At 60.7% G+C, this 112850-nt stretch carries 113 protein-coding genes and 1 pseudogene (1 of these 114 running past the window's edge); 51 read left to right on the top strand and 63 right to left on the bottom strand.

Annotated features, from left to right (window positions below; genetic code table 11):
- The 9 genes from sucD to sdhC all read right to left on the bottom strand — a co-directional run.
- Window positions 1-23: the beginning of a succinate--CoA ligase subunit alpha gene (gene sucD, locus F6S08_RS10050; RefSeq protein ID WP_003172813.1), read on the bottom strand. Its footprint begins 859 nt before the window's first position; the window shows 23 of its 882 coding nt (coding positions 1-23); its start codon is at window positions 21-23; its stop codon lies beyond the left edge, outside the window.
- Window positions 23-1189: an ADP-forming succinate--CoA ligase subunit beta gene (gene sucC, locus F6S08_RS10045; protein ID WP_003233235.1), complete on the bottom strand. Its 1167-nt coding sequence runs from the start codon at window positions 1187-1189 to the stop codon at window positions 23-25. Before sucC ends, sucD begins: the two co-directional genes overlap by 1 nt.
- A 204-nt stretch (window positions 1190-1393) precedes the next feature.
- Window positions 1394-2830 (bottom strand): dihydrolipoyl dehydrogenase, encoded by a 1437-nt coding sequence (lpdA, locus tag F6S08_RS10040; RefSeq protein ID WP_065924490.1) that lies wholly within the window; start codon window positions 2828-2830, stop codon window positions 1394-1396.
- Window positions 2831-2931: 101 nt separating this feature from the next.
- Window positions 2932-4155, bottom strand: a complete 1224-nt coding sequence (gene odhB, locus F6S08_RS10035) for a 2-oxoglutarate dehydrogenase complex dihydrolipoyllysine-residue succinyltransferase (RefSeq protein ID WP_065924489.1) — start codon at window positions 4153-4155, stop codon at window positions 2932-2934.
- A gap of 44 nt (window positions 4156-4199) precedes the next feature.
- The gene (locus F6S08_RS10030) at window positions 4200-7031 is read right to left on the bottom strand and encodes a 2-oxoglutarate dehydrogenase E1 component (RefSeq protein ID WP_065924488.1); all 2832 of its coding nucleotides are present in this window, start codon (window positions 7029-7031) and stop codon (window positions 4200-4202) included.
- Window positions 7032-7292: 261 nt separating this feature from the next.
- Complete coding sequence (locus F6S08_RS10025; RefSeq protein ID WP_003172807.1) at window positions 7293-7997, bottom strand: succinate dehydrogenase iron-sulfur subunit; 705 nt, start codon at window positions 7995-7997, stop codon at window positions 7293-7295.
- A gap of 11 nt (window positions 7998-8008) precedes the next feature.
- Window positions 8009-9781 (bottom strand): succinate dehydrogenase flavoprotein subunit, encoded by a 1773-nt coding sequence (gene sdhA / locus F6S08_RS10020; RefSeq protein WP_065924487.1) that lies wholly within the window; start codon window positions 9779-9781, stop codon window positions 8009-8011.
- 3 nt (window positions 9782-9784) lie between these two features.
- Complete coding sequence (sdhD, locus tag F6S08_RS10015; protein WP_003172805.1) at window positions 9785-10153, bottom strand: succinate dehydrogenase, hydrophobic membrane anchor protein; 369 nt, start codon at window positions 10151-10153, stop codon at window positions 9785-9787.
- Window positions 10147-10521: a succinate dehydrogenase, cytochrome b556 subunit gene (gene sdhC, locus F6S08_RS10010; RefSeq protein WP_003172804.1), complete on the bottom strand. Its 375-nt coding sequence runs from the start codon at window positions 10519-10521 to the stop codon at window positions 10147-10149. Before sdhC ends, sdhD begins: the two co-directional genes overlap by 7 nt.
- Window positions 10522-10886: 365 nt before the next feature.
- Here sdhC and gltA point away from each other — a divergent pair, with 365 nt between their 5' ends.
- Window positions 10887-12176 carry a citrate synthase gene (gene gltA, locus F6S08_RS10005; RefSeq protein WP_003222994.1) on the top strand — a complete coding sequence of 430 codons (1290 nt, stop codon included), beginning with the start codon at window positions 10887-10889 and terminating at the stop codon, window positions 12174-12176.
- A gap of 179 nt (window positions 12177-12355) precedes the next feature.
- Here the strand turns inward: gltA and F6S08_RS10000 are convergent, their stop codons facing one another.
- The 3 genes from F6S08_RS10000 to F6S08_RS09990 all read right to left on the bottom strand — a co-directional run bounded on the left by F6S08_RS10000 (window position 12356) and on the right by F6S08_RS09990 (window position 15436).
- Window positions 12356-14014 carry a cation acetate symporter gene (locus tag F6S08_RS10000; RefSeq protein ID WP_057014104.1) on the bottom strand — a complete coding sequence of 553 codons (1659 nt, stop codon included), beginning with the start codon at window positions 14012-14014 and terminating at the stop codon, window positions 12356-12358.
- The gene (locus F6S08_RS09995) at window positions 14011-14322 is read right to left on the bottom strand and encodes a DUF485 domain-containing protein (protein ID WP_024074297.1); all 312 of its coding nucleotides are present in this window, start codon (window positions 14320-14322) and stop codon (window positions 14011-14013) included. The genes F6S08_RS10000 and F6S08_RS09995 overlap by 4 nt, the downstream gene beginning before the upstream one ends.
- Before the next feature lie 262 nt (window positions 14323-14584).
- Window positions 14585-15436 carry a glycine betaine ABC transporter substrate-binding protein gene (locus tag F6S08_RS09990; protein ID WP_027607053.1) on the bottom strand — a complete coding sequence of 284 codons (852 nt, stop codon included), beginning with the start codon at window positions 15434-15436 and terminating at the stop codon, window positions 14585-14587.
- A gap of 332 nt (window positions 15437-15768) precedes the next feature.
- Between F6S08_RS09990 and F6S08_RS09985 the strand changes: the two genes are divergently transcribed.
- Window positions 15769-17322: a glycosyl hydrolase family 17 protein gene (locus F6S08_RS09985; protein ID WP_315871344.1), complete on the top strand. Its 1554-nt coding sequence runs from the start codon at window positions 15769-15771 to the stop codon at window positions 17320-17322.
- Between the two features lie 35 nt (window positions 17323-17357).
- On the opposite strand, the gene F6S08_RS09980 is transcribed toward F6S08_RS09985, so the two are convergent.
- On the bottom strand, window positions 17358-17726 hold the full coding sequence (locus F6S08_RS09980; RefSeq protein WP_065924484.1) for a hypothetical protein: 369 nt from the start codon (window positions 17724-17726) through the stop codon (window positions 17358-17360).
- A 236-nt stretch (window positions 17727-17962) separates the two neighbouring features.
- Here F6S08_RS09980 and F6S08_RS09975 point away from each other — a divergent pair, with 236 nt between their 5' ends.
- On the top strand, window positions 17963-19261 hold the full coding sequence (locus F6S08_RS09975) for a serine/threonine protein kinase (protein ID WP_027607050.1): 1299 nt from the start codon (window positions 17963-17965) through the stop codon (window positions 19259-19261).
- Window positions 19254-20042: a VacJ family lipoprotein gene (locus F6S08_RS09970; RefSeq protein WP_027607049.1), complete on the top strand. Its 789-nt coding sequence runs from the start codon at window positions 19254-19256 to the stop codon at window positions 20040-20042. Before F6S08_RS09975 ends, F6S08_RS09970 begins: the two co-directional genes overlap by 8 nt.
- 55 nt (window positions 20043-20097) lie before the next feature.
- Here the strand turns inward: F6S08_RS09970 and F6S08_RS09965 are convergent, their stop codons facing one another.
- A complete protein-coding gene (locus F6S08_RS09965; RefSeq protein WP_065924482.1) occupies window positions 20098-21012 on the bottom strand; it encodes a DUF808 domain-containing protein in 915 nt (304 codons plus the stop codon).
- Between the two features lie 291 nt (window positions 21013-21303).
- Between F6S08_RS09965 and F6S08_RS09960 the strand changes: the two genes are divergently transcribed.
- Window positions 21304-21909, top strand: a complete 606-nt coding sequence (locus tag F6S08_RS09960; protein ID WP_065924481.1) for a TetR/AcrR family transcriptional regulator — start codon at window positions 21304-21306, stop codon at window positions 21907-21909.
- A gap of 213 nt (window positions 21910-22122) precedes the next feature.
- On the opposite strand, the gene F6S08_RS09955 is transcribed toward F6S08_RS09960, so the two are convergent.
- On the bottom strand, window positions 22123-22563 hold the full coding sequence (locus F6S08_RS09955) for a GlcG/HbpS family heme-binding protein (RefSeq protein WP_065924480.1): 441 nt from the start codon (window positions 22561-22563) through the stop codon (window positions 22123-22125).
- Between the two features lie 256 nt (window positions 22564-22819).
- Here F6S08_RS09955 and gcl point away from each other — a divergent pair, with 256 nt between their 5' ends.
- From gcl to F6S08_RS09915, 8 genes and pseudogenes are all read left to right on the top strand, one after another.
- Window positions 22820-24595 (top strand): glyoxylate carboligase, encoded by a 1776-nt coding sequence (gene gcl / locus F6S08_RS09950; protein ID WP_065924479.1) that lies wholly within the window; start codon window positions 22820-22822, stop codon window positions 24593-24595.
- 10 nt (window positions 24596-24605) lie between these two features.
- A complete protein-coding gene (gene hyi, locus F6S08_RS09945; protein ID WP_315871343.1) occupies window positions 24606-25388 on the top strand; it encodes a hydroxypyruvate isomerase in 783 nt (260 codons plus the stop codon).
- Window positions 25389-25558: 170 nt separating this feature from the next.
- Complete coding sequence (locus F6S08_RS09940; RefSeq protein ID WP_074844696.1) at window positions 25559-26449, top strand: 2-hydroxy-3-oxopropionate reductase; 891 nt, start codon at window positions 25559-25561, stop codon at window positions 26447-26449.
- 55 nt (window positions 26450-26504) lie between these two features.
- Window positions 26505-27785 (top strand): glycerate kinase, encoded by a 1281-nt coding sequence (locus tag F6S08_RS09935; RefSeq protein WP_315871342.1) that lies wholly within the window; start codon window positions 26505-26507, stop codon window positions 27783-27785.
- Window positions 27775-27945: pseudogene (locus F6S08_RS09930) on the top strand (pyruvate kinase); the annotation flags it as partial. The gene F6S08_RS09935 and the pseudogene F6S08_RS09930, both read left to right, overlap by 11 nt.
- Window positions 27946-28099: 154 nt before the next feature.
- Window positions 28100-28975 carry an urea transporter gene (locus F6S08_RS09925; RefSeq protein WP_065924474.1) on the top strand — a complete coding sequence of 292 codons (876 nt, stop codon included), beginning with the start codon at window positions 28100-28102 and terminating at the stop codon, window positions 28973-28975.
- A gap of 31 nt (window positions 28976-29006) precedes the next feature.
- Window positions 29007-29831 (top strand): ion transporter, encoded by an 825-nt coding sequence (locus F6S08_RS09920; protein WP_065924473.1) that lies wholly within the window; start codon window positions 29007-29009, stop codon window positions 29829-29831.
- Window positions 29832-29927: 96 nt separating this feature from the next.
- The gene (locus F6S08_RS09915) at window positions 29928-30932 is read left to right on the top strand and encodes a sulfate ABC transporter substrate-binding protein (protein ID WP_065924472.1); all 1005 of its coding nucleotides are present in this window, start codon (window positions 29928-29930) and stop codon (window positions 30930-30932) included.
- A gap of 55 nt (window positions 30933-30987) precedes the next feature.
- Here F6S08_RS09915 and F6S08_RS09910 read toward each other — a convergent pair whose 3' ends face one another.
- Entirely contained in the window at window positions 30988-31602 is a 615-nt protein-coding gene (locus F6S08_RS09910) for a DUF5666 domain-containing protein (protein ID WP_315871341.1), read from the bottom strand.
- Window positions 31603-31743: 141 nt separating this feature from the next.
- On the opposite strand from F6S08_RS09910, the gene F6S08_RS09905 reads away from it, so the two are divergent.
- Window positions 31744-32940: an MFS transporter gene (locus F6S08_RS09905; protein WP_315871340.1), complete on the top strand. Its 1197-nt coding sequence runs from the start codon at window positions 31744-31746 to the stop codon at window positions 32938-32940.
- Here the strand turns inward: F6S08_RS09905 and F6S08_RS09900 are convergent.
- The 14 genes from F6S08_RS09900 to ccmA form a co-directional block, all read right to left on the bottom strand.
- Complete coding sequence (locus F6S08_RS09900) at window positions 32937-33341, bottom strand: type II toxin-antitoxin system HicB family antitoxin (protein WP_065924469.1); 405 nt, start codon at window positions 33339-33341, stop codon at window positions 32937-32939. The two genes, F6S08_RS09905 and F6S08_RS09900, sit on opposite strands and share 4 nt — an antisense overlap.
- An 11-nt stretch (window positions 33342-33352) precedes the next feature.
- Window positions 33353-33541, bottom strand: a complete 189-nt coding sequence (locus tag F6S08_RS09895) for a type II toxin-antitoxin system HicA family toxin (protein WP_065947262.1) — start codon at window positions 33539-33541, stop codon at window positions 33353-33355.
- Window positions 33542-33783: 242 nt separating this feature from the next.
- Complete coding sequence (locus F6S08_RS09890) at window positions 33784-35268, bottom strand: M10 family metallopeptidase C-terminal domain-containing protein (RefSeq protein ID WP_315871339.1); 1485 nt, start codon at window positions 35266-35268, stop codon at window positions 33784-33786.
- A gap of 364 nt (window positions 35269-35632) precedes the next feature.
- Window positions 35633-36205, bottom strand: a complete 573-nt coding sequence (gene phnN, locus F6S08_RS09885) for a phosphonate metabolism protein/1,5-bisphosphokinase (PRPP-forming) PhnN (protein WP_065924466.1) — start codon at window positions 36203-36205, stop codon at window positions 35633-35635.
- Between the two features lie 539 nt (window positions 36206-36744).
- Window positions 36745-37140 (bottom strand): hypothetical protein, encoded by a 396-nt coding sequence (locus F6S08_RS09875; RefSeq protein ID WP_065924465.1) that lies wholly within the window; start codon window positions 37138-37140, stop codon window positions 36745-36747.
- 15 nt (window positions 37141-37155) lie between these two features.
- Window positions 37156-38346 (bottom strand): c-type cytochrome biogenesis protein CcmI, encoded by a 1191-nt coding sequence (gene ccmI, locus F6S08_RS09870; protein ID WP_074844684.1) that lies wholly within the window; start codon window positions 38344-38346, stop codon window positions 37156-37158.
- On the bottom strand, window positions 38339-38812 hold the full coding sequence (locus F6S08_RS09865) for a cytochrome c-type biogenesis protein (RefSeq protein ID WP_065924463.1): 474 nt from the start codon (window positions 38810-38812) through the stop codon (window positions 38339-38341). The genes ccmI and F6S08_RS09865 overlap by 8 nt, the downstream gene beginning before the upstream one ends.
- On the bottom strand, window positions 38809-39345 hold the full coding sequence (locus tag F6S08_RS09860; RefSeq protein ID WP_010211784.1) for a DsbE family thiol:disulfide interchange protein: 537 nt from the start codon (window positions 39343-39345) through the stop codon (window positions 38809-38811). Before F6S08_RS09860 ends, F6S08_RS09865 begins: the two co-directional genes overlap by 4 nt.
- A complete protein-coding gene (locus tag F6S08_RS09855) occupies window positions 39342-41330 on the bottom strand; it encodes a heme lyase CcmF/NrfE family subunit (protein ID WP_065947259.1) in 1989 nt (662 codons plus the stop codon). The genes F6S08_RS09860 and F6S08_RS09855 overlap by 4 nt, the downstream gene beginning before the upstream one ends.
- Window positions 41331-41333: 3 nt before the next feature.
- Window positions 41334-41789 (bottom strand): cytochrome c maturation protein CcmE, encoded by a 456-nt coding sequence (ccmE, locus tag F6S08_RS09850; RefSeq protein WP_027607026.1) that lies wholly within the window; start codon window positions 41787-41789, stop codon window positions 41334-41336.
- Window positions 41786-41962 (bottom strand): heme exporter protein CcmD, encoded by a 177-nt coding sequence (gene ccmD / locus F6S08_RS09845; RefSeq protein ID WP_065924460.1) that lies wholly within the window; start codon window positions 41960-41962, stop codon window positions 41786-41788. The genes ccmE and ccmD overlap by 4 nt, the downstream gene beginning before the upstream one ends.
- Complete coding sequence (locus tag F6S08_RS09840; protein WP_065924459.1) at window positions 41959-42714, bottom strand: heme ABC transporter permease; 756 nt, start codon at window positions 42712-42714, stop codon at window positions 41959-41961. The genes ccmD and F6S08_RS09840 overlap by 4 nt, the downstream gene beginning before the upstream one ends.
- Window positions 42715-42800: 86 nt before the next feature.
- The gene (ccmB, locus tag F6S08_RS09835; RefSeq protein WP_065924458.1) at window positions 42801-43469 is read right to left on the bottom strand and encodes a heme exporter protein CcmB; all 669 of its coding nucleotides are present in this window, start codon (window positions 43467-43469) and stop codon (window positions 42801-42803) included.
- The gene (ccmA, locus tag F6S08_RS09830) at window positions 43466-44101 is read right to left on the bottom strand and encodes a cytochrome c biogenesis heme-transporting ATPase CcmA (RefSeq protein ID WP_065947258.1); all 636 of its coding nucleotides are present in this window, start codon (window positions 44099-44101) and stop codon (window positions 43466-43468) included. Before ccmA ends, ccmB begins: the two co-directional genes overlap by 4 nt.
- A gap of 201 nt (window positions 44102-44302) precedes the next feature.
- On the opposite strand from ccmA, the gene F6S08_RS09825 reads away from it, so the two are divergent.
- Window positions 44303-45880 carry a flagellar hook-length control protein FliK gene (locus F6S08_RS09825; protein ID WP_074845171.1) on the top strand — a complete coding sequence of 526 codons (1578 nt, stop codon included), beginning with the start codon at window positions 44303-44305 and terminating at the stop codon, window positions 45878-45880.
- Window positions 45877-46206: an EscU/YscU/HrcU family type III secretion system export apparatus switch protein gene (locus F6S08_RS09820; RefSeq protein WP_027607021.1), complete on the top strand. Its 330-nt coding sequence runs from the start codon at window positions 45877-45879 to the stop codon at window positions 46204-46206. Before F6S08_RS09825 ends, F6S08_RS09820 begins: the two co-directional genes overlap by 4 nt.
- Before the next feature lie 220 nt (window positions 46207-46426).
- Here the strand turns inward: F6S08_RS09820 and glp are convergent, their stop codons facing one another.
- A complete protein-coding gene (glp, locus tag F6S08_RS09815) occupies window positions 46427-47653 on the bottom strand; it encodes a gephyrin-like molybdotransferase Glp (protein WP_137212963.1) in 1227 nt (408 codons plus the stop codon).
- Window positions 47637-48176 carry a molybdenum cofactor biosynthesis protein B gene (gene moaB, locus F6S08_RS09810; RefSeq protein ID WP_027607019.1) on the bottom strand — a complete coding sequence of 180 codons (540 nt, stop codon included), beginning with the start codon at window positions 48174-48176 and terminating at the stop codon, window positions 47637-47639. The genes glp and moaB overlap by 17 nt, the downstream gene beginning before the upstream one ends.
- A gap of 76 nt (window positions 48177-48252) precedes the next feature.
- Here moaB and mobA point away from each other — a divergent pair, with 76 nt between their 5' ends.
- Window positions 48253-48855 carry a molybdenum cofactor guanylyltransferase MobA gene (gene mobA / locus F6S08_RS09805; RefSeq protein WP_137212964.1) on the top strand — a complete coding sequence of 201 codons (603 nt, stop codon included), beginning with the start codon at window positions 48253-48255 and terminating at the stop codon, window positions 48853-48855.
- Window positions 48856-48936: 81 nt separating this feature from the next.
- Window positions 48937-49158: a YgdI/YgdR family lipoprotein gene (locus F6S08_RS09800; RefSeq protein ID WP_010211805.1), complete on the top strand. Its 222-nt coding sequence runs from the start codon at window positions 48937-48939 to the stop codon at window positions 49156-49158.
- Between the two features lie 55 nt (window positions 49159-49213).
- Here the strand turns inward: F6S08_RS09800 and F6S08_RS09795 are convergent, their stop codons facing one another.
- From F6S08_RS09795 to F6S08_RS09785, 3 genes are all read right to left on the bottom strand, one after another.
- The gene (locus F6S08_RS09795; protein ID WP_065924549.1) at window positions 49214-50104 is read right to left on the bottom strand and encodes a pseudouridine synthase; all 891 of its coding nucleotides are present in this window, start codon (window positions 50102-50104) and stop codon (window positions 49214-49216) included.
- Window positions 50105-50171: 67 nt separating this feature from the next.
- Window positions 50172-50507 (bottom strand): hypothetical protein, encoded by a 336-nt coding sequence (locus F6S08_RS09790; protein ID WP_010565034.1) that lies wholly within the window; start codon window positions 50505-50507, stop codon window positions 50172-50174.
- A 74-nt stretch (window positions 50508-50581) separates the two neighbouring features.
- The gene (locus F6S08_RS09785) at window positions 50582-50818 is read right to left on the bottom strand and encodes a glutaredoxin family protein (RefSeq protein WP_027607016.1); all 237 of its coding nucleotides are present in this window, start codon (window positions 50816-50818) and stop codon (window positions 50582-50584) included.
- Window positions 50819-51124: 306 nt separating this feature from the next.
- Here F6S08_RS09785 and F6S08_RS09780 point away from each other — a divergent pair, with 306 nt between their 5' ends.
- Window positions 51125-52861 carry a cation:proton antiporter gene (locus F6S08_RS09780; protein ID WP_137212966.1) on the top strand — a complete coding sequence of 579 codons (1737 nt, stop codon included), beginning with the start codon at window positions 51125-51127 and terminating at the stop codon, window positions 52859-52861.
- Here F6S08_RS09780 and F6S08_RS09775 read toward each other — a convergent pair.
- On the bottom strand, window positions 52848-54056 hold the full coding sequence (locus F6S08_RS09775; protein ID WP_065924455.1) for an ammonium transporter: 1209 nt from the start codon (window positions 54054-54056) through the stop codon (window positions 52848-52850). The genes F6S08_RS09780 and F6S08_RS09775 overlap by 14 nt on opposite strands.
- Window positions 54057-54401: 345 nt before the next feature.
- Here F6S08_RS09775 and F6S08_RS09770 point away from each other — a divergent pair, with 345 nt between their 5' ends.
- From F6S08_RS09770 to F6S08_RS09735, 8 genes are all read left to right on the top strand, one after another.
- Entirely contained in the window at window positions 54402-54716 is a 315-nt protein-coding gene (locus F6S08_RS09770; RefSeq protein ID WP_012723021.1) for a YqjD family protein, read from the top strand.
- Between the two features lie 2 nt (window positions 54717-54718).
- A complete protein-coding gene (locus F6S08_RS09765) occupies window positions 54719-55102 on the top strand; it encodes a phage holin family protein (RefSeq protein ID WP_012723020.1) in 384 nt (127 codons plus the stop codon).
- Window positions 55099-55437 (top strand): hypothetical protein, encoded by a 339-nt coding sequence (locus F6S08_RS09760; RefSeq protein WP_027607013.1) that lies wholly within the window; start codon window positions 55099-55101, stop codon window positions 55435-55437. The genes F6S08_RS09765 and F6S08_RS09760 overlap by 4 nt, the downstream gene beginning before the upstream one ends.
- A gap of 89 nt (window positions 55438-55526) precedes the next feature.
- Window positions 55527-56690, top strand: a complete 1164-nt coding sequence (locus F6S08_RS09755) for an EAL domain-containing protein (RefSeq protein ID WP_027607012.1) — start codon at window positions 55527-55529, stop codon at window positions 56688-56690.
- 71 nt (window positions 56691-56761) lie between these two features.
- Window positions 56762-58093, top strand: coding sequence for a deoxyguanosinetriphosphate triphosphohydrolase (locus tag F6S08_RS09750; protein ID WP_065924453.1), 1332 nt, complete (start codon window positions 56762-56764; stop codon window positions 58091-58093).
- Window positions 58094-58264: 171 nt separating this feature from the next.
- Window positions 58265-58660 (top strand): response regulator, encoded by a 396-nt coding sequence (locus F6S08_RS09745; protein ID WP_065924452.1) that lies wholly within the window; start codon window positions 58265-58267, stop codon window positions 58658-58660.
- Window positions 58661-58916: 256 nt separating this feature from the next.
- Entirely contained in the window at window positions 58917-59537 is a 621-nt protein-coding gene (locus F6S08_RS09740) for a response regulator transcription factor (RefSeq protein ID WP_065924451.1), read from the top strand.
- A gap of 8 nt (window positions 59538-59545) precedes the next feature.
- Entirely contained in the window at window positions 59546-63181 is a 3636-nt protein-coding gene (locus tag F6S08_RS09735) for a transporter substrate-binding domain-containing protein (RefSeq protein ID WP_315871338.1), read from the top strand.
- A 26-nt stretch (window positions 63182-63207) separates the two neighbouring features.
- Here the strand turns inward: F6S08_RS09735 and F6S08_RS09730 are convergent, their stop codons facing one another.
- Both F6S08_RS09730 and F6S08_RS09725 read right to left on the bottom strand, forming a co-directional pair.
- Window positions 63208-63690 (bottom strand): GAF domain-containing protein, encoded by a 483-nt coding sequence (locus tag F6S08_RS09730; protein ID WP_065924449.1) that lies wholly within the window; start codon window positions 63688-63690, stop codon window positions 63208-63210.
- Window positions 63687-64577, bottom strand: coding sequence for an ATP-binding protein (locus F6S08_RS09725; protein WP_027607006.1), 891 nt, complete (start codon window positions 64575-64577; stop codon window positions 63687-63689). The genes F6S08_RS09730 and F6S08_RS09725 overlap by 4 nt, the downstream gene beginning before the upstream one ends.
- Before the next feature lie 163 nt (window positions 64578-64740).
- Between F6S08_RS09725 and F6S08_RS09720 the strand changes: the two genes are divergently transcribed.
- Entirely contained in the window at window positions 64741-67050 is a 2310-nt protein-coding gene (locus F6S08_RS09720) for a response regulator (RefSeq protein WP_315871337.1), read from the top strand.
- Here the strand turns inward: F6S08_RS09720 and F6S08_RS09715 are convergent.
- The 3 genes from F6S08_RS09715 to msrB all read right to left on the bottom strand — a co-directional run bounded on the left by F6S08_RS09715 (window position 67004) and on the right by msrB (window position 68588).
- Window positions 67004-67495: a MarR family winged helix-turn-helix transcriptional regulator gene (locus F6S08_RS09715; protein WP_065947252.1), complete on the bottom strand. Its 492-nt coding sequence runs from the start codon at window positions 67493-67495 to the stop codon at window positions 67004-67006. The genes F6S08_RS09720 and F6S08_RS09715 overlap by 47 nt on opposite strands.
- Window positions 67492-67977 carry a glutathione peroxidase gene (locus tag F6S08_RS09710; protein WP_027607003.1) on the bottom strand — a complete coding sequence of 162 codons (486 nt, stop codon included), beginning with the start codon at window positions 67975-67977 and terminating at the stop codon, window positions 67492-67494. Before F6S08_RS09710 ends, F6S08_RS09715 begins: the two co-directional genes overlap by 4 nt.
- Window positions 67978-68195: 218 nt before the next feature.
- Window positions 68196-68588 (bottom strand): peptide-methionine (R)-S-oxide reductase MsrB, encoded by a 393-nt coding sequence (gene msrB, locus F6S08_RS09705; RefSeq protein WP_065924446.1) that lies wholly within the window; start codon window positions 68586-68588, stop codon window positions 68196-68198.
- 202 nt (window positions 68589-68790) lie between these two features.
- On the opposite strand from msrB, the gene F6S08_RS09700 reads away from it, so the two are divergent.
- The gene (locus F6S08_RS09700; protein ID WP_065924445.1) at window positions 68791-70002 is read left to right on the top strand and encodes a pyridoxal phosphate-dependent aminotransferase; all 1212 of its coding nucleotides are present in this window, start codon (window positions 68791-68793) and stop codon (window positions 70000-70002) included.
- A 303-nt stretch (window positions 70003-70305) separates the two neighbouring features.
- Window positions 70306-71193: a protease HtpX gene (gene htpX / locus F6S08_RS09695; protein WP_027607000.1), complete on the top strand. Its 888-nt coding sequence runs from the start codon at window positions 70306-70308 to the stop codon at window positions 71191-71193.
- Window positions 71194-71246: 53 nt separating this feature from the next.
- On the opposite strand, the gene F6S08_RS09690 is transcribed toward htpX, so the two are convergent.
- The gene (locus F6S08_RS09690; RefSeq protein ID WP_065924444.1) at window positions 71247-71903 is read right to left on the bottom strand and encodes a thiopurine S-methyltransferase; all 657 of its coding nucleotides are present in this window, start codon (window positions 71901-71903) and stop codon (window positions 71247-71249) included.
- Window positions 71904-72008: 105 nt separating this feature from the next.
- Between F6S08_RS09690 and F6S08_RS09685 the strand changes: the two genes are divergently transcribed.
- Window positions 72009-72776 carry a DODA-type extradiol aromatic ring-opening family dioxygenase gene (locus F6S08_RS09685; RefSeq protein WP_065924443.1) on the top strand — a complete coding sequence of 256 codons (768 nt, stop codon included), beginning with the start codon at window positions 72009-72011 and terminating at the stop codon, window positions 72774-72776.
- 69 nt (window positions 72777-72845) lie between these two features.
- On the opposite strand, the gene F6S08_RS09680 is transcribed toward F6S08_RS09685, so the two are convergent.
- Window positions 72846-74519, bottom strand: a complete 1674-nt coding sequence (locus tag F6S08_RS09680; RefSeq protein WP_027606997.1) for a DEAD/DEAH box helicase — start codon at window positions 74517-74519, stop codon at window positions 72846-72848.
- A gap of 422 nt (window positions 74520-74941) precedes the next feature.
- Between F6S08_RS09680 and F6S08_RS09675 the strand changes: the two genes are divergently transcribed.
- Window positions 74942-75733 (top strand): crotonase/enoyl-CoA hydratase family protein, encoded by a 792-nt coding sequence (locus tag F6S08_RS09675; protein ID WP_065924442.1) that lies wholly within the window; start codon window positions 74942-74944, stop codon window positions 75731-75733.
- Between the two features lies 1 nt (window position 75734).
- Here the strand turns inward: F6S08_RS09675 and F6S08_RS09670 are convergent, their stop codons facing one another.
- A complete protein-coding gene (locus F6S08_RS09670; RefSeq protein WP_065939972.1) occupies window positions 75735-76490 on the bottom strand; it encodes a spermidine synthase in 756 nt (251 codons plus the stop codon).
- Window positions 76491-76614: 124 nt separating this feature from the next.
- Between F6S08_RS09670 and F6S08_RS09665 the strand changes: the two genes are divergently transcribed.
- A complete protein-coding gene (locus F6S08_RS09665; protein WP_027606994.1) occupies window positions 76615-77961 on the top strand; it encodes a class II 3-deoxy-7-phosphoheptulonate synthase in 1347 nt (448 codons plus the stop codon).
- Here F6S08_RS09665 and F6S08_RS09660 read toward each other — a convergent pair.
- Complete coding sequence (locus F6S08_RS09660) at window positions 77951-79171, bottom strand: winged helix-turn-helix domain-containing protein (RefSeq protein WP_315871336.1); 1221 nt, start codon at window positions 79169-79171, stop codon at window positions 77951-77953. The two genes, F6S08_RS09665 and F6S08_RS09660, sit on opposite strands and share 11 nt — an antisense overlap.
- Window positions 79172-79216: 45 nt before the next feature.
- A complete protein-coding gene (locus tag F6S08_RS09655; RefSeq protein WP_065924439.1) occupies window positions 79217-79423 on the bottom strand; it encodes a DUF1127 domain-containing protein in 207 nt (68 codons plus the stop codon).
- A gap of 70 nt (window positions 79424-79493) precedes the next feature.
- Between F6S08_RS09655 and F6S08_RS09650 the strand changes: the two genes are divergently transcribed.
- Window positions 79494-80375: a LysR family transcriptional regulator gene (locus F6S08_RS09650; protein ID WP_065924438.1), complete on the top strand. Its 882-nt coding sequence runs from the start codon at window positions 79494-79496 to the stop codon at window positions 80373-80375.
- On the opposite strand, the gene F6S08_RS09645 is transcribed toward F6S08_RS09650, so the two are convergent.
- The gene (locus tag F6S08_RS09645) at window positions 80365-81114 is read right to left on the bottom strand and encodes a sulfite exporter TauE/SafE family protein (protein ID WP_027606990.1); all 750 of its coding nucleotides are present in this window, start codon (window positions 81112-81114) and stop codon (window positions 80365-80367) included. The two genes, F6S08_RS09650 and F6S08_RS09645, sit on opposite strands and share 11 nt — an antisense overlap.
- 108 nt (window positions 81115-81222) lie before the next feature.
- Between F6S08_RS09645 and F6S08_RS09640 the strand changes: the two genes are divergently transcribed.
- The 4 genes from F6S08_RS09640 to F6S08_RS09625 all read left to right on the top strand — a co-directional run bounded on the left by F6S08_RS09640 (window position 81223) and on the right by F6S08_RS09625 (window position 84405).
- Window positions 81223-82173, top strand: a complete 951-nt coding sequence (locus F6S08_RS09640; protein ID WP_065924436.1) for a LysR family transcriptional regulator — start codon at window positions 81223-81225, stop codon at window positions 82171-82173.
- 79 nt (window positions 82174-82252) lie between these two features.
- Window positions 82253-82705, top strand: a complete 453-nt coding sequence (locus F6S08_RS09635) for a MarR family winged helix-turn-helix transcriptional regulator (protein WP_027606988.1) — start codon at window positions 82253-82255, stop codon at window positions 82703-82705.
- Between the two features lie 236 nt (window positions 82706-82941).
- Window positions 82942-83361 carry an organic hydroperoxide resistance protein gene (locus tag F6S08_RS09630; RefSeq protein ID WP_027606987.1) on the top strand — a complete coding sequence of 140 codons (420 nt, stop codon included), beginning with the start codon at window positions 82942-82944 and terminating at the stop codon, window positions 83359-83361.
- 27 nt (window positions 83362-83388) lie between these two features.
- Window positions 83389-84405 (top strand): alpha/beta hydrolase, encoded by a 1017-nt coding sequence (locus F6S08_RS09625; RefSeq protein WP_074844657.1) that lies wholly within the window; start codon window positions 83389-83391, stop codon window positions 84403-84405.
- 65 nt (window positions 84406-84470) lie between these two features.
- On the opposite strand, the gene F6S08_RS09620 is transcribed toward F6S08_RS09625, so the two are convergent.
- Complete coding sequence (locus tag F6S08_RS09620; RefSeq protein WP_003172723.1) at window positions 84471-85043, bottom strand: elongation factor P; 573 nt, start codon at window positions 85041-85043, stop codon at window positions 84471-84473.
- Between the two features lie 48 nt (window positions 85044-85091).
- The gene (gene earP / locus F6S08_RS09615) at window positions 85092-86225 is read right to left on the bottom strand and encodes an elongation factor P maturation arginine rhamnosyltransferase EarP (RefSeq protein WP_065924433.1); all 1134 of its coding nucleotides are present in this window, start codon (window positions 86223-86225) and stop codon (window positions 85092-85094) included.
- A 167-nt stretch (window positions 86226-86392) separates the two neighbouring features.
- Between earP and F6S08_RS09610 the strand changes: the two genes are divergently transcribed.
- Window positions 86393-86764, top strand: coding sequence for a hypothetical protein (locus tag F6S08_RS09610; RefSeq protein WP_065947246.1), 372 nt, complete (start codon window positions 86393-86395; stop codon window positions 86762-86764).
- A 5-nt stretch (window positions 86765-86769) separates the two neighbouring features.
- Window positions 86770-87252, top strand: coding sequence for a transcription elongation factor GreAB (locus tag F6S08_RS09605; RefSeq protein ID WP_315871335.1), 483 nt, complete (start codon window positions 86770-86772; stop codon window positions 87250-87252).
- Window positions 87253-87257: 5 nt separating this feature from the next.
- On the opposite strand, the gene cysB is transcribed toward F6S08_RS09605, so the two are convergent.
- The 5 genes from cysB to F6S08_RS09580 all read right to left on the bottom strand — a co-directional run bounded on the left by cysB (window position 87258) and on the right by F6S08_RS09580 (window position 91160).
- The gene (cysB, locus tag F6S08_RS09600) at window positions 87258-88232 is read right to left on the bottom strand and encodes an HTH-type transcriptional regulator CysB (RefSeq protein ID WP_003189876.1); all 975 of its coding nucleotides are present in this window, start codon (window positions 88230-88232) and stop codon (window positions 87258-87260) included.
- Window positions 88233-88336: 104 nt separating this feature from the next.
- Window positions 88337-88837 carry a universal stress protein gene (locus F6S08_RS09595; RefSeq protein ID WP_315871334.1) on the bottom strand — a complete coding sequence of 167 codons (501 nt, stop codon included), beginning with the start codon at window positions 88835-88837 and terminating at the stop codon, window positions 88337-88339.
- A 53-nt stretch (window positions 88838-88890) separates the two neighbouring features.
- On the bottom strand, window positions 88891-89808 hold the full coding sequence (locus tag F6S08_RS09590) for a 5'-nucleotidase (protein WP_027606981.1): 918 nt from the start codon (window positions 89806-89808) through the stop codon (window positions 88891-88893).
- A 15-nt stretch (window positions 89809-89823) separates the two neighbouring features.
- Complete coding sequence (locus F6S08_RS09585) at window positions 89824-90777, bottom strand: putative 2-dehydropantoate 2-reductase (protein ID WP_315871333.1); 954 nt, start codon at window positions 90775-90777, stop codon at window positions 89824-89826.
- Complete coding sequence (locus F6S08_RS09580; RefSeq protein WP_027606979.1) at window positions 90774-91160, bottom strand: thioredoxin family protein; 387 nt, start codon at window positions 91158-91160, stop codon at window positions 90774-90776. Before F6S08_RS09580 ends, F6S08_RS09585 begins: the two co-directional genes overlap by 4 nt.
- Between F6S08_RS09580 and F6S08_RS09575 the strand changes: the two genes are divergently transcribed.
- Both F6S08_RS09575 and F6S08_RS09570 read left to right on the top strand, forming a co-directional pair.
- Window positions 91159-91593: a PilZ domain-containing protein gene (locus F6S08_RS09575; protein ID WP_065924429.1), complete on the top strand. Its 435-nt coding sequence runs from the start codon at window positions 91159-91161 to the stop codon at window positions 91591-91593. The two genes, F6S08_RS09580 and F6S08_RS09575, sit on opposite strands and share 2 nt — an antisense overlap.
- A gap of 130 nt (window positions 91594-91723) precedes the next feature.
- Window positions 91724-92800, top strand: coding sequence for a 3-deoxy-7-phosphoheptulonate synthase (locus tag F6S08_RS09570; RefSeq protein WP_027606977.1), 1077 nt, complete (start codon window positions 91724-91726; stop codon window positions 92798-92800).
- A gap of 77 nt (window positions 92801-92877) precedes the next feature.
- On the opposite strand, the gene F6S08_RS09565 is transcribed toward F6S08_RS09570, so the two are convergent.
- A complete protein-coding gene (locus tag F6S08_RS09565; RefSeq protein WP_027606976.1) occupies window positions 92878-93159 on the bottom strand; it encodes a GNAT family N-acetyltransferase in 282 nt (93 codons plus the stop codon).
- Window positions 93160-93770: 611 nt separating this feature from the next.
- Between F6S08_RS09565 and oprI the strand changes: the two genes are divergently transcribed.
- Window positions 93771-94022, top strand: a complete 252-nt coding sequence (oprI, locus tag F6S08_RS09560) for an outer membrane lipoprotei OprI (protein ID WP_003172710.1) — start codon at window positions 93771-93773, stop codon at window positions 94020-94022.
- 137 nt (window positions 94023-94159) lie between these two features.
- Here the strand turns inward: oprI and F6S08_RS09555 are convergent, their stop codons facing one another.
- The 3 genes from F6S08_RS09555 to F6S08_RS09545 form a co-directional block, all read right to left on the bottom strand.
- Window positions 94160-95128, bottom strand: coding sequence for a L,D-transpeptidase family protein (locus tag F6S08_RS09555; RefSeq protein WP_065924428.1), 969 nt, complete (start codon window positions 95126-95128; stop codon window positions 94160-94162).
- A 73-nt stretch (window positions 95129-95201) separates the two neighbouring features.
- Entirely contained in the window at window positions 95202-95495 is a 294-nt protein-coding gene (locus F6S08_RS09550) for a hypothetical protein (protein WP_003172705.1), read from the bottom strand.
- Window positions 95496-95553: 58 nt separating this feature from the next.
- Window positions 95554-96159 carry an arylesterase gene (locus F6S08_RS09545; protein WP_027606974.1) on the bottom strand — a complete coding sequence of 202 codons (606 nt, stop codon included), beginning with the start codon at window positions 96157-96159 and terminating at the stop codon, window positions 95554-95556.
- A gap of 10 nt (window positions 96160-96169) precedes the next feature.
- On the opposite strand from F6S08_RS09545, the gene F6S08_RS09540 reads away from it, so the two are divergent.
- Both F6S08_RS09540 and F6S08_RS09535 read left to right on the top strand, forming a co-directional pair.
- Complete coding sequence (locus tag F6S08_RS09540) at window positions 96170-96853, top strand: ABC transporter ATP-binding protein (RefSeq protein WP_005786391.1); 684 nt, start codon at window positions 96170-96172, stop codon at window positions 96851-96853.
- Window positions 96853-99363 (top strand): ABC transporter permease, encoded by a 2511-nt coding sequence (locus tag F6S08_RS09535; protein WP_065924427.1) that lies wholly within the window; start codon window positions 96853-96855, stop codon window positions 99361-99363. The genes F6S08_RS09540 and F6S08_RS09535 overlap by 1 nt, the downstream gene beginning before the upstream one ends.
- A 45-nt stretch (window positions 99364-99408) precedes the next feature.
- Here F6S08_RS09535 and greB read toward each other — a convergent pair whose 3' ends face one another.
- Together greB and F6S08_RS09525 are read right to left on the bottom strand one after the other, a co-directional pair.
- Window positions 99409-99882 (bottom strand): transcription elongation factor GreB, encoded by a 474-nt coding sequence (gene greB, locus F6S08_RS09530; RefSeq protein WP_027606972.1) that lies wholly within the window; start codon window positions 99880-99882, stop codon window positions 99409-99411.
- Window positions 99883-99995: 113 nt separating this feature from the next.
- Window positions 99996-100979, bottom strand: coding sequence for a hypothetical protein (locus F6S08_RS09525; RefSeq protein ID WP_027606971.1), 984 nt, complete (start codon window positions 100977-100979; stop codon window positions 99996-99998).
- A gap of 210 nt (window positions 100980-101189) precedes the next feature.
- Here F6S08_RS09525 and F6S08_RS09520 point away from each other — a divergent pair, with 210 nt between their 5' ends.
- From F6S08_RS09520 to F6S08_RS09510, 3 genes are read left to right on the top strand one after another with little or no spacing between them, the layout of a single operon-like run.
- Window positions 101190-102116, top strand: coding sequence for an ABC transporter ATP-binding protein (locus F6S08_RS09520; RefSeq protein WP_065947242.1), 927 nt, complete (start codon window positions 101190-101192; stop codon window positions 102114-102116).
- On the top strand, window positions 102113-102838 hold the full coding sequence (locus F6S08_RS09515; protein WP_074844636.1) for an ABC transporter permease: 726 nt from the start codon (window positions 102113-102115) through the stop codon (window positions 102836-102838). The genes F6S08_RS09520 and F6S08_RS09515 overlap by 4 nt, the downstream gene beginning before the upstream one ends.
- 15 nt (window positions 102839-102853) lie before the next feature.
- Window positions 102854-104599, top strand: a complete 1746-nt coding sequence (locus F6S08_RS09510) for a Gldg family protein (RefSeq protein WP_315871332.1) — start codon at window positions 102854-102856, stop codon at window positions 104597-104599.
- Between the two features lie 2 nt (window positions 104600-104601).
- Here the strand turns inward: F6S08_RS09510 and F6S08_RS09505 are convergent, their stop codons facing one another.
- The 3 genes from F6S08_RS09505 to F6S08_RS09495 form a co-directional block, all read right to left on the bottom strand.
- Entirely contained in the window at window positions 104602-104910 is a 309-nt protein-coding gene (locus F6S08_RS09505) for a hypothetical protein (RefSeq protein WP_065924423.1), read from the bottom strand.
- Window positions 104911-105174: 264 nt separating this feature from the next.
- A complete protein-coding gene (locus F6S08_RS09500) occupies window positions 105175-105609 on the bottom strand; it encodes a DoxX family protein (RefSeq protein ID WP_027606966.1) in 435 nt (144 codons plus the stop codon).
- Between the two features lie 104 nt (window positions 105610-105713).
- Window positions 105714-107132 (bottom strand): transglycosylase SLT domain-containing protein, encoded by a 1419-nt coding sequence (locus F6S08_RS09495; protein WP_315871331.1) that lies wholly within the window; start codon window positions 107130-107132, stop codon window positions 105714-105716.
- A gap of 236 nt (window positions 107133-107368) precedes the next feature.
- Here F6S08_RS09495 and F6S08_RS09490 point away from each other — a divergent pair, with 236 nt between their 5' ends.
- The 3 genes from F6S08_RS09490 to F6S08_RS09480 all read left to right on the top strand — a co-directional run.
- On the top strand, window positions 107369-108175 hold the full coding sequence (locus tag F6S08_RS09490) for a TatD family hydrolase (RefSeq protein ID WP_065947238.1): 807 nt from the start codon (window positions 107369-107371) through the stop codon (window positions 108173-108175).
- Between the two features lie 96 nt (window positions 108176-108271).
- Entirely contained in the window at window positions 108272-109753 is a 1482-nt protein-coding gene (locus tag F6S08_RS09485; protein ID WP_315871330.1) for a methyl-accepting chemotaxis protein, read from the top strand.
- A gap of 198 nt (window positions 109754-109951) precedes the next feature.
- Window positions 109952-112850 (top strand): DUF6531 domain-containing protein (locus tag F6S08_RS09480; RefSeq protein WP_409999757.1); only part of this gene is annotated, 2899 nt, incomplete at its 3' end.

Below are 112850 nucleotides of genomic sequence, written 5' to 3'. Positions count from 1 at the left end.
TCTTTATTGATCAGGACGCTCATTATTTGCCCTCCGCAGCTTTGACAACTTGTTGAGCAGCGTCGGTCAGGCTGGTAGCCGCGATGATGTTCAAACCGCTTTCTGCCAGTACTTTAGCGCCCAGTTCAGCGTTGTTGCCTTCAAGGCGAACAACAACCGGGATTTTAACGCCGACTTCTTTCACTGCGCCGATGATGCCTTCGGCAATCATGTCGCAACGAACGATGCCGCCGAAGATGTTGACCAGTACTGCAGCGACGTTGGAGTCGGACAGGATGATCTTGAAGGCTTCGGTTACGCGTTCCTTGGTAGCACCACCGCCCACGTCGAGGAAGTTGGCTGGTTTGCCGCCATGCAGGTTGACGATGTCCATGGTACCCATGGCCAGGCCGGCACCGTTGACCATGCAACCGATGTTACCTTCCAGGGCTACGTAGTTCAGTTCGAACTTGGCAGCGTGCGCTTCGCGCGGATCGTCTTGCGACGGATCGTGGAAAGTCTTCAGCTTAGGCTGACGGTACATGGCGTTGGCGTCGATGTTGATCTTGGCGTCGAGGCAGTGCAGATCGCCGTCAGCCTTGATCACCAGCGGGTTCACTTCCAGCAGGGCCAGATCGTGATCCTGGAACAGTTTGGCCAGACCTACGAAGATCTTGGCGAACTGGGCAACTTGCTTGCCTTCCAGGCCCAGCTGGAAAGCCAGCTCGCGACCCTGGAATGGCTGGGCGCCAACCAGTGGGTCGATAGTGGCTTTCAGAATTTTTTCTGGGGTTTCGTGAGCGATCTTCTCGATGTCCACGCCACCTTCGGTGGAAGCCATGAACACGATGCGACGGCTCGAACGGTCAACGACAGCGCCCAGGTACAGCTCTTTAGCGATATCAGTGCACGATTCAACCAGGATCTTGGTGACTGGCTGGCCATTGGCATCAGTCTGGTAAGTCACCAGACGCTTGCCCAGCCACTGCTGTGCGAAGGCCTTGGCGTCTTCTTTGCTGCGAACCAGCTTAACGCCGCCCGCTTTACCGCGACCACCAGCGTGGACCTGGGCTTTGACAACCCACTCGGTGCCGCCGATTTTGTCGCAAGCTTCTGCTGCTGCTTCCGGGGTGTCTACTGCGTAGCCCTTGGAAACTGGCAGGCCGTATTCAGCGAACAGCTGCTTACCCTGATACTCGTGAAGATTCATGCTTTTTACCGTCTTCGTTAGGTACTGCGCATTCGGCGCTGCGCTCATTATGAGTGCCGCGCCACCTGTGACTGCTGCTTGCGCAACTTGCGGGGCTCAAGGCCCGTAAAGCTGCGCAAGACTGCGTCCAGCGGATATTCCGCGGTGAGTCTTGCGCGCAAGGCTCACGACGGGCAACTCCGCCGTGGTTTCTTATTATCTCGCTTAGCGCTTCTTCTTGTTGGCGATGTGGATGGCATGGCCATTCACTGCCAACGCGGCTTCGTGCAGCGCTTCGGACAGGGTCGGATGGGAGAAGACCATCATGCCGATGTCCTCGGCACTGGTGCCGAATTCCATACCGATCGCGCCCTGCTGAACCAGTTCTGCTGCGCCTGGGCCAATCACGTGGACGCCCAATACGCGGTCAGTCTTGGCATCAGCGATGACTTTGACAAAACCACCGGTGTCGTTGGCTGCCATGGCACGGCCAGAAGCGGCGAACGGGAAGGTGCCGACGTTAACTTCAACGCCTTCAGCTTTCAACTGCTGTTCGTTCTTGCCGACCCATGCAATTTCCGGGTGGGTGTAGATAACCGATGGGATCAGGTCGTAGTTCATCTGGGTCTTGTGACCCTTGATGCGCTCGACAACCATGATGCCTTCTTCGGAAGCCTTGTGCGCGAGCATCATGCCGCGAACCACGTCGCCAATGGCGTAGACGCCCGGAACGGTGGTAGCGCAGTGATCGTCAACGTGGATGAAGCCACGCTCGTCGATGTTCACGCCGCTGTCGGAAGCCAGCAGGTCGGTGGTCACTGGACGGCGACCAACGGCCACGATCAGCTTGTCGAAAGTGATGGTCTGTTCGCCATCCTTGTCGGTGTAGGTCACGACGACTTCTTCGCCATTGACCTTAGAGCCGGTCACGCGAGCGCCCAGCTTGATGTCCAGACCTTGTTTGGTCAGGGTTTTCAGCGCTTCCTTGGACACTGCGGTGTCGGCAGCCAGCAGGAACGTGTCCAGGGCTTCCAGCACGGTCACTTCGGAACCCAGGCGGGACCAGACCGAACCCAGTTCCAGGCCGATGACGCCAGCGCCGATCACGCCCAGGCGCTTAGGCACGGCCTGGAATTCCAGGGCGCCGGTCGAATCAACGATCACGTTCTGGTCAACCGGAGCCGGTGGAATGTCGATTGGACGCGAACCTGGGGCCAGGATCACGTTCTCGGCTTCGATGATTTCTACCGAGCCGTCCGGCTTGGTGATTTCAACTTTCTTGCCGGCCAGCAGTTTGCCGTGGCCTTGCAGGGAAGTCACGCCGTTGGCCTTGAACAAGGTCGCAACGCCGGAAGTCAGGCCTTTAACGATGTTGGCTTTACGGCCGACCATTGCTGGCACGTCCATGGTCACGCCGGCATGGTTGATGCCGTGGATCGCGAAGCCGTCCTGGGCTTCGTGGAATTTCCAGGAGCTGTCCAGCAGCGCCTTGGAAGGAATGCAACCGACGTTCAGGCAAGTACCGCCCAGTGCCAGTTTGCCTTCCTTGTCGGTGTATTTTTCAATGCAAGCAGTCGAGAGGCCCAGTTGTGCGGCCTTGATGGCGGCGACGTAGCCGCCAGGACCCGCACCAATCACTACAACGTCAAATTTCTGCGACATGAAAATAGTTCCTCTATTTAGCAGCAAGCTTTCAAGCCGCAAGCCCCAAGCCCAACTGCCTTATCCGGCAATCTGTCACTTGAGACCTGCAGCTGCTTCTATCAGATATCCAGCAGCAGACGAGCCGGGTCTTCCAGCAGGTTCTTGATGGTCACCAGGAAAGTCACGGCTTCTTTACCATCGATCAGGCGGTGATCGTAAGACAGCGCCAGGTACATCATTGGGCGGATCACGACTTGGCCGTTGATGGCCATCGGACGCTGGATGATGTTGTGCATGCCCAGGATCGCGGCTTGTGGCGGGTTAACGATCGGCGTCGACATCATCGAACCGAAGGTACCACCGTTGGTGATGGTGAAGGTACCACCGGTCATCTCGTCGATGGTCAGCTTGCCGTCACGGGCTTTCTTGCCGAAGCCGGCGATGCCGCCTTCGATTTCGGCCAGGCTCATCAGTTCGGCGTTACGCAGGACCGGAACCACCAGGCCACGGTCGCTGGACACGGCAACGCCGACGTCTGCATAACCGTGGTAAACGATGTCGCCGCCGTCGATGGAAGCGTTGACTGCCGGGAAGCGTTTCAGCGCTTCGGTGGCCGCTTTCACGAAGAACGACATGAAGCCCAGGCGTACGCCGTTGTGGGACTTCTCGAACAGATCCTTGTACTTCGAACGCAGGGCCATGACTTCGGTCATGTCGACTTCGTTGAAAGTGGTCAGCATCGCCATGTTCGACTGTGCTTCAACCAGGCGCTTGGCCACGGTGGCACGCACGCGGGTCATCGGTACACGCTTCTCGGTGCGGTCGCCGGCAGCGAACACAGGCGCAGCGGCAGCCGGGGCAGCAGCCTTGGCAGGCGCGGCAGCCGGAGCGTTTTTCTTGGCTTCAACAGCAGCGACCACATCTTCCTTGGTCACACGGCCGTCTTTGCCGGTGCCTTTGATGGAAGCCAGGTTGATGCCGTTTTCTTCGGCCAACTGGCGAGCAGCCGGTGCAGCGATTGGATCTTCGCCACCCGCAGCCGGAGCGGCAGCAGGTGCCGAGGCAGCGGCCGGTGCAGCAGCGGCAGCAGGAGCAGCGGCAGCGCTGCCCTCTTCGATCGAGCCGAGTACCTGGTTCGACAGAACGGTAGCGCCCTCTTCGGCAACGATTGCGCCCAGCACGCCGTCAGCTTCGGCCAACACTTCCAGCACGACTTTGTCGGTCTCGATGTCGACGATCAGGTCGTCACGCTTGACGGCCTCACCTGGTTTCTTGTGCCAGGTGGCAACGGTGCCATCGGCAACCGATTCCGGGAATGACGGGGCTTTGATTTCGATAGCCATTATCTGTGGGTCCTTAAAATTCGGTTTCAGTCAGCGCGAAGGCGTTAAACAGTGAAAGCATCTTGCAGCAGTTTTTCCTGCTGCTCGGCGTGCATCGACGCATAACCACACGCAGGTGCAGCGGAAGCATCACGGCCGGCGTATTCCAGGCCCAGGGCCTTGTTGTGGTTACCGATGCTGCGGCGCAGGTGATGCTGGCTGCTGTACCAAGCGCCCTGGTTCATCGGTTCTTCCTGACACCACACCACATTGGTGAGGTTGGTGTAAGGCGCGATGATCTCCATGAGGTCATCTTCCGGGAACGGGTAAAGCTGCTCGATACGCACGATGGCGATGTCTTCGCGGCCTTCGGCACGGCGTTTTTCCAGCAGGTCGTAGTAGACCTTGCCGCTGCACAGGATCAGGCGAGTGACCTTGGCCGCGTCCAGCGTATCGATCTCTGGAATCACGGTCTGGAACGAACCATCCGCCAGATCTTCCAGGGTCGAGATGGCCAATTTGTGACGCAGCAGCGATTTCGGGGTCAGCACTACCAGCGGCTTGCGCAGCGGGCGGATCACCTGGCGACGCAGCAAGTGGTAGATCTGCGCCGGGGTGGTCGGCACGCACACCTGGATGTTGTGCTCGGCGCACAGCTGCAGGTAACGCTCCAGACGGGCCGAGGAGTGCTCCGGCCCCTGACCTTCATAACCGTGTGGCAGCAGCATGGTCAGACCGCACAGACGGCCCCACTTGTGCTCGCCGCTGGTGATGAACTGGTCGATAACCACCTGGGCACCGTTGGCGAAGTCGCCGAACTGGGCTTCCCAGATCACCAGCGCCTGCGGCGTGGTGGTCGAGTAACCGTATTCGAACGCCAGTACGGCTTCTTCGGACAGGAACGAATCGTACAGGTCGAAACGCGGCTGGCCTTCGTACAGGTTCTGCAACGGGATGTAGGTGCCCGCGTCTTTCTGGTTGTGCAGTACCGCGTGACGGTGCGAGAACGTACCACGGCCGATGTCCTGGCCGGTCATGCGGATCGGGTGACCTTCGAACGCCAGGGTCGCGTACGCCATGGTTTCGGCATAACCCCAGTTGATCGGCAGGCCGCCGGCTTGCATCTTCTGACGGTCTTCGTAGATCTTCGCAACCTGGCGCTGCACCACGAAGCCATCCGGGATTTCCAGCAGCTTGGCGGACAGTTCCTGCAGGGTCTTCAGATCGAACGAGGTGTCGTGACGCGCCGTCCAGGTGTGACCCAGGTACGGACGCCAGTCAACGAACAGCTCTTTGTTCGGCTCCTTGACCAGGCTTTTTACGACATGCAGACCATTGTCCAGCGCGTTGCGGTATTCATCGATCTTCGCCTGAACCCGTTCATCGTCAACGATACCGGCCTTGGTCAGGCTTTCGGCATACAGCTCACGGGTGGTGCGCTGCTTGGTGATCTGCTGGTACATCAACGGCTGGGTGCCGCTTGGCTCGTCGGCTTCGTTGTGACCGCGACGGCGGTAGCAAACCAGGTCGATCACCACGTCACGCTTGAACTGCATGCGGTAGTCGACAGCCAGTTGGGTCACGAACAGCACGGCTTCCGGATCATCGCCATTCACATGGAGGATCGGCGCCTGGATCATCTTGGCAACGTCGGTGGCGTACTCGGTGGAACGCGCATCCAACGGGTTGCTGATGGTGAAGCCAACCTGGTTGTTGATGACGATGTGAACGGTACCGCCGGTCTTGAAGCCGCGGGTCTGCGACATCTGGAACGTTTCCAGGACCACGCCTTGACCGGCGAATGCCGCGTCACCGTGGATGGAAATCGGCAGGACCTTTTCACCGGTAGTGTCGTTACGACGATCCTGGCGAGCACGGACCGAACCCTCGACCACTGGAGAAACGATTTCCAGGTGGGATGGGTTGAACGCCATGGCCAGGTGAACTTCACCGCCGGTGGTCATCACGTTGGACGAGAAGCCCTGGTGGTATTTAACGTCACCGGAACCCAGCTCGACCTTCTTCTTGCCTTCGAACTCGTCGAACAGCTCACGCGGGTTCTTGCCGAAGGTGTTGACCAACACGTTCAGGCGACCACGGTGGGCCATGCCGATCACGATTTCCTTGGTGCCGTAGGAACCGGAACGCTGGATCAGCTCGTCGAGCATCGGAATCAGGCTCTCGCCGCCTTCCAGGCCGAAACGCTTGGTGCCCGGGTATTTGGTACCCAGGTATTTTTCCAGGCCCTCGGCTGCGGTCACGCGCTCAAGCAGGTGGCTGCGCACGTCGGCGGACAATACCGGACGGCCACGCACGCCTTCCAGGCGATGCTGGAACCAGTGGCGTTGCTCGGAATCGGTGATGTGCGTGAACTCGGCGCCGATGGTGCGGCAATATGTCTGCTGCAACGCTTCGTGAATTTCGCGTAGGCTCGCTTCCTCTTTGCCGATGAACAGGTCGCCGGCACGGAAGGTCGTATCAAGATCGGCATTGGTCAAGCCGTAATGATTGATCGACAGGTCTGCAGGTGCAGGACGCTGCCAGAGCCCCAGCGGGTCAAGCTGGGCCGCCTGGTGGCCACGCATCCGGTAGGCCTGGATCAGTCGCAGTACTTCAACTTGCTTCTTCTCGTGCTCACTGCTCACGCTGCCGGCGGAAACCGGCTGGGCGCGGCGCTGGTTCTTTGCCAGCAGCACGAACTGATCGCGAATTGTTGCGTGCGATACATCGGTGGCAGCGTTGCCGTCTGAAGACAACGTCTGAAATTTGGTGCGCCATTCTTCTGGCACAGCGTTAGGGTCGTGCAGGTAGAGCTCATAAAGCTCTTCCACATAGGCAGCGTTACCACCTGAAAGATAGCCGCTGTTCCACATGCGCTGCATCACGCTTTCTTGCATGCTTGGTCACCCTCGATTTGGGGACACCACCGGCGAAAACACCGAGTTTGCTTGCAAAAGGCCAAGTGCAGCGACCAAAACAAGCCACTTAGGATCACGCTGATAGTTCGGGTACCAACCCGAATGCCCCTGCTTGTCTCATTTCTTCAAAATAAGAGCCGCGGCTTTGTAAGTCGCTGCTCAAGTTAAAACTACGGCGCCGGTTGAAGCCTGCGCCGTAGCATTTACGGGCACAACGGTCCTGCCTTGTTACAACGTCAGTTACACGCCGCTTTGCAGCAGCATGTTACGGATGTGACCAATGGCCTTAGTCGGGTTCAGGCCTTTGGGACATACGTTGACGCAGTTCATGATCCCGCGGCAGCGGAATACGCTGAACGGGTCATCCAGCGAAGCCAGGCGCTCGGACGTCTTGGTGTCACGGCTGTCTGCCAGGAAGCGATACGCTTGCAGCAGGGCAGCTGGACCCAGGAACTTGTCCGGGTTCCACCAGAAGGACGGGCACGAGGTCGAGCAGCAGGCGCACAGGATGCACTCGTACAGACCGTCGAGCTTTTCACGCTCTTCTGGGGACTGCAGACGCTCGATGGCCGGAGCCGGCGTGTCGTTCTGCAGGAACGGCTTAACTTTCTCGTATTGCTTGTAGAAGATGCTCATATCGACGACCAGGTCACGGATAACCGGCAAACCTGGCAGAGGACGAACGATCAGCTTGTTGCCTTTGACAACAGCGGACAGCGGCGTGATGCACGCCAGGCCGTTTTTGCCGTTGATGTTCATGCCGTCGGAACCGCAAACACCTTCACGGCAAGAGCGACGATAGGAGAAACCCTCGTCCTGCTCTTTGATCAGTGCCAATACATCCAGCACCATCAGGTCTTTACCACCGGTATCGACCTGGAACTCCTGCATGAACGGCGCAGCGTCCTGATCAGGGTTGTAGCGATAAACACTGACTTTCAACATGGCAGCCACCCTTAGTAAGTCCGAATCTTCGGTTCAAACGTCGGAACCGTCTTCGGCGAGAAGTTCACGGCACGCTTGGTTACGCGCTTGTCACCCGGGAAGTACAGGGTGTGGCACAACCAGTTTTCGTCATCGCGATCTTCAAAGTCTTCACGAGCGTGGGCACCACGGGATTCCTTACGAACCTCGGCGGCGATCGCAGTCGCTTCAGCCACTTCCAGCAGGTTTTGCAGTTCAAGGGCTTCGATACGAGCGGTGTTGAACGCCTGGCTCTTATCGTTGATCTTGACGTTGGCGATGCGCTTGCGCAGATCGGCCAGCTGGGCAATACCCTTCTGCATGTATTCGCCGGTACGGAATACACCGAAGTAGTTCTGCATGCAGCTTTGCAGCTCGCGACGCAGGGTTGCCACGTCTTCGCCATCAGTGCGCTCGTTCAGAGCGTTCAGGCGCGACAGGGCGGCCTCGATGTTGGCGTCGGTGGCGTCATCGTATTCGATGCCGTCGGTCAGGGCTTTTTCCAGGTGCAGGCCAGCCGCGCGGCCGAATACCACCAGGTCGAGCAGCGAGTTGCCGCCCAGACGGTTGGCACCGTGTACCGATACGCAGGCCACTTCGCCTACCGCGAACAGACCGTGGATGATCTCGTCCACGCCTTCGGCGTTCTGGGTGATCGCCTGGCCATGAATGTTGGTCGGAACACCGCCCATCATGTAGTGGCAGGTTGGGACAACCGGAACCGGAGCAACAACCGGGTCAACGTGGGCAAAGGTCTTGGACAGCTCACAGATACCCGGCAGGCGGCTGTGCAGCACTTCTTCACCCAGGTGATCGAGCTTCAGCAGTACGTGGTCGCCATTCGGGCCACAGCCGTTACCGGCGATGATTTCCTTGACCATCGAACGGGCAACGACGTCACGACCCGCCAGGTCTTTCGCGTTCGGAGCATAACGCTCCATGAAACGCTCGCCGTGCTTGTTGATCAGGTAACCACCTTCACCACGGCAACCTTCGGTGACCAGTACACCGGCGCCGGCGATGCCGGTCGGGTGGAACTGCCACATTTCGATGTCCTGCACCGGCACGCCGGCACGCAGTGCCATGCCGACGCCGTCACCGGTGTTGATCAGGGCATTGGTGGTGGAAGCGTAGATACGACCTGCACCGCCGGTCGCCAGAACGGTAGCCTTGGCGCGGATGTAGGTGGTTTCACCGGTTTCGATGCAGATGGCGATCACGCCAACGAATGCACCGTCGGCGTTCTTCACCAGATCCACTGCGTAGTATTCGTTCAGGAACGTGGTGCCGGCTTTCAGGTTGCCCTGATAAAGGGTGTGCAGCAGCGCGTGACCGGTACGGTCGGACGCAGCGCAGGTACGGGCAGCCTGGCCGCCTTTACCGTAGTCCTTCGACTGGCCGCCGAATGGACGCTGGTAGATACGACCTTGTTCGGTACGGGAGAACGGCAGGCCCATGTGGTCCAGCTCGAACACCGCGGCCGGGCCTTCCTGACACATGTATTCGATAGCGTCCTGGTCACCGATGTAGTCGGAACCCTTGACGGTATCGTACATGTGCCAGCGCCAGTCATCGTTCGGGTCGGCGGACGCGATGGCGCAGGTGATGCCACCCTGGGCCGACACGGTGTGGGAGCGCGTCGGGAATACCTTGGTGATCACGGCAGTCTTGTGACCGCCCTGGGCCAGCTGCAGCGCTGCGCGCATGCCGGCACCGCCGCCACCAATGATGATGGCGTCGAAGGAAATAGTTGGAATGTTAGCCATGAATCAGATACCCCAAAGAATCTGCACACCCCAGACGAAGTAAGCGAACATCGCGACGCCGCATACTGCCTGGAAGAGGAAACGGACTGCGGTCGCGGACTTGCCCAGCGCCATCGGCGTCAGGTAGTCGGTCGCGATGGTCCACATGCCGACCCAGGCGTGAGCGCCCAGGGCTACAAGGGCCAGCAGGCTGAAGATTCGCATCGCATTGTGGGAAAACAGCCCGTGCCATTGCTCGTAGCCGATGCCCGGGTTTGCGACGAGGTATCCGATCAGGAAAATGAAATAAGCCGCGAGAACGACCGCAGACACACGCTGCGCCATCCAGTCATAGAGGCCCGAACGCGATAGGTTCGTAACGCTGGTTACCATATCCAAACTCCTGCCAGAACGATCAGCACCACGGAAATGGCGATGATGATTTTCGAGCCCAGGCGGCCGCCTTCCAGCGTCTCACCGATGCCCATGTCCATGATCAAGTGGCGCACACCGGCTACCAGGTGATACAGCAGAGCGGACAGGAGGCCCCATGCTACGAACTTGGCCAGCGGGCTGGTCAAGCATGCCTTCACCTCGGCGTATCCTTCCTCGGAACCCAGGGATTTGCTCAATGCATAAAGCATGATGCCCAAGCCCAGGAACAGGATGATGCCGGAAACACGGTGCAGGAACGACGTAACGCCGGTGATGGGGAGTTTGATGGTCCTTAGGTCTAGGTTTACAGGTCGTTGGCTATTCACGGCTTTTTTTCACACTGAAGAGCCCCTAACAATCAGGGCAAAGTTGTTGGGGAGTGCGACTGGTCAGGTAAGCACCACCCAGGGAGTGCGACCCCCAATGAAAGCAAGCCCAAAAGCCCTTGGCGGTCGGTGGCCGAGTATAGACAGTTAGGTTACTAATGACAACGCGCGCACCTCACCCTAATAGCGGATTGCGCTGGCGGGATAAAAGGCGTAAATGGCGGGCAATTTCGAGGAAAAAGTACGGTTAAAGCCTTCTGGGGCAAGACTTTAGGCAAATTGACATCTGAATTTATCTCACTATAGTGGTGCGGGCCCTGCGTGGGGGGTCTGTCTGATGATTTGAAGCATAAATAGGAGGCCACATGGCTGACAAAAAAGCGCAGTTGATCATCGAGGGCGCAGCCCCCGTCGAGCTGCCCATTTTAACCGGCACCGTTGGTCCCGATGTTATCGACGTACGGGGCCTGACGGCCACGGGCCGTTTCACTTTCGACCCAGGCTTCATGTCGACCGCCTCTTGCGAGTCGAAGATCACCTATATCGACGGCGACAATGGCATCCTGCTGCACCGGGGCTACCCGATCGAGCAACTGGCGGAAAAATCGGACTACCTGGAAACCTGCTACCTGCTGCTAAATGGCGAATTGCCAACAGCCGAGCAAAAAGCCCAGTTCGTCAGCACCGTGAAGAACCACACCATGGTTCACGAGCAGTTGAAGACCTTCTTCAACGGCTTCCGTCGCGACGCCCACCCGATGGCCGTCATGTGCGGCGTGGTCGGCGCCCTGTCGGCCTTCTATCACGACTCCCTCGACATCAATAACCCGCAGCATCGCGAAATTTCCGCGATCCGCCTGGTTGCCAAGATGCCGACCCTGGCCGCAATGGTTTACAAGTACTCCATGGGCCAACCCATGATGTACCCGCGCAACGACCTGACGTACGCGGAAAACTTCCTGCACATGATGTTCAACACCCCGTGCGAGATCAAACCGATCAGCCCGGTGCTGGCCAAGGCAATGGACCGGATCTTCATCCTCCACGCCGACCACGAGCAAAACGCCTCCACCTCCACCGTGCGCCTGGCAGGCTCTTCGGGTGCCAACCCGTTCGCCTGTATCGCCGCCGGCATCGCCGCGCTGTGGGGCCCTGCCCACGGCGGTGCGAACGAAGCCGTATTGACCATGCTCGATGAAATCGGCGATGTGTCCAACATCGACAAGTTCATTGCCAAGGCCAAGGACAAGAACGATCCGTTCAAGTTGATGGGCTTCGGTCACCGGGTCTACAAGAACCGCGACCCACGCGCCACCGTCATGAAGCAGACCTGCGACGAAGTGCTGAAGGAACTGGGCATCAACAACGATCCGCAACTCGAACTGGCCATGCGCCTGGAAGAGATCGCCCTGACCGACCCGTACTTCATCGAACGCTCGCTGTACCCGAACGTCGACTTCTACTCGGGGATCATCCTCAAGGCGATCGGCATTCCAACCAGCATGTTCACCGTGATCTTCGCCCTGGCACGGACCGTGGGCTGGATCTCCCACTGGAAAGAAATGCTCTCCAGCCCGTACAAGATTGGCCGCCCGCGCCAGCTGTACACCGGCTACGAGTCGCGTGACATTACCAAGCTGGAAGATCGCAAGTAAGCACCTTTCAGCAGCACCGAAAACGGCCTCCCTCAGTGGAGGCCGTTTTTATTTGTGTCGACTGATCTACCACCATCGGGGGCTTGCCCCCGATGAGGCCAGTAGCAGCCCCCCATAAACCCCAGGCAAAAAAATACCCCAGCCTTTCGACCGGGGCATTTCTTTATCCAGCTACAACCTTAGTGATTAACCGCCCCACTCGCCCCCAGGCCAGTCTGCGAACGCACAAACTGCGGGAAGTACAGCGCACGCTCTTTCTCTGCCGCCGCCGACTTGTCGGTGATGGAGAAGAACCAGATACCGATGAACGCAATGATCATCGAGAACAGCGCCGGGTATTCGTACGGGAAGATGGCTTTTTCATGATGCAGGATCGAGACCCAGATGGTCGGACCCAGGATCATCAGGCCAACGGCACTGATCAGGCCCAGCCAGCCGCCAATCATCGCGCCACGGGTGGTGAGGTTTTTCCAGTACATGGAAAGCAGCAGTACCGGGAAGTTACAGCTGGCGGCAATCGAGAACGCCAGGCCGACCATGAACGCGATGTTCTGGCTTTCGAACAGGATGCCCAGGCCAATCGCCAGCACTGCCAGGGCGATAGTGGTGATCTTCGATACGCGAATCTCATCCTTTTCGTTGGCCTTGCCTTTCTTGATCACGCTGGCGTACAGGTCATGGGACACCGCCGAAGCACCGGCCAGGGTCAAGCCGGCAACCACTGCCAGGATGGTGGCGAAGGCCACAGCCGAGATGAAGCCCAGGAAGATGCTGCCGCCCACCGCGTTGGCCAGGTGCACCGCCGCCATGTTGTTACCGCCCAGCAAGGCGCCTGCAGCATCCTTGAACGCCGGGTTGGTGCTGACCAGCAGGATCGCGCCGAAGCCGATGATAAAGGTCAGGATATAGAAGTAGCCGATGAAGCCAGTGGCATACAGCACGCTCTTACGCGCTTCCTTGGCGTCACTTACAGTGAAGAAGCGCATCAGGATGTGCGGCAGGCCGGCGGTACCGAACATCAGTGCCAGGCCCAGGGAGAACGCGGAGATCGGGTCTTTCACCAGGCCGCCGGGGCTCATGATCGCTTCACCTTTAGGGTGAACCTTGATCGCCTCGGAGAACAGCATGTTGAAGTCGAAGTTGACGTGCTTCATCACCATCAGCGCCATGAACGAGGCACCGGACAGCAACAGCACCGCCTTGATGATCTGCACCCAAGTGGTCGCCAGCATGCCGCCGAACAGCACGTACAGGCACATCAGGATCCCGACCAGGATGACCGCCACGTGGTAGTCGAGGCCGAACAGTAGCTGGATCAGCTTGCCCGCCCCCACCATTTGCGCGATCAGGTAGAACGCCACCACGACCAGGGAACCACAGGCCGACAGGCTGCGGATCTGGGTTTGCCCGAGGCGATAGGACGCCACGTCGGCAAAGGTGTACTTGCCCAGGTTACGCAGGCGCTCGGCGATCAGGAACAGAATGATCGGCCAGCCCACCAGGAAGCCGATCGAGTAGATCAGGCCGTCGTAGCCGGAGGTGAACACCAGTGCGGAAATACCCAGGAAGGACGCGGCCGACATGTAGTCGCCGGCAATCGCCAGGCCGTTCTGGAAACCGGTGATCTTGCCGCCGGCCGCATAGTAGTCGGCCGCCGACTTGTTGCGCTTGGACGCCCAGTAGGTGATGCACAACGTCGCGCCGACAAAGGCCACGAACATCAGGATCGCTGCGATATTCAGCGGTTGTTTGTGCACTTCACCGGTCAATGCATCCGCCGCCCAAACAGCGGGTGCAAAGACCGAAGCGCCGAATACAGCCAATAGACGACGGATCATTGCGCAGCCTCCTTGAGAATCGCATTGTTCAGGTCGTCGAATTCGCCGTTGGCGCGTCGCACATAGATGCCGGTGAGGACAAAGGCCGAGACAATCAGCCCGACACCGATGGGGATGCCCCAGGTGATGGATGAGCCGGGGCTGAGTTTGGCCCCCAGTATTTGTGGCCCGTAGGCGATCAACAGGATGAAGCCGGAGTACAGCCCTAGCATGATCGCCGAGAGAATCCAGGCGAACCTTTCCCTTTTTCTTACCAGCTCCTTGAAACGCGGGCTGTTTTGAATCGAGAGGTAAATGCTGTCGTTCATTGTTTTTATCCTCGCAGCACAGCTTTTTTATTATTGGTACGTATCCACTGTATGCGGCTACGGAACAGGTTCCAGACGACCTTAGTATTAGACGGAGTGTAGCGAGGGATTGAGAGGGCGCAGAAACATTTGCGGGTGACGAAAATAATGTGGGAGGGGGCTTGCTCTCGATAGCGGTGAACCAGTCAGATCATTGACGACTGACACACCGCAATCGCGAGCAAGCCCCCTCCCACAGGGGTTGTATCAAGGCATTGGGGGGTTATTTACCGGTCCACTCGGCTACGCGCTCAGGGTGCTTGGCCACCCAGTCCTTGGCCGCTGCATCAGGCTTGGCGCCTTCCTGGATAGCGAGCATGACTTCGCCGATCTCATCCTTGGAGGCCCACTGGAATTTCTTCAGGAACGCCGCGACTTCCGGCGCTTTCTTCTCCAGGCCCTTGCTGCCGATGCTGTTGACGGTTTCAGCAGCACCATAAATCCCTTTTGGATCATCCAGGAAACGCAGTTTCCACTTGGCGAACATCCAGTGTGGCACCCAGCCGGTGACCGCAATGGATTCCTGTTTGTCTTCGGCACGGGTCAGCTCGGCGATCATCGCCGCACCCGAACTGGCTTGCAGTTTGTAGTCGAGGCCGTACTGCTTGATGGCTTCGTCGGTCTTGAGCATCACGCCTGAACCGGCGTCGATGCCGACGATCTTGTTCTTGAAGGTGGTGTCGGTCTTGAGGTCTTCGATGGACTTGGCCTTGACGTACTCCGGCACGATCAAGCCGATCTTCGCATCCTTGAAGTTGGGGCCGTAGTCGACCACCTTGTCCTTGTTCTTGGTCCAATACTCGCCATGGGTTACCGGCAGCCAGGCGGAGAGCATGGCATCGAGCTTGCCGGTGGCCACGCCCTGCCACATGATCCCGGTGGCGACCGCTTGCAGTTTGACGTCATAACCGAGCTTTTCCCTGATCACCTCTGCCGCCACATGCGTGGTGGCAACGCTGTCGGACCAACCATCTACATAACCGATGCTCAGGGTTTTGCTGTCGGCGCTGGCCAGTGTGGAGCTCATCGCAACTACCAGAGTGGCAGCTGCGCCCAAGAGTCGTCGCATCTTCATCGTACTTCCCCGAAAGTGCTGCGCCCGACGGATGTCGAGCGACGTCAACCTGTTGTTATGTGGTGCGCCGCGCCCCCTTCACGCGCATCGATCCGGCTGCTGCGACATCAGTGGAGTGCTGACACGTCGATCATCAACCTGCCACAGCCTTCGACCTGCTCTGTCAGCGACCTCATGCAAGCAAGAAACGACATCACATCGCCAGTAGGACTTTTTGTAGGACTTAACCCCACGATCCCGCCTGAACTTTGCATGTCAAAATTATGCAGCCCCACTGGGATAGCGCAAATCCGGGTAAGATGCGCGCCTTTGCTCCCCCAGATAAGCCGACCATGCCCGCCACTGCCCGCTTCCCTGCCCTGCCCTATTGCTTCGCTTTGATCCTCGGCCTGCTGGCCCTTGTCGGCTACTGGTATGGCCTCGGCCGGCCGGTGGTGCTGCCAGATGTGGCCAGTGCCAGTCACAAGCTGCAATGCGCGTCGTACACACCGTTCGACAAGGACCAATCGCCCTTCGACCAACCGTTCACACTGCGCCCCGCGCGCATGGACGCCGACCTGGCCCTGCTGGCCACCCGCTTCGAATGCATCCGCACCTACTCCATGACCGGCCTGGAAGCCTTGCCGGACTTGGCGCGCAAGCATGGGTTAAAGGTGATGGCGGGCGCCTGGGTCAGCAGCGACCCGGTCGCGACCGAAAAAGAAGTCGACCAACTGATCGCCTCGGCTAACGCCAACCCCGATGTGGTCACCTCGGTGATCGTCGGCAACGAAGCGCTGCTGCGCAAGGAAGTCACCGCCAAACAGCTGGTGACGCTGATCCATAAAGTCAAAAGCCAGATCAAGCAGCCGGTCACCTACGCCGACGTCTGGGAGTTTTGGCTGCAGCACCCGGAAATCGCTCCGGCGGTGGACTTCCTGACCATCCACCTGCTGCCCTACTGGGAAGATGACCCCTCCGGCATCGACCAGGCCCTCAAGCATGTGGGCGATGTACGCCAGACCTTTGGCAACAAATTCGCGCCCAAGGACATATTGATCGGCGAGACCGGCTGGCCCAGCGAAGGTCGCCAGCGCGAAACCGCAGTGCCAAGCCGGGTCAATGAAGCCAGGTTCATGCGCGGTTTCGTGGCCATGGCCGAAGCCAATGGCTGGCACTACAACCTGATCGAAGCGTTTGACCAGCCGTGGAAGCGCGCCAGTGAAGGTGCCGTGGGCGGCTACTGGGGCCTGTTCGATGCCGACCGCCAGGACAAGGGCGTCCTCGCCGGACCGGTGACCAACGTGCCGTACTGGCCGCTGTGGCTCGGGGTGGGCGGGATTATCCTGCTGGGCACGCTGGTGCTCGGTGGCCGCGTTCGCAGCACTCGTGCCGCGATGGCCCTGCCGCTGCTGGGTGCAGTGGCGGCCTGTTCCATCGGCACCTGGGCTGAACTGACCCGCGTGACTGCGCGCTTCAACGATGAATGGGCATGGGCCGGTTTGCTCGTGGCGCTGAACGTGCTGGTGCTGGCCCACGCTGCACTGGCCTTGAGTGCCCGTGAAGGCTGGCGCGAACGCCTGTTCAACTGGCTGGAACACCGTGCCGGCTGGCTGGTGGCAATCGCCGGGTTCGCGGGCGCCGTGATGATGCTGGCACTGGTGTTTGACCCACGCTACCGCAGCTTCCCGAGTGCGGCGCTGCTGCTGCCGGCGTTGGTGTACCTGGTTCGTCCGGTGACCGGGCCACGCCGGGAGATTGCCTTGCTGACCTTTATCATCGGGGCCGGCATCGCGCCACAGCTTTACCGTGAAGGTCTGCTGAACCAGCAGGCATGGGGTTGGGCATTGGTAAGCGGGTTGATGGTTGCGGCTTTGTGGCGGTGCTTGCGGATGCGCAAGGCTTAAAAGCGCCATCGGGGGCAAGCCCCCGATTGGCCTTATCAGGCGCGCCGCGACTGCCTGACCAACCGCAACCCCGCAATCACCACCGCAAACACCGCAAACGAGGTGTTGTACAACGCCAGGGCCGGCAGCCCGAACACCAGCCCCAGTACCGCCAAGCCCCATCCCGCACGGCCCGGCACGAAAAACGCCAGCACCGAGGTCACCAGCGCGGCCCAGCCCAGCACTTTGAAGTGAATCATCAAACCCAGGTTCGAACGTACCTGGCATTCCCAGCGGCTGGCCTCGTCGGCACAGATGCCGACCCACTGGCCATCTTCCATAAAGCCGTAACGCGCGCCATAACTGGCAGCCAGCCATAACGGCAGGGCAATAAGCAGCAAAATCAACGGCAAGCGGCGGGACATGGAGCACTCCGATAGGCAAAAACGGCGCTCAGCTTAATGCGCCGGCGGCCGTTAGCAAGGTGCGTACACACAATTAGTGTTCACTAATGCATGGCAAAGTGTATCGTCTCGCTACTATTACCCCGATTCCGACGTTATTTTCCGACTTTTCGTGCCGAGAGCTGGCACTTCGGTGGCAACGCGGTGGTCATAGCCTGCGAACTTCATTAAGCACGTTTCCTCTTAGGGATTAAGTCATGCTCCGTTCCTTGCGCTGTGCTGCCTTACTGGGCAGCCTTTTTTTGAGTGCGTCAGCACTGGCCGTCGATATCGACCAAGCCAGCTATGGCTACCCTTTGACCAATCCGTTCGAAGCGACCATCGCCACCACACCGCCTGACCTTCGGCCTACATTGCCGACCGATGACGAGATCAACCAGTCCGACTACACCCTGAATATGCGCCCCGAGCGCGAGTTCAGCCTGCCGGACAACTTCTGGGCAGTGAAGAAACTCACTTACCGCATCGCCAAGCAGGATCGCGCCGCGCCGCTGATCTTCCTGATCGCAGGCACCGGTGCGCGGTTTGACAGCAGCATCAACGAATACCTGAAAAAACTGTATTACCAGGCCGGCTACCACGTGGTGCAACTGTCGTCGCCCACCAGCTTCGACTTCATCGCCTCTGCGTCGCGCTTCGCCACCCCCGGCATCAGCCAGGAAGATGCCGAAGACATGTACCGCGTGATGCAAGCCGTGCGCGCCCAGAACGCTTCGCTGCCGGTGACCGACTTCTACCTCACCGGCTACAGCCTCGGTGCGCTGGATGCGGCGTTTGTCAGCAAGCTCGACGAGACCCGCCGCAGCTTCAACTTCAAGAAAGTGCTGCTGCTCAACCCGCCGGTCAACCTCTACACCTCGATCACCAACCTCGACAAGCTGGTACAGACCGAGGTCAAGGGCATCAACAACACCACCACCTTCTATGAACTGGTGTTGAACAAGCTGACCCGTTACTTCCAGCAAAAGGGCTACATCGACCTCAACGACGCCCTGCTCTACGACTTCCAGCAATCCAAGCAGCACCTGACCAACGAACAGATGGCCATGCTGATCGGCACCTCGTTCCGCTTCTCGGCGGCCGACATCGCCTTTACTTCGGACCTGATCAACCGCCGTGGCCTGATCATCCCGCCGAAGTACCCGATCAGCGAAGGCACCAGCCTCACGCCGTTTCTCAAGCGTGCACTGCAATGCGACTTCGATTGCTACCTCACCGAACAGGTAATCCCGATGTGGCGCGCCCGCTCCGACGGCGGCAGCCTGTTGCAACTGGTTGACCAGGTCAGCCTGTACGCCCTCAAGGACTACCTGCACGCCAGCCCGAAAATCGCCGTCATGCACAACGCCGACGACGTGATCCTCGGCCCGGGCGACCTCGGCTTCCTGCGCAAGACCTTCGGCGATCGCTTGACCGTCTACCCCTTGGGCGGCCACTGCGGCAACCTCAATTACCGCGTCAACGCCGACGCCATGCTGGAGTTCTTCCGTGGCTAAATATCTTCTGCTGCTCGCCGCCCTGATGTGCGCAGGCGTTGCCAATGCCGACAACAGCAAGGCTCACGCGCCTGTGGTGATGGACTCCGACGGTTTCAAGGAGCCGTTGAGCAAACTCAAGTTCAACCCGGGCCTGGACCAACGCGAATTCGAACGCTCGTCCGTCAACGCCCTCAACGTGTATGACCCGCTCGAATCGTGGAACCGCCGCGTGTACCACTTCAACTACCGCTTTGACCAATGGGTGTTCCTGCCGGTGGTCGACGGTTACCGCTACGTCACGCCAAGCTTCCTGCGCACCGGCGTGAGCAACTTCTTCAACAACCTGGGCGACGTGCCCAACCTGTTGAACAGCCTGCTGCAACTCAAAGGCCACCGCTCCCTGGAAACCACCGGGCGCCTGCTGCTCAACACCACCGTCGGCATCGCCGGCCTGTGGGACCCGGCGACCGCCATGGGCCTGCCGCGCCAGAGCGAAGACTTCGGCCAGACCCTGGGCTTCTACGGCGTGCCCGGCGGTGCCTACCTGGTACTGCCGATCTTCGGTCCGTCGAACCTGCGCGACACCGGCGGCTTGCTGGTGGACTACACCGCCGAGTCCCAGATCAACTTCCTCAACGTCTCCGAAGTCAGCTCCAACCACCCGGAAATCTGGGCCCTGCGTGCGGTGGACAAGCGCTACCAGACCAGCTTCCGCTACGGTCAGATGAACTCGCCGTTCGAGTATGAGAAGGTGCGGTATATCTATACGGAATCACGCAAGTTGCAGATTGCCGAGTAAATAACGCCCGTAAAAAAGGCCATTCGATTGAATGGCCTTTTTTTGTGGCGGCGATTTATGCCCTGAGCGCTTTCCAGCTCTTGCCCACCACGCTGACCACTGCCAATACCACCGCCCCGGCAATAATCCCCGCCACCGCATTCAGTAACGTCGGCATCAACCACGCCAATGCACCTGTGCTCTGGCTCACACCCTCGATCCAGTGATGCACCACCGGCACGCCATGGGTAAGGATGCCACCGCCGACCATGAACATCGCCGCCGTGCCGATCACCGACAGGCTCTTCATCATGTACGGCGCCGCGCGCAGGATGCCGCCACCGATACTGCGAGCCATCTGGCCAGGCTTCTGGGTAAGCCACAGGCCCAGGTCATCCAGCTTGACGATACCGGCCACCAGCCCGTAGACGCCGATGGTCATGACGATGGCGATGCCCGACAGGACAATCACTTGCTGCATCAACGGCGCATCGGCCACGGTGCCGAGGGTGATGGCGATGATTTCCGCAGAGAGGATGAAGTCGGTACGAATAGCGCCTTTGATCTTGTCCTTTTCAAAGGCCACCAGATCAGTAGCCGGGTTAGCCACCGCTTCAACCAACTGCGCATGGTCGGCCTGGACTTCAGCCTTGCTGTGCAGGAATTTATGCGCGAGCTTCTCGAAGCCTTCGAAACACAGGTAGGCGCCGCCGAGCATCAACAACGGTGTGACGGCCCAAGGGGCAAAGGCGCTGATCAACAGCGCAGTGGGCACCAGGATCAACTTGTTGATGAAGGACCCCTTGGCAACGGCCCATACCACCGGGATTTCCCGCTCGGCACGCACGCCGGAAACCTGCTGGGCGTTGAGCGCCAGGTCATCGCCGAGCACTCCGGCGGTTTTTTTTGCCGCTACTTTTGTCATCAGGGCAACGTCATCGAGTACTGCGGCGATGTCGTCGATCAACACCAACAAGCTGCTTCCTGCCATGAATCGGGCTTCCTTAAGAGAGGGATGGGCGGAGCATAACGCGGCGCAGGGCTTTGCGGGCACATTGTTGAGGCCCGCGGATAGCCGGTGCTACCATGCGCAACCGCCTGTCCTGGCAAGGAAACTCCCCGTGCTCAGTTTCATAGATACGTTTCTCTTTTGGCGAGTGGCTGTTGTCGTCAGGCAAGGAGCCGCGACGACTCATCGCTCGCTATGGGGAGGAGCGGCGACGCAGAATGGCGGCAACAGACGCCGTCAAAAAGAAACAGTATCTGTGAGACTGAGCACTTTATGAGCACCATTCGCGAGCGCAACAAAGAAAAGATCCTGCGGGCGGCGAGCGAGGAGTTTGCCGACAAGGGCTTCGCCGCGACCAAAACCAGCGACATCGCCGCCAAGGCCGGGCTGCCCAAGCCCAACGTCTATTACTACTTCAAGTCCAAGGACAACCTCTACCGCGAGGTGCTCGAAAGCATTATCGAGCCGATCCTGGCGGCGTCCACGCCGTTCAACCCCGAGGGCGAGCCTTCAGCGGTGCTGAGCAACTACATCCGCTCGAAAATCCGCATCTCCCGCGACCTGCCCTTCGCCTCCAAGGTGTTCGCCAGCGAAATCATGCATGGCGCACCGCACCTGAGTGCCGAGCAGGTCCAACAACTCAACGCCCAGGCCAAGCACAATATCGACTGCATCCAGAGCTGGGTGGATCGCGGGTTGATTGCAGCTATCGACCCTCATCACCTGATGTTCAGCATCTGGGCGGCGACGCAGACCTATGCGGATTTCGACTGGCAGATTTCCGCGGTGACCGGCAAAGCCAAGCTGGATGAGGCCGATTATGAAGCGGCGGCGCAGACGATTATCCGGTTGGTGCTCAAGGGCTGTGAACCCGACTGACACACTGAGGTGCCCCCGATGAGCATAAGTATCTACACAACTTCAGTAGGATAACGCGTAGCAGCTGTCGAGCCTTGGCGAGGCTGCGTTTGCGGCGCGTCTGACACACCGCCGACGCAGCCTCGCCAAGGCTCGACAGCTGCTACGCAGGGGGCTCGGCTCAAGATGTGTAGATACCTATGCCCCGATGAGGCCCTGATAGTCACTCAATGCTCAAGCTGACACCCCCGCATCCGCCCTCAACCCCAGCCCCTCGATCGCCGTGATCGCACACTGCTCATCAATATCCGACGTGTCCCCGCTGATCCCGATCGCCCCCAGTACCGCCCCCGCCTGATCCCGAATCAACACCCCACCCGGCGCCGGCACCACGCTGCCCTGCCCCAGGCTGTTCAACGCTGCGATAAACGCCGGCCGTTGCTGTGCGTCCAGCGCCAGCAAGCGCGAGCCCTTGCCCAGCGCAATCGCACCCCAGGCCTTGCCGATGGCAATCTGCGGGCGCAGCAGGCTGGCGCCGTCTTCGCGCTGCAGAGTGATCAAGTGGCCGCCGCAGTCGAGGACCGCAACGGTCAGCGGTGCGGCTGAGATCGTGCGCCCTGCGCTGAGGGCCTGGCCGGCCAGTTGGGTGGCAATCTTCAAGGTTAAAGCGCTCATGGTGCCGTCCTTCTTTTGTTATTGGGAAAGCGGTGGAAGTCTGTTCGATCAGATGCTCGACCAAACAAATAGAACACAATGACATTTATTTTTGTATACAATATTTTCAAACAAAGACTCCATACGTCGAAAAAAGCCGTTCCGACGAACGCAAAGACCAATCAATAAAATGGATTGACCTGCGCAGCCCGCCGTGAATACACTTTGGACAGACACCACTTGTATACAATTACAAAACGCAAGAGGCACCAAAATCATGAGCAAAATGAGAGCAATCGAAGCCGCCGTCCTCGTCATGCGCCGTGAAGGCGTGGACACCGCCTTCGGTATCCCAGGCGCTGCGATCAACCCGCTGTACTCAGCCTTGCAGAAGGTGGGTGGCATCGATCACGTCCTTGCTCGCCACGTTGAAGGCGCCTCGCACATGGCCGAGGGTTACACCCGCACCAAGGCCGGCAATATCGGCGTGTGCATCGGCACCTCGGGCCCGGCGGGCACCGACATGGTCACCGGCCTCTACAGCGCCTCGGCCGACTCGATCCCGATCCTGTGCATCACCGGCCAGGCGCCACGGGCCCGCATGCACAAGGAAGACTTCCAGGCCGTGGACATCACCAGCATCGTCAAGCCGGTGACCAAGTGGGCGACCACCGTCCTCGAGCCGGGCCAAGTGCCGTACGCGTTCCAGAAAGCTTTCTATGAAATGCGCTCCGGCCGCCCTGGCCCGGTGCTGATCGACCTGCCGTTCGATGTGCAGATGGCCGAGATCGAATTCGACATCGACGCCTACCAGCCGCTGCCACTGGCCAAGCCACTGGCCACGCGCATCCAGGTCGAAAAGGCCCTGGCCCTGCTGGATCAGGCGGAACGCCCGTTGCTGGTGAGCGGCGGTGGCGTGATCAACGCCGATGCCAGCGAGCTGCTGGTGGAGTTCGCCGAACTGACCGGCATCCCGGTGATCCCGACGCTGATGGGCTGGGGCACCATTCCCGACGATCACCCCCAGATGGTCGGCATGGTCGGCCTGCAGACGTCGCACCGCTACGGCAACGCAACGCTGCTCAAGTCCGACGTGGTGCTGGGGATCGGTAACCGTTGGGCCAACCGCCACACCGGTTCAGTGGAGGTATACACCGAAGGGCGTAAATTCATTCACGTCGACATCGAGCCAACCCAGATTGGTCGCGTATTCACCCCGGACCTGGGCATCGTGTCCGACGCCGGCTCCGCGCTGACGATGTTCATTGAAGTGGCCCGCGAGTGGAAAGCCGCCGGCAAGCTCAAGGACCGCAGTGCCTGGCTGCATGACTGCCAGCAGCGCAAGGCGACCCTGCAGCGCAAGACCCACTTCGACAACGTGCCGGTCAAGCCGCAACGGGTGTACGAAGAGATGAACCAGGTGTTCGGCAAAGACACCTGCTACGTCAGCACCATCGGCCTGTCGCAGATTGCCGGCGCGCAGTTCCTGCATGTGTACAAGCCCCGCCACTGGATCAACTGCGGCCAGGCCGGCCCGTTGGGCTGGACCATTCCGGCGGCGCTGGGCGTGGTCAAGGCCGACCCGAGCCGCAAGGTGGTGGCGCTGTCCGGCGACTATGACTTCCAGTTCATGATCGAAGAGCTGGCGGTGGGCGCACAGTTCAAGCTGCCGTACATCCATGTAGTGGTGAACAACTCCTACCTGGGGCTGATCCGCCAGGCCCAGCGCGGGTTTGAAATGGACTACTGCGTGCAGTTGTCTTTCGACAACCTCAACGCTCCCGAGCTGAACGGCTATGGCGTCGACCACGTCGCAGTTGCCGAAGGCCTGGGTTGCAAGGCCCTGCGCGTGTTCGAACCGGGACAGATCGCGCCGGCGTTGCGCAAGGCCGAACAAATGATCGAGGAGTTCAAGGTACCGGTGATCGTCGAGATCATTCTGGAGCGCGTGACCAATATTTCCATGGGCACCGAAATCAACGCCGTCAACGAATTCGAAGACCTGGCCCTGGTCGGCAACGATGCACCGACTGCCATTTCCCTGCTCGATTAAGGAGAACCCTATGCCGCGCTTTGCCGCCAACCTGTCCATGCTGTTTACCGAGCAGGACTTTCTCGCTCGCTTCAAAGCCGCTGCCGATGCCGGTTTCCAGGGTGTCGAGTACCTGTTCCCCTACGAATTCAGCTCGGCTGACATCAAGGCCCAGCTCGACGCCCACGGCCTGACCCAGGTGCTGTTCAACCTGCCGGCCGGTGACTGGGCCAAGGGCGAACGCGGCCTGGCGTGCCACACGGACCGGGTCGAGGAATTCCGTGCTGGGGTCACGCTGGCCATCGCCTACGCCCAGGTGCTGGGCAATACCCAGATCAACTGCCTGGCGGGGATTCGGCCCCAGGGTGTGGATGATGAAACCGTGGAAAAGACCTTTGTCGCCAACCTCAAGTACGCCGCCGACAAGCTGCAGGCGGCGGGCATCAAGCTGGTGATGGAAGCGATCAACACCCGCGACATTCCGGGTTTCTACCTCAACAACACTGCACAGGCCCTGTCGATTCGCGAACAGGTGGGCAGTGACAACCTGTTCCTGCAGTACGACATCTACCACATGCAAATCATGGAAGGCGACCTGGCCCGGACCATGGCGGCGCACCTGGAGGAGATCAATCACATCCAGCTGGCGGACAACCCTGGGCGCAATGAGCCGGGAACCGGGGAGATCAACTACCGCTTCCTGTTCGAACATCTGGACCGCATCGGGTACGCGGGTTGGGTCGGCTGTGAATACAAGCCGCTGACCACCACCGAAGCGGGTTTGGGCTGGCTTAAAGCCCACAACACCATCTAACCGACACCACACAAAACCTTGTGGGAGGGGGCTTGCTGTGGTGAGGGGGGCTTTACCACTGACCCCATGGGGCTGCTACGCAGCCAGAGCGGGACAAGCCCGCTCACCACAACAAGCCCGCTCACCACAGCAAGCCCAGCGCCCACAGAGAATAAAAAGAGGACTTCATCATGGCTAAAATCGGATTTATCGGCACCGGCATCATGGGCCAGCCCATGGCCGCGAACCTGCAGAAAGCCGGTCATCAACTGTTTCTTTCCGAACACCACGGCAAGGCGCCGGCCGAGCTGATCAGCGCCGGCGCCGTGGCCCTGGCCACCCCGCAGCAAGTGGCCCAGGAAGCCGAGTTCATTATCGTAATGGTCCCCGACACGCCGCAGGTCGACGACGTGCTGTTCCGTGCCGACGGTGTGGCGGCGGGCCTGTCGCCGAACAAGGTGGTGATCGACATGAGTTCGATCTCTCCCACGGCCACCAAGGCGTTTGCGGCGAAGATCAACGAGCACGGCGCGCAGTACCTCGACGCCCCGGTGTCCGGCGGAGAAGTCGGCGCCAAGGCCGGGACCTTGAGCATCATGGTCGGTGGCGAACCACAGGCCTTCGAACGCGCCCTGCCGCTGTTCCAGAGCATGGGCAAGAACATCACCCTGGTGGGCGGCAATGGCGATGGCCAGACCGCCAAAGTGGCCAACCAGATCATCGTCGCGCTGAATATCCAGGCGGTGGCCGAAGCGCTGCTGTTCGCCTCCAGGAACGGCGCCGACCCGGCCAAGGTGCGTGAAGCGCTGATGGGCGGCTTTGCCTCGTCGAAGATCCTCGAAGTGCATGGCGAACGCATGATCAAGGGCACCTTCGATCCGGGTTTCCGCATCAACCTGCACCAGAAGGACCTGAACCTGGCCCTGGCCGGTGCCAGGGAACTGGGGATCAACCTGCCGAACACCGCCGGCACCCAGCAGGTGTTCAGCACCTGCGCGGCGCTTGGTGGCGGGAATTGGGACCACTCGGCGCTGATCAAGGGATTGGAGCATATGGCGAACTTCTCGATTCGCGATAAGTAACCCCCCTTTGAAAGGGCTGCACCTCTAATAACAAAAATCCCCCGGGAGCCCGCTTATGTCGGTCGATCCGCAACACCTGCTTCGCGAGCTGTTTGCCACAGCCATCGACGCCGCCCACCCCCGGCACGTCCTCGAACCCTGCCTGCCCGCCGACCGCAGCGGCCGCGTGATCGTGATCGGCGCCGGCAAGGCGGCCGCCGCCATGGCGCTGGTCGTCGAGAATTGCTGGCAAGGCGAAGTCTCAGGCCTGGTGGTCACCCGCTACGGCCACGGCGCCCCTTGCCAGAAAATCGAAGTGGTCGAAGCCGCCCACCCGGTGCCCGATGCCGCCGGCCTTGCGGTGGCCAAGCGCGTGCTGGAATTGATCAGCAACCTGGGCGAAGACGACCGGGTGATCTTCCTGCTCTCCGGCGGCGGCTCGGCACTCCTGGCACTGCCTGCCGAAGGCATCAGCCTGGCCGACAAGCAGGCCATCAACAAAGCCCTGCTCAAATCCGGCGCCACCATTGGCGAGATGAATTGCGTACGCAAGCACCTCTCGGCAATCAAGGGCGGTCGGCTGGCAAAGGCGGCCTGGCCGGCCACGGTCTACACCTACGCGATTTCCGATGTGCCGGGCGACCAGGCCACGGTCATCGCCTCCGGCCCCACGGTCGGCGACCCCAGCACCTCGCAACAGGCCCTGACGATCCTCAAGCGCTATGGCATCGACGCACCGGCCGCCGTGCGCAGCTGGTTGCAGAATCCAGCCTCGGAAACCGTCAAGCCCGGCGACCCGGTACTCGCCCGCAGCCACTTCCAACTGATCGCGCGCCCGCAACAATCCCTGGAAGCGGTGGCGGTGAAAGCGCGCCAGGCCGGTTTCAGCCCACTGATCCTCGGCGACCTGGAAGGCGAAGCGCGGGACGTGGCCAAAGTGCACGCCGGCATCGCGCGGCAAATCGTGCAGCACGGCCAGCCGCTGGCGGCGCCATGCGTGATCCTTTCCGGCGGTGAAACCACCGTCACCGTGCGCGGCAACGGCCGTGGCGGGCGCAACGCCGAATTCCTGTTGAGCCTTACCGACAGCCTCAAAGGCCTGCCGGGCGTGTACGCCCTGGCCGGCGACACCGACGGCATCGACGGCTCGGAAGACAACGCCGGCGCAATCATGACCCCGTGCAGCTATGCGCGCGCCGAAGCCCTGGGCCTGTCGGCCAGCGACGAGCTGGATAACAACAACGGTTATGGCTACTTCGCCGCCCTCGACGGCTTGATCGTTACCGAGCCGACCCGCACCAATGTCAATGACGTGCGCGCCATCCTGATCCTTGAGACTGCCCGCCATGACGCCTGACAAGAAGGTCAAGATCCTCGCCACCCTGGGCCCGGCCACCGACGGTATCGACGACATCCGCGAGCTGGTGCAAGCCGGGGTGAATATCTTTCGCCTCAACTTCAGCCACGGTGAGCATGCCGATCACGCCCGGCGTTACCACTGGATTCGCCAGGTGGATGAAGTGGTTCCACGGCGCTGGAGATTGCCCAGGCCCAGGGCATGGCGCAGCGCGGGCAGACGGGGTCGACCAACTCCTTGCGTATAGAGACGCTGATCTAGCGCCTGTAGAGGCCCCCCGATGGGCCCAACTCGGTCCCACTGACTCACTAAAAATGCACACCCCAACCTGCCCCGACTGGGCCGAAGCCCTGCTCAACGGCTTCAGCCAGATCTTCCTGCAACGCCATCCGTTGTGCGGCCTGCTGTGCCTGTTGGCGATCCTGATCGGCGCCCCGGCCTTGCTCGGCGGTGCGCTGCTGGGTGGGGTCGCCGGGTTGCTCACGGCCCAGCGTCGCGACTATCCCAAGGCCGAGCGCCAGGCTGGACTCTATAGCTACAACGGCGTGCTGCTTGGTTTGCTGATCAGCCAGCATTTCGCCTGGTCGGCCTTGTTGCCACCGCTGATCCTCGCGTGCGGCGGCTTGAGCGCGATCCTCACGCGGCAGTGGCTGAAACACGCCAGTCGGCCGCACGACCTGCCCGCCTACACCGCGCCCTTTGTCGGCCTGGGCTGGCTGCTGCTGGGCAGCGTCCCACACAGTGCCTTCGCCCTCGGCGAGCCCGATACCCTGGCGGTGCTCGGCGCGCCGTTCACCGGCCTCGCGCAAATCATGCTGCTGGACCAGCCGCTGGCGGGCGCGCTGATTGCCCTCGGCCTGTGGCTGGCGAACCGGCGTGCCGCGGTCTGGGCCGTGATCGGCGCCAGCAGCGGCGTAATGATCGCCTTGCTGCTGGACGACACCAGCGCCGCCCTCCTCGGCCTGCACAGCTACAACCCGGCTCTCGCGGCCCTGGCGCTGAGCCAGGCACGGCGCCAACCCTGGCTGCCGCTGCTCGGCATCCTGCTGGCGATCCTTCTCACACCGGGCTTTGCTGCCCTGCATCTGCCGGCACTCACCGCGCCGTTTGTCCTTGCCTGCTGGCTGGTACTCGCCGGCGCCCGAATACTCAGGAAACCCCGCATGGACAGCCCCTTCGAATCCCCCTAGGCTTGCTCGATATTCGATTCAGGCGGGCTTTATGGACAGCAACAACGACTGGCGTCAGCGGCTCTACGTCATGGTTTTTCAAAGCGACACCGTCGCCGGGCGGCGCTTTGACGGCATCCTGCTGTTGATCATCCTCGCCAGCCTGGTGATCGTGATGCTCGACAGCATCGACCAGGTCCACCAGAACTACGCCGATGTGCTGGCCTACATTGAATGGGGCTTCACCCTGATCTTCCTGATCGAGTACGGGTTGCGCCTGTACTGCTCGCCCAAGCCGTTGCGCTACGCCTTCAGCTTTTACGGGCTGGTGGATCTGCTCGCCATCGTGCCCGGCATCCTTGCGCTGTACTACAGCGACGCGCAGTACCTGCTGATCATCCGCATCATCCGGATGCTGCGGATTTTCCGCGTGCTCAAGCTCAGCCCGTACCTCAAGCAGGCCAACTACCTGATGGCGGCGCTGCGCGGCAGCAAGCAGAAGATCGTGGTGTTCCTGGTGAGCGTGTGCACCCTGGTCACGGTGTTCGGTACCTTGATGTATGTGATCGAAGGCCCGGAGCACGGCTTCACCAGTATCCCCAAGGGCATCTATTGGGCGATCGTGACGCTGACCACCGTGGGCTTTGGCGATATCGTGCCCAAGACGCCGTTGGGCCAGGTTATTTCGTCGCTGGTGATGATCACCGGTTACTCGATCATCGCCGTGCCCACGGGGATTTTTACTGCCGAGCTGGCCAGTGCCATGCGCGGTGAGCAACTGCAACACGACTGCCCGGTGTGCAGGAAAAACAGCCACGAGCCCAACGCGGCGTTCTGTTCGCGCTGCGGCAGCAATCTTTTTAAGAAAGTGGAATAAGCAAAGTTCTTTTTAATCTTTAAGCGACTAAGTGCCCCCGGCTATAGTCGCTGGCAATGTGCCTCCCCTCTTCTCCCGAACAACAAGGAATGAGCAGTGAAAAAACTCGTAAGCGCCTCTCTCCTGGCCGCCGGCCTTGCCCTGGCGGGCGCCGTCCAGGCCGCCCCGGTCACTCTGCTCAACGTCTCCTACGACGTGATGCGCGATTTCTACAAGGACTACAACGCCGCCTTCCAGAAGCACTGGGAGGCCGAGCACCCGAACGACAAGCTGACCCTGCAGATGTCCTTCGGCGGTTCCAGCAAACAAGCGCGCTCGGTGATCGACGGCCTGCCGGCTGACGTGATTACCATGAACATGGCCACCGACATCAACGCTCTGGTCGACAACGGCAAACTGGTGCCGGACGACTGGGTCACCCGCCTGCCGAACAACAGCGCGCCGTTTACCTCGGCCACCGTGTTCATCGTGCGCAAGGGCAACCCGAAAGCCCTGAAAGACTGGCCTGACCTGTTGAAAGAGGGCGTGCAGGTGATCGTGCCCAACCCGAAAACCTCGGGTAACGGCCGCTACACCTACCTGTCGGCCTGGGGTTATGTGCTCAAGAACGGCGGCGATGAAGACAAGGCCAAGGCCTTTGTCGGCAAGCTGTTCAAACAGGCGCCCGTGCTGGACACCGGTGGCCGCGCCGCCACCACCACGTTCATGACCAACCAGATCGGCGACGTGCTGGTGACCTTCGAGAACGAAGCGGAAATGATCGCGCGTGAATTCGGCCGTGACCAGTTCGAAGTGATCTACCCAAGCGTCTCCGCCGAAGCCGAGCCGCCGGTGTCGGTGGTGGATAAAGTGGTCGAGAAGAAAGGCACCCGCGTGGCGGCTGAAGACTACCTGAAGTACCTGTGGTCGCCGCAAGGCCAGGAAATCGCCGCCAACAACTACCTGCGCCCGCGTGACCCGAAGGTGCTGGCCAAGTACACCGACCGCTTCCCGAAAGTCGACTTCCTGTCGGTGGAGAAGACCTTTGGTGACTGGCGCACCGTGCAGAAAACCCACTTCAATGATGGTGGGGTTTTCGACCAGATCTACTCCGGTCAGTAACTGACAAATGTGGGAGGAGGCTCGCCCCTCCCACATTTAGATCTGGGTTTTGCAGCTACATCGGCGGTGTCACGCCATCCTTGCCGGCTGAGATGGCTTGGGCCGTGATTTTCCCATCCGCCCCCTGCGCGGCAAACAACACCACCTTCACCCCCGGCTTGAGCAAGCTGCGGTCCCCCGGTTCCAGGTTGACGATCGGCACATCCTCCGGCACCACGATCTTCTGTTCGCCGCCTTTGTATTTCACGATCAACGTCCGCCCTTTGCTGACCACCAGGTCGCCGACGGTGCCGTTGGTCATGCTGCTGCCTTCCTTCAGGTCAAACGCCCGATGCCCGTCCCCCGTGCCAGCCATGGCTGGCGGGAACACATGCACTTCCAGCGCCGTGAGAGTACCGTCGGCGTTGGGCATGGCGGCCGAGCCGATGTAGCTGCCGGGTTTTATTTCGTCGATCCTGGCCAGGGTAACGGCGCGCACCTGGGTATCCTTGGTCAGGTGCACGGTGACGTCTTCACCGCTGTTGACCTTGACCTGCATCGCATCCCCGTCCATCGCGGTGATTGCCCCGCGTACGCCTACGCGCGGGGCATCGGCGGCATTGGCCAGGCCCAGGGCCATTGCAGCAGCGAGGCTTGAAGCCAGGAGTATCTTGTTGAACGTGATTTTCATGGCGCTGGATTTCCTGTTTCAGCAGTTGTTTCTGAATGTATCATCACCCGGCATAAGTGATATCACCACAAACGGCCTACTCGCCGTTGAGCCTTGTCTTTACTCTCGCTCGCCATCTACCTTCGCTTTTATGAGAACACCATGAATGCTACCCCCCACGCTACGAGCACCATGACCCGCGCAATGGTGATGCTGTTTGCGTTTTGCTGCGGCGCCATCGTCGCCAACATCTACTACGCCCAGCCGATCATCGAACTGATCGCCCCCGACATCGGCCTCACCCCCGCGATGGCCAGCCTGATTGTGTCCCTGACGCAGATCGGCTACGCCCTCGGCCTGTTCTTCCTGGTGCCTTTGGGTGACCTGCTGGAAAACCGCAAGCTGATGATCATCACGACCCTGGTGGCGATTGCCAGCCTGCTGGGTGCGGCCTTTACCGAACAACCGAACCTGTTCCTGCTGGTGTCGTTGCTGATCGGCTTCAGTTCGGTATCGGTACAGATCCTGATCCCCCTGGCCGCACACCTGGCGCCTGCCGAGTCTCGGGGCCGGGTGGTCGGCAGCATCATGGGTGGCCTGCTGCTGGGCATCCTGCTGGCGCGGCCAGTGTCCAGCGTCGTGGCTGACCATTTTGGCTGGCGCGCGATGTTCATGGCCGCCGCCGCGTTAATGGCGTTTATCAGCGTGGTGCTGATGCTGACCATCCCCAAGCGCCAGCCTGACCACAGCGCCAGCTACGGCCAATTGCTACGTTCTTTGGGCACCCTGCTGCGTGAACAACCGCTGCTGCGCCAACGCGCGTTTTACCAAGGTTGCATGTTCGCCACGTTCAGCTTGTTCTGGACCGCCGCCCCGCTGGAGCTGGTGCGCAACCACGGCCTGAGCCAGACCCAGATCGCGCTCTTCGCCCTGGTCGGTGCCATCGGCGCCATTGCCGCCCCCATCGCCGGGCGCCTGGCCGATGCCGGCCACACCCACCGCGCGTCGCTGCTGGCCATGGTCTTTGCGGTGTTGAGCTTCCTGCCGGCCTTCGTGCACCCGCTGTACAGCGTCATCGGCCTGGCGGTGACCGGCGTGGTCCTGGACTTCTGCGTGCAGATGAACATGGTCCTCGGCCAACGCGCCATCTACGCCCTCGACGCCAACAGCCGCAGCCGTTTGAACGCGCTGTACATGACCAGCATCTTCATCGGCGGCGCCTTCGGCTCGGCGATTGCCAGCAGCGTGTACGAACACGCTGGCTGGCTGGGTGTGATGCTGGTGGGCAGTGCGTTCCCGCTGGTGGCGTTGTTGCGGTTCCTCAGTGCGTCGCGGCAAACGGCTGTCGCCACCGCCTAGGAACGCACCAACTTCTCCAAAGCCGCATCCGCCAGAAATGACGAGCGGCTTTTGACCTTGTGCTCGCGCACATACCGGTCGATTCGCTGGATGACATAGCCGGGCAAGGTCACATTGACCTTCTCGGTCTTGCCCAGATACGGCGAGATGTCCAGCTCCAGCATGCCCCAGCCCATCCCGGCGTAGTCTTCGTGGGTGTGATGATCGGCCACCGACGTTGGCATCGGAATCACCCCGCCCTCTGCGGCGATCTCCTGCAGCAGGATGTGCGCGACTTCCACAGCGGCGTTGTAGGCCTCTTCGAAACTGTCCCCGGCGGTGACTGCGCCTGGAATATCGGGGATCTGGATTCCGGTGGCGGTGAAGTCATCGCCCCATTCGATACAGATTGGGTATTGCATGAATGCTCTCCTTAAAACTGAAACAGCCCGGCACGTTTCCTGATGCTTCTGATGGTGCCCAGCGGCAGATCCTTCTTCGGATGCGGCACCGGGATCGTGTACGGGTTATAGCGGTGGGTAAAAATATGATGACTGCCCGTGACCCGATCCAGCACCCAACCCGCCTCTTGCAGCTCCTTGATCAATAGCCTGCTTTGCACACCAGCCTCCTTGGCTCGGCCTAAATAAAAGTAACCCTAGAGTTATCTTTACTCAAGCACAAAATAGGTCAGGCTGACTGATGGTTGTTTTGCGCGATGTTGAAAACCGCCAACCGAGTGACATGCCATGGGCATTCCCCACAGGCTTGTCTGTGCGTTGCAAGGGCCAAGGCCCTGGCGTTTGCCGACCATGGCAGGCGCTGATCAAGGCTTGAGCCTGTCAGCGCCTCGTCATGGCAGTGTTATCTGCGGGCATCCGACGGCTGGACAGTGTTTTGTATCCACTGCAACAAGGCTGAGAACGCCTTGATCATCACCTCGCGTAACGCTGCAAGCGGGTCCGTGCTGCTATCCGGCGGCGGCGCAGGGGCCGGTGTGGGGACAACCTTCGGTGCGGGTTTAACCTCCGGCTTTTGCCCCTGCCACTGCACATCGCCGGGTTTGATCTGGCCAATGCTCTTGACCACCAGGTCGGCGCTGCCGCTCCCCTTCAGATCTATCTCCAGGCTTGAACGCCCGGTGGCCGCGTCGTGCCTGAGCAATGCCTCGCCGGCGCGACCAGAGAATCGATCAGTGAACGTCAGGGCACCGACGCGCGCCTCTTTCAATGCACCCGAGACGTCAATCTTGTCCGTCCCGCTGGTAAAGTCCTCGATCAGGTCAGGCTGCTGCGGTGTGGAGTCGCTGGCCTTGTCGTAGTCAAAAATATCCGCCCCGCCGCCGCCCCGCAGCCTGTCTGCACCCAAGCCGCCCTTGAGCCGATTGTCCGCCTCATTCCCCGTCAAGACATCACGTCCGGCCCCACCGATGGCGTTTTCAACCACGCAGCCCTTGGCGATGGAAACATTGCCCTTCAAGCCGCCCACATCGGAAAACGACTCGGCGTTCAAATTGATGTTCTGGTTCTGGGAAAACCCGGAACAATCCAGGGTGTCGTTACCGCCCCCATCCCATATGCAAAAGATAGCTTTATCCCTGGCACTGGTGAGGGTCATGGCGTCGCGGCCGGTATTTGAATTGAAACCGTAGGTGGTGTCGGTGTTGCGGGTTTTGTGATTGGCCCCATAGAGCCGCTGAACGGCTGCGATGTCATCCATCATCGGGGCAGAGGGATTCGAATACCGAAAATCATGGCCGGCCTGGTTCGTCTCCGACCAGTAGCTCATCACACTGCGTGCCTTTGTATCGCCGGCATACCTGGCACCATTGTTGTAATCAGCACCGCCGCCATTGTAGTCACCCGGATGCTGCAGGCCGATGGCGTGGCCGATTTCATGCACGGTAGTGACTGAAAAGTGACTGCCCTGCGCCGGCGAACTACTTTCTCGCAGTGTGCCGACCGTGGCCGTGGTGGTGGTAATGCCGCGCGAGGGTGAGCTGGCGACGCCACGGTCACCGCGCGGGTTGTTTTTGATGTGGACCGTGCCGTCGGCGCCGGCTGCCCGTTCCTTGAAACTGATGTTGGCCACGTCCTCCCAATATTGCACCGCCTGGCGCACTCGGCGTTGCTGCGCGACGCTGAACGTCGGGTCTACCGTATAGGAGAGGTCGATCCGCTTGTCGCCATTACGGTCGTGGAAATGCAGATTATTGCGGGTGATGTACTTTCCGGCCTGTTCCGTCGTGAAGGTTGGTTTGCGACCGGCGCCCACACCATAGGGGCCAGGATCGGAAGGCGGCAGGTTTTCAAGTGAGAAGTTGAGCCGAGAACGTTCAGAGCAAATCATGGGCAGTGCGCTCCCTATAGTAAGTTAATGAGTCGAGTCAATCAGAATCGACGCAATAAACTCCCATGCAGAAAACGCTCAGGACAGCGCTGATTTAGTTCGTACTGAAACACACTAAGGCGGCGCAACATGCGCTAAGACAGGCACTAAACCACTTGCAATTTAAACAACTGAACACACACTTTCGCGCAAAAAAACTTATTGGATTTTCAGGAAAAAAACATAATCCTACAAAACCGTGCTGATTTGACTACACCAAATCCGGCCTCACCCAGATACATGCACTTAAGGTTTTCCGCCGAATTCGCTGCATGTCAGGATCTCGCCGCTTGACATGCCCCGCACGTCACCGGTGCAGGCAGGGTCAGGCCCATACGCAATGCCCCTGGTTCAGGCAACACAGCAGGCGCTCGACCGTGTGTTCCAGTGGCCCGGAGTTATCCAGCACAAACAACCCCGAGCCATTGCCGGCGATCAGTTCGGCGGTGAACCGTGCATTGCGCGCCAGACGCTCCTCGATATCCGCCTGGGCCTCACGCCCCCGCGCCACCAGGCGCTGGCGCAATACGGCTTGATCCACCGCCAGCAACAGCACCCACACATCCGGGTAGCGCTCGCGGGTCTGCGCCAGGTGCGCGCGAGAACCATTGACCAGCACGTCCTCCCCCGCTGCCAGCCATTCGTCGATGACCTTGGGGATGCCGTAGGACAACCCGTTGGCGTGCCAGCTGAGGGCAAACGCACCCTCGGCCTGCATCACGGCGAATTGCTCCGGGCTGACGCCCTGGGCCGCCTCGCCCACCGCTTCCGCCGAGCGCGTGATCACGCGGCGCACAATCCGGCAACCGCGCTCGGCCAACCGCGGGCGTGCAGCCTCCAGCAGGCTGTCCTTGCCCGAACCCGATGGCCCGATGAGATAGATCAACCTGCCCGCCATCAAAACATCCTCTTCGCTTGTTGCCAGATTGGTTGCACCACGGGTAGCCCTGCGCGACTCCTGGCTTGGACCAGGTCGACGCGCAGGCCAATGGCGATTTTCCCCGCACTGGAAAGTATATCCAGCAATCCCTCGGCAGCGACCACGTTACTGAAGTGCGCGCCGCCTCAATATTTGCTGGGCGTAGTGCTTGCTCACCCCTGACGGGTTGGTGAGTTTTTTGAAAGTCGCCTGTGGCGGTGATTCAGTCCGTTTCAAAGGGCGAGACAGCCGGAAGTATCTTCAATTCAAAATCTTCCAGAGCCAACATCGCCCCATTTGAAGATGATTCAAGCCGCAAGCAGGTGCTAGCGGTGGTACGGATGGTTGAGATTGCGCAGTTGTTAGGGGGTGCGGCACTGGAGCGGGAGTGTACTGTGGCTTGATGGCCGAGGAGATCTCCTGTGGGAGGGGCAAGCCCCCCTCCCACATTTGCCCTCCAGTGTCTGGAAGAATGGGTTTCACAGGCATGAAGAAGGCGACTCGAAGGTCGCCTTTTGTCATTGCGCGTACTGCTTGCTCAATCCCGGCGGCACGCCTTGCACGTCGGTGTCTTCCCATGGCCCGTTGGGGCTGATGGAGCGGCTCCAGCCGTTGCTCCAGCGGTAGTAGGTGCGCTGGCGGTAGAAGGTGTCAGGCTGGTCGTCCAGCACATACACCTGCATCTTGCCGTCCCAGTGGCTGGCGGCGCCCGGTGGCGGGGCGAAGGTGGGGGATTTGGTCGGCAGTGGCTTCGGCGGCGGGGTAACCGGGCCCGAGGGCTTGGTGCTCGGCTGGGTCGAAGGGCCTGACGATGGGATAGTCGGGCCGGTCGGCGCAGGCGGTGGGCGGTGGACCGCACAGGCGCTCAGGCCCACTACCAGGCTGAGCAGGGTGATGCGTGCAAATGCGGTCATGGGCGTTTCCTCGAATTACTTGTCCGGACTGTCGATGGTCAGCTGCTGCAGTGCAGTGGTGGTGCTGGCCAAGGGTTGGCTGCGGCCGATCCACTCGCCGGTGGTCGGTTGACCGGCCCGGGATATGCGCGCAACCAGTTGGACTTCGGGGAAGTTGGACAGTTTCAACTGCGGCATCATCGCGTCGGCATCGCCGAGTTCGACGGTGACAGGCAACTCGGCAACGGTGACGCGCTTGGCCGCCAAGGGTGCCGGCGGGCCGCTGACGGCGCGGGCGAAGATAAATACGCTGTCGGTAGGCAGGGATTTGGCCTTAACATCCGCGGACAAATCCACGCGCACTTTAAGAACCGCCCCAGGCGCCGGGGCGACGGTGCCGCCGCTCTCTTTCAACTTCTCGGCTGCGCGGTCGATGCCACCTTGCAGCGCGACACGAGAATTGTCTTGCGCCGGCAGTTGGGCCAGCAGACGCTTCCAGTAGTCGATTGCCTCTTGATAACGCTGGCCTTCGAACGCGGCGATACCGAGCAGGCCGAGGCTGGTGACTTCCTTCGGGTCAAGCTTCAAGGCTTCGTCGGTCAGCGCCTGGACCTTGGGCGACCACTGTTTGTTGTCGGCAAAGTACTGCGCCTGGGCCCACTGGCCGAGCAGTTCCGGCTGGCGCCCGGCCAGCGCCACGGTACGCTCGAAGACCTTGGCGGCATCGGCGGAACGATCCTGGGCCATATAGGCGCGACCGAGGAAGTACAGGCCTTCCGCCGAGTCCGGTTGGGCGGCGGCGGCGCGTTCCAGGCGCTGGGTCATGTCTTCCATGGACACCGGCGGTTGGGAAAACTCGCGGGTCAGTTCAACCTTGTCGCTGGCACCGAAATGCATATACAGGCCAAGGCCGAGCACCGGCACAAGGATGGCGGCGAGCAACGGCAGCGGCTTGCCCAGGCGCGATTCGCGGGGCTTTTCCACGCCTTCGGTGTCGGCCAGCAGCTCGCGGGCGGCTTCGGCGCGGCCGCTGTCGAGCTGCGCGGCGTCGAGCACACCTTCGTCCTGCTGCACTTGCAGCTCGGCCACACGTTCTTGGTAAAGCGCCACGTTCAGCGCGGTGCGATCCTCTTCACGCTGGGCGCGGCGGCCACGCAACACAGGGATCAACAGGAAACTCAGGGCAATCAGAAGCAGCAAGCCGGCTGCGAGCCAGAAATCAATCATCAGTCTTGGTGTCCAGCAATTGGTCGAGGCGTTTACGCTCTTCGGGGGATAGCGCGTCGGAACCATCGGTAGGCGCGGCGCGGCGACGGCGGACGATCACGGCCATCACCACCACGCCGGCCAGCAGCAGCCCGGCGGGGCCGAACCAGAGCAACGCGGTCTTGCCGGTGAGGGCCGGTTTGTAGCGCACGAAATCACCGTAGCGGTCGACCATGAAGTCGATGATCTGCTGGTTGTCCTTGCCCTCCCCCAGCATGCGGAAGATTTCCTTGCGCAGGTCGGCGGCGATGGGCGCGTTGGAGTCGGCGATGTCCTGGTTCTGGCACTTGGGGCAGCGCAGCTCCTTGGTCAGTTCGCGGAAACGCTCGCGGTCACTGTCCTTGGCGAATTCGTAAGTGTCGATGGCAGCGTGGGCCACCCCGGCCAAGCCCAGCGCCAGCACGGCAGCGGCTAACAGGCGCTTCATGGCTTGGCCTCGTCGACCAGCGCCTGATACTTGGCGGCCAGTTGCTCGCGCCACACCACTTCGTCGATCACGCCGACGTATTTGTCGCGGATCACACCCTTGGCATCGATGAAGAAGGTTTCCGGGGCGCCATACACGCCGAGGTTCAAACCAAGGTTGCCGTCTTCATCACGGATATCCAGCTGGTAGGGATTGTGGAACTCCGCCAGCCACTTCAAGGCCGCCGCGTTGTCGTCCTTGTAGTTGATGCCGTAGATCACGACGCCCTTCTCGGCCAGCTTGTTCAGCACCGGGTGCTCGACGCGGCAGGAGATGCACCAGGTGCCCCACACGTTGACCAGCGCGGGTTTGCCGAGCAGGTCGGCCTGGGTCAGGGTCTTGTCACCCTGCACGGTCGGCAGGCTGAACGCGGGGAACGGCTTGCCGATCATCGCCGAGGGCAGCTCGGCCGGGTCCAGGTACAAGCCGCGATACAGGAATACCGCCACTACCAGAAACAGGGCCAGCGGCACGACCATCAACCAACGCTTCATACCGCCGCTCCTTGCAGGCCCAGCGCTTCACGCACCCGGCTCTTGACCTTGACCCGATACCGGCGATCCAGCGCCGCGAGCAAACCACCAAAGCCGGTGAGCAAGCCGCCGAACCAGATCCAGCGCACGAACGGTTTCACATGCACGCGCACGGCCCAGGCGCCATCGCCCAAGGGTTCACCCAGGGCCACGTAGAGGTCACGGGTGAAACCGGCGTCGATACCGGCTTCGGTCATCATCGAACTCTGCACGGTGTACAGGCGTTTTTCCGGGTGCAGCACGGCGATCTCTTTACCGTTACGCACTACGCGCACGGTGCCTTTGTCTGACGTGAAGTTCGGCCCTTCGAAGTGCTTGGCGCCTTCGAAGATGAACTGGTAACCGGCCAGGTCCATGGACTCGCCCGGCGCCAGGCGCAGGTCGCGCTCGGCGCTGTTCTGGCTGGAGAGCACCACGCCGAGGGCGCACACGGCGATGCCGATGTGGGCGATCTGCATGCCCCAGTAGCTGCGGGTGAGGGTCGGCAGGCCTTTGACCAGGCCTTTGTGGCGGGTCTTGTCGACGATGTCACGCACACCGGCCAGCAGTACCCAGGCGGCGAGCAGGAAGGTGGCGAGCACCGCCCAGTTGAAGTCGCCATAGGCGATACCGGCGACCACGGCCAGGGCCACGCTGCCGAGCAGCACCGGCATCAACATGCCGGCCAGCCATTTGACCGGGGTGTCCTTCCAGCGCACCAGCACACCGACCGCCATCACCCCCATCAACAGGCCCATCAACGGAATAAACAACGCGTTGAAGTACGGCGGGCCGACGGACAGCTTGGCGCCGCTCAGGGCATCCAGCACCAAGGGGTACAAGGTGCCGAGCAGGATCATCGACGCGGCCACCACCAGCACCAGGTTATTGCCCAGCAGCAGGGTTTCCCGCGACCACAGGTTGAAGCCGACCTGGCTCTTGACCACCGGTGCGCGCAGGGCGAACAGGGTGAGGGAGCCGCCGACCACAAACAGCAGGAAGATCAGGATGAACACACCGCGCTCCGGGTCGGAGGCAAACGCATGCACCGAGGTCAACACGCCCGAACGCACGAGGAAGGTGCCGAGCAGGCTGAGGGAAAATGCCGCGATGGCCAGCAACACGGTCCAGCTCTTGAACACGCCGCGTTTTTCGGTGACGGCCAACGAGTGAATCAGTGCAGTGCCGACCAGCCATGGCATGAAGGACGCGTTTTCCACCGGGTCCCAGAACCACCAGCCGCCCCAGCCGAGTTCGTAGTAGGCCCACCACGAACCAAGGGTGATGCCGATGCCGAGGAACGCCCAGGCGACGATGGTCCACGGCCGCGACCAGCGCGCCCAGGCCGCATCAAGGCGCCCGCCGAGCAAGGCGGCGATAGCGAAGGCAAAGGCCACGGAAAAACCCACGTAGCCCATGTAGAGCATCGGCGGGTGCACGATCAGGCCGATGTCCTGCAGCAGCGGGTTGAGGTCGTGACCGTCCGCCGGGATCTGCGGCAGGATGCGGGTGAACGGGTTGGAGGTCATGATCAGGAACAGCAGGAAGCCGATGCTGATCATGCCCATCACCGCCAGCACCCGTGCGAGCATGACTTGCGGCAACTGGCGCGAGAACACCGACACCGCGAAGGTCCAGCCGCCGAGGATCAACGCCCACAGCAGCAGCGAGCCTTCGTGGGCGCCCCACACCGCGCTGAACTTGTAGTACCAGGGCAAGGCGCTGTTGGAGTTATTCGCTACATAGGCGACGGAAAAGTCGTCGGTCATAAAGGCGTAGGTCAGGCAGCCGAACGCGAACACCAGGAACGCACACTGGCCCCAGGCCGCCGGCTGCGCCAGGCTCATCCACAGGCGGTCACCGCGCCAGGCACCGAGCAACGGCACCACCGCCTGGACGATGGCAAAGCACAGGGCGAGGATCATCGCCAACTGGCCCAGTTCCGGAATAAACAATGCAGACGTCATCACTTAGCCCTCCTTGGCGGGGGTGGGTGCGGACTGGCCGCTGTCTTTCAAGGCCTTGGTGACTTCCGGCGGCATGTATTTCTCATCGTGCTTGGCCAGCACTTCATCGGCCACCACCACGCCGTCGGCGTTGAGCTTGCCCAGGGCGACGATGCCCTGGCCTTCGCGGAACAGGTCCGGGAGGATGCCGCGGTAGGTGATGGTCACGGCCTTGTTGAAATCGGTAACCACGAAGGTGACGTCGAGGGAATCGCCGGAACGCTTCAGCGAGCCCTTCTCCACCATGCCGCCGGCACGGATGCGCGTGTCCAGCGGCGCTTCGCCGTTGGCGATCTGGGTCGGGGTGTAGAACAGGTTGATGTTCTCCCGCAGGGCGCTCATCGCCAGGCCCACGGCAATACTGACGCCGGCCAGGATGGCAAGGATGATCAACAGACGCTTTCTACGCAGCGGATTCACTTTTCGGTCTCCCGGCGCAGACGACGCGCCTCTTGTTGCAGGTAACGCTTGCGGGCCAGGATCGGCGCGACGACGTTGAGGGCCAGTACGGCCAGGCAGATGCCATAGGCCGTCCAGACATACAGGCCGTGGTGGCCCATGGCGAGAAAATCACTGAAAGAAGCAAAACTCATCCGCGCGCTCCCAGGCAGCTTTGCACTTCGGCCTTGACCCAGCTGGCGCGGGCTTCACGCTTGAGCACTTCGAGGCGCATGCGCATCAGCAGCACGGCGCCGAAGAAGCAGTAGAACCCCAGCACCATCAGCAGCAACGGTGCCCACATTTCCACGGGCATTGCCGGTTTTTCGGTGAGGGTGAAGGTGGCGCCCTGGTGCAGGGTGTTCCACCACTCCACCGAGTACTTGATGATCGGGATGTTGATCACGCCGACAATCGCCAGCACCGCGCAGGCCTTGGCGGCGCTGTCACGATTGCTGATCGCGTTGCCCAGGGCAATAAGACCGAAGTACAGGAACAGCAGGATCAGCATCGACGTTAGTCGCGCATCCCACACCCACCACGAGCCCCAGGTGGGTTTGCCCCAGATCGCACCGGTGACCAGCGCCACGGCGGTCATCCACGCCCCGATGGGCGCGGCGCATTGCAGGGCGACGTCCGCGAGTTTCATCTTCCACACCAGGCCGACGACGCCGCACACCGCCAGCATAACGTAGCAGGACTGGGCCAGCATCGCGGCAGGCACGTGGATGTAGATGATGCGAAAGCTGTTGCCTTGCTGGTAGTCCGGCGGTGCAAAGGCCAGGCCCCAGACCAGGCCGATGCCGATCAGCAACACGGCGGCGATGCTGAACCAGGGCAGCAGTCTGCCACTGATGCCGTAGAACCATTTGGGCGAGCCGAGCTTGTGAAACCAGGTCCAGTTCATTGCTGTTTCCATCACGGTTGCTTCTTGTCTTGGCAAGAAGCGTAGGGTCTTTACTGACTATGCGTATACCGCCCAGTCAGACCTCATTATTCACCGACGCTGATCTTCAGGCCGGCGGCTATAGCAAAGGGTGTCAGGGTTACCGCCAGGGCGGTCAGGCTGCCAAGCCACAGGAGGTAACCGGTCGCCGGCATGCCCATGAGCGCGGCTTGCAACGCGCCGCTGCCCAGGATCAGTACCGGGATGTACAAAGGCAGAATCAACAGGGCCAGTAACAGGCCACCCCGTTTCAAGCCGACGGTCAACGCGGCACCCACCGCCCCCAACAGGCTGAGTACCGGGGTGCCGAGCAGCAGGCTCAGCAGCAGGATCGGCAGGCATTCGCCGGGCAATCCGAGCATCATCGCCAGCAGTGGCGAGAGCAAGACTAGCGCCAGGCCGGAAAAAGCCCAGTGTGCCAGTACCTTGGCCAGGACCAGAAGTGGCAGGGGGTGCGACGAAAGGACCCACTGCTCGAGGGAACCGTCTTCGAAATCACTGCGAAACAGCCCGTCCAGCGAGAGCAGGACGGACAAAAGCGCCGCGACCCACACCAGTCCCGGCGACAAGGTTTGCAACAGTTTAGTCTCCGGGCCGACCGCCAACGGGAACAATGCGATCACGATGGCAAAGAACACCAGCGGGTTGGCCAGTTCGGCCGGGCGACGGCACAGCAACCGCGCTTCGCGGGCGACCAACAGGGCAAACACACTCATACCGACCACCGCCCCAAGTCGAGGTCGCGGTAACCGACGGGCATGCGCGCCAGGGTGTGGTGGGTGGTGAGCACCACCTGGCCGCCCTGCTCGCAGTGCTGCGCCAGGTGCTGTTCCAATTGGGTGACGCCTTGTTTGTCGAGGGCGGTGAAGGGTTCGTCGAGAATCCACAGCGGCGGGCCAGGCAGGTACAGGCGCGCCAGGGCCACGCGGCGCTGCTGGCCGGCGGACAGGGTGTGGCAGGGCACGTCTTCGAACCCCTTGAGGCCGACGGCGGCCAGGGCCTGCCAGATGGCGTCGCGGGTCGCGGGATGATGCAGGGCGCTGAGCCAGCTGAGGTTTTCTTCGGCGGTGAGCACGTCCTTGATGCCGGCGGCGTGGCCGATCCAGATCAGGTTGCGTGCCAGTTCGGTGCGTTGTTCGTTGAGCGGCCTGCCGTTCAGTCGGACTTCACCGGCCGTGGGCTGCATCAAGCCGGCCAGCAGGCGCAGCAAACTGGTCTTGCCGCTGCCGTTGGGGCCGCTGATCTGCACCATGTCGCCGCCCGCCACCCGCAGGTCGAGGTGCTCGAACAGCAGGCGCAGGTCGCGTTCACAGGAGAGCGCTACGGCTTCAAGAAGAGGGCTGGTCAAGAGATCGCGGGCCTTTACGGTTCAAGTCGGCGGTGCAGCGGCCGTTATAGTAAAGAAGCACAATAACGGCTTTGGCGACCGATTTTAGAGAGCTGGATCAAATAGTTGTGAGGTTTTTACCGCTCTCTTTGCAGACGCGCGGCATTATACATGCGATGCCCTACGCTAAAGAGGGCTATTTCCCCAGAGACGATGCGCACGATGACCGGCGAGATCAACCTTCCTACGCTTCCTCCCACCCCGGCAACCGGGCAAAGCCCTGCGCCTGCGCCCGGGGCGCTGCTGAAACTGCTGGAGCCGCAGATTGGGCTGATCGACCCGGGCAAAACCGTGAATGCCGAGGTGCTCGCCCTGAAACAAGGCGGCGAGGCGTTTCAGCTGTTGCTCAAGCTGACCCTTGAAGGCGGCCGCCAGACGCTGGTGCAAGCCAGCAGCCCACAACCCTTGCCGTTGGGCAGCAATGTGGCTGTGAGCCAGACGCCCGCAGGCAACCTGGCCATCAGCCTGCAACAAGCCCTGAGCGCCAACGTTGCCGCCCTCACCCGTATCGATACGGCCAGGATGCCGGAAGGCACCCTGCTGCAGGCCAAGGTGCTGACCACCCAGGCCCTGCCCCAAGGCACCGCGCAGCCGGCGATCTACCGTTCGTTGGTGACCGTACTCAATAGCGCCCTGGCCGGCGCGACCCTGACACTGGAAAGCCCGCAACCGTTGCGCGTGGGCAGCTTGCTCAGCGCCGTGGTGCAGAACGCGCAAACCCTGAATTTTGTGCCGTTGAGCGGGCTCAAGGATCAACTGGCCGTCACCCAGCAATTGTCGACCCAGCAAAGTCGCCAGGGCTCCCTGGATGCGGTGTTCAAGGCGTTGCAAAATCTGCCCCGCGGCGACAGCACCTCCGCCGACCTGCGCGCCGCCGCCGACCGTTTGCTGGCGGCCTTGCCCGACCTGGCACAGGTGAGCAACCCCAAGGTGCTGGCCCAGGTGATCCAGAACAGCGGCGCCTTTCTTGAAGCCAAGTTACTCGCCGGGCAAAACCCGCAGGTGCCACCGCTGGATATGAAGGGCGCGCTGCTGCGCCTGGTCGCCGACCTGCTGCCTGCCTTGCCCGCCAGCACCAACCTGAATGCCATTCTTGCCGCCAACACCCTGGCCCAGGTGCTGCCCAACTTCGTGCGCAGCCCGTTGGGCACCCTCGGCCAGGTCGGCGCGCGGCAAGCACCGGTCAGCTTCCCACTGCCGGAGCGGCTGATGGCAAAACTGGAGGGCGAAGGCGACCTGGAAAACCTGCTGCGCCTGGCCGCCGGGGCCATTTCCCGCTTGCAGAGCCACCAGCTGTCGAGCCTGGAGCAAACCGGCACCACCGCCGATGGCCGCCTGCAAACCACCTGGCAGTTGGAGATCCCTATGCGCACCCTGCAGGACATCGTGCCGTTGCAGGTCAAGTTCCAGCGCGAAGAGCCGGCGCCGGACAAGGACCAGCCCGAACGCAAGGATTCCAAGGAGCCCAAACAGATGCTCTGGCGCGTCGAACTGGCCTTCGACATGGAGCCCCTGGGGCCGTTGCAGGTCCAGGCGCAGCTGACTCAGGGCAAGCTGTCCAGCCAACTGTGGGCAACCCGACCTTTCACTGCCAGCCTGATCGAAAGCCATTTGGGCAGCCTGCGCGAGCGCCTGGTGTCGTCAGGGCTGAATGTCGGCGACCTGGACTGCCACCTCGGCACCCCGCCACGCGGGCCGAAAACCGGACTTGAACAACGCTGGGTGGATGAAACCGCATGAACAACGCCAACCCGCCGCGCCAGGCGATTGCCCTCAAGTACGACGGCCAGCAAGCGCCGACCCTGACCGCCAAGGGCGACGATGCCCTGGCCGAAGCCATCCTCAAGTTGGCGCGGGAAAATGAAGTGCCGATCTATGAAAATGCCGAGCTGGTGAAACTGCTGGCACGCATGGAACTGGGCGACAGTATTCCGGAGGAGTTGTACCGCACCATCGCCGAGATCATTGCATTTGCCTGGACGTTGAAGGGCAAGTTCCCGGTGGGCTATGACCCGGATGCGCGCCCGGTGGAGCGGGATGTCACGGAGCGTGGCGACGATTACTGAATAGCCACAGGCATATACAGGTTCAAATGTGGGAGGGGGCTTGCCCTAAGGCTTTTTGTAGGAGCGAGCTTGCTCGCGAAAAACTCACAGGCGCCGCGTTCATTCAGGAAGAACGCGTTATCGTTGACGTTTTTCGCGAGCAAGCTCGCTCCTACAGGAGGCGATGTACGCTTAACTGACTGGCATCAGGGCAAGCCCCCTTCCACATTTGGATTGGGGGTCAATTCAAGACTTCACTCAGAGGGATGAAATTGACTCGATCGCCGATGTCCAGCGTCGTCCCTTCCAACACCTCCACAAACCCCTCCGCCCACGCCGCGCTGCGCAGCACGCCGGAGCTCTGGTTGCGGTAGATGATCGCCTTGCCCTGTTCGATGCGCCCGCGCAGATACTCGCGGCGGTTGCCCGGCTTGGGCCAGGTGAACCCCACCGGCACGTCGAAACGCAGCGGTTCCACGTCCGCCACACCCTGGCGGCGCAGCAAGTAGGGGCGCGCCAACAGCGCAAAGGTCACCAGGGTCGAGGCCGGATTGCCCGGCAGGCCGATCACCGGCACGCCACGGAAATGACCAAAAGTCAGGGGTTTGCCCGGCTTGATCGCCAGCTTCCATAACGCCAGCTCACCCTCTTCGCGCAGGGCAATACCCAGGAAATCCGCCTCGCCCACCGACACACCGCCCGTGGACAAAATCAGATCAACCGCCCTCAAGCCTGCCAGTCGCGAACGGGTCTGCTCCAGGTCGTCCGGCAGGATGCCTGCGTCGATGACTTCGCAACCCATGCGCTCAAGCCAGGAACACAACACGCGGCGATTGCTGTTGTAGATCTGGCCCGGACCGAGGGGCAAACCGGGCTCGATCAGTTCATCGCCGGTGGACAACACGGCGACACGCGGGCGGCGGATCACGTCCAGCCGATCACGGCCAAGGGAAGCCGCCAGGCCCAGCTCGATCGGGCCCAGGCGCGTACCGGCCGTGAGCACCCGCTCGCCGACGGTGGTTTCCTGGCCTTGGGGGCGGATGTTCTGGTTGGGCTGCAACGGTTCGCTGAAGCTCACGCGCTCATCGGCGTGGACCACGGCGTTTTCCTGCATTTCCACGCAGTCCGCGCCTTCCGGTACCGGCGCCCCGGTGAAGATGCGCGCACAGGTGCCGGCCGCCAGCGGCTGCGGCGCCTGGCCAGCGAAAATACGCTGGCTGACGGGCAAGGGTTCACCGGTCCAATCCGCCAGGCGCACGGCGTAACCGTCCATGGCGCTGTTGGGCCAGGGCGGCAGGTCGAGGGTGGAGACCAGATCCTGGGCCAATACACGGCCGTCGCACTCGGCCAGGGGCAGCACGTGCTGCTCGCGGATCGGCGCGGCTTCGGCCATCGCCAGCAGCTGTTGCAGGGCGTGTTCTACCGGCATCAGGGCGCCGGTCTTGCCGGGCTTACCCACGGGATTCACAGGGTTCGGCCAGCTTCAGGTGCGGCACGAAGTTGCAGGGGCGATGACGGTTATCCAGTTGTTCGGCGAGGATGCCATCCCAACCGGTGCGCACGGCATTGGTGGAGCCCGGCAGGCAGCACACCAGGGTGCCGTTGGCCAGGCCGGCCAGGGCGCGGGATTGCACGGTGGAGGTGCCGATGTCGGCCACGGAGATCTGGCGGAACAGTTCGCCAAAGCCGTCGACCTGTTTGTCGAGCAGGCAGCCGACCGCTTCGGGGGTGCTGTCGCGGCCGGTGAAGCCGGTGCCGCCGGTGATCAACACCACTTGCACCACGTCTTCGGCAATCCAGTGGGCGACCTGGGCGCGGATCTTGTAGAGGTCGTCCTTGAGCAGCACGCGCTCGGCCAGGTGGTGGCCGGCGGCGGTGAGGCGGTCGACGAAGACCTGGCCCGAGGTGTCGGTGTCCAGGGTGCGGGTGTCGCTGACGGTCAATACCGCGATATTCAGGGGTACGAAGGGTGCATCGGCCTTGGCTTTCATGGCACGGTCCGGTTGTCGAAGGAACGGCCCGATGTTATATCACAGGCCCCTGTTCAGCTGCCTGCGCGGAACCCACATGCCACTCGACTCAATCCCCCTGCCCTGTTCGATCCTGCTGTTGGCCGGTGGCCGCGGCCAGCGCATGGGCGGCCAGGACAAAGGCCTGCTGGACTGGCACGGCCTGCCCTTGATCGCACACGTGCAGCGCCTGGTACGGCCACTGACCGATGACCTGATCATCTCGTGCAACCGCAACCAGGCGCAGTACGCCGCCTATGCCGACCAGTTGGTAAGCGACGACAGCCCGGATTTTCCCGGGCCGCTGGCAGGTATCCGCGCAGGACTGGCCGCCGCGCGCCATGGGCACCTGCTGATCCTGCCGTGCGATGTGCCCCATATCGACGCTCGACTCCTCGCCGACCTGCGTGAAACCGCGCAACGCCATCCCTTGTTGCCGGTGATGGTGCGCCACGGTGAATTCTGGGAACCCTTGATCTGCATCCTCCCCATCGGCCTGCGAACCGAGGTAGAACAGGCCTGGCATGCCGGTGAACGCAGCCCGCGAAAGATCCTCCTGCAATTGGGCGGCGTGGGCGTGGAATGCCCAACCGATGACCCGCGCCTGGCCAACCTGAATACACCAGAGCTGTTGCGCCCAAGGTCTGACGTGTCAGAATGAACCTTCGCACAAGGAACTTTGGCGACGTCTCACACGTCTCAAGGTCAGCAATCAAAAAGTATTCTCTTGGAGACAACACCCATGACTCAACGGACCATCGCCGCTCTCATGCTTGCACTGGGCCTGGCTACCCTCGCCGGTTGCGCCTCGCCGACAGTGATCACCCTGAATGACGGTCGCGAAATCCAGGCCGTCGACACCCCGAAATACAACGAAGATTCGGGTTTCTACGAATTCGAACAGCTTGATGGCAAGCGAACCCGCATCAACAAAGATCAGGTTCGCACCGTTAAAGACCTGTAAGCCTCAGCGCTTGCACACAAGGCCCGCCTCGCGCGGGCCTTGTCGTTTCCGGGGGTTACCAGTCGAGGGTGATGAGGCTTCGAAACCGGCGTTCTTCAGCGGTGACCGGGTCGATAAACCGCACGCCCTGGGCCAGCAGCTTGAGGGGATTGGCGTAATCATCGACCGCATCCTTGATCACGTCCGGATAGAACGGATCGTTGCAGATGCTCGCCCCCAGCGCGGTCATGTGTACACGCAGCTGGTGTTTCTTGCCGGTCACGGGAAACAGGCCGTAGCGCCATAAGTCGCCGTTCTTTTCCCGCACCTCCACCGCTGTTTCGGTGTTGCTGGCACCGGGGCCTTCCTGCATGCGGAAGAAAGGTTCGCCATCCACCAGGCGGCTTTTGTGTACCAACGGGAACGTCAGGCCAGGCAAAGCCGGGGCGATGGCTTCGTAGAATTTATCGATCCGGCGCGTGGGAAACAGCTGCTGATAGGCCGAACGGCTGGCCGGGTTGGCCGAGAACAGCACCAGCCCGGCGGTGTGTCGGTCGATGCGGTGCAGGGGCACCAGCGCCGGGTTGTCCAGGCGGCGAATCAGGCGGCGCAGCAGGGTTTGCTCGACGTACTCGCCGGCCGGGGTCACGGGCAGGAAGTGCGGTTTGTCCGCCACCACCAGGTGCTCATCGGCGTAGAGGATGCTTTCCTGCACCGGGATGACTTTTTCGTTGGGGACTTCACGGAAGTAATAGATGCACAGGCCTTCCCTGTAGGCCAGGTCCAGGGGGATCGGGGTGCCAGTGACATCCAGCACCCGCCCACGGGCGATGCGGTCCAGCCACTGTTCGCGACTGATCGCCGCAAAGTGCTCGCACAGGCACTCCAGCACCGTCGCCCAGGGGCCAGGTGGCAGGTACAGGGTGCTGGCTTGGTGCTGGGACGCGGAAAAAGCGGATGTGGACATGCTCGAAGCCTTGAAAAAACAGGCGGGCATTATCCCGCATCAAGCGGGATGAAACCTAGGGCGGATCTCAGGCCTTGGCCAATTCCGCGCGCAGGATCGGCGAAGCACTCGCCGCCTCGGTGAACTCCTTGAGCCAGCGCAGCACGTCCACCGCTTCCCAGCGGCCGGGATCGTAAAGCGCGTACAACAGGCCCTGGTAACCCACCACATCGAGCTGCTTGTGATAACCGGCGCGCTGGAACAACGCCTCGATCTCGGCAAAGCAGGTATTGAAATGCACTTTGTTAAACGGCGTCTTGCCTTCCGTGACCAGGCCGTCGAGGCGCAGCTCGTTCACCGCGTCGCGCACGACATCGGCAGACATGCGATTGACGCTGCTTTTCAGTTGTTCAACATTCACCACGGGCGTTCCCTCTATTCAATCGCTGTACAAACATACAGTAACGTAATATTCGGAAACCCGCCATCGCATAAACGTCAGCGCAGGAAGGCGACAACCTGATCCGCATCGAAGGGCCAATCCAGTTCAGCCCCCGTGTCCACCCGCCGAAGCACCGGAATCCTTAGGCCATAGGCGTCGGTCAGGTCGTCGGGGTCGGTGATATCAACCAACTCGACCAGCAACCCGCGTTCGACGAGCGGCATGATTTCGGCTTCGGCAATTTCACAAAGATGGCAACCCAGGGTGCCGAACAACTGGCATTCAGGAAGCATGACGAATGGCCCTGATCAGTAAGTAGACAAGCATTCTAATCCTCACAAAAACCTGTGGCGAGCGGGCTTGCCCCGCGTTGGGGCGCGAAGCGGCCCCGGTAGTGCCGCCGCGCTCCTTCAGACAGAAATACGGTGCTTGTTTTGGGGCCGCTTCGCAGCCCAACGCGGGGCAAGCCCGCTCGCCACAGGTACAGCGTTCGCTCCCCGGAAACCTGCCGGCCACAATAAACCCTGACCCAGATCACCATGGCCTATAACTGATTCAGCGATTCTCGCGGCTTTTTGCCCGCTCACCCTGCAACGGAGATGCTTGTGTTCGCCAACCTGCTGATCATTCTGGCCTCATCCCTGGTGGTGATTGCGCTGTTTCGCCGGCTGCAACTACCACCCGTGCTGGGCTACCTGTGCGTGGGCCTGGCCGTAGGGCCGACTGCCCTGGACTGGGTGAATGACAGCGAAGAGCTGCCCGATCTTGCCGAACTGGGCGTGGTGTTCCTGCTGTTTTCCCTGGGCCTGGAGTTTTCCCTGACCAGGATGCTCGCCCTGCGCCGCGTGGTGTTTGGCCTCGGCAGCTTGCAGGTGCTGGGGTGCAGCGTGCTGCTGGGGGGCCTGTTGATGGCCTTCGGTGTGGCACCGGGCATCGCCTTGTTGCTGGGTGCGGGGCTGGCGCTGTCGTCCACGGCGATCGTTAGCAAGGAACTGACCAGCCTCGGCGAAATCTTCAGCAGCCATGGCCAGAACGCGATCGGCGTGTTGCTGTTCCAGGATGTGGTGGCGGTGTTGCTGCTGACGCTGGTGCCGGTGTTCGCCGGCAGCAGCGAACAGGCCTGGTACTGGGCGTTGCCGCTGACGCTGGGCAAAACCGTGGTGTTGTTCGTGGGCCTGTTGCTCGCCAGCCGCTGGTTATTGCCGCGCTTGTTTCATGAGGTCGCAGCTTCCCATTCGGCGGAGCTGTTTGTGCTGCTGGCGCTGGTGATCGTCTTGCTGACCGCCTGGCTCACGCATCTGCTGGGCCTCTCCCCTGCCCTCGGTGCCTTCCTGGCCGGCATGCTGCTGGGCGAAAGCCATTACCGCCATCAGATCGAAGCGGATATCCGGCCCTTCCGCGACATCCTGCTGGGGCTGTTTTTCGTCAGCATCGGCATGCTTATCGACCTGCAGTTGTTCGTCAGCCACAGTCTGTTGATCCTCGGCATGACCCTCGCGCTGATGCTGATCAAAGGCAGTGTGGTGGCTGCGCTGGTCAAGCTGCGCGGCAGCGACAGTGAAACCGCCTGGCGCAGCGGCCTGGCCCTGGCCCAGGGCGGTGAGTTCTGTTTTGCGCTGATGGCGCAGATGCAACAGAGCCGGCTGATACCCGATGAATTCAACGGTCTGCTGCTCGCCGCCACGTTCTGTTCGATGCTGTTGACGCCACTGCTGTTGCGCGCCGCGCCGGCGATTGCCCTGCGCCTGCATCGTAAGCCCAACCAACAGGTACAACTTGAAGAAATTGCCGCCCTCAACGCCCAATTACACGGGCATGCGGTCATCTGCGGCTATGGCCGGGTCGGGCAATCCATCGGGCGCTTTCTGCGCAATGAGCAACAGGCGTTTATCGCCCTGGATGACGACCCGGAACGGGTCCAGGAAGCCGCCACCGAAGACAGCAGCGTGCATTACGGCGACTGTCGCCGTGGCGCCTTGCTCAGTGCCGTGGGCCTGGAACGGGCGCGCCTGGTGGTGATTGCCGTGGACAACAGTGATGTGGCCCTTGCGGTGCTCAAGGAAGCCCGCCATATCAACCCCGACGTGCCGATCCTGGTGCGCACCCGCGATGACAGCCAGTGGGCTGAATTGAAAGCCGCGGGCGCCAGCGAAGTGGTGCCCGAGCTGCTGGAGTCAAGCCTGATGCTCGCCTCCCACGCCTTGATCCTGCTGGGCCTGCCGGACCAACAGGTGCAGGCGCGGGTCGATGAAGTCCGGCATAACCGCTATCGCCTGCTGCACGGTTTCTACACGCACCCGAGCACCGACGAAGAGGCGCCTATCAATCCTGACTGACCGCACCGATCTTGTGGATCGACAGATCTGCGCCGTAATACTCCTCCTCCTGGCTCAGGCGCAGCCCGTGTACGCGCTTGATCACGCCATACACCAGCAGGCCGCCGCCGAACGCGACGACCACACCGAGTCCCGTACCGATCAATTGGCTGATCAGACTCACGCCGCCCAATCCCCCCAGCGCCTTTTGCCCAAAGATGCCGCAGGCAATCCCGCCCCATACACCGCACAGGCCATGCAGTGGCCACACCCCCAGCACATCGTCGATCTTCCAGCGGTCCTGGGCGGCGATAAAGCACCACACAAACAGCCCGCCCGCAACCACACCGGTGACCAGCGCGCCCACCGGATGCATCAGGTCGGAACCCGCGCAGATCGCCACCAGCCCGGCCAACGGACCGTTATGCAGGAAGCCTGGGTCGTTGCGGCCGATCACCAGGGCGGCGACGGTGCCGCCGACCATGGCCATCAGCGAGTTCACCGCCACCAGGCCGCTGACGCCGTCCAGGGTCTGCGCGCTCATCACGTTAAAGCCGAACCAGCCGACAATCAGGATCCACGAGCCCAACGCCAGGAACGGAATGCTCGACGGCGCAAACGCCACCAGGCGCCCTTCCCGGTAGCGCCCATTGCGCGGGCCCAGCAGCAGCACCGCCGCGAGCGCCAGCCAGCCGCCCATGGCATGCACCACCACCGAGCCGGCAAAGTCATGGAAGCTGGCGCCGAACGTCTTGAGCAACCAGGCCTGCAAACCGAAATTGCCGTTCCACACCATGCCTTCGAAAAACGGATAGATAAACGCCACGATCAACGCGGTGGCGCACAACTGCGGAGCGAACTTTGCACGCTCCGCAATACCGCCGGAGATGATCGCCGGGATCGCTGCCGCAAACGTCAGCAGGAAGAAGAACTTCACCAGGCCATAACCATGGTCGGCGCTGATCACGGCCGCCGGTTGCATGAAGCTCACCCCGTAGGAGATCCAATAGCCTATAAAGAAATAGGCCAGGGTGGAGATGGCGAAGTCGCTGAGGATCTTCGACAGGGCGTTGACCTGGTTTTTCTGGCGCACCGTCCCGACTTCCAGAAACGCGAAGCCGGCGTGCATGGCCAGGACCATGACCGCACCGATCAGGATAAACAGGGTATTGGAGCTGTGGACCAGAGTGTCCACCGCACTTTGCAGATTTTCCATTGAAGTTGGCAGGCCTGTGTAAGGCAAAAAGCACCAAAGCGGTTCAAGCCAGGGGTTGCGCGCACTAAATTGGCACCTCCGGCACCGCCCCTCTTCAGAGGGCGTGAACCGCTTTAGCGCAGCGTTCAACACAACCGGCCGTTGCCGACAGGGTTTTTCCGCGAGTTTGAGTTATTTAGGGTAAGGTTTTTCGAGACCTGAGCCCCGACCGCCCGGATTCAGCGCAAGCCACGGGGCGTGCGCACCAAGGCAAAGCAAAAGCTGTACCAGACAATTGCACTGAACCTTCACCGATACCGGTGACTCGAAACCACACGTACCGATCAGCCAATCACGGAGATAACCATGGCCAGAAGAACTGCAAAGACTGCTCAAGAAATACTGATGGCGGATTTTCAAACTCTGGTGACTGACACCGAAAGGTTGCTGGACGACACCAAGGTGCTTGCGGGCGACCAGGCCGATGAGCTGCGCGCCAAGATTCATGACACGCTGTTGCAGGCCCGCGAAACCCTCAAGCAAACCGAAGACTCCCTGCGCGAACGCGGCCAGGCGGCGGTCACCGCGACCGAAGATTACGTGCAGGCCAACCCTTGGCAGTCGGTAGGCATTGCCGCCGGCGTGGGCTTTCTGATCGGCCTGCTGGCCACAAGGCGCTAATCATGTCTATCGGCGAAACTGGCTCGTCCACGGGTACCACCTCACGACGCCTGGGCGCGGCCGTTCTTGGCTTGCTGCACAGCCACGTCGAACTGTTTGGCATCGAATTGCAGGAGCAGAAGGCCCGTACCGTCAGCCTGCTGCTGTTTGCCGGCCTGGCGCTGGTATTTGCCCTGTTGTTGCTGGTGGGGTTGTCGACACTGGTGATGATCCTGGTATGGGACACCGGCTACCGCCTGACCGGGATCATCTGCCTCTGCGTGTTCTACAGCCTGGCCGCTGCCTTCTGCGGAGTGCGCTTGAAAGCGGCGGTGTTCGATGAGTCCACGCCGTTCCACGCCACCCTTGAAGAGCTGGCCAATGATCGGGAGCGCCTGCTGCCATGAGCTCGAATGAAATCCAGCAAACCTCCCGCCGGGAAATGCGCAAGGCCTTGATCCGCCTGCGCATGGAGATGCACCGCCAGGAGATACGCCACGAATCCCAGCAATTGATGGCGCCGCTGAACAAGGTGCGCAACCTGGGCCAAAACTTTCAGGGCGGCCTGGGCATCAAGCACGCGCCGCTGTGGGGCGTGGCCGCTGTAACCCTGATCGGTTTCTTCACCGGCAAGGGCGCCAAGGGCGGCGGTATCAGCAGTGTGACGCGCCTGGTGCGCCTCGGTGCCGGCCTGATCCCGCTGATCAAACTGGCCATGCAGGGCAATTCACGCAAAGGTTGAGCCTGCTGGCTGCATTCTTGCTAACAGAATGGCCCGGTCCTCGTTTCGAGGGCCGGGTCTTTTTTCGCCAGTGTTTTTAAGGAGGCCCCGTGATCGACGGGCAACCGCTCGCCTGCTTCCAACCGTTTATCGATACCGCCACCGGGCGCATTGCCGGCGTCGAGGCCTTGGGGCGTCTACGCCAGGCTGATGGCCGCCTGCAGTCCGTTGGCCCGCTGTTCGCCGACCCACGCACGCCAGGCGCGAGCTTGCGCCGTCTCGACCGGCAGATTCGCGACAACGCGTTAAGCCGCCTGCATGAAGCCCCCGAAGACTGGTTCCTCAGCCTGAATATCTCGCCGCGCTGGATCAACCAATTGCGTCCGGGCCAGGCGCTGCCGAGCCTCAAACAGATCCACAGCCATGGCGTCGACCCGCAGCGCATCGTGTTCGAGATCACCGAACTGGGCGGCGACATCCAGCGCCTGGCCGAGGTGGTGGCACGTTATCGCGAGGCCGGTGCGCGCATCGCCATCGATGATTTCGGCGCCGGCTATTCCCAGCTTGACCGGGTATTGGCGCTGCAGCCGGACATCCTCAAGCTGGACATGCGCCTGTTCCAGCAAGCCGCCAGGGGCGGACCGAGCAGTGACGTCGTGCGGGCGCTGGCGCAGATGGCGGAAAAGACCGGCTGCTGGATCATTGCCGAAGGCGTGGAAACCGAGGCGCAGCTGAGCTTCGCCCTGGAATGCGGTTCGCGCTACGTGCAGGGCTATCTGTTTGCCCAGGCGCAATTGGACTGGTTCGCCACCGACGCCTTCGTGCCGCGCTTTGACCAACTGCGCGCGGCGTATGTTCAGCAGAAGCTGGCCGAACGCGGGCGCATCATGCAACTGCGCCAGCAATTGACCGAACTGATGAAGATCCTGCAATCCTGGGCACAGGCCCAAGCCCCGCTGGATCACTTGCCCCAACTGCCGGCCTTCCCCTGGCTGCTGCGTTTTTACCAATGCGACCGGCATGGCACCCAGTTGACCCCCAACTTCGAATGGCGCCAGGACGCCTGGCAGGCCGACAGCCGCTACCTGGGCCACAACTGGTCATGGCGCCCGTACTTCTATCACCTGCTGGCCGAAGGTTGGGAGGAGCGTCGCCTGACGCTGTCCTCGACCTACCGCGATGCAACCACCAACCAGTACTGCCTCACCGCCGGACAATTCTTCGATAACGGTCAGCGCTTGCTGTTAATCGATATCGACGCGGCCGGCCTGTAGATTTTCGCTTGCCCCGCCAAGGCGGAACCGGGAAGCTGGGCGGGTCATTCACCGTACGGAGAGTACCCGCCTTGGATTGGCCCACCCTGCTTACCCGCGAACGCCTTGGAAAACCCCTGCACAGCCCGGAAGAACTAGGCCGCAGCCCGTTTCACAAAGACCATGACCGCATTATCTTCTCCGGCGCGTTTCGCCGCCTGGGCCGCAAGACCCAAGTGCACCCGGTGTCCAGCAACGACCATATCCACACACGCCTGACCCACTCCCTGGAAGTCAGTTGCGTAGGCCGCTCCCTCGGCATGCGCGTGGGCGAAACCCTGCGCAGCGCCCTGCCCGACTGGTGTGACCCGAGCGACCTGGGCATGGTGGTGCAATCGGCCTGCCTGGCCCATGACATCGGCAACCCGCCGTTCGGGCATTCAGGCGAAGACGCCATCCGCCACTGGTTCCAACAGGCAGCGGGGCGCGGCTGGCTGGACGACATGAGCAGCGCCGAGCGCAATGACTTCCTCAACTTCGAAGGCAATGCCCAAGGCTTCCGGGTACTGACCCAACTGGAATACCACCAGTTCGACGGCGGCACGCGCCTGACCTACGCGACCTTGGGCACGTACCTCAAGTACCCCTGGACCGCCCGCCACGCCGATTCCCTGGGTTACAAGAAACACAAGTTCGGCTGCTACCAGAGCGAACTGCCGATCCTCGAACAGATCGCCAGCAAGCTCGGCCTGCCGCAACTCGAGGAACAACGCTGGGCTCGCCACCCACTGGTCTATCTGATGGAGGCGGCAGACGACATCTGCTACGCCTTGATCGACCTGGAGGACGGCCTGGAAATGGACCTGCTGGAGTACACCGAAGTCGAGTCACTGCTGCTCGACCTGGTGGGCGACGACCTGCCGCAGACCTACCGGCAACTGGGCGCCCAGGACTCGCGCCGACGCAAGCTGGCGATCCTGCGCGGCAAGGCCATCGAGCACTTGACCAACGCCGCGGCGCGCGCCTTCGTCGAACAACAGGAGGCCTTGCTTGCCGGCACCCTGCCCGGCGACCTGGTGGAGCACATGCACGGCCCCGCCAAACGCTGCGTGCTGGATGCCAAGGACATGGCGCGCAAGAAAATCTTCCAGGACAAGCGCAAGACCCTCCACGAGATCGGCGCCTACACCACCCTGGAAATCCTGTTGAACGCCTTCTGCGGCGCGGCCCTGGAGCAGCACGGCGGACGCACGCCGTCGTTCAAGAACCGGCGCATTCTCGACCTGTTGGGCAACAACGCGCCGGACCCTGCATGGCCGCTGCACAGGTCGTTCCTGCGGATGATCGACTTCATCGCCGGCATGACCGACAGCTACGCCACCGAGATGGCACGGGAGATGACCGGGCGCTCCAGCCCTCAATAACCTGGCTGATCACGCCGCCTGTTCACTGAACAGAATCTGCCTACGATGGGAACAGAGCGGCCTGATCGAATTCGCACAAGCGCCCGAAGAATAATCGCGCACGCTCCGGGCAGGTCTGGCGAACAGTTCCTACGTGCCCCCTATCGACGCTTGACTCACCGTGTGCCTTCTATGCCCCACTACCCCTTTCGGATCCTGTTGGTGGAGGACCATCCCTTTCAGCTCCTCGCCACCCAATGCCTGCTGAGAAGCTTCGGCTTCGAGCACCTGGCCCCGGCCGAAAACGCCGAGCAGGCAATCCGTTTGATGACCCAGGCCGAGGCGCCCTTCGACATCATCCTCTGTGACCAGTGCCTGCCCGACCTGCCCGGTCTTGAGTTGATTGAAATCGCCAGTCGCCAATGCTTTATCAAGGCCGCCATCTTGCTCAGCGGACTTCCCGAGGCAGAACTTTCAGCGTTGCAAACCCAAGCCCTCAAACGTGGCCTGCCATTGCTCGGTTACTTGCCAAAGCCGTTGAATAAAGATGAGCTTGCACGTTTGACCCATACATTACTCACGTTATAAATGTAGGACTTTAAACAGATCGACCGGTCGGAAAAATCGCGCATAACCACTGTAAAGTCCTTGCCATGTTCCTTCGGCCCATGCCCCTGCGGAACCTTGGCCTCTTGCGTTACAGCTCCTTAGAGACAGGTAGGCTTTTACCTTTTTTAATGTAGGAACTTTCCTGTTTTATACCTGCCACCCCCCAAGTTCATGCTTATCCATCGGCTTCTGAGCTAATGTGCCCGCTTTATTTGTACTTGCATGGAATATGATCATGAATACAGTTTTTATTATTGACGACCATCCGGTTATAAGACTTGCCATACGAATGTTGTTGGAGCACGAAGAAAATTTCAAAGTAGTCGGCGAAACGGATAACGGATGCGACGCCATCCAAATGGTCCGCGAATGCATGCCGGACCTGATCATCCTCGACATCAGCATTCCAAAACTCGACGGGCTGGAAGTGCTTTGCCGATTCAACGCCATGAACGCGTCGATGAAAACCCTGGTGCTGACGGCTCAATCCCCCACCCTGTTTGCCACGCGTTGCATGCGTTCGGGAGCCGATGGCTACGTGTGCAAGGAAGGTGACCTGAGCGAGCTGATGAGCGCCATCCGCGCTGTACTGTCCGGTTATAACTACTTCCCCAGCCAAGCCTTGAACACCAACGATGAGGCCTGCAAGGAACTTGAACTGTTCAAGGCGGTTAACGATCGGGAGTTGATGGTATTACAACTTTTCGCACAAGGTCGCACCAACAAGGAAATAGCAAAAGGTATGTTCTTGAGCAACAAAACAGTAAGCACTTATAAAAAGAGGCTGATGCAGAAACTTCAAGCCAAGTCCTTGGTAGAACTTATCGAGATGGCAAAACGGAACGCGCTAGTGTGAGAAACAGGATGCCCAGGCGTATAAAGGACTATTTGATTATATTGAGTGCCGGTTTGTGCTTCAGCACCGCCGTGCCTGCCACCCCTCCAGCGAGCCCGGAGCATTTCAACCTTTTGAGTCGTGCGAGCTCCGTGCAGCTGGAACCCTACCTGAACAAGGCCCAGCGCCAATGGCTCCAGAACAAACGCGAACTGGTACTGGGCGCGGCGTTTCCTGACTACCCGCCTTTTGACCTCACCTCCAGCGGGCGTGACTATGAGGGACTCACCGCCGACTACGCCGGCTTGCTGGCAATGGCGCTGGACGTGCCGGTAAAAGTGTTGCGCTACCCCTCCCGAGAGGCCGCCATTCATGCCCTCGAAGCGGGTGAAATCGATTTACTGGGTTCCTCCAACAGCTTTGAAGCGGCAAATCCCAACCTGACCCTGTCGGAGCCGTACGCCGTGGACCGGCCAGTGCTGGTGACCCGCGAAGGCGAAACCCGCAGCCTGGCTGATGGGCTGGCCGGCATGCGCCTGGCACTGGTCTATCACTATCTGCCACTGCACGAAGTGGAAAGGCTCTACCCCAAGGCAATCATCCGTGCCTACCCTTCTTATCAAAACGCCTTGAATGCAGTGGCCTTCGACCAGGCAGACGTCTTTCTCGGCGATACCATTTCCACCCACTACATGATCAACAAGGGTTACCTGAAAAACATTCGCATGGCGAACTTCGGCAAACATGAAGCCTATGGATTCAGCTTTGCCATGCCCCAGGAACAGCAGACGCTGTTGAGCATCGTCGACGCCGTCCTGAGGGCCGTGCCCGCTGCCGAACGGGAAACCATTGCCAAACGCTGGAGTGCCGGCAGCGACATCCTCCTGACCGACCAAAAGCTGCAACTGACCCTTCGCGAAGAACGTTGGCTGAGGGAGAACCCGGTCGTCAAAGTGATCGTGAACCCTACCTTTGCGCCGCTGACCTTCTTCGACGCCGATGGCAATTTTCGCGGCATTACCGCCGACCTGCTGGAACTGATTCGCCTACGCACCGGGCTGCGCTTCGAGATCCAGCGCGGGCGTGATGTGAACACCATGATCGAGCATGTAGAGAGCGGCAAAGCGGACATCGTCGGCGCAATCATCCCCAGCGTCGAGCGAGAAGCCCAACTGAACTTCAGTCGTCCCTACCTGGAAAACTCCTACGTGATGCTGACACGCAAGAACGGCCAGGCCCCTACGGGCCTGGAGGAAATGGAGGGCAAGCGTCTGGCGATCACGCAGGGCAGTCCGCTGAAAAAATTCCTGCGTGAGCACTTCCCAAAGATTCAGCTGGTAGATACCGGCGACACGTTCAAGTCAGCCGAACTGCTGGTACAAGGCCATGTAGAGGGCGCGGTGAATACCCTGGTGGTCGCCAATTACTTCCTGTCCTCGCAGATACTCCAGGACAAGATCCAAATCAGCTTCAGCATTGGCACGATGCCGGCCACCTTCGGGCTGGCGACATCCCGCAGCGCCACCGAACTCAGCTCGATTCTCGACAAGGCGTTGCTCAGCATCGCCCCGGACGAACTCGGCGTGATCAACAGTCGTTGGCGCGGTTATACCGCGGCCTCGGACAGTTACTGGCGCGACTATCACCAACTGATTGCGCGCATCGTCATCGGGACCGGCCTGCTGCTGCTGATTTCCCTGAGCTGGAACGCGTACATGCGCCGCCAGATCAAGCACCGCAAAATGGCCGAGCGCGCCCTCAATGATCAGTTCGAGTTCATGCGCGCCCTGGTCAATGAAACCCCACACCCGATCTACGTGCGTGACAACAAGGGGCTGCTGCAGACCTGCAACGACAGTTACCTGCAGGCGTTCGACGTCAAGCGCGAGGACGTGATAGGTAAAAGCGCGGTCCAGATCAGCACAGCCCTCGCAGTCGAGGCGGCGCAATACCATGCCGACTATCAGCGCGTGGTGGCCGAGGGCAACCCGTTGATCCTGGACCGCACCCTGCATATTCGCGGAAAAAAACTGACGATCTACCACTGGATCCTGCCGTACCGCGACTCCGTCGGTGAAGTCCAGGGCATCATCGGTGGCTGGATCGATATCAGTGAGCGACGCCAGTTGTTCGACGAACTCCGCACCGCCAAGGAGCGAGCCGACGAAGCCAATCGGGCCAAGAGCACGTTCCTCGCCACCATGAGCCACGAAATCCGCACACCGATGAACGCGGTGATCGGCATGCTCGAGCTGACCCTCAAGCGGGCGGACCAGGGCCACCTCGACCGCCCGGCCATCGAAGTCGCCTACAACTCGGCCAAGGATCTGCTGGAGCTTATCGGCGACATCCTGGACATCGCGCGGATTGAATCCGGTCGCCTCAGCCTGGCACCGGAACGCGTCAACCTGAGGGAGGTGATCGAGTCGGTGGTGCGTGTCTTCGACGGCCTGGCACGCCAGAAGACCCTTAGCCTGTTGCTGGAGTTCACGCCTGATCTGGAACACACCGAAGTGCTGATCGACCCGCTGCGCTTCAAGCAGGTGCTGTCCAACCTGATCAGCAACGCCATCAAGTTCACCGAACGTGGCCAGGTAAAGATCAAGGTGGAAGTATCGGCCACCGAACTGCCGCAGCAGGTCGAGATGAAACTGGTGGTGGAGGACACCGGCATCGGTATCAGCCGGGACGACCAGATGCGCCTGTTCGAACCCTTTGCCCAGGCGGACAACTCAGGACAGCTGGCCAGGAGCGGTGCGGGCCTCGGGCTGGTGATCTGTCGCAGCCTGTGCGCGATGATGGGCGGGCAACTGAGCCTGAGCAGCGTGCCCATGGTGGGCACCCAGGTGCATGTGAGCCTGAAGATGAATCGCCTGCAGGCGCTGCAGGTGGCCGAAGAACCCAAGCCCGCCGAGACCTCGAACGTGCCGGTGCTCAATGTGCTGGTGGTGGACGATCATCCGGCGAATCGCCTGTTGATGTGCCAGCAGCTCGGCTACCTGGGCCATCAGTACACCGCCGCCCGGAACGGCGCCTCCGGCTTCCAGGCCTGGCGCCAGGAGCACTTTGACCTGGTGATCGCCGATTGCAACATGCCGATCATGAATGGCTACGAACTGAGTCGTTCGATCCGCGAATACGAGGAGCGCGAACAACTGACGCCTTGCGTGGTACTGGGTTTTACCGCCAATGCCCAGCCCGAAGAGAAACAACGTTGTGCGCAGGCGGGCATGAATGACTGCCTGTTCAAACCCATCAACCTTACGGCGCTGGAGCTGCAACTGGCGAAGATCAGTCCTCAACCCAGCGGCATGACCCTGGACATCGGCAACTTCGAGGCCCTTACCGGTGGCGATCCACACATGAGCCGTCTCTTGCTGGAGGAGTTGCTGAGCAGCAGTCGCCAGGATCGCCAGGAGTTGGTTGCACTGATCGCTGCGCAGGCCTTGCCCGAAGAGATCATCGAACAGGCTCACAAGATCAAGGGGGCCGCGCGCATCGTTCAAGCCTCTGCGCTGGCCTCGCAATGCGAAGCCGTCGAACAGGCCTGTGCCCGGGGCGATGATCGGCCCCTGATCGAAGCGGGGGTGAAATCCCTGGAGAAGCTGATGCTGGAGTTGGAGAGGATGCTGCAAGTGCGGCTTGACGAACTGGATGGCCGATAAGGGGCGGGGCTGCGCCCCTATTTCGATCAGCAGTCGGTCAAACGCAGGAAAATCGCCGCCAGCTGTTCGATACCGGCCTGATCCTGGGGGGTAAAGCGGGCCAACGACGGGCTATCGAGGTCAAGGACACCAATCAATGTGCCGTCCTTGACCAGTGGCACCACCAGTTCGCTGTTGGACGCGCTGTCACAGGCGATATGCCCGGGGAACGCGTGCACATCGTCTACTCGCTGGGTTTGCCGCGAGGCCGCGGCCGCGCCGCACACCCCACGGCCGAACGGAATACGCACACAGGCGATCTGCCCCTGGAACGGGCCGAGCACCAGCTCTTCATTGCGGTTGAGGTAAAAGCCCGCCCAGTTCAGGTCATCCAGCTGGCTGAACAGGAAAGCCGAAAACTGGGCGCTGTTGGCGATGAAATCACGCTCATCGGCCAGCAGCGACTCCAGCTGGGCACTCAGCAAGGCATAGCCACCGAGGCCGGTGCCGGCCTGTTGTAAATCGATCATGGTTGACGCTCCAGCAATTTGAGACCCACCCAGTAACGGGCGAATTGATACGCGCAACGACCGTTGCGGTTGCCGCGCCCGGTGGCCCAGCGCACGGCGAGAATGTCGAGGTCCTCATCACGCTGCCACTGCAAACCCGCCTTGTTCGCCAGCTCGCCGATCCAGTGCTCGACCACGTCCAGGAAATGTTCCTGGGTGAACGGGTAGAACGACAGCCACAAGCCAAAGCGGTCGGACAAGGCAATCTTGTCTTCCACCGCCTCGCTCGGGTGCAACTCACCGTCCACGCGCTTCCAGTTATCGTTGTCGCTCTGGTTTTCCGGCACCAGGTGGCGGCGGTTGGACGTGGCATACAGCAGCACGTTTTCAGGGGCCTGTTCCAGGGAGCCATCCAGCACGCTCTTGAGCACCCGATAGTCGCCTTCGCCGGCTTCGAACGACAAGTCGTCGCAGAACAGGATGAAACGTTGCGGCAACTTGAGCAGTTGCTCGACCACCCGCGGCAGGTCGGCCAAGTGGTCACGCTCGATTTCGATCAGGCGCAGACCGGCCTTGGCGTGTTGAGCGAGCAAAGCGCGCACCATGGACGATTTACCGGTGCCCCGCGACCCCCACAGCAACGCATGGTTGGCAGGCAGGCCATCCAGGAACTGCTGGGTGTTGCGCGCCAGGGTTTCACGTTGCTTGTCCACGCCGATCAGGTCGGACAAGCGCATGTCCAGGCTCACGTCCAGCGGCAACAGGAAGCCACTGCGGCCCTCACGCTGCCAGCGGGCGGCCAGGCACTGGTTCCAGTCGATGGTTTGGCGCGGCGCGGGCAACAAGGGTTCCAGGCGGGCGAGCACGGCATCGGCTCGCTCCAGAAAGGCACTCAATCGAGAATCCACGATTATTCCTCTGGCAAGTTCTTGCAAAAGATGGCGTATTGGCAACCCTGCGACAGACCGCTTGGGGCTGCGTAAAAAACGTTTCATGCCGGGCAGGCCTGGGCGTGTGGATGTTCAGCTATGCTTGCCGGGCGAAGGGAAACGTGAAGTGGTTCAACACTCAATGGATATCAAGTTCGCCCACCGCTTGTCTTATAAACAAGCCAGATTGACGGTGCTGGTCGGTTTCGTCTTGGGAACCTTGCTCAGCCTGATCCAAATCGGCATTGATTATGCCAGCGAAGACGCATCCATCAACCGCGAAATACGTTCGCTGATCGAAATCAGCCATAACCCCGCGTCACGTATCGCCTACAACATCGATGCCGAACTGGCCCAGGAACTGACCCTGGGCCTGCTGCACTCCCCCGCCATCATTCGCGCGCAGTTGATCGACAACAACGGCGTGGTGCTGGCCGATGTCGACCGGCCACGCAAGGAAAGCACCTACCGGCCTATCAGTGACTTCATGTTTGGCGCCAACCGCCAGTTCGAAGACCAACTGTTCCTGAGCCACATGCCCAACGAGTCACTTGGCGTACTGCGCCTGGACGTCGACACCTACGCCTTTGGCAGCCGGTTCCTGCGCCGCGCCGAGATCACCCTGCTCAACGGGTTCGCGCGTAGCCTGCTGCTGACCGGGATTCTGCTGGGCCTGTTCTACGTCATGCTGACCCAACCGCTGGTGCGCATTATTCGTGAGCTGAGTACCCGCAAGCAGGCACGCCTGGACTGCCCGCCAGGGCATGAGCACGATGAAATCGGCGTGCTGGTGGACGTCGCCAACCAGCAATTCGAAAACATGGAAACCGAAATCCAGCAGCGCCGCCACGCCGAGGATCGGCTGACCGAATACCTGGGGCAACTGGAACATATCGTGTCCGCGCGCACCCTTGAACTCAAGGCCAGCAACCAGCGGCTGACCCAGTCCAACGATGAGCTGGAAGCCGCCAAGATGCATGCATTGGGCATGGCCCAGGCCCGGGCGGCCTTCCTGGCGAACATGAGCCACGAAATCCGCACCCCGCTCAACGGCCTGCTGGGCATGATCGCACTGTCGCTGGACAGCCCGTTGAACGCCGAACAACGCCAGCAACTGTCTATCGCCCATGACTCCGGCAAAGTGCTGGTGGAACTGCTCAACGATATTCTCGACCTGTCCAAGTTCGACGCCGGCCAGTTGGAGCTGGAGCGCATCCCCTTCGACCTCGGCGCGCTGGTGGAAGACACCGCCAACCTGTTATCGCAGAACGCCGCACCGAGCGTGGAGCTGAGCTGCCTGATCGACTCGCAGTTCCCGGCCCAGGTGCTCGGTGACCCGACCCGTGTGCGGCAGATTGTCAGCAACTTGCTCTCCAACGCCTTGAAGTTCACCCGCTTTGGTCGGGTTGATGTGCGCCTGGGTACCCACGACGGCGGCGTACGCATTGAAGTCTGCGATACCGGCATCGGTATTGCGCAGGAAGCGCAGGTGAAAATCTTCCAACCGTTCACCCAGGCCGGCGCCGGCATCACTCGCCAGTATGGCGGGACGGGCCTGGGCCTGGCACTGACGCACAACCTGTGCGAAGCGATGAAGGGGCGCTTGAGTATCAGCTCGGAAGTGGGCTTTGGCAGCCAGTTCTGCGCAGACCTGCCACTGCCCGCCCATTTGCCCGCAGTGCAGCCAGCGCCTCTCAAAGGCGAGGTCATCGCCATCACCAACGCCGGCAGCGGCCTGACAGAGTTGCTCACGACCCTGCTGCCCTGCTGGGGACTTTCCCTGCGTTGTTTCACCATGGATGACGATTTGAGCGGGCAAACCCCCGACCTGCTGATTACCGACTGCCCGGAATGCCTGTTCCGCATACGGCCGGGCATTACCGCGCCCATCCTGCTGGTGACCGCCTATGGCAACTTCATGCCCAGCGAAGAAGTGGCGGCACTGGCGCCGTTGCACCAACAGGCACGCCCCTTGAGCCGCAACGCGCTGTACCAGATCCTGCAACGCAACTTACGCACCGACGCGCACCTGGTGCTTGACCCCGTCCAAGTGGATGCCGCACCGCTCGCACATCGGGCGCGCATCCTGCTGGTGGAGGACAACCCGGTCAACCAACTGGTGGCCAAGGGCATGCTCAGCAAACTGGGCTGCGAAGTGATCGTGGCCGCCCACGGTGGCGAAGCGCTCAAGTTTCTTGAAGAACAGCGCTTCGATATGGTGCTGATGGACTGCAACATGCCGGTGATGGATGGCTATGAGGCCAGCCGGCAGATTCGGCGCAGCGGACGCTGGCCGGACCTGCCGATTGTCGCGTTGACCGCCAATGCCCTGTCCGAAGAGCGCGAGCGCTGCCGTGCGGCGGGGATGAATGATTACCTGGCCAAGCCGTTCCGCCGCGAAGAACTCAATGCCCTGCTGGACTTGTGGGTGCCTGGGACGACAAGTCTTTAAGTTGCACAAGCAACTGGTCGAGACCATCGCGCAAGGCATCGGCTTGATTCAGGTCGATGCCGCGATCACACAACAGGCGGGTCTTCAGGCCATGGGCCTGGTCCCGCAGTTGCACACCGGCCTCGGTCAGGCTCAAGTGCACTTCACGCTCATCCCTGGCACTGCGCCGACGCGTCACTAACTCAAGCTGTTCAAGGCGCTTGAGCAGCGGCGTCAGCGTGCCTGAGTCGAGCATCAGGCGCTCCCCCAGGGCCTTGACCGTCGGCTGCAGCGCAGGCGTGGCGTGCCACTCCCACAACACCAGCATCACCACATATTGCGGGTAGGTCAGACCCAACTGGTCGAGCATCGGCTTATAGGCACGGGTGACAGCGCGTGACGCAGCGTAGAGCTTGAAACACAGCTGGTTGTCCAGGGCCAGGGACACACTGGGCAAGTCGGTCATTTGAGCAAGGCTTCGATCTCTTGGGTCAAGTCCTGCGGCTTGGTGGCAGGACCGAAGCGCTTGACCACCTGGCCGTCGCGGCCGATGAGGAACTTGGTGAAGTTCCACTTGATGCCCTTGGACCCCAGCAGCCCCGGCGCCTGTTTTTTCAGTTGCACGAACAGTGGATGGGCATCGCTGCCATTGACGTCGATCTTCTTGAACAACGGGAAGCTGACACCGAAGTTCAGCTCGCAGAATTCGGAAATCGCACCTTCATCACCGGGCTCCTGCTTGCCGAACTGGTTGCAAGGAAAGCCCAATACCACCAGGCCCTGGTCCTTGTACTGCTGCCAGAGTTGCTCCAGGCCCTTGTACTGCGGGGTGAAGCCGCATTTGCTGGCGGTGTTGACCACGAGGACGGCCTTGCCGGCGAAATCGGCCAAGGTCTTTTGCTCACCCTTGATGGTGGTGCAAGGGATGCTCAGCAGGTTGTTGCTCATGGCAGTGCCTCGATAAGGAAGAAAGAGGATGAAACATAGTAGGCAATTCAATTGCGTGCAATTTAATTGACCACACTGATGACACCTCATCAACACTCTGTAGGAGCGAGCTTGCTCGCGAAAAACTCAAGGACACCGGGCTGAACCAGAATGCCCGTGTAATCGTTGACGACTTTCGCGAGCAAGCTCGCTCCTACAGGCGCCCGCCGTCAGTCGAGTTAACGGGGTACAAGCTCCAGGCACACCGAGTTGATGCAATACCGCAGCCCCGTCGGCGGCGGACCGTCCGGGAACACATGGCCCAGATGCGCATCGCATTTGGCGCAGGTGACTTCGGTGCGGATCATGCCGTGGCTGACGTCACGGATCTCGATCATTGCACTGTCGGCGATCGGCGCGTAGAAACTCGGCCAGCCGCAGCCGGAGTCAAACTTGGTGGTCGAATCGAACAGTGGCGCATTGCAGCAGATACAGTGATACACGCCATCGGTCCGGGTCTCATTGTACTTACCGCTGAAAGGACGCTCGGTGCCTTTGAGGCGGCACACGTTGTACTGCTCCGGATCGAGCATTGCCTTCCATTCTTCAACGGTTTTCTGCAACTTTTCCATCGGTACACCTCGGCAACTGAAAAAGCCTGATCTGTATCTTTTCCACGGATCAGGCGGCACGTATGATTGCGCCTCTTCAAAACGCCAGTCTGGCACCCGCGCTACCGGCATTCAAACGTATTTATGGGTGCGGGCCTTGCAGCATTCACAGTACGGTAGTGCCCACACCGTCTGGATCGTTCATTTTCAGGATCACATCGCCATGCAGGTCAGCAAATCGAACAAGCTCGCCAACGTCTGCTACGACATTCGCGGCCCGGTGCTCAAGCACGCCAAGCGCCTGGAAGAGGAAGGCCATCGCATCCTCAAGCTGAACATCGGCAACCCGGCGCCCTTTGGTTTCGAAGCGCCGGATGAAATCCTCCAGGATGTGATCCGCAACCTGCCCACCGCCCAGGGCTACAGCGACTCCAAGGGCCTGTTCAGCGCGCGCAAGGCCGTGATGCAGTACTACCAGCAGAAGCAGGTCGAAGGCGTCGGCATCGAAGACATCTACCTGGGTAATGGTGTGTCCGAGCTGATCGTGATGTCCATGCAGGCCCTGCTCAACAACGGCGACGAAGTGCTGGTGCCAGCACCGGACTACCCACTGTGGACCGCCGCCGTGACACTGGCCGGCGGCCACCCGGTGCATTACCTGTGCGACGAGGGCGCCGACTGGTTCCCGGACCTGGCCGACATCAAGGCCAAGATCACGCCGAACACCAAGGCCCTGGTGATCATCAACCCGAACAACCCCACCGGTGCGGTGTACTCCAGGGAAGTGCTGCTGGGCATGCTCGAGCTGGCACGCCAGCACAACCTGGTGGTGTTCTCCGACGAGATCTACGACAAGATCCTCTACGACGATGCGGTGCATATCTGCACCGGTTCCCTGGCGCCGGACCTGCTGTGCCTGACCTTCAACGGCCTCTCCAAGTCCTACCGCGTGGCGGGCTTCCGCTCCGGCTGGATCGCGATTTCCGGGCCCAAGCACAATGCCCAGAGCTACATCGAAGGCATCGACATGCTGGCCAACATGCGCCTGTGCGCCAACGTGCCGAGCCAGCACGCAATCCAGACCGCCCTCGGCGGCTACCAGAGCATCAATGACCTGATCCTGCCCCAGGGCCGCCTGCTGGAACAGCGCAACCGTACCTGGGAGCTGCTCAATGCAATCCCGGGCGTGAGCTGCGTCAAGCCCATGGGCGCGCTGTACGCCTTCCCGAGGATCGACCCGAAGGTCTGCCCGATCCTCAACGACGAGAAATTCGTGCTCGACCTGCTGCTCTCGGAAAAGCTGCTGGTGGTCCAGGGCACGGCGTTCAACTGGCCGTGGCCGGATCACTTCCGAGTGGTGACCCTGCCCCGCGTGGATGACCTGGACATGGCCATTGGCCGTATCGGCAATTTCCTCAAGTCCTATCGCCAGTAACCGACGTGGCGCTGTACGACCGGCATTCGGTCGTACAGCGATTATCTGGCAACACTTCTCTGGCTGTGCACTTTCCCCGTACTGCATTTGCGTTTCTACATCCACAAGCCCCTGTGGTTACGGGGCCGCAAGGCAAAAAATAGCTTTTCACGGATAACATTCGTCATCGGAAAATCCCTTCAAGGCTCTACATTCAGGCTGTAGGACACAGTTTGAAATAGTCGCTCGGTTGAATCACCCCAAGCCGCACCTTATATACCCCGCAGTACGCGACATATTAAGCATGAGGAGAACTCTACAACCATGATGCGCATCCTGCTGTTCTTGGCCACCAACCTGGCGGTCGTGCTGATTGCCAGCATCACCCTGAGCCTTTTCGGCTTCAACGGGTTCATGGCGGCCAACGGGGTTGATCTGAACCTCAATCAGCTGCTGATTTTCTGTGCGGTCTTTGGTTTTGCCGGTTCGCTGTTCTCGCTGTTCATCTCCAAGTGGATGGCGAAGATGAGCACCAGCACCCAGATCATCACTCAACCACGCACCCGCCATGAACAATGGCTGATGCAGACCGTGGAGCAGTTGTCTCAAGAAGCAGGTATAAAAATGCCCGAGGTCGGGATTTTCCCTGCTTACGAGGCCAACGCCTTTGCGACGGGCTGGAACAAGAACGACGCCCTCGTGGCGGTCAGCCAAGGGCTGCTCGAGCGCTTTTCACCCGATGAGGTGAAGGCGGTCCTCGCGCACGAGATCGGCCACGTAGCCAACGGCGACATGATTACCCTTGCGCTGGTGCAGGGCGTGGTGAACACCTTCGTGATGTTCTTTGCGCGGATCATCGGCAACTTTGTCGACAAGGTGATCTTCAAGAACGAAGGCGGCCGCGGAATCGCCTACTTCGTAGCGACCATCTTTGCCGAAGTGGTACTGGGCTTCCTGGCCAGCGCGATTGTGATGTGGTTCTCGCGCAAACGAGAGTTCCGTGCAGACGAAGCCGGCGCGCGCCTGGCTGGCACCAGTGCAATGATCAGTGCGCTGCAGCGCCTGCGCTCCGAACAGGGCCTGCCGGTGCATATGCCCGACAGCCTGACCGCCTTTGGCATCAACGGTGGTGTCAAGCAGGGCCTGGCTCGCATGTTCATGAGCCACCCGCCGCTGGAAGAGCGTATCGACGCGCTGCGTCGTCGGGGCTGATACCCGGTAATGCAAAAGGGGCGATTGGATCGCCCCTTTTTTGCGCGCGGGTTTTACCCCTTGGTGAGCCGATAAACGCGCTCTTCAAGACACGTGACACCGTCCTGCACGAACTTCCAGCTCTCACCCAGGATATCCTGGGCTTCGAGCACCTCCAGGCTCCACTGCAAACCCAGCAGCACCTTCACCTCATCATCCGGCACCGCAAAGGGCGGGCCGGCTTTTTGCGTCTGGTCGTAGTCCAGGGTGATCAGTATTCCCTGGCAGCCTGGCCGCAACAGGCTGTTCAACTGCTCGGCGTACTGCGCGCGCATCAGCGGCGGCAGGGCGATCAGTGCGGCACGGTCGTAGAGCGCAGTGCAGTCAGCCAGTGCCCCGGCGTCCAAGGCAAAGAAATCGCCGCACCATATTTCGATCAAATCAGCCTGGTACACCTTGAACACGCCGTGCCGAGTGATGCGCGGCGTCAGGTTCTGCTCGCTGAAAAAGGCTTCTACCGCCTGCTCCGACAGTTCAACGCCGAATACGTGATAGCCGTTGCTGGCCAGCCACATCAGGTCCAGGCTTTTACCACACAGCGGCACCAGCACCTTGGCGCCCTGGGCAAGGCCCAGCGCAGGCCAATACCGCAGCAGGTAAGGATTGACCTCGGGCAGGTGAAAGCCAATCTGATTGCGCGCCCAGCGCTCCTGCCAGAATTTGGGCTCCATGGAATCACCTCCGAAAATTCGATCAAAAAGCGCTAAAACTTATATTAGATTTAGATCAATGATCTGATTGAAGATGGGCCCATGTTAAACCTCAGGACCTTCCTTATGTTGCCCAGCCTGTTTATCTCCCACGGATCGCCCATGCTTGCCCTGCAACCCGGCGCCAGCGGCCCCGCCCTGCAGCGCCTGGCCGCTGAACTGCCGCGGCCGAAGGCAATTGTGGTGGTGTCGGCACATTGGGAAAGTCAGGAACTGCTGGTCAGCGGCAGTGCTGCGCCCGAGACCTGGCACGACTTCGGCGGTTTCCCCCGGGAGCTGTTCGCCGTGCAGTACCCGGCACCGGGCGACTTGCAATTGGCCAACGAAATTGTCGAACTGCTTCATGCCGACGGCTTGAATGCGCGGATCGATGAGCGCCGCCCTTTTGACCATGGCACCTGGGTGCCGCTCTCGCTGATGTACCCGGCAGCGGATATTCCAGTGGTGCAAGTCTCCTTGCCAAGTCACATGGGCCCTGCCCTGCAAACCCGCGTCGGGCATGCCTTGGCCAGCTTGCGCGAACAGGGCGTACTGTTGATCGGCTCCGGCAGCATCACCCATAACCTGGGCGAGCTGAACTGGCAGGCCGGACCTGAGAGTATCGAGCCTTGGGCACGCGACTTCCGTGACTGGATGGTGGAGACACTCGCCGCCAACGACGAGGCGGCCTTGCATGATTACCGTCGCCAGGCGCCCCACGCCGTGCGCAATCATCCCAGCGATGAACATTTGTTGCCGCTGTACTTTGCGCGGGGCGCAGGGGGTGACTTCAGCGTTGCACACCAGGGGTTCACCATGGGCGCGCTGGGTATGGACATCTACCGCTTCGGTTAACAGCGGACAAAAAAAATCCCCGAACCAGTCGGGGATTTTTTATGTGCGATCAATCAGCCCAAGGGCGGATCAATCTTCGCGGTAGCGACGCAGCTTCAATTGCTTGCCGGCAACGCGGGTGTCTTTCAGCTTGGTCAGCAGTTTTTCCAGACCGTCTTCCGGCAGCTCCACCAGGGAGAAGCTGTCACGGACCTGGATGCGACCGATGGCTTCACGTGCCAGGCCACCCTCGTTGAGGATAGCGCCCAGCAGGTTCTTGGCAGCGATACCATCACGTGCGCCCAGCGCGGTACGGCAACGAGCACGGCCTTCAGCCAATGGAACCGGAGCGCGACGCTCGCGATCACCACGGTCCGGACGGTCGCCGGTACGCTCTGGACGATCACCGCGTGGCGCGTTGTTCGGCACCAGTGGGCGCTCTTTCTCGATGGCTGCCAGGGTCAGGGCCTGACCGTTGGTAGCCTTGCGCAGCAGGGCTGCAGCCAGGGCACGCGGGGTGCAACCGATATCGGCGGTCAGGCGGTCCAGCAGGTCGCCGTGGGTCGATTCAGCGTCAGCCACCAGCGGCGACAGGCTGTTGGTCAGTTTCTTGATGCGGGCATCGAGAACAGCCTGGGCATCCGGCAGGCGGACTTCGGCGACTTTCTGACCGGTTACACGCTCGATCACTTGCAGCATGCGGCGCTCACGTGGCGTCACCAGCAGCAGTGCACGACCTTCGCGACCGGCACGGCCGGTACGGCCGATACGGTGAACGTAGGATTCCGGATCGTAAGGCATGTCAACGTTGAACACGTGGGTGATACGCGGCACGTCGAGACCACGAGCCGCTACGTCGGTCGCCACAACGATGTCCAGGCGGCCATCCTTGAGGGAGTCGATCACGCGCTCACGTTGGTTCTGGGCGATGTCACCGTTCAGCGCAGCGGCTTTGTAGCCTTTGGCTTCCAGGGCACTGGCCAGGTCCAGGGTCGCTTGCTTGGTACGCACGAACATGATCAGGGCGTCGAAGTCTTCGACTTCCAGCAGGCTCAATACAGCCGAGGTCTTCTGGTCAGCGTGAACCAACAGGTGAGCCTGTTCGATCGCGGTAACGGTCTGAGTCTTGGTCTGGATCTTCACGTGTTGCGGATCGCGCAGATGGCGTTCGGCAATGGCACGGATCGACTGTGGCAGGGTAGCCGAGAACAGGACGGTCTGACGGGTCGGAGGCAGTGCCTTGAAGATGACTTCCAGGTCATCCATGAAGCCCAGCTTCAACATTTCGTCAGCTTCGTCCAGAACCAGGTGGTTCACGGTCGACAGGACTTTCTCGTCGCGACGCAGGTGGTCGCACAGACGGCCCGGGGTGGCAACAACAATCTGAGCGCCATTACGGATGGCTTTCAGTTGCGGGCCCATCGGCGCGCCGCCATAGACGGCAACAACGGTAACGCCTGGCATTTGCTTGGCGTAGGTTTCGAAAGCGGTTGCTACTTGCAGCGCCAACTCACGCGTTGGCGCCAGGATCAGGGCTTGCGGTTCGCGCTTGGCAGGATCGATGCAGTGTAGGATAGGCAGGGCGAACGCGGCGGTTTTACCGGTACCGGTTTGCGCCTGGCCAATCATGTCCTGGCCGGCCATGATGATCGGGATCGATTGCTGCTGAATCGCCGAAGGTTCTTCGTAGCCGGTCGCGATGACGGCAGCGAGAATGTTCGGGTTAAGATTAAAAGCGGCGAAGCCGCCGGTTTCCTGGGTCATGGGTCTGCCTCTAAGTGCATCCGCAAAGACCCATGCTCCAAAGCTGCGCATGCCGTGTTGAGACTCAAGAGTCGCCCTGGCTGCTTTGTCGGCGGGGATTTGCGAAAACGAATGAATGAAAAAGATTCGTCAAGGGAGAGTCCGCTGTGCGGACGTGCAGCCGAAGCTGACTTCGGGGAATTGCGCTACCTAAACGCGGCCCGGTTAAAGGCCGGCGCGCACTATACCGGAAATACCTGAAAAAGGGAGCTTTTTTTATCGCCAGGCGCCGATAAACCGCGCTGCATCACAGTCTTTGCAGATAAGCGCGGCAGGGTCTATTTTTCAAAGGCCCGGCCCTGCTGGTCATAACGCTTAAACGGTTCACCTTGCATCGAGACCCTTTGGTCTGAAACCCTTCATTGCGCCCGAGGGAACACCCGATGAATCAAGCCAGCAGCAGCCGCGTCAGCCGTGAACTCCAGGGCCATGTCCTGCTGTTGGGCCTGGATCGGGTCGCCAAGCGCAACGCCTTTGACCTGGACTTGCTCAATGAACTGAGCCTGGCTTATGGCGAATTTGATCGAAATGACGAAGCACGGGTGGCCGTAGTATTTGCCCACGGCGACCACTTCACCGCGGGCCTGGACCTGGCCAATGTCAGCGCTGTGATGGCTGGAGGCTGGCAACCGCCCCTGGGCGGTTGCGATCCCTGGGGCGTTTTCGCCGGCCCCAGGGTCAGCAAGCCGGTGATCGTCGCGGCCCAGGGCTATTGCCTGACCATCGGTATCGAGTTGATGCTCGCGGCGGATATCAACCTGTGCGCGAGCAATACCCGCTTTGCGCAGATGGAAGTGCAACGTGGGATTTTTCCGTTTGGAGGCGCGACATTGCGCTTTCATCAGATCGCCGGCTGGGGCAACGCCATGCGCTGGCTGCTCACCGGCGATGAATTCGACGCCCATGAAGCCCTGCGCCTGGGCCTGGTGCAGGAAGTCATGGCCAGTGAAGACCTGCTGCCCCGCGCCATCGAACTCGCCAGCCGCATCGCGCGCCAGGCCCCGCTTGGCGTCCAGGCCACCTTGATGTCGGCCCGCCTGGCACACATGGAAGGCGAAACCGTTGCCGCCGCCGCGCTGCCGCCGATGGTGGATAAATTGCTGAACAGCGAGGATGCCAAGGAAGGCGTGCGGGCGATGGTCGAGAAGCGGCCGGGGGTGTTCAAGGGCATCTAGCTTATGTAGCAGGACGAATCGCCTTGATCAACGGCTGCAACGAATAACCCAGACGCGGCGCCAACAACTCAGCCCGAGTAGAAAGCGCATCCAGATCCAGCGCCTGGTCCAGCTCCGAAGGCACCAACAGGATCACATTGCCCTCCTTCACCGGCAGTTCCCAATAATGCCGGTGGTACAAACCACGCAGCAACGCCGCGCCCAAAGGTTTGCCATCATCGGTCGCCCACTGGTTGATCACCAGCCAACCGCCGGGGTTGAGTTTCTTCTGGCAGTTTTCCAGGAAGGTCCAGGCCAGGTGTCCGACGCCGGGACCGACATCCGTGTAGAGGTCGACGAAAATCAGGTCCGCCGATTCAGCGCTCTCCAACAATTCCAAGGCGTCGCCGATGCGGATATACAGGCGCGGATCATCATCCAGCCCCAGGTATTCGATGGCCAGGCGCGGCACATCGGGGCGCAGCTCGATGGCTTCGACATCCTCCAGCGGCAGGAACTTGAGGCACGCCTGGGTCAAGGTGCCAGCTCCCAGGCCGAGGAACAGTGCGCTCTCCGGCTGCTCATGGCACAACGCGCCGATCAGCATCGCGCGGGTGTAGTCGTATTCCAGCCAGCTCGGGTCAGCGGTGAACACGCAGCTTTGCTCGATGGCGTCGCCAAACTCGAGAAACCGGTAATCGGCCACCTCGAGTACACGAATCATGCCGAAATCATCATGGACTTCGGCCAGCAGGCGCTCGACACGCTCCTCGCTCATCACTACTCCTAAAGGGTCTACCCCACGGCAAAGGCGCGATTGTCGGCCAACCGGCGGCAACAGGTCACGCACTAATTGCTGATAACATTGGCGCCCGACCGTCAACCACCCAATCGAGTTCATGATGAGCCAACCCTGGAGCCCCGACAGCTGGCGCGCCCTGCCAATCCAGCAACAACCCCAGTACCCGGACGCTGCGCACTTGTTGCAAGTGGAGCAGAGCCTGGCCAGCTATCCGCCGCTGGTGTTTGCCGGGGAAGCCCGCGAGTTGCGCCGTCAGTTTGCCGAGGTGACCCAGGGTCGCGCGTTCCTGCTGCAAGGTGGCGACTGCGCCGAGAGCTTTGCCGAGTTCTCCGCCGCAAAAATCCGCGACACCTTCAAGGTGTTGCTGCAGATGGCCATCGTGATGACCTTCGCCGCCGGCTGCCCGGTGGTGAAAGTCGGGCGCATGGCCGGCCAGTTCGCCAAGCCGCGCTCGGCCAACGATGAGACCCTCGACGGCATCACCCTGCCCGCCTACCGTGGCGACATCGTCAACGGCATTGGTTTCGACGAAAAAAGCCGCGTGCCGGACCCGGACCGCCTGCTGCAGTCCTACCACCAGTCCACCGCCACCCTCAACCTGCTGCGCGCCTTTGCCCAGGGCGGTTTTGCCGACCTGCACCAGGTGCACAAGTGGAACCTGGACTTTATCGCCAACTCCGCCCTGGCGGAAAAATACAGCCAGTTGGCCGACCGCATCGACGAAACCCTGGCCTTCATGCGCGCCTGCGGCATGGACAGCTCGCCGCAGTTGCGCGAAACCAGCTTCTTCACCGCCCATGAAGCGCTGCTGCTCAACTACGAACAAGCCTTCGTGCGCCGCGACAGCCTGACCAACGACTACTACGACTGCTCGGCCCACATGCTGTGGATCGGCGACCGCACCCGTCAGTTGGATGGCGCCCATGTCGAATTCCTGCGCGGGGTGAACAACCCGATCGGCGTGAAGGTCGGCCCGAGCATGAACCCGGACGACCTGATCCGCCTGATCGACATCCTCAACCCCGACAACGACCCCGGCCGCCTCAACCTGATCGCGCGCATGGGTGCAGGCAAAGTCGGCGACCACCTGCCCAAGCTGATTCGCGCGGTGCAGCGCGAAGGCAAGCAGGTGCTGTGGAGCTCCGACCCGATGCACGGCAACACCATCAAGGCCAGCAGCGGCTACAAGACCCGCGACTTTGCGCAGATCCTCGGCGAGGTCAAGGAGTTCTTCCAGGTGCACCAGGCCGAGGGCACCTATGCCGGCGGGATTCATATCGAAATGACCGGGCAGAACGTCACCGAGTGCATCGGCGGCGCACGGCCGATCACCGAAGATGGCTTGTCGGACCGCTATCACACCCATTGCGACCCGCGGATGAACGCTGATCAGTCGCTGGAGTTGGCATTCCTGATTGCCGAGACATTGAAGCAGGTCAAACGCTGATCATCGCAGCCCGCAACCGGTCGGCACTCGGCCGCTGGCAATTGAGCTGGATATGTTCCAGCCCCAGCCAGTCGGCCATTTGCCGCAGGTTCAGGGCCAGCGCCTGCATCCCCTCATCATCCAGCCCCGACTCCTCTTCGTGCACCCCATGCACGGCCAGGCGCCCGTTGGCGCGTTCGGCCCGCAGGTCGATACGTGCAGCGATCCGCTCGTTGTGCAAAAACGGCAGCACGTAGTAGCCGTACACCCGCTTGTGTTGCGGGGTGTAGATCTCCAGGCGGTAGCGGAAATCGAACAGGCGCTCGGTGCGGCTGCGCTCCCAGACCAGCGAGTCGAAGGGCGACAGCAGTGCGCTGGCCGACACCTTGCGTGGCATTTTGGGCTCGGGCAGGCAGTAGGCTGCCTGCTTCCAGCCTTGCACCTGGCACACCTGCAATTGCCCGTCCTCGACCAATTCCGCCAGGCGACTGCGACTGTCGGCGGGGTCAAGACGGAAGTAGTCGCGCAGGTCTTTTTCGGTGCCTACACCTAAGGCGGTGGCGCTGTGCAGCAACAGGCCACGCTGGGCCTCGGCCTCGGTCAACGGCGCCTGCTGGAGGATATCGCCAGGGATGACGCGCTCGGGCAAGTCATAGAGCCGCTCGAAGCCACGCCTGCCGGCAACGGTAACCAGGCCGGCGGCGAACAGCCATTCAAGCGCATGCTTTTCATCGCTCCAGTCCCACCAGGGTCCGGCTCGCTCTTCGCGGGTCGACAAACTGCCCGCGCCCAGCGCGCCCTGCTGTTCGACAGTCTGCAAAACGCGCTGGATCGTGGCCTGTTGTTCACGACCGAAGCGCGCCATCTGCGAATAGATTCCCCGTCCCTGCCGCGCCCGCTCCATACGCCAACGCATCAAGGGATACAACGCCATCGGCAGCAACGAGGCCTCGTGCCCCCAGTACTCAAACAGCGAACGCCGCCGGCCCTGGCTCCAGGCCGCCTGTTCAAGCATCAACGGCGAGTAACCGCCCAGGCGGGAAAACAGCGGCAAGTAATGAGAGCGCACCAGCGCATTGACCGAGTCAATCTGCAACACGCCCAAGCGCTCGATCACGCGGTTGATGTGAGCAGCTTTTATCAGTACGGGCGCCTGGCGCCCGGAAAATCCCTGGGCCGCCAGCGCCATGCGCCGAGCTTGCTTGAGGGAAAAAGACAGGTCGGCGGCCATGAGGTTCTCCATGTGGGCTCGCCAACCACCCTACTGCATCCGGCGTCATTTTCGCAGCGGGTCTTGCCAGAAATGCAGATGGCGATCCTGCTCAACGTCGCCGCGATTGAGCCCGATGTCCTTGAGCGCATCATCGCTCAAGCTGGCCAGGACCTGACGCTCCCCATGCAGCGCCTGCCAACGGGCAATCCTGTGAAACAGCCCGGAAAACGGACGTTTTGCCATCAACACAAAGCCTCTTTGACCTTTCATCTTCTCGCCCTCCAATGGGGATGACGCGAGTGTGTGCCTGGCCTTAAGATCAATCCAACGAATGTTTCTTATGCAATACATCTCGGAGATTGATCAATTGTCCGGCTACCCGAGCATCGACACTGAGGTACTGCGCACTTTCGTCGCCATCGCCGACCAAGGCGGTTTCACCCGCGCCGGTGAACGGGTCAACCGCACCCAATCGGCGGTGAGCATGCAGATGAAGCGCCTGGAAGAAGACGTGCTGCAGCGCAAACTGTTCGAGCGCGATGGCCGGCAAGTGCGGCTTACCCCCGAGGGCCAAGTGCTGCTGGGCTATGCGCGGCGTATCTTGAAATTGCACAGCGAAGTCTTCAACACCCTGCGCGAGCCGCATATGGTGGGGCTGGTACGCATCGGTACACCGGATGACTACGTGATGCGCTTCCTGCCGGGGATTCTCCAGCGGTTTTCCAAGGCATACCCGCTGATCCAGATTGAGATGCACTGCGAGGCGTCCACGGTGCTGATGCAGCGCCGGGACCTGGCCCTGACCGTGATCAGCCGAGAGCCCGGGAATGATGTCGGGGAGCTGTTGCGTTCCGAACGCATGGTATGGGCCGCAGCACCGTGCTTTTGCGTAGACGAGCACGACGCCCTGCCCCTGGCGATTTCCGGTGCTGACTGCCTTTATACCCAGTGGGCCCTTGGGGCACTGGATTCGGTCGAGCGCAGTTATCGCCTTGCCTATCACAGCACCAATGGGGCGGCGATCCAGGCAGTCGTCAGCGCGGGCTTGGCGGCCATGGTCAGCATGGAAAGCCTGGTGACTGCAGACCTGCGCATACTCGGCAGCGAGGAAGGGTTACCGCCCTTGCCGTCAATGAACCTGCGTTTGCTGCGTAACCCCCTGATGGCCTCACCGATCACCGATTGCCTGGCCGAGTACATTCTCGAAGGCTTCAGACTTTAAAGGTCAGCATTACCGCACACAGCACCAGGAAGCCGCAGAACAGGCCGCGCAACAGCCTTTCCGGCAGGGCGTGGGCGACTTTCACGCCCCAACTGATACTGAGCAGGCCACCGACGGCCAGGGGGATGCCGATCAGCCAGTCCACTTCGTGGTGCCAGGCATAGGTGACCAGGGTCACCCCGGTACTGGGCAGGGCCAAGGCCAGGGACAAGCCCTGGGCGACCACCTGGGTGGTGCCGAACACACTGGTCAGTACCGGCGTGGCCACCACCGCGCCGCCCACCCCAAACAAACCGCCCATGGAACCGGACGCCGCGCCCAACACGCCAAGCCAGGGCCAGGAATAACGCATGTGTGCCGTCGGCGGTGCATTTCGCGTGAACATGCGCAGCAGGTTGTAAGCCGAAAGCGTCAGCAGGAACACGATAAAGCCGATGCGCATGGCGCCTGCGTCCAGCCCCACGGCCCAGATCGAGCCGAGCCAGGCAAAGCTGAAGCCCATGATGCCCAACGGCAGGGCGTGGCGCAGTTCGATGCGATTGCGCTGGTGGTAACGCCACAGGGCGAGCATCACGTTGGGCACCACCATCACCAGCGCCGTGCCTTGGGCAAGTTGTTGGTCCAGGCCGAACCATACGCCGAGGACCGGGATCGCAATCAGCCCACCGCCAATACCAAACAGGCCACCGACCGTGCCGAGGGCCACGCCCAATACCAGGTAAACCGCTAAATCCAACACCGCTCGCTACTCCACATTCCCAGGCCCTGCATGCTACGCAGTCGACCCTGGCGCGGAAACGCACAGCAACGCACAATGGCTGTGCCAATCTCGCATAAGCGCGCATCGATGAATCCCAACACGCTGACCGATCAACTGAGCCTGTTTCTCGATGTACTGGAAACCGGCAGCTTTTCTGCCGCAGCCCGTCGCCATCCGCTGACCCCTTCGGCGGTGGCGCGGCGCATCGACAGCCTGGAAAGCTCCGTGGGCAGCCGCCTGTTCCAGCGCAGCACTCACGCGGTGGTGCCGACCCCGGCGGGCCTGGCCTTCGCCGAGCGGGCACGACGGATTGTCAGCGAGCTGCAACTGGCGCGGGCGGAAGCGGTCTCCTTGAGCCATGCCCCCGAAGGCTTGATCCGCGTGGACGCACCGGCAGCGTTTGGTCGACGGCATCTGGCACCCGTGATCGCCGACTTTCTGAATGTGTACCCGGGGCTGGATGTGCACCTGCATCTGATCGACAGCTTTGTCGATATGCAGGGCGCGCATCTGGGCAAGGTCGACCTGGTGCTGCGCGCCGGGCATATCGTCGATACACGGCTGATCGCCACGCCCCTGGCCAGTATCGTGCGCATCGCCTGCGCCAGTCCGGCCTACCTGAAAAGCCGTGGCACCCCGGCCCACCCTCGCGAATTGAGCGAGCATGACGGCCTGGACTGGGACGGCCTGGCGCCGATGTTCGCGTGGCGCTTCGAGTTGGACGGGCGACGTGCAACGCATCGCCCGCGGCGCATCCGCATGAGCGCCAACAACGCTGAAGCGTTGTTATCGGGCGCCCTCGCCGGGCTGGGGATCGCCCACCTCCCCACCTGGCTGGCCAGTGAGTACCTGGTGCGCGGCGAGTTACTGCCGCTGTTTTGCCAAGACGGCCTGCCCAACCCGGAGACCACCGGGATCTATGCACTGCGCCTGGAACAGCAGCCCAATGCGCGCAGCCGGTTGCTGCTGGAATACCTCAAGTCCCGATTCAGCCCCGTGCCGCCTTGGGATCTGGCCCTGCAAAGCGGACTGGTCTGACCACCCGCACAAAATTATCTGGCGCATTAAAGATTTGCCCGCTAGATTCCAGGCAGACACGCTTTTTTGAGGCACCACCATGAGCAAAAATCCCGCCCCGTGCGAATCCCTGTTGCTGGACAACCAACTGTGTTTCGCCCTGCACTCCACGTCGCTGCTGATGACCAAGGTCTACAAACCGCTGCTGCAAGCCCTCGGCCTGACCTACCCGCAGTATCTGGCCATGATGGTGCTGTGGGAAGAAGATGGTTTGACCGTCGGAGAAATCAGCAGCCGCCTGCTGACCGACCCGGGCTCCCTGACACCACTGCTCAAGCGCCTGGAAGCCGAAGGCCTGCTCAGCCGCACCCGCAGCCGTGAAGATGAGCGCGTGGTGGTGGTGGAACTGACCGGCGCCGGGCGCGCCTTGCAGGAAAAGGCCATGGGTATTCCACAGTGCATTCTCGGCGCCAGCGGTTTGGAGCTGGACCAATTGCGCAAGCTGCAGGCTGACTTGCTTGCGTTGCGGGGCAACCTGCAGAACGCGATCTGAACACGGCAAAACACTCAACCTGTGGGAGGAGGCTTGCTCCCGATGACGGTTTATCAGTCGACGAATCTTTTGACTGAAACACCGCTATCGGGAGCGAGCCCCCTCCCACATTGGTTTGCAGCGACTGAAAAATATTTATACATTTATCTTGCGCACTAAACATTAGCGCTATACATTTACCTCACCAACTACTTAGCGCGCAAAACTTTAGCGCTAAAAACCAAGAGGACGACACCATGCAAACGCTCTATACCGCAGTAGCCACCGCCACCGGCGGCCGTGATGGTCGCGCTGTTTCCAGCGACAATATCCTCGACGTCAAACTCTCCACCCCCAAGGAATTGGGCGGCGCCGGCGGCCAGGCCACCAACCCGGAACAACTGTTTGCCGCCGGTTACTCGGCCTGCTTTATCGGCGCCCTGAAATTCGTCGCCAGCCAGACCAAACGCAAAATCCCGGATGATGCCTCGATCACTGCCCACGTCGGCATCGGCCAGATCCCTGGCGGTTTCGGCCTGGATATCGACCTGCACGTCAGCCTGCCAGGCCTGGCCGAGGACGATGCGCAAAGCCTGGTCGACGCTGCGCACCAAGTCTGCCCGTACTCCAACGCCACCCGTGGCAACGTCGATGTGCGCCTGCACGTAACCGTCTAACCACTGCCGCTGTCACTGGAGAAGAACATGAACACATTTGCCAACGTGCTGACCGGCAGCCTGCTCGCCCTGTCCGTCACTCACGCGTTTGCCGCCAATGGCGACGTTGAACACAGTACCCAGGCCTTCCTGGATGTGTTGAACGCCGGCACTGGCAAACCGATGGAACAACTGACACCCACGCAAGCCCGTGCCGTACTGACGGGTGCCCAGGCCGGTGTGAAGTTGACCCTGCCCAAGGCGGACGTGAGCCAGAAGACCATTCAGGTCGATGGCCAGCCGCTGGACCTGACCATCGTGCGGCCAGCCGGGGTCAAGGGCACATTGCCGGTGTTCATGTTCTTCCACGGCGGCGGCTGGGTGTTGGGGGATTACCCGACTCACGAGCGCCTGGTGCGCGATCTGGTGGTGGGTTCGGGGGCCGTGGCGGTCTTCGTCAACTACACGCCTTCACCGGAAGCCCGCTATCCGGTGGCGATCAACCAAGCCTACGGCGCAACCAAGTGGGTCGCCGAGCATGGCAAGGACATCAACGTCGACGGCAAACGCCTGGCGGTCGCGGGTAATAGTGTCGGCGGCAATATGGCAGCCGTCGTCAGCCTGATGGCCAAGGACAAGGGCACACCTGCGATCAAGTTCCAACTGCTGTTATGGCCGGTGACCGATGCCAATTTCGAGACGGCGTCCTACAACCAGTACGCCGAAGGGCACTTCCTCACCAGGAACATGATGAAGTGGTTCTGGGACAACTACACCACCGACGCCAATCAGCGCGCCGAGATCTACGCCTCGCCGCTGCGGGCGACCGCGGATCAGCTCAAGGGCTTGCCGCCCGCGCTGATTCAGACCGCCGGTGCCGACGTGTTGCGTGACGAAGGCGAAGCCTATGCGCGCAAGCTGGACCAGGCCGGGGTTCCAGTGACGGCCGTGCGCTACAACGGCATGATCCACGACTACGGCTTGCTCAATGTGGTCAGCCAGGTACCAGCGGTGCGTTCGGCCTTGCTGCAGGCATCCGACGAGCTCAAGCAACACCTGAAGTAAAAAAGCAGCGCCCACGAAAAAGCCCGACGCTAGGTCGGGCTTTTTTCGTATCGGCGGGGCCAGAATTACTTCTTGGCGCGACCTTTGTACGAACCACCTTCGCGGGTGTCGATCTCGATCAGGTCGTCAATTTCGATGAAATCGGCTACTTGCAGTTCGGTACCGTTGCTCAGCTTGGCAGGCTTCATTACTTTGCCCGAAGTGTCACCGCGAGCGGAACCTTCGGTGTAGGCAACCTTACGCACGATAGTGGTCGGCAGCTCTACGGAAACCAGGCGCTCTTCGAAGAAAATAGCTTCGCAGACGTCTTCCATGCCTTCTTCGATGAACGGCAGAACAGCTTCGATATCTTCAGCGTTCAGCTCGTACATGGTGTAGTCGGTGGTGTCCATGAACGTGTAGGTATCGCCGCTGATGAAGGACAGGGTCGCTTCCTTGCGGTCGAGGATCACGTCGTCCAGTTTGTCATCGGCGCTGTAGACGATCTCGGTCTTGTAACCGGTCAGCAGGTTCTTCAGCTTGGTCTTCATGATTGCGCTGTTACGACCAGACTTGGTGAACTCAGCTTTCTGAACCAGCCAAGGGTCGTTTTCGAGACGGATCACTGTACCGGGTTTCAGTTCTTTACCAGTTTTCATTGCGTATATCCGAAATTTGGATGGGATTACAAAAATCAAGGTCGCGTATCATATCCAACTTTCATAAAACTGTACCAGCGCCGTCGCAAGATCGGCCTGCAAGCCTTGTTCCAGACACCACGTCTGCGCGTGCTGGCTTAACTCAGGCCAGTGCGCCAGCAGCATTTTCCACGCTTGTGCCATATCGCCATCAGTGTTCCAGGCTTGCCAGAGCTCGACCAGGGCAGCCTTTGCGGCCGGTGACAGCGCGGCGGTGTACAGGTCCAGGAAGGCGTCGAGCTTGTCCAGGTGGATGTCTTCGTCCTGGCGATAGATGTGCCACAGCAGCGGCCGCCCGGCCCATTGGGCGCGCACGAACGAGTCTTCGCCGCGCACGGCGTTGAAGTCGCAACACCACAGCAGGCGGTCATATTGCTCCTGGCGCACAAACGGCAGCACCTGCACGGTCAGGGCGTTGCGTTGATGGACGTCCCCCACCGCCAGGCCTTCGACACCGAGCCAATGCTGTACATCACCGAGGATGCGCCCTTCCGGCACCAAGAGATGAGTGGTGTGCCCGTCGGTCGAAAGTGCATCCAGCCAACTGGCCAGCCCGGCGTTTTCGTAGGCGAACAACGAGATCAGCCGCGCACCAGCTGCCGGAAACACACCCAAGGCTTGCAGGAATTGCCGCTGCGCAGCGGCATCCTGCTGAAACGCCTGACGCTGCTCCAGCAACCCTGCCTCGCGTAACAGCCCCCCGGTGCCGGGTCGGAAACCCGGAAAAAAGAAGTACTTCTGCACACCCTTGAACTTCACCGACGGCAACCGATGGCACCCCACTACCCAGTCTTCGGCACTGAGGTAATCCAGGTTCATCCACAACGGCGTGCGTTCACGCGCGGCCATGGCTTCCATGTAGTCAGGCGGCAACTGGCAGGCGAAGGCGGCGATCACCACATCGGCTGCCGGTGCGCTCGACCACACGGCCGGCCAATGGCGCACATCGACACCCTCTTGCCATTGCTGGTCCAGGCGCACATCAATCTCCGGACACATACGCTCGAAGGCGCGCAGGTCGTCGACCCACAAGCGCACCTCGCAGCCCTGCTCCGCCACCAATTGCCGGGCCAGGCGCCAGGTCACGCCGATGTCGCCATAGTTATCGACGACGCTGCAAAAAATATCCCAGCGGGCTTTCATTCCGCGCTCCAACGCTCAAAGGCTCGATTGTCCGCATAAATGCGCCAATGCAGAAGGCTTGATCGCGATTATTCTGCACAGTGGCTGTGCGACAATCGCCATCAACACCCCCGGATTTGCGTGGGGTGGATAAGACGGTACCTACGTTGTCCTTCAAGGAGCTCATCATGTCCTCTAGCGCGCCTATGTCGCTGCCCAAGCTCACGCTCGCCGTTGCCCTGGGGCTGTGGCTGGGATTTATCGCCATTGCGCTGACCAGTTGGCTGGCGTCGCGCTATCTGTTCCCGCAGAGCCTGGCGCCTGTAGCCCAGGCCGTTCAGCAACTGGGCAAACCTGCAGCGGTTGCGCCGGAGCCGCCGAACCGTATGTTCGAGCAGTACCAACAGAACCTGCAGAAGCAGGAACAACAGCAGGCCCTGGACCAGGCCCGCAATAACGCACGCAACCTGTCCAACCCAAAATGCCAGTTCTGGCTGCAGCAGGACCAGAACGCACCGAATGAAAAGACCCGGGCCAATGTCCTGCAATTCTGCGATTGATGACCATGAATAAACACGCCGTTCACCAGCTGATCCTGGAAAAACTCACGGTCGACCTCGACATCGCCCAGCGCGCCGCGCAGACCGCCTACGAAACCGCGACCCACGAAGAAAATATCGCCGAAAACAAATACGACACCCTCGGGCTGGAGGCGTCTTACCTGGCAGCCGGGCAAGCCAGGCGCGTCGAGGAAATCAAGCAGGCGCTGGCGCTGTGCCAGAACCTGCCACTGCGTGCGTACGATGATCAACGTGGCATAGAAGTCGGCACATTGCTGGGCCTGGAAGACGAGAACGGCCGCCAGCAGTGGCTGTTCCTGGCACCGGATGCGGCGGGTTTGAAGGTGGACGTGGTCGGGCAACCGGTGACCGTCATCACCCCGCGTTCACCCTTGGGCAAAAGCCTGCTGGGCAAGTACGAAGGTGATGAGGTGGATATTCTGGTGGCAGGCGCCCGGCAACACTTTACGGTTACCGAGGCCAAATAACCCCCTTAATGGACGGGCAATTCCACGCCGTCGAACAGCTCTTCCAGTTCCTGCTTGTTGTGGCACTGGATCGCCTTGGCCATGACTTCGCGGGTCAGGTGCGGGGCGAACTTCTCGATAAAGTCGCACATGAAGCCCCGCAGGAAGGTGCCACGGCGGAAGCCGATCTTGGTCACACTGGACTCAAACAGCTCGCTGGCATCCAGCACCACCAGGTCTTTATCGAGGTTGGTATCGACGGCCATCTTGGCGACGATGCCCACGCCCAGGCCCAGGCGCACATAGGTCTTGATGACGTCGGCGTCGGCGGCGGTGAACACCACTTTCGGCGTGAGGCCACGATGGCTGAAGGCTTCGTCGAGCTTGGAGCGGCCGGTGAAACCGAAGACGTAGGTGACGATCGGGTATTCGGCCAGGGCTTCCAGGGTCAGCTTCGGCAACTTTGCCAATGGGTGGCCCTGGGGCACGACGACGCAACGGTTCCAGCGGTAGCACGGCATCATCACCAGGTCACCGAACAGCTCCAGGGCTTCGGTGGCGATGGCAAAGTCGACGGTGCCGTCGGCGGCCATCTCGGCGATCTGCATCGGCGAGCCTTGATGCATGTGCAGCGCCACGTCCGGGTATTGCTTGATGAAATCGCGGATCACCGGCGGCAATGCGTAACGCGCCTGGGTGTGGGTCGTGGCAATCGACAAGGTGCCTTTCTTCTCGTTGGAGAATTCCTGGGCGATCTGCTTGATGCTCTCGACTTTGCGCAGGATCTCGCCGGCGGTAGTGATGATGCGTTCACCGGCCGGGGTGACACGGGTGAGGTGCTTGCCGCTGCGCGCGAACACTTCGACGCCCAGCTCGTCTTCGAGCAGGCGGATCTGCTTGCTGATACCGGGTTGGGAGGTGTAAAGGCTTTGAGCGGTAGCGGAAACGTTGAGGTCGTGGTGCGCCACTTCCCAGATGTAGCGCAGTTGTTGAAGCTTCATATGTGTCCCTCAAAGCAGATAGACGCCACGGGTATCAGCGACGGTATATAACTATATTAAAGGTTTGACGGATAAATCTAGAACTTTTTATCGTTTTTTACCCATCACATGTCATCACTGCGTCGACGCTGTAACGCAGGCACCAGGTAAACCGGCACGCTAGACAACTGCAGCACCCGTGCGGCGGTACGCCCAAGCGGTGTGGCGGCCGCCGTGGCATGGCTGTGGCTGCCGACCACCAACAGGTCTACGGACAGTTTGCGCAACTGCTCGAGTATCACTTCGCACGGGTCGCCCTGGATCACCCGTACCGAGCGAATCAGTTCCAGGTCTTGCCCCCCGTCCCCCAACTCTTCGCGAAAACTGTCCAGCACCCGCTGCTCGATGGTCGCCATGACAGTGCTCAGCCCCTGGCTCTGCCACTCACTCAAGGCCTTCTCATCAAGGTAGCTCTGCAACACCGATTCGGCGAACAACCCGATGGGCTCGACCACATGAATCACATCCAGGTCAGCCTTGAACGTCCGCGCCAGCGCCAGTGCATGTTGCATCACATACGGCGCGTACAGACCAAGGTCCGTGGCGTACAGCATCGAACGAATCATAAAACCTCCCGGACGGCCAGGATGGAGGAGATTGAATGAGCTTAGCAGCGCCCCTAAGTCTCGGCCTGAATCCTCACCTCGTTACTGATGCCATGGGGCACATGCCCGGTGGCCACCACCTCCCTGGCTTTCTCGCAGTGACCGGCCTGGTCATCGAAAAACACATCCGCGGCAAACGCCTCCAGGAATGCGGACTTTTCCAGGCCGCCGAGAAACAGTGACTCATCCAGGCGGATGTCCCACTCACGCAAGGTCCGGATCACCCGCTCGTGGGAAGGCGCCGAACGGGCGGTGACCAAGGCTGTGCGGATCGGGCAGGCCTCGTCTGGAAACTCACGCTGCAACAAGTTGAGTGCCGCCAGGAAACCCTTGAAGGGGCCACCGTGCAAAGGCTGGCGTGCCGACTCGCGCTCGCTGGCCTGGAACGCCTCCAGCCCGCCGGCCTGGTACACGCGCTCCGATTCATCGGAGAACAGCACCGCGTCACCGTCAAAGGCAATCCGCAGCTCTTCGCTGGACGCCCGGCGCGGACCGCCCGACAGAATCGTCGCGGCGGCAAAGCCGGCATCGAGGGCACTGCGTACATCTTCAGCATGGGTGGAAAGAAACAGGTGACAGCCAAACGCCGCCAAATAGGGATAAGGACTACGCCCACCGACAAAGGCTGCGCGGGAAATATCCAGGCCGTAATGCTGGATGGAGTTGAACACGCGCAAGCCGGTGTCGGCACTGTTGCGCGATACCAGTACCACCTCGACCCGAGCACGGCCCAGGCTGGCATTGAGGCTCAGCAGCTTCTTGACCAGCGGAAAGGCGTCACCGGGCTCGAGGATCTCTTCCTCGTGTTCGATCTGGTATTTACGGTAGGCCTCCACCCCTTGGGCCAGGTAGACCTTGTGGCTGTCGCTCAGGTCGAACAGTGCCCGCGAGGAAATCGCCAGCACCAGTTTGTCGCCCAATCCCTTTGCCATGGTACGTCCCCCGAATCAGCGGTTATGCCGATCAATAAAGCTCAAGGCCTGGTACAGCGCCTGCATTCGTGGCAATTCGCAACCCGCGGCCTTGGCGGCAGCAAGCGGTCGCCCATAGATCGCCGCCAGTTCCAGCGGGCGTTTGTGTATATGGTCGTGGTACATGCTGGGCAGGTAATCGTCCATGGTTTCCGTCATGGCGAACATCTGCTCGGCATAACTGCCGGGGATTTCATGGCCGCAGGCATGGGCGCCCTGCACCACTTCGGCCATCAGCGCCTGGATCAGCTCGCGGCTGGATTCGTCCGCCATCATTGCCGTGGTACCCGTGCCCAGCAACACCGAGAGGCCGTTGTAGGGCACGTTCCACACCAGCTTGTGCCAGCGGGCCTGATGCACATTGGCCATGGCCTGGGACTCGATGCCGGCCTTATGAAACAACGCGGCACCGGCTTCGACAATAGCCTTCTGGCGGGCCTCATCGTTGGCGGCCGTGCCGCTGTGGTAGCCCAGGTTGACCCGGCCCAACGCCTGATGCTCGACGACGCCAGGCGCGGAGCGGTGTACGCCGATGTAGCACAGCCCGCCCAGTAGATGCAGGGATGGCGGCAGGTGTTCACGCAGACTGTCTTCGACATCCAGGCCGTTTTGCAGCAACACCACCTTGGCGTCCGGCGCCGCGACCTGGGCGAGGGTCGGGGCCAGCTCGACATTGCCGGTGGACTTGGTGCCCACCAGCAACCAATCGCACGGCGGCATGTCCGCGGCATGGGCGTAGGCCTGCACCGGGCGCAGTTGCAGGTTGCCATGCACACTGCTATTGACGCGCAGGCCGTGCTCGCTGACCGCCGCGTATTCGCTGCGCAGCAGGAAGTGCACGTCGAAGCCCGCGCGTGCCAGCATCACGCCATAGAAGCCACCGATGGCGCCGGTGCCGATAATACCGATACGTGGCGACTGTACTGTCATGGCAGTTCCTCCGGAGTGCGGCTAAGTGCTTGGTCAATGGTTTCGGTCAGGTCAGAAAGCGTAAGACGTGTCTGTATTTGCCCGAGGAACTGACCCTCGCACACCACGAACAACGCCGGCAAATGAAAGATCTGGTAGCGTTCGACCGCACCGCCATTGTGCCCGGCATCCACCCAGCACACGCGGTCCACCGGCAAACGCCAGCCCGGCAACTGCTGGCGTGCCCAACGGCAACTGGAACACCCCACGCTGGTGAACACCACCAGCGAAATACCTGGCAATCCCAGCAATTGCTGGTCAATATCCAGGTCGGTCAATTCCAGTTCCTTCACTATACTGCTGCCACCGCCGTCAACTGGACGGTGCTCGGAGTCCGTGTACATGGGTCGTTTTTTACCTCACCCTGATGATGTCGCTGTCGAGTTAATCCAACGCCCCTCTCCCGCCATCCCCCGCCAACGCCTGCACACTATCGGCCTGGGCGGCGTTGCCTGCAATTGGCCCCGCGCATGGCGCCAGGGCACGGCCGTTGACCTGCACATTCCCTCCCTGGGCGCCACGGCCCGATATCCGGGGTATGTGGCGTGGTGTCGCAAGGTGGAAAACGGCTACCGCGTGGGCATTTCGTTTACCGATGAACATGCGTTGTTCGGTGCGCGAATGGGTGAGCAAGCATGCCGGATAGAGCGCTACTGCCGCCAGCACGAAGATGCCGAGCCGACCCCGCAGCAACTCGAAGCCCTGGCCCGTGAGTGGGTGGCGCGCCATGCCGGCGAGTTCGCCCATGAGACGTTTGTGCGGCCAGCGCTGGATTAAAGCGGGCTTTGCCCATTGTCGCGGGCCCGTGTTACGCGCTAAGGTTCCTCCCCCCTGCATTCAAATCATGCTGTGCCCGCCGCACGGGGATGGCTGGCGGCCGGCACCCGTGACCCTGGCGAGTAACACGATGGCTGATTTACCGATCAATGACCTAAACGTCGAATCCAACGAGACCCTGATCACACCCGATCAGCTCAAGCGCGAAATCCCTCTGAGCGACGCTGCCCTGCAGACCGTCACCAAAGGCCGCGAAGTCATCCGTGACATTCTCGATGGCACCGACCACCGCCTCTTCGTCGTGATCGGGCCTTGCTCGATCCACGACCTCAAGGCTGCCCACGAATACGCCGAGCGCCTCAAAGTGCTGGCGGCAGAAGTGTCCGACACCTTGTACCTGGTGATGCGCGTGTATTTCGAGAAGCCGCGTACCACCGTGGGCTGGAAAGGCTTGATCAACGACCCGTACCTGGACGACTCGTTCAAGATCCAGGACGGTTTGCACATCGGTCGTAAATTGCTGCTGGACCTGGCCGAAATGGGCCTGCCCACCGCCACCGAAGCCCTCGACCCGATCTCCCCGCAGTACCTGCAGGACCTGATCAGCTGGTCGGCCATCGGCGCGCGCACCACCGAGTCGCAGACCCACCGCGAAATGGCATCCGGCCTGTCTTCGGCCGTAGGCTTCAAGAACGGCACCGACGGCGGCCTGACCGTGGCGATCAACGCGCTGCAATCGGTCTCCAGTCCTCACCGTTTCCTGGGTATCAACCAGGAAGGCGGCGTCTCCATCGTCACCACCAAGGGCAATGCCTACGGTCACGTGGTGTTGCGCGGCGGCAATGGCAAGCCCAACTATGACTCGGTCAGCGTTGCGCTCTGCGAGCAGGCGCTGAACAAGGCCAGGATCAAGCCGAACATCATGGTCGACTGCAGCCACGCCAACTCCAACAAGGACCCGGCGCTGCAGCCGCTGGTGATGGAAAACGTCGCCAACCAGATCCTCGAAGGCAACCAGTCGATTATCGGCCTGATGGTCGAGAGCCACCTGAACTGGGGCTGCCAGGCGATTCCAAAGGACCTGGCCGACTTGCAGTACGGCGTGTCGATCACCGATGCCTGCATCGACTGGTCCGCCACCGAGAACACCCTGCGCAGCATGCACGCCAAGCTCAAGGACGTATTGCCGAAACGCAAACGCAGCTGAACCTGTATTTGAAAGATGCGCACACAAAAACGCCGGGCTGAGCCCGGCGTTTTTCATGCTGCGTTTTATGTTGTGCGTTATAGCTTCGCGGCATGGCGCTGGTGGCGCTCCATGTAGCGTTCGACATAGGAGCATGACGGGATCACCGTGTAGCCTTGCTCTTCGGCAAACTTCAACGCTTCCTCGGTCAACGCAGCTGCAATGCCACGGCCGCGCAGTGCGTTGGGCACGAAGGTCCGATAGATGTCCAGGGTCTGCTTCCCGAGGTCCATATAGGTCAGATAGGCACGATGACCGTCCACATTGGTCTCGAACTGATGACCAGCCTGGTCATGGTGGATGGACAACGCCTCGCTCATCACTACTCCTCGCGGGTCTTGGATTCTGACCCCTACCTTACCGATGTTTTTCCGGCGAAGGAACATCTACGCCACCCCGTGCCGGTTTCGACAACGAGAAAACCTTGAGCGCTCACAACCAGCACGTAGGGAATAGTAGGCACCAATCCTGTAATTGCTCAAGGCGCGCCCGTCATCCCTGCCGCTGGCGGATATAGAAAGGGCCTCGATCAACCGGTGATCGAAGGCCTGAACATTGCCGGCAGTTGAACCTTGAGACGAACAGACGCTCTTAAAGTCACCTCTACATGCACAAAAGATGCGGGGCGTGGTAAAGGCCAGCCAAACGAAAGTGTCAGCCTCGATATATAAAATTTCATCTATTTACAAGGCTTAACACATGCGGGCCGGCCTTCTCAGCCTGGATCCAATCTCCATCAGACTGCAAAAAACTGTACGGTTTTTATACGAATGTCCAAAAGATTAGCCAAAATAGATTCGGCACAAGAATTTTTTTTGCTTCTTGCGCTACGTCAGTTTACTTACTACAAGTAATGGGTAGTATGTACGCCGGCTATTAGCTCACTCTGAGAAAGTAGCCATTTAATAGAAAGTCCTTGAAGGGGAACACGATGAACAACGTTCTGAAATTCTCTGCTCTGGCTCTGGCCGCAGTTCTGGCTACCGGTTGCAGCAGCGTCTCCAAAGAAACCGAAGCTCGTCTGACTGCAACTGAAGACGCAGCAGCTCGCTCCCAGGCCCGTGCAGACGAAGCCTACCGTAAAGCCGATGAAGCTCTGGCTGCTGCCCAAAAAGCACAACAGACTGCTGACGAAGCTAACGAGCGCGCTCTGCGTATGCTTGAGAAAGCTAGCCGCAAGTAATAATCCCTCGGGATTGTTATCAAGCCGATCCATTCTTGGATCGGCTTTTTATTGCCTGCGATTCGGCCCAGAACCCCGCGCAATAAAAAGCCCGCCACAGCGCAAGGCCGTGGCGGGCTCAGCAGCGGACCGGACGCTTATTGCTGCAGGTCGATCGGCGCGCTGGAAGCTATCGGTGCACCACCTGGCACACCGATCTCGGTGGGCAGGCCATCTTCGGCCGCGACGACATCACGCACCTGATCCCAGTTCACCCGCAGGTTATTGGCCAGGTCTTCACGCTTGAGCAAGGCATTGATCACCGCTGTGTGCTTATCGACCACCGACGGCGTGCCATCGTCGTTCAAGGGCGTATGCGCCTCGAGATAGACCTTGCCGCCGCTGCTGCCGAACTTGTAGGCATCGTTGATGATGCGCACCGACGTCCCCACCGGGACCATGCCGGCCATTTCCAGTACGTTGTTGTTGAACATGCGGAAGCAACCGTGGCTGGTACGGGTACCGATGCCGAACTTCATGTTGGAACCGTGGATGAGGTAACCCGGCGTCCCCAGGGTGAACTTGAACGGCCCCAGGGGATTGTCCGGGCCGGCCGGCACCACATTGGGCAACGGGTCGCCGTTGGCGGCGTGCTCGGCCTTGATCGAGGCCGGCGGCGTCCAGGTCGGATTCGGCGTCTTGGCGATGATGCTGGTGTGCGCAATGGGCGAGCCCCAGCCTTCACGGCCAATCCCAAGCGGGAAGGTGTAGACCACATCCTGCCCCTTGGGGAAGTAGTAGAGCCGGTATTCCGCCAGGTTGATCACGATGCCCTCACGGGGGCCCGGCGGCAGGATGAAGCGTGTCGGCAGGACGATCTCGGTCCCCGCCCCCGGCAACCAGGCATCGACGCCCGGATTGGCCGCGACCATTTCCGAATAGCCCAGGTCGTAGGTGGTACCCAGGTCGGCAAAGGTGTCTTCGTACTTGGCCTTGATCACCTGGACCTGCCCGACGATGTCTTCGCCGGGTGGCGGCAGGGGCAACTGCAAGGCGGCGGCAGGACCGGCCGCACACAAGGCAGCAAGAGACAGGCAGCAGGTGACGACGGAAAGGCGCGACAACATCCGGAAAATCCTTCGCAGAACGACGGGTAGGTAAAAATCGATTGTATACGTGAAGCGGACTTCTAGCTGCCCCCTACAACTCGAAACGCAACTCGGGCCAGATTGGCGGCGTGCCACGCTTCTGCGACTCCAGGATCGCCCGGCACAAAGGGCACAGGCGCTGGTCCTGGAAAATCGAACGGTCGACCAGGGACCAACGCGGCTGCGCCGGCAATAACGTACCGCACAGGGTGCGATCGATGGAGCCGCCCAGTTCCAATTGACGCGTCACCAGATGCACCCGCACTTCCTGACAGGCGAACAGATCCAGCTGCTCGTCCGGCTCGATCAGTTGGTAGTTAAACAGGGACCAGGCAGGACGCGACATCGGGGGCTCCAGATCGAGGGGGCGCCACCTTAGCCGAAAGCCTGCCGGTAGAAAAGCGTCATAGCAGCGGTTTTAGCGTCGGCCAGACATTTTCCAGCAATTTGCCCTGGGCGCCGACAGCCGGGTGCAGTCCATCAGCCTGCATCAACGCCGGGTTGCCACCGATACCCTCCAGGAAAAATGGCACCAACGGCACCTTTTTAGCCGTTGCGACGTCATTGAATACCTTGGCGAATGCATCGACATAGCGCTTCCCGTAATTGGGCGGAATCTGCATGCCCAGCAACAGTACCTTCGCACCGCTGGCCTGGGACTGCTCGATCATCGACGCAAGATTTTGTTGCAATTGCGCCGGCGGCTGCCCGCGCAAGCCGTCGTTACCACCCAATTCGATCACCACCACGTCCGGCTTATGCGCTGCGAGCGCCGCCGGCAGGCGCGCGAGGCCTCCGGCACTGGTGTCGCCGCTGATGGAGGCATTGACCACTTTATCGTCGAAACCTTCCTTCTTGAGCCGTTGCTGCAGCAATGCGACCCACCCTTTGCTGGTATCCAGGCCGAAACCGGCACTGATACTATCGCCAACGATCAGGACTGTACCCGCCGCTGCGTTCTGGGCCATGCACATCAAGGCCAGGCCAGCACTCAAAAACCACATTCGCATCGGATTCTCCATGGGCGCAAGCATTCTCACCGCGCGGAACCTCAGCAAAGTGGTTCCCAGCGCGGAAGGTGAACTGACTATCCTGCACGAACTGAGCCTGGAACTGAACAAGGGCGATAGCCTGGCTATCGTCGGCAGCTCCGGTTCCGGTAAATCCACCCTCCTCGGTCTGCTCGCCGGCCTCGACCTGCCCAGCAGCGGTGAAGTCACCCTCGCCGGCCAGGCGCTCAGCACCCTCGACGAAGACCAGCGCGCGCGCATCCGTGCCGAACACGTGGGCTTTGTGTTCCAGTCGTTCCAACTGCTCGACAGCCTCAATGCGCTGGAGAACGTCATGCTGCCGCTGGAGCTGGATGGCCGCAAGGACGCCCGCGAACGCGCCAGACACCTGCTGGAGCGCGTGGGCCTCGGCCAGCGCCTGACCCACTCCCCACGCCAGCTTTCCGGGGGCGAACAGCAACGGGTAGCGATTGCCCGCGCCTTTGCCGCCGAACCGGACGTGCTGTTTGCCGATGAGCCCACCGGCAACCTCGACAGCCACACCGGCGAGCGCATCAGCGACCTGCTGTTCGAGCTCAATAAAGAAAGCGGCACGACCCTGGTGCTGGTTACCCATGACGAGCGCCTGGCTCATCGTTGCCGACGCCTGATCCGCCTTGAAGCCGGCCTGATGGTCGCCCCCCTGGAGCCTTGATGGCACGTTTGCCGCTGTTGCGCCTGTTCAGCCTTGCCCTGCGCCAATTACTGCGTGATGCCCGCGCCGGCGAATTGCGTGTGTTGTTCTTCGCCCTGTTGGTGGCCGTGGCCGCCAGCACCGCCATCGGTTATTTCGGCGCCCGCCTCAACGGCGCCATGCTGTTGCGCGCCACGGAGTTCCTCGGCGCCGACCTGGTACTCGAAGGCAGCTCACCAGCACGCCCCGAACAAATCAGATCCGGGACCGAACTGGGCCTGGATCACGCCCGTGTGGTTGAGTTTTCCAGCGTCATTGCCACCGATAATGGTATCCAGCTCTCCAGCATCAAGGCGGTCAATGAGCAGTATCCGCTACGCGGTCAACTCAAGAGCGCAGCAGCCCCCTTTGGGGACGAAACCCCGGGCGGCGGGCCGAAACCCGGTGAAGCCTGGGTCGAGTCGCGGCTGCTGACGGCACTGGACCTGAACGTCGGCGACACTATCGATGTGGGTATGAAGACCTTGCGCCTGGCACGCGTACTGACCTACGAGCCGGATCGCGCCGGCAACTTCTATAGCCTGACGCCCAGGGTGATGATCAACCTGGCGGACCTGGACGCCACCGGCGTAGTCCAGCCAGGCAGTCGCGTCAGCTACCGCGAGTTGTGGCGTGGCCCGCAGGCCAGCACCGCGCTGCAAACCTATCGTGACCTGATCAAGCCGGGGCTCGCTGCCAACCAGCGTCTTCAGGATTCACGGGACGGCAACCAGCAGATCGGCGGCGCCCTGGGCAAAGCCGAGCGCTACCTGAACATGGCCAGCCTGGTGGCCGTGCTGTTGGCCGGCGTCGCCGTGGCCCTGTCGGCCAACCGCTTTGCCACCCGCCGTTTCGACGCCAGTGCGTTGCTACGTTGCCTTGGGTTATCGCGACTCGAGGCCATGTTGCTGTTCAGCCTGCAATTGAGCGTACTGGGGTTGCTGGCGAGCCTGGCCGGCGCCCTGCTCGGTTGGCTGGCACAGTTTGGCCTGTTCTATTTCCTGCACGACCTGTTGCCGGCGGATGTTCCGCCTGGTGGACTGTTGCCGGCCATTGCCGGGATCGGCACCGGGCTGGTTGCTCTCGCGGGATTCGCGCTGCCACCGTTGGCCGCCCTCGGTCGCGTACCGCCGCTGCGAGTGCTGAGGCGCGACCTGCTGCCTATCCCGTCCAGCACCTGGATGGTCTACGGCGCCGCGTTGTTCGCCCTGGGCCTGATCATGTGGCGCCTGAGCCTCGACCTGGTGCTGACCTTCGCCCTGCTGGGCGGCGGCGTGGTCGCCGCGCTGGTTCTGGGGGGCTTGCTTCTGCTGCTGTTGCAAAGCCTGCGACGTCTGTTGGCCCGGGCGTCCCTGCCGTGGCGCCTGGGCCTGGGCCAATTGCTGCGCCACCCGCTGGCGGCGGCGGGCCAGTCCCTGGCGTTCGGCCTGATCCTGTTGTCCATGGGCTTGATCGCCCTGCTGCGTGGCGAATTGCTGGACACCTGGCAAAACCAGCTGCCCAAGGACGCCCCCAACTATTTCGCCCTGAATATCCTGCCGGCCGATAAGGACGCCTTTGGTGCCCGCCTGCTGGAAGTGCAGGCGCAATCCGCGCCGCTGTACCCGGTCGTGCCAGGTCGGTTGATCAGTATCAATGGCGAGCCGGTACAGGAAATAGTCAGCAAGGACTCCAGCGGTGACCGCGCCGTACAACGCGACTTGAGCCTGACCTGGGCCGCCGACCTGCCGCCGGGCAATACCCTGACCGAAGGCTCATGGTGGTCGCAACAACCCCCCGATGGAATGCCCGGAGTCTCGGTAGAAGCCAAGGTCGCGCAGAGCCTCAAGCTCAAGTTGAACGATCACCTGGTGTTCACCATCGCCGGGGAAAACCGTGAGGCGCGGGTTGCCAGCCTGCGAACCATCAACTGGGATAACTTCCAGCCGAACTTCTTCATGATTTTCCAACCGGGAACCTTGACGGACCTGCCGGCCACCTACCTGACCAGCTTCTACCTCGCGCCAGGGCATGATCAGCAGATCGTTGATCTGTCCCGCGCCTTCCCGGCGGTGACCATCCTGCAGGTCGAGGCGCTGCTGGAGCAACTGCGCAGCATCCTCGCCCAAGTGACACTGGCGGTGGAGTACGTGTTGTTGTTTGTGCTGGCCGCTGGGATGGCGGTGCTGTTCTCCGGCCTGCAAGCCACCTTGGATGAGCGTATTCGCCAAGGTGCACTGCTCCGGGCACTGGGCGCGGAGCGCAAGCTGCTGGTCAAGGCGCGGCGCATCGAGTTTGGCTTGCTGGGCGCAGTCAGCGGCTTGCTGGCGGCACTGGGTACCGAGTTGGTGACGTGGGTGCTGTACCGCTATGCCTTCGACCTGGCCTGGCAACCGCACCCCTGGCTGTTGCTGCTGCCTGTGATCGGCGCCGCATTGATCGGCGGTGCCGGGGTGTTCGGCACGCGCCGTGCGCTGAATGCCAGCCCGCTGACGGTTTTGCGCGAGGGCTGAGCGGTCCATGACCCGCCTGCCTCACGGGGGGCGGGTCAATGTCGCTTACTTCACGTACTCGATAGCGGTGATCCACCAGCACACCTCACCTCCCGGGGTCTGCACAATGGCCTCATCGTCGACTTCCTTGCGCAGCAGCGCACGGGCCATTGGTGAATCGATGGAAATATAGTCCATCCGATCATAAATCTCGTCATAGCCGACGATACGAAAACGCTTGGTCTCGCCCTGTTCGTTTTCAATCTCGACCCAGGCGCCGAAAAACACCTTCCCTTCCTGCTCGGGCATGTACTCCACCACACGCATGTCTTCCAGGCGCTTGCGCAAGTAACGCACCCGCCGGTCGATTTCGCGCAGCAGCTTCTTGTTGTACTGGTAGTCGGCGTTCTCGCTGCGATCCCCCAGGGAAGCAGCCCATGTCACCTTGCGCGTGGTATCCGGGCGCTTTTCGCGCCACAGGTAATCCAACTCTTTCTTCAGCGCTTCATGACCTTCTTTGGTTATCAGCTTGGTACTCAAACGCATGCATCCCCAGGCAATGTCCATAGGTACCGATAAGGCAGGAAATCACATCCAGGCGTCGGTTCGCTGGCGCTGATGATAAATGAACCCAGGAAAGTAGCCAGGCCTGTCTAGCTATCCAACGTCTGATCCAGTTCAAGCAGCACGCCCCGCAAGCTCTGGCGTAAACTCGAGACTTGCGAGGTCATCACCTTCAGGGCTTCGGTCCGCTGACTGACTGCCAGGGACTGGTCATGCAGTTGAGCGGTGCGCTGCTCCAGATCCCGGACCCTTTCATCCAACTGGGTTTGCTCCTGCTGCAAGCGGGCCTGCCATTGATCAAGCGCGGTTTCCCTCTCCGACGCAGCGAGTTTCTGTTGGGCCAGCTCCTGAGCAACACGAGCCAGGTTGGTCAGCGTACTGCCTACTTCAAACAAGTGGTCGTCGTCCGCGGGCGCCGAAAGCTTCGGCTGCGCCGGGGCGCTTGGCTCATTCAGGACAACAGGTACATCCTGGACAATGGCCACAGGCGCGTCGACCAACATCTGCCGGGGCTCTTCTACGACAGGTTCAGGTACGGGAAGCGGAGTAGGCTCGGGTGGATTCGCCCCCCTGACAGATGAACTCATTTTCGATGAGAAACGAATGGAAGGCACAATTAATGAAGCACTTTCGATTGCCGGCAGCACCGGCGCAGACATTCCCAGGGAGATCACTTTCATCACCAGGGCCTTCTTGATGATCACCGAATGATGCTCTTCGGGCCTCGCAGGCGGCAGCTTGCAGCCTTTTAAATCGATAAAATGATAAGGCACCTGAGTTTCGGTAACACCCGCTTTAGTGCCTGCCGCCGCCGAGGTGAGAATTTGCTTGAAAACATGCATTGCCACATGCAGGTCCTCCTTGGACTCCACTCCCCCCAGAAAATACCGATCAAGTTTTTTGCGCAAGGCTGCGACATACACCCTGGAACTCGCCGGCTCAACCTCTTCATCCAAGCTATAAACAAGAAAGTTGGAGGCAATCTGGCCTACAGCAAACCCACAGAGCAATGCACCGTTAACCGGAGCATCTTGACCATCGCGTTCAAGAACAAGGGTACGTAGAAGCATCATGGTGATCGGGCCTCATTACAAAATTCGAAAAGTCTCTATAACCTTCAGACCATCACTCAATAATTAAAGGTTAAAAACACAAAACAATTGTTTCAGCGACGTGCCTAGCGCGCACGTAGGACTTTTCCTATTAATGCTGAGCGGCGTTCCCAAAAACAGATATTGCTCGTACCCTTTTCAAACTCTCCCTCCACGACCACACCACGCTAAATGATCGAAATCATCAACCTGACAAAACATTTAAACAATAAGAAAATAATCAGCGATTTTTCATTCAGCGCAAACAAACAGGAATGCCTGGGACTATTCGGAGAAAATCCTACAGTTAAAACGGCCCTTCTCGACGTAATATCGGGCTCGACCACGCCTTCCAGCGGGCATATAAACATCCAAGGCTTCAATACTAAAGCCCATCCATTAAGAGCAAAAAAACTTATCGGCTACCAACTTCACAGATGCGTCAGTCATCCTACGATGTCGGTTAAAGAATTCCTTGACTACATCGCGGCCATTCGCGGACTGCGCGGCACCGAAAAACGCGCACAGGTGGACTATGCCGCTACGCAACTGGAGTTATTGCCGGTGCTCAACGCTCCCCTCGAGGCTCTCTCCATCGGTTTGAAGCGCAAAGTCACCATTGCCCAGGCCATCCTGCACACCCCTGCCTTGCTATTACTGGATGAACCGACCGAGGGGCTGGCACCTGATCAGAAATACAAATTCAGGAGCCTCATCCAGTCATTGACGCAAGACATGACCGTGATCGTCGCTTCCCGACACTGCGATGAATTATCCGAACTCTGTACGCGCGCCCTGGTTATCGCAGGTGATCGCCTGGTGGCCGATACCCCCATGCCAGATCTGCAACGCGACTCTCGCCATTTCCAGGCGGTCACCCTCGCCGCAGATGCCCCCTTGGACCTGCTGGCTCTCGCCGTACTGCCGGGGGTGGCAGGCATCGAAGAACATCGGCATGCACCCGGCACGGTGACCGTCCTGGCCATGCCGGGGCACACCATCTACCCCCATATCAATACGCTCATTGCCAATCGTCGCTGGAAAATCAACTCACTGAGCCTGGAGCCTGGTCGCCTCAGCGACGTAGTTCATTATCTGAGCCGAGAGACCCCCCTTTGAAACTGCTGCCCGTCATATTCAAGCGTCAACTCGTCCACTATGCCGGTACACCCGGCACCTATCTGAGCATTGCCATTTTTTCAGTACTGTCCGTGGCATTGGGGTTGCACATGAGCGCCTGGCCAGAACAGGACAGCAGTCACTTGCAGGTTTTCTTCCAGCTACACCCCTGGCTCTATTTATTGCTGATTCCAGTACTGGCGGCACAACTCTGGTCGGACGAGTCCAATGCCGGTTTTCTCGACCTGATGAAAACATTACCCATCACCACGTTTGAATGGGTTATCGGCAAATTTCTAGCAGCCTGGGTCGTGGCGGCCACAGCCCTGATATTGACCTTCCCTCTCGTGATCATTGCCAACTACCTGGGAGTGGCGGACAACAGCGTTATTGCCTCGCAATTTATATCGAGCTGGCTGCTGGCGGGCAGTTATCTAGCCGTCGGCTGTTTTATTTTCACACTGGTGCGGCAACGCACTGCCCTTTTCATACTGACTGTGGGCTTTATGCTTATCGTCAGCGCATTCTCTTATTTACTCGATGCACTTGAACATCAAGCCCCCACCTGGGCGGTGGACAGTCTGGTCTCCCTCAGCCCTTTTTCGAGGTACAGCGCTATCGACAATGGAAAGTTCACGCTTCGTGACATGCTTTACTTCATCAGCATGATCTTGGCCTTTCTCGCAGCGACGACCGTCACTCTCAACTATAGACACAGCTGAGAAGGAAAGCCCTCCATGCGACCTACTCTGCGCACCGGCATGACACTCACTGTTATCCTGTTACTATTCCTGGCGTTTAACTTAGTTTGGGTAGGAAAAATTCCAAATATCCGATGGGACTTCTCACAAGGAAAAACGCATACCCTATCGCCTCAAGTACGACAGTTACTCGCGTCATTGGAAAACCCTGTGGATTTGTATTATTTCAATGCCCATGACAGCCCTGGACGAAGCTACACCTTGAAACGCTATGGCAAGCGCATCGAAGACCGGTTGATGGAGTACGAAAAAGCAGCAAAAGGCATGATCAACCTGCACCTTATTGATCCCATACCTTTTTCAGAGGACGCCTACAAAGCCAGATTGTTTGGCCTCGACGACAATGCGGGATTCATGGGCCTGATCGGCACCCGAGCCGGCTATGGAGCGCAACGCATCGAATCATTCAGCCTGGATCGTGAGCCATTGCTCGAATATGAAATCAGTCATTTGATCTACAAGTTGCAGCATCCGGAGCGCCCCGCTATCGGACTGCTGTCAGGGCTGGCGATGGGAGAATCCGCGGACCGATTGTTGAAGGAACTGCAGCGACATTTCAATCTGGTCAATCTGGGAGCAACCACCGAGCGCGTGCCGGAACAGGTCAAGACGCTCATGGTCGTGCATCCACAGGCGCTGCCTGAGCAATCGTTATATGCGGTTGAACAATTTGTCTTAAAGGGCGGTAAATTGATGGCATTTATCGACCCGTTTAGCGAGCAAAGCTCGAACACCCCATCCGCCAATACCCGACTGACTGATTTGCTTGCCGCTTGGGGAATACAGATGCCGGCGAACAAGTTTCTGCTCGATCACCGCTACGCGGCGTCGCACACACCAGTGAAAGGGAAGTTCACAGTGCAGCATCCGGGCAGGTTGATCCTGCCCCGGCAGGCAATGAACACAGGCGATCCGAGCACCTGGAAATTGAATAACGTGACGGTATCAAGCAGCGGCGTGCTGTTTCGCCGCCAGAAAGGCCGCACGACCCTGACCCCTCTCCTGCAAAGCTCCCTGCAATCCGAGTTGCAGGAAACCGACCGGCTTGCCTCAGCAACCGAGCTTGATTCAACGGCCGATGAGGCCTCCAGCCAAACACAACGCCATGTGATTGCAGCCCGTATAGAGGGGCCTGCCTATTCAGCATTCCTCGATGGCGTGGAAGGACAGCCGGCAGCTGTGCAAAAAGCGGCGCAGATCCATGTGGTGCTAGTCGCCGACACTGATTTGCTCACGGATCAAGTCAATAGCCCAGCGCCCGACAGCAACACATTGTTTATCTTGAATACGCTGGATAACTTGTCCGCCGGTGATGTACTGACCAATATTCGCCCGCACGCGTCGGCGCAAAGATCGCCAAACAGGCTGGAACGGATGCGCGACAGCGCCGTACACGCCTACACGCAGAAGGCGACTGAATTGGAACAACGCCTGCTACGGACAGAACATGAATGGCAAATGCTGCGCCCAACGGAGGTGCAGCTCGGCTCCCAGACCGTGGACACCACCACCCAATTGGTTGCACTCAACAAGGAGCGACTGCGCTTGCCAATGGAATTACATGCCTTGAAAGCCGAGGCATACGCGCAGGTACATCGCCTGGAGTTCGCCATAAAAATGCTCGTGGCACTGGCGATACCCCTGATGCTATGCCTGGTTGCCTGGGTGGTTTTTCTGTGCAATCGACGGCGTCGACTACAGGCGGGCGTCGCGCTCTACTGAGTTCAACGCCTGGCAATCAGCCCCTGCCGGGCAATGCGGGTCAATTGTCGGATGACTTCCTGCGCGTCGCTCGCGCTGGGGGCCTGGATAACCGCAAGATCGAAGCTGTTATTCGCAAACCGGGCAAGAGAATCGCCATCTTCCACAAACTGAATCAAGAATGCCGATGGCCGCCCGCTGCGACGTGGCCACCCGTCCAGATAACGTAAGAGCGTAGGCTGATGCTTGCCGCCCAGGAGGATTTTTGGATTGCGTTGGGTGAGGTCCGCGGTGATCGGGGCCAGGCGTATCAGGGGGCGTAGTGCATTCATCGTGTCGTGTCTCTGCCTCAAAAGTCTGCGGGCAGGTGAGAGGCAACACCGAACCAGCGCTTTAGCGGTATTTCGAAGTTGCCTCCCCAGGGGAGAACAGGCTTCTGTCGGGCCCTATTGATGAGACCCAGTGGCGCCCCGCAATTAGCTGTTTAAATCGGCGCATGGGCAGCATCCTAGAGAAGCCGGTGGGGCGGTGTCAAGAATCCCGAGCAACGAAAAGGCCCACACAGTGGTGGGCCTTTTCAGAGTTTTGTGCCGGTGTCAGTTGGCGATGGCGCGGTCGGCAGACAGTTTGCCAGCACCTTCCAGCAGCACCGCCAGGGAGCCGCCCAGCAGGGCCAGTGCGAACTCATAACCGTTGTTGGCCATGAACAAGCCGTTATGGATATGCACCGAGAAGATCGCCACCAGCGACAGAATGGTCAGGCCCAATGCCGCCGGGCGTACCAGCAAACCGATGATCAGTGCCAGGCCGGCAAAGAACTCGGTTCCGCCCGACAGCAGCGCCATCAGGGTACCCGGCGCCAGGCCAATGCTTTCCATCCACTGGGCGGTGCCCGCCAGGCCATAGCCGCCAAACCAACCGAAGAGTTTTTGCGAACCATGGGCGGCAAAGATGATGCCGACGACGATGCGCAGGATGGTCAGGCCGTAGCCGGCACGAGTGGACAGTACGCTTTTGATCATTGGGCTCATGGGGGTGGATCCTTTTCGAAGTAGGGGTTGGTTGGCCGCTATATTAATCAGCTTAAGTAATGATAAAAGCCGAAAAAATGCCTGATTAACATCGAAAAAATAGATTATTTCGAGGCGATTTTCGGCGCCGGCGGTTCCAGGGACTCTCGCTCCCGATCAAACGCCAAGTAGTACTTGTTGACGCTATTAACATAGCTGACGCCCCCCATCCCCACCTGCTCCATGGCGATGCGTTCCACCTGGAAGAACCATTGGTTTGGATTCAGGCCCCGGCGCCTGGCCTCGGTGCGCATGCCCTGCACCCGCTCCGGCCCCATGTTGTATGCAGCCAATACGAAGGCCATGCGCTCGCGCTCGTTGAGCTTGGGGCTGGCGAAGAATTTACGACGGATCAACGCCAGGTAACGCGCGCCGGCCTGCACATTGCTGTCGAGACTTTCGATGTTGTTGACGCCCACCCGCTGCGCTGCCGAAGGGGTGATCTGCATCAGGCCCGTAGGGCCGCCGCTGTTGCGCGCACCCGGGTCAAAAGCCGACTCCTTGAACGCCAGCGCCGCGAGGTTCAGCCAGTCCATGCCTTGCTCACGGGCGTGCTTTTGCAATACCGGGCGCAGCTTTTCGAGGCGCTGGCGGTCGACACGGGCCAGTGGGTTGCGCACCTGGTAGAGGCGCCGATAGATGCGTTGGAATGCCACATCCTGGTCGGACGGCGTGCGATAGGTCTTGAGAAATCGATCAATACTGGCCCGCAGCATCGAGGCGTCCTGGCGCACAAACCAGTACTCGTCGCCCGGTTCGCTGATTGCCACCTGCTTGTCGAAGCGCAACTTGGGCAGGATCTTCGACCAGCGCTCAGCAATCGGCTTCTCGACAATAGTCAGGTGAAAAATACCCGCCTGGACCATCTCCAGCACATCCTCCACCGCCAGGGTCGGGTCCACCCATTCCACCTTGACCGGCGGCTGTTTGTGCAAGGCCAGTTTCTGGTTGACCTGGCTGATGGCATCCGCCGCCGCGCTGCCGGTGGTCAGCGCCAGGGTGCGCCCGGATAGCTGCTCCAGCTTGGTAAACCGCCGCTCACCCTTCACCCCCACCAGCCATAACGGCACACCGCTGGCGATCGGATCGCTGGTGCTGATCTTGTGTGCGGCCTTCACATCCAGCAATTCACCGGGGGCCACCAGGTCACCTTCGCCACGGGCGAGTGCGCCGAGCAGTTGGTCCTTGGCCTTGGGAATGATCTTGAGGTTGATTTCCTGGCCATCACGGGCGTGGCCATTGAGGTATTGCTCGAACGCACGCAGACGATGGTATTCGACACCGATGGCCTGGCCCTGGACCTCGCCGGAACTGTTACGGCTCTGGTTGACCAATACACGCAGGGTACGACTCGAGCGAATCTCCGCCAAGTCGCGCACCTTGCCGGGCCTGGTCACTTCCAGCGGCCCGTCCAGACGCGCGAGCGCCGCCGCGGGCAGCAGCAGCGTCAGGCACAACATAAGCAACACCGAGGGTCGGATCATCCGCTCTCCGGAAAGAATACTGGCCAACACCCTCGCGAAAAACGAGGCGTTGGGGGTCAGATACAGAGCGCTTTAAGCGCTGGCAAGACGCGCAACGGTGGCACAGTGCAAGGCGTGCAGCCAACCACGATGTCACTTGCGACGTTCAAAGACAGCTATAACTCGTTGTAGTTCTTCGTTTTTCTTATAAATCTACAGCTCTGATATGCTTTCCGGCCGCAGGCGGAGATAGCACCATGCAACTCATTGATATCGGCGTCAACCTGACCAACCCCAGTTTCGACGAGAAGCACCAGGCCGTTCTCGACCGCGCCTATGCCGCCGGAGTGCAACAATTGGTGCTCACCGGCACCAGCGTCGACGGCAGCGAACAGGCCTTGGAACTGTGCGTCAACCTCGATGACAGCGGCCAACGCCTGTTCAGCACGGCCGGCATCCACCCCCACTCCGCCAGCGATTGGAACGGCGATAGCGCCAGGCGCCTGCGCGGTTTACTCAGCGAAAGCCGCGTACGTGCGGTGGGCGAATGCGGGCTGGATTTCAATCGGGATTTCTCTCCGCGCCCGCAACAGGAAAAAGTCCTCGAAGAGCACTTGGCTCTGGCGGTTGAGCTCAAACTGCCGGTGTTTCTCCACGAGCGCGACGCCAACCAGCGTCTGCTGGAGATCCTCAAGGACTACCGCGACCACCTGAGCGCCGCCGTGGTGCATTGCTTCACCGGCGAACAACCGGCGCTGTTCAGCTACCTCGATCTCGATTTGCACATTGGCATTACCGGCTGGATCTGTGATGAACGCCGTGGGACGCACCTGCATCCGTTGGTCAGGGAAATTCCCCGTGGTCGTCTGATGCTGGAGAGCGATGCGCCCTACCTGCTGCCGCGCACCCTGCGTCCAAAGCCGAAAAACGGCCGTAACGAACCCGCCTACCTACCGGAAGTGCTGCGCGAAGTCGCCCTGCACCGCAACGAAACGGCCGAGGACCTGGCTCAGCACAGCACCGCCTGTGCCCGCGCGTTTTTTGGGCTGCCTGCCGTGGATTGATGCGGTGCATTGACCCATGTCAAAACCGCTTTGCTGAGTAGCGGCACAATAATGGCACCTTGCCAATGCTGTTTCCGCTATCAGAGAAAACCTTCCATGGGTGCCTGGCTTAGCAATATCTCGCTGAAATACAAATTCTGGGCCGTCAACGCGGTCGCCTTTATCACGACCCTGCTCCTGGTGCTGTACGCCGTGCATCTCGAACAGCAATCGCGCAGCCATGCGTCCCAGGCCTCGGCACAGGCCCAGGCGCAATTGCTCGGAGCCTGGCCGGCCGACAAGGCCCTGCCCAAGAGCGAGCACTGGCTGACGTTTGCCCGCGGCCAAGTCCCACAGCTGGCCGATCAGAATCTGTCAGCCCTGAGCAGCAACACGGGTTGGGTCGAACTCAACCCCATGCCGCTGTTCGGCGAAAACACGCTGATGGGCGCCGAAGTGATCGCCCGCCCTGATGGGCAATACATCGCCGTGCTCGCCCACGCCCCCAGCCTGAGCCAGGTATTCAGTGAACGCTTCGCTAACTATGCCGTGGCGGTGCTGATCCTGATGCTGGCGATGCTCTGCGCCTCGCAATTGCTGATCCGCTTCCTGCTCAGCCAACTCAACACCCTCAAGGACGTGATGCTGCACGTGGAGAAAACCGGCGACCTGTCGGCCCGCGTGCCATTGGCCTGCAAGGATGAAGTCGGCCAGATGGCCAGCGCCTTCAATGCCATGCAAGCCGGTTATCAGCGCGTGGTCAGCACCGTGGCGCGCACCGCCAAGCTTCTGGACGAGGGTGCCGCTCGATTGGCCAGCAGCATGAACGAGGTACAACACGGCATGCTTGGCCAGCAAAGCGAGACCGACCAGGCCGCCACCGCCATCAACGAAATGACCGCCACCGTCTACCATATCGCTCAACATGCCGGTGCCACCCGCGACTTGTCCCAGGCCGCCGACACCCTCGCTGGCAGCGGTCAGGACGTGGTCACCCGCGTACAGCACTCAATCGCCGGCCTGTCTTCCGGCGTGCAACAGACCGCCGAAATGATCCAGAAACTGGCCGAGGACAGCCAGAAAATCAACAGCGTGGTCAGTGTGATCCACAGCATCGCCGAACAGACCAACCTGCTCGCCCTCAACGCCGCCATCGAAGCGGCTCGCGCCGGGGAAATGGGCCGTGGGTTTGCCGTGGTCGCCGACGAAGTGCGCAACCTGGCCAAGCGCGTGCAAAGCTCCACCGACGAAATCACCCGCATGGTCTCGGCTCTGCAGGCCGGCACCCGCGACGCGGTGGACTTCATGCAGGAAAGCTCGTTCAAGGCCGACGACTGCGTACAACAAGCCCTGGAAGCCGGCACAGCGCTCGCCGAAATCACCACCGCCGTGGCGCAAATGCGTGAAAGCAACACCCAGATCGCCGTCGCCGCCGAACAGCAAAGCCACGTGGCCGAAGAGATGAACCGCGCAGTGGTGAGCATTCGTGATGTGACCGAGAACACCGTGCAACAGACTGTGGATTCGGCGACCACCAGCAATGAGCTGGCAACGTTGGCTGGTGAGTTGAGCAAGGCGATTGGGCAACTGAAGCTGTAGGGCTTCTCCACCTGTAATCCGACTCCTACGATCGACTCTGCGTTTACCCGAAGTCTTGGCGAACCCTCCTAGCCGTCCTGGCGAATAGCGCCGACTTCTTTACCTGACGAACCTCTCCAAAGTCTCTCGCCTGATCATTCAGTGCGAGGGACCGCCGATGCACCTACCCGTTAATGCCCTGGTTGTCGGGGCTGCCTCTTGATTCCCGTCATTGCCAGCTTTGTCCTGGCCCCCATGGATGCCAAGGCGCCGGACGTTGAGCGCGTCTTTCGTGACTTTCGCGGTTGCCTGAATACCTTTGATGAGTGGGCCGAGGGGTTCTTGAGCGCTTCGGCACTGGAAGTGGATCAGGTGTTCAAAGTTGGGGAAGAGGTGGCGCTGGTGGCGCCGGCTTCCTCCAAAACCCCCAGTAACACCGTCGCCAGGTGCGATGCCCAGGGATCGCTGACCCTGGTGCATATGTTCGAAAGCACTCGGTTTGTACCGATCGGCAATACGCCGGTGATGCTGCAAGCCATTGCCCAGGACGGCAGCCCGCTCGGCGCACCACTCCATCGGACCATCGGTCCCAGCGGCATCCTCGAAATCACCGAGTGTGATCGCAACCAGCCGTACCGAATCAGTTTCTACCCCAACGTTTCCAGGGATCACGTCAAGGCGCTGTATGGGTCTTATCAATCGGTGATCGCGGGGTTGGAAAGTCGCCTGCGTGACGAATGGACCAAGACCTTCCAGCCCCAATGGGACGACTTCGCCAACGCCACGCCGCCCGAACGTAGCACGATGCAAGGTTTGGCGTTTTCAAGCGGGATGGCCAAGGCGCTCTACAACCTGTGGGACAACGTTACGCAGCTGTATGACTTGCTGGCGGACCTCAAGGCCAACAGCCAGAAGTTGTTGGCCTACATCTCCCAGACTGAACTCGATGAACTGCTGAGGCTGGGCAACGACGCCATCGCAAAGGGGCTGTTGGTGCTCAGCGATGAGCCGCTGCTGTTTATCTACATGTCAGCCATGGTCAGTTGGCTACGCCTGCTACCGCCGCCCGAGATGTATGAAGTGCTGGGCGAGATCACCGGTGAGGTACTGATCAATCTATTTCTGATCTGGGCGACCCGTGGCATGGGCGTGCAGATTCGCCTGGGCGCTCAGGTGCTGGGACATATCAAATCCGGACGAGCGCACAAGTGGCTGGAGAGGCTGGCTGATCAGTTGGTGGGGCCGACGTTGGACGCGCATGTCGAGGCGGTGAAGCCTTTGCTGCTCGGTGGCCCCGCGACAGCGATCAAGACTGTACCGGTTGCGCCGTTGAAGGTTGGGGAGCATGTGGTTTCGAACCCGGTGCCGGCGGTTCGCGGGAAGACTCAGCAGACGGTGTTGGTCAGGCAGGAGCCTGTCGATGATGTTCCGGTTTCAGGGAAGAATCCGAACGGGGATGCGACGGCATCTTCGGATAAGACCGTCACCAACGGCTGCCCCGTGTCGATGGTTACCGGGGAGGAATTGCTCACCCTCACCGACGGCACGTTGGATGGAATCTTGCCGTTCGAGTGGACACGGTTGTATCGCACCAGTGCGGTGGAAGTGGATGTCGGGTTGGGGTTTGGCTGGAGTCATTCGCTGGCGCATCGGCTTGCGGTGTCGGGCGATTCGGTGGTGTGGACGGACCATGAGAATCGCAGTACTTCGTTTCCGATGCCGACTGTTGCTCGGCCAGCAATCACCAATAGTTTGGCCGAAGCCGCGATCTATTTGGGCGCGTCGCCGGATGAACTGGTGCTGGCCCAGGCGTCGCGGTTTTATCACTTTCGCGACGGTGTGCTGGTCTCGATCAGCGACGCGTACGACAACCGGCTGCGGATTTCTCGGGATTATTTGGGGCGGATTGAGCGGCTGGATAACGGTGCGGGGTGTGCGCTGTTCCTGCGCTATGAATCGGACCGCATCGTGGCGGTGGACTACCAGGTGCAGCGGGCCGAAGACCGTGGTCCGTATGTCTGGATTACTGAGCAGAGCATTGTTTCCTACGCCTATGACGATGCTGGCCGACTGGTCTCGGCGACCAATGCGGTAGGTGAAAGCGAGGTTTATCGCTACGACGATCAGCACGTCATTCTTGAGCGGGGCTTGGCCGGTGGGGCGAGTTTCTTCTGGGCGTGGGAACGGGCTGGCAAGGCTGCGCGATGTGTTCGGCATTGGGCCAGTTTTTCCCAGATGGATACGCGGTATGCCTGGGGGAAGGACGGCCGTGTCACGCTGCATAACGCCGATGGCAGTCAGGAAGTGTATGTCCATGACGACCGGGCGCGGCTGGTGCAGCGGATTGATCCGGACGGTGCCCAGCATTTCAAATCCTACGACGCCAAAGGCCGGCTGACGGTTGAGCAGGATCCGCTGGGGGCGGTGACGGCGTATCAGTACGACGACGCCGGACACTTGGTGGCGTTGTTTCCCGGGGATGATGAGCCGACGTCCTACGAGCATGACAATGGCTTCGTACGGGTTGTAAGGCGGGGTCTGGCGGTCTGGAAATATGAGCGTAATGACCAGGGCGATGTCATCCGCAAGACCGATCCCGACGGCAATATCACCGACTACAGCTACGACAAATACGGGCAACTGGTTGGGGTTTGGTACCCGGATCACAGTTGCCATCGGCTGGTGTGGAATGAGCGGGGGCAACTGGTTGAGGAGCAGTTGCCCAATGGCGGGATCAAGCGGTATCGCTATGACGATCTTGGCCGTCAGGTGGCGCGCGAGGATGAGCATGGCGCGCTGACCCAGTATCAGTGGGGCAGTGTGGGTCGCTTGGTTCGCGTCGTATTACCAGGCGGTGCATGTCGGGAATACAGCTACAACCCCTACGGAAAAATCAGCGCCGAACGCGACGAACTGGGCCACGTCACCCGCTACGAATACGCCGACGGGTTGCACCTGATCAGTCGGCGCATCAACGCTGATGGCACTCAGGTCAACTACCGCTACGACAACGTGCGGTTATTGCTGACCGAGATCGAAAACGAAGTCGGCGAGACCTACCGACTTGCTTATCATCCCAACGGACTGATCCAGCAGGAAACCAGGTTTGATGGGCAGC

It is taken from the genome of Pseudomonas sp. JV449, assembly GCF_032424295.1.
Lineage (GTDB): Bacteria > Pseudomonadota > Gammaproteobacteria > Pseudomonadales > Pseudomonadaceae > Aquipseudomonas > Aquipseudomonas marginalis.
Note: the sequence above shows the minus strand (reverse complement) of the source record. Positions and strands in the feature narration are given on the sequence as shown.

Excerpts from the sequence above, each read along its gene's own strand:
- sucC (WP_003233235.1), bottom strand. The coding sequence starts at position 1,189 with ATGAATCTTCACGAGTATCAGGGTAAGCAGCTGTTCGCTGAATACGGC.
- lpdA (WP_065924490.1), bottom strand. The coding sequence starts at position 2,830 with ATGTCGCAGAAATTTGACGTTGTAGTGATTGGTGCGGGTCCTGGCGGC.
- odhB (WP_065924489.1), bottom strand. The coding sequence starts at position 4,155 with ATGGCTATCGAAATCAAAGCCCCGTCATTCCCGGAATCGGTTGCCGAT.
- F6S08_RS10030 (WP_065924488.1), bottom strand. The coding sequence starts at position 7,031 with ATGCAAGAAAGCGTGATGCAGCGCATGTGGAACAGCGGCTATCTTTCA.
- F6S08_RS10025 (WP_003172807.1), bottom strand. The coding sequence starts at position 7,997 with ATGTTGAAAGTCAGTGTTTATCGCTACAACCCTGATCAGGACGCTGCG.
- sdhA (WP_065924487.1), bottom strand. The coding sequence starts at position 9,781 with ATGGCTAACATTCCAACTATTTCCTTCGACGCCATCATCATTGGTGGC.
- sdhD (WP_003172805.1), bottom strand. The coding sequence starts at position 10,153 with ATGGTAACCAGCGTTACGAACCTATCGCGTTCGGGCCTCTATGACTGG.
- gltA (WP_003222994.1), top strand. The coding sequence starts at position 10,887 with ATGGCTGACAAAAAAGCGCAGTTGATCATCGAGGGCGCAGCCCCCGTC.
- F6S08_RS10000 (WP_057014104.1), bottom strand. The coding sequence starts at position 14,014 with ATGATCCGTCGTCTATTGGCTGTATTCGGCGCTTCGGTCTTTGCACCC.
- F6S08_RS09995 (WP_024074297.1), bottom strand. The coding sequence starts at position 14,322 with ATGAACGACAGCATTTACCTCTCGATTCAAAACAGCCCGCGTTTCAAG.
- F6S08_RS09990 (WP_027607053.1), bottom strand. The coding sequence starts at position 15,436 with ATGAAGATGCGACGACTCTTGGGCGCAGCTGCCACTCTGGTAGTTGCG.
- F6S08_RS09985 (WP_315871344.1), top strand. The coding sequence starts at position 15,769 with ATGCCCGCCACTGCCCGCTTCCCTGCCCTGCCCTATTGCTTCGCTTTG.
- F6S08_RS09980 (WP_065924484.1), bottom strand. The coding sequence starts at position 17,726 with ATGTCCCGCCGCTTGCCGTTGATTTTGCTGCTTATTGCCCTGCCGTTA.
- F6S08_RS09975 (WP_027607050.1), top strand. The coding sequence starts at position 17,963 with ATGCTCCGTTCCTTGCGCTGTGCTGCCTTACTGGGCAGCCTTTTTTTG.
- F6S08_RS09965 (WP_065924482.1), bottom strand. The coding sequence starts at position 21,012 with ATGGCAGGAAGCAGCTTGTTGGTGTTGATCGACGACATCGCCGCAGTA.
- F6S08_RS09960 (WP_065924481.1), top strand. The coding sequence starts at position 21,304 with ATGAGCACCATTCGCGAGCGCAACAAAGAAAAGATCCTGCGGGCGGCG.
- F6S08_RS09955 (WP_065924480.1), bottom strand. The coding sequence starts at position 22,563 with ATGAGCGCTTTAACCTTGAAGATTGCCACCCAACTGGCCGGCCAGGCC.
- gcl (WP_065924479.1), top strand. The coding sequence starts at position 22,820 with ATGAGCAAAATGAGAGCAATCGAAGCCGCCGTCCTCGTCATGCGCCGT.
- hyi (WP_315871343.1), top strand. The coding sequence starts at position 24,606 with ATGCCGCGCTTTGCCGCCAACCTGTCCATGCTGTTTACCGAGCAGGAC.
- F6S08_RS09940 (WP_074844696.1), top strand. The coding sequence starts at position 25,559 with ATGGCTAAAATCGGATTTATCGGCACCGGCATCATGGGCCAGCCCATG.
- F6S08_RS09935 (WP_315871342.1), top strand. The coding sequence starts at position 26,505 with ATGTCGGTCGATCCGCAACACCTGCTTCGCGAGCTGTTTGCCACAGCC.
- F6S08_RS09925 (WP_065924474.1), top strand. The coding sequence starts at position 28,100 with ATGCACACCCCAACCTGCCCCGACTGGGCCGAAGCCCTGCTCAACGGC.
- F6S08_RS09920 (WP_065924473.1), top strand. The coding sequence starts at position 29,007 with ATGGACAGCAACAACGACTGGCGTCAGCGGCTCTACGTCATGGTTTTT.
- F6S08_RS09910 (WP_315871341.1), bottom strand. The coding sequence starts at position 31,602 with ATGAAAATCACGTTCAACAAGATACTCCTGGCTTCAAGCCTCGCTGCT.
- F6S08_RS09905 (WP_315871340.1), top strand. The coding sequence starts at position 31,744 with ATGAATGCTACCCCCCACGCTACGAGCACCATGACCCGCGCAATGGTG.
- F6S08_RS09900 (WP_065924469.1), bottom strand. The coding sequence starts at position 33,341 with ATGCAATACCCAATCTGTATCGAATGGGGCGATGACTTCACCGCCACC.
- F6S08_RS09890 (WP_315871339.1), bottom strand. The coding sequence starts at position 35,268 with ATGATTTGCTCTGAACGTTCTCGGCTCAACTTCTCACTTGAAAACCTG.
- phnN (WP_065924466.1), bottom strand. The coding sequence starts at position 36,205 with ATGGCGGGCAGGTTGATCTATCTCATCGGGCCATCGGGTTCGGGCAAG.
- F6S08_RS09875 (WP_065924465.1), bottom strand. The coding sequence starts at position 37,140 with ATGACCGCATTTGCACGCATCACCCTGCTCAGCCTGGTAGTGGGCCTG.
- ccmI (WP_074844684.1), bottom strand. The coding sequence starts at position 38,346 with ATGATTGATTTCTGGCTCGCAGCCGGCTTGCTGCTTCTGATTGCCCTG.
- F6S08_RS09865 (WP_065924463.1), bottom strand. The coding sequence starts at position 38,812 with ATGAAGCGCCTGTTAGCCGCTGCCGTGCTGGCGCTGGGCTTGGCCGGG.
- F6S08_RS09860 (WP_010211784.1), bottom strand. The coding sequence starts at position 39,345 with ATGAAGCGTTGGTTGATGGTCGTGCCGCTGGCCCTGTTTCTGGTAGTG.
- F6S08_RS09855 (WP_065947259.1), bottom strand. The coding sequence starts at position 41,330 with ATGACGTCTGCATTGTTTATTCCGGAACTGGGCCAGTTGGCGATGATC.
- ccmD (WP_065924460.1), bottom strand. The coding sequence starts at position 41,962 with ATGAGTTTTGCTTCTTTCAGTGATTTTCTCGCCATGGGCCACCACGGC.
- F6S08_RS09840 (WP_065924459.1), bottom strand. The coding sequence starts at position 42,714 with ATGAACTGGACCTGGTTTCACAAGCTCGGCTCGCCCAAATGGTTCTAC.
- ccmB (WP_065924458.1), bottom strand. The coding sequence starts at position 43,469 with ATGAGTGTGTTTGCCCTGTTGGTCGCCCGCGAAGCGCGGTTGCTGTGC.
- F6S08_RS09825 (WP_074845171.1), top strand. The coding sequence starts at position 44,303 with ATGACCGGCGAGATCAACCTTCCTACGCTTCCTCCCACCCCGGCAACC.
- F6S08_RS09820 (WP_027607021.1), top strand. The coding sequence starts at position 45,877 with ATGAACAACGCCAACCCGCCGCGCCAGGCGATTGCCCTCAAGTACGAC.
- moaB (WP_027607019.1), bottom strand. The coding sequence starts at position 48,176 with ATGAAAGCCAAGGCCGATGCACCCTTCGTACCCCTGAATATCGCGGTA.
- mobA (WP_137212964.1), top strand. The coding sequence starts at position 48,253 with ATGCCACTCGACTCAATCCCCCTGCCCTGTTCGATCCTGCTGTTGGCC.
- F6S08_RS09800 (WP_010211805.1), top strand. The coding sequence starts at position 48,937 with ATGACTCAACGGACCATCGCCGCTCTCATGCTTGCACTGGGCCTGGCT.
- F6S08_RS09795 (WP_065924549.1), bottom strand. The coding sequence starts at position 50,104 with ATGTCCACATCCGCTTTTTCCGCGTCCCAGCACCAAGCCAGCACCCTG.
- F6S08_RS09785 (WP_027607016.1), bottom strand. The coding sequence starts at position 50,818 with ATGCTTCCTGAATGCCAGTTGTTCGGCACCCTGGGTTGCCATCTTTGT.
- F6S08_RS09780 (WP_137212966.1), top strand. The coding sequence starts at position 51,125 with ATGCTTGTGTTCGCCAACCTGCTGATCATTCTGGCCTCATCCCTGGTG.
- F6S08_RS09775 (WP_065924455.1), bottom strand. The coding sequence starts at position 54,056 with ATGGAAAATCTGCAAAGTGCGGTGGACACTCTGGTCCACAGCTCCAAT.
- F6S08_RS09770 (WP_012723021.1), top strand. The coding sequence starts at position 54,402 with ATGGCCAGAAGAACTGCAAAGACTGCTCAAGAAATACTGATGGCGGAT.
- F6S08_RS09765 (WP_012723020.1), top strand. The coding sequence starts at position 54,719 with ATGTCTATCGGCGAAACTGGCTCGTCCACGGGTACCACCTCACGACGC.
- F6S08_RS09760 (WP_027607013.1), top strand. The coding sequence starts at position 55,099 with ATGAGCTCGAATGAAATCCAGCAAACCTCCCGCCGGGAAATGCGCAAG.
- F6S08_RS09745 (WP_065924452.1), top strand. The coding sequence starts at position 58,265 with ATGCCCCACTACCCCTTTCGGATCCTGTTGGTGGAGGACCATCCCTTT.
- F6S08_RS09740 (WP_065924451.1), top strand. The coding sequence starts at position 58,917 with ATGAATACAGTTTTTATTATTGACGACCATCCGGTTATAAGACTTGCC.
- F6S08_RS09735 (WP_315871338.1), top strand. The coding sequence starts at position 59,546 with ATGCCCAGGCGTATAAAGGACTATTTGATTATATTGAGTGCCGGTTTG.
- F6S08_RS09730 (WP_065924449.1), bottom strand. The coding sequence starts at position 63,690 with ATGATCGATTTACAACAGGCCGGCACCGGCCTCGGTGGCTATGCCTTG.
- F6S08_RS09720 (WP_315871337.1), top strand. The coding sequence starts at position 64,741 with ATGGATATCAAGTTCGCCCACCGCTTGTCTTATAAACAAGCCAGATTG.
- F6S08_RS09715 (WP_065947252.1), bottom strand. The coding sequence starts at position 67,495 with ATGACCGACTTGCCCAGTGTGTCCCTGGCCCTGGACAACCAGCTGTGT.
- F6S08_RS09710 (WP_027607003.1), bottom strand. The coding sequence starts at position 67,977 with ATGAGCAACAACCTGCTGAGCATCCCTTGCACCACCATCAAGGGTGAG.
- msrB (WP_065924446.1), bottom strand. The coding sequence starts at position 68,588 with ATGGAAAAGTTGCAGAAAACCGTTGAAGAATGGAAGGCAATGCTCGAT.
- F6S08_RS09700 (WP_065924445.1), top strand. The coding sequence starts at position 68,791 with ATGCAGGTCAGCAAATCGAACAAGCTCGCCAACGTCTGCTACGACATT.
- htpX (WP_027607000.1), top strand. The coding sequence starts at position 70,306 with ATGATGCGCATCCTGCTGTTCTTGGCCACCAACCTGGCGGTCGTGCTG.
- F6S08_RS09690 (WP_065924444.1), bottom strand. The coding sequence starts at position 71,903 with ATGGAGCCCAAATTCTGGCAGGAGCGCTGGGCGCGCAATCAGATTGGC.
- F6S08_RS09685 (WP_065924443.1), top strand. The coding sequence starts at position 72,009 with ATGTTGCCCAGCCTGTTTATCTCCCACGGATCGCCCATGCTTGCCCTG.
- F6S08_RS09680 (WP_027606997.1), bottom strand. The coding sequence starts at position 74,519 with ATGACCCAGGAAACCGGCGGCTTCGCCGCTTTTAATCTTAACCCGAAC.
- F6S08_RS09675 (WP_065924442.1), top strand. The coding sequence starts at position 74,942 with ATGAATCAAGCCAGCAGCAGCCGCGTCAGCCGTGAACTCCAGGGCCAT.
- F6S08_RS09670 (WP_065939972.1), bottom strand. The coding sequence starts at position 76,490 with ATGAGCGAGGAGCGTGTCGAGCGCCTGCTGGCCGAAGTCCATGATGAT.
- F6S08_RS09665 (WP_027606994.1), top strand. The coding sequence starts at position 76,615 with ATGAGCCAACCCTGGAGCCCCGACAGCTGGCGCGCCCTGCCAATCCAG.
- F6S08_RS09660 (WP_315871336.1), bottom strand. The coding sequence starts at position 79,171 with ATGGCCGCCGACCTGTCTTTTTCCCTCAAGCAAGCTCGGCGCATGGCG.
- F6S08_RS09655 (WP_065924439.1), bottom strand. The coding sequence starts at position 79,423 with ATGAAAGGTCAAAGAGGCTTTGTGTTGATGGCAAAACGTCCGTTTTCC.
- F6S08_RS09650 (WP_065924438.1), top strand. The coding sequence starts at position 79,494 with ATGCAATACATCTCGGAGATTGATCAATTGTCCGGCTACCCGAGCATC.
- F6S08_RS09640 (WP_065924436.1), top strand. The coding sequence starts at position 81,223 with ATGAATCCCAACACGCTGACCGATCAACTGAGCCTGTTTCTCGATGTA.
- F6S08_RS09635 (WP_027606988.1), top strand. The coding sequence starts at position 82,253 with ATGAGCAAAAATCCCGCCCCGTGCGAATCCCTGTTGCTGGACAACCAA.
- F6S08_RS09630 (WP_027606987.1), top strand. The coding sequence starts at position 82,942 with ATGCAAACGCTCTATACCGCAGTAGCCACCGCCACCGGCGGCCGTGAT.
- F6S08_RS09625 (WP_074844657.1), top strand. The coding sequence starts at position 83,389 with ATGAACACATTTGCCAACGTGCTGACCGGCAGCCTGCTCGCCCTGTCC.
- F6S08_RS09620 (WP_003172723.1), bottom strand. The coding sequence starts at position 85,043 with ATGAAAACTGGTAAAGAACTGAAACCCGGTACAGTGATCCGTCTCGAA.
- earP (WP_065924433.1), bottom strand. The coding sequence starts at position 86,225 with ATGAAAGCCCGCTGGGATATTTTTTGCAGCGTCGTCGATAACTATGGC.
- F6S08_RS09610 (WP_065947246.1), top strand. The coding sequence starts at position 86,393 with ATGTCCTCTAGCGCGCCTATGTCGCTGCCCAAGCTCACGCTCGCCGTT.
- F6S08_RS09605 (WP_315871335.1), top strand. The coding sequence starts at position 86,770 with ATGAATAAACACGCCGTTCACCAGCTGATCCTGGAAAAACTCACGGTC.
- cysB (WP_003189876.1), bottom strand. The coding sequence starts at position 88,232 with ATGAAGCTTCAACAACTGCGCTACATCTGGGAAGTGGCGCACCACGAC.
- F6S08_RS09595 (WP_315871334.1), bottom strand. The coding sequence starts at position 88,837 with ATGATTCGTTCGATGCTGTACGCCACGGACCTTGGTCTGTACGCGCCG.
- F6S08_RS09590 (WP_027606981.1), bottom strand. The coding sequence starts at position 89,808 with ATGGCAAAGGGATTGGGCGACAAACTGGTGCTGGCGATTTCCTCGCGG.
- F6S08_RS09585 (WP_315871333.1), bottom strand. The coding sequence starts at position 90,777 with ATGACAGTACAGTCGCCACGTATCGGTATTATCGGCACCGGCGCCATC.
- F6S08_RS09575 (WP_065924429.1), top strand. The coding sequence starts at position 91,159 with ATGGGTCGTTTTTTACCTCACCCTGATGATGTCGCTGTCGAGTTAATC.
- F6S08_RS09580 (WP_027606979.1), bottom strand. The coding sequence starts at position 91,160 with ATGTACACGGACTCCGAGCACCGTCCAGTTGACGGCGGTGGCAGCAGT.
- F6S08_RS09570 (WP_027606977.1), top strand. The coding sequence starts at position 91,724 with ATGGCTGATTTACCGATCAATGACCTAAACGTCGAATCCAACGAGACC.
- F6S08_RS09565 (WP_027606976.1), bottom strand. The coding sequence starts at position 93,159 with ATGAGCGAGGCGTTGTCCATCCACCATGACCAGGCTGGTCATCAGTTC.
- oprI (WP_003172710.1), top strand. The coding sequence starts at position 93,771 with ATGAACAACGTTCTGAAATTCTCTGCTCTGGCTCTGGCCGCAGTTCTG.
- F6S08_RS09555 (WP_065924428.1), bottom strand. The coding sequence starts at position 95,128 with ATGTTGTCGCGCCTTTCCGTCGTCACCTGCTGCCTGTCTCTTGCTGCC.
- F6S08_RS09550 (WP_003172705.1), bottom strand. The coding sequence starts at position 95,495 with ATGTCGCGTCCTGCCTGGTCCCTGTTTAACTACCAACTGATCGAGCCG.
- F6S08_RS09545 (WP_027606974.1), bottom strand. The coding sequence starts at position 96,159 with ATGCGAATGTGGTTTTTGAGTGCTGGCCTGGCCTTGATGTGCATGGCC.
- F6S08_RS09540 (WP_005786391.1), top strand. The coding sequence starts at position 96,170 with ATGGGCGCAAGCATTCTCACCGCGCGGAACCTCAGCAAAGTGGTTCCC.
- F6S08_RS09535 (WP_065924427.1), top strand. The coding sequence starts at position 96,853 with ATGGCACGTTTGCCGCTGTTGCGCCTGTTCAGCCTTGCCCTGCGCCAA.
- F6S08_RS09525 (WP_027606971.1), bottom strand. The coding sequence starts at position 100,979 with ATGATGCTTCTACGTACCCTTGTTCTTGAACGCGATGGTCAAGATGCT.
- F6S08_RS09520 (WP_065947242.1), top strand. The coding sequence starts at position 101,190 with ATGATCGAAATCATCAACCTGACAAAACATTTAAACAATAAGAAAATA.
- F6S08_RS09510 (WP_315871332.1), top strand. The coding sequence starts at position 102,854 with ATGCGACCTACTCTGCGCACCGGCATGACACTCACTGTTATCCTGTTA.
- F6S08_RS09505 (WP_065924423.1), bottom strand. The coding sequence starts at position 104,910 with ATGAATGCACTACGCCCCCTGATACGCCTGGCCCCGATCACCGCGGAC.
- F6S08_RS09500 (WP_027606966.1), bottom strand. The coding sequence starts at position 105,609 with ATGAGCCCAATGATCAAAAGCGTACTGTCCACTCGTGCCGGCTACGGC.
- F6S08_RS09495 (WP_315871331.1), bottom strand. The coding sequence starts at position 107,132 with ATGATCCGACCCTCGGTGTTGCTTATGTTGTGCCTGACGCTGCTGCTG.
- F6S08_RS09490 (WP_065947238.1), top strand. The coding sequence starts at position 107,369 with ATGCAACTCATTGATATCGGCGTCAACCTGACCAACCCCAGTTTCGAC.
- F6S08_RS09485 (WP_315871330.1), top strand. The coding sequence starts at position 108,272 with ATGGGTGCCTGGCTTAGCAATATCTCGCTGAAATACAAATTCTGGGCC.